94 protein-coding genes, 2 tRNA genes and 1 riboswitch (1 of these 97 running past the window's edge) are annotated in these 115,343 nt (G+C 43.7%); of the genes, 45 read left to right on the top strand and 51 right to left on the bottom strand.

The annotated features are described in order from the left end of the window. Positions 1-37, top strand: the 3' end of a protein-coding gene (locus EGI32_RS12750) for an amidohydrolase family protein (RefSeq protein ID WP_255155746.1). It extends 3,005 nt beyond the left edge of the window; 37 of the gene's 3,042 nt are visible here — the last part of the coding sequence; its start codon lies beyond the left edge, outside the window; its stop codon occupies positions 35-37. Positions 38-306: 269 nt separating this feature from the next. Continuing rightward, positions 307-1,608 carry an amidohydrolase family protein gene (locus EGI32_RS12745; RefSeq protein WP_255155745.1) on the top strand — a complete coding sequence of 434 codons (1,302 nt, stop codon included), beginning with the start codon at positions 307-309 and terminating at the stop codon, positions 1,606-1,608. A gap of 74 nt (positions 1,609-1,682) precedes the next feature. On the opposite strand, the gene EGI32_RS12740 is transcribed toward EGI32_RS12745, so the two are convergent. The 6 genes from EGI32_RS12740 to EGI32_RS12715 form a co-directional block, all read right to left on the bottom strand. Beyond that, complete coding sequence (locus tag EGI32_RS12740) at positions 1,683-2,465, bottom strand: ABC transporter ATP-binding protein (protein ID WP_255155744.1); 783 nt, start codon at positions 2,463-2,465, stop codon at positions 1,683-1,685. 288 nt (positions 2,466-2,753) lie between these two features. Continuing rightward, complete coding sequence (locus EGI32_RS12735; protein WP_255155743.1) at positions 2,754-3,491, bottom strand: ABC transporter permease; 738 nt, start codon at positions 3,489-3,491, stop codon at positions 2,754-2,756. 131 nt (positions 3,492-3,622) lie between these two features. Beyond that, a complete protein-coding gene (locus EGI32_RS12730) occupies positions 3,623-5,965 on the bottom strand; it encodes an NADP-dependent malic enzyme (protein WP_255155742.1) in 2,343 nt (780 codons plus the stop codon). Positions 5,966-6,208: 243 nt separating this feature from the next. After that, positions 6,209-6,688 carry a DUF4442 domain-containing protein gene (locus EGI32_RS12725; protein ID WP_255155741.1) on the bottom strand — a complete coding sequence of 160 codons (480 nt, stop codon included), beginning with the start codon at positions 6,686-6,688 and terminating at the stop codon, positions 6,209-6,211. A 271-nt stretch (positions 6,689-6,959) separates the two neighbouring features. Continuing rightward, positions 6,960-7,451: a thioredoxin family protein gene (locus EGI32_RS12720; protein ID WP_255155740.1), complete on the bottom strand. Its 492-nt coding sequence runs from the start codon at positions 7,449-7,451 to the stop codon at positions 6,960-6,962. Positions 7,452-7,615: 164 nt separating this feature from the next. Next, positions 7,616-9,190 carry a C1 family peptidase gene (locus EGI32_RS12715; protein WP_255155739.1) on the bottom strand — a complete coding sequence of 525 codons (1,575 nt, stop codon included), beginning with the start codon at positions 9,188-9,190 and terminating at the stop codon, positions 7,616-7,618. A 121-nt stretch (positions 9,191-9,311) separates the two neighbouring features. Between EGI32_RS12715 and EGI32_RS12710 the strand changes: the two genes are divergently transcribed. From EGI32_RS12710 to EGI32_RS12685, 6 genes are all read left to right on the top strand, one after another. Continuing rightward, a complete protein-coding gene (locus EGI32_RS12710; protein WP_255155738.1) occupies positions 9,312-9,839 on the top strand; it encodes a hypothetical protein in 528 nt (175 codons plus the stop codon). Between the two features lie 224 nt (positions 9,840-10,063). Beyond that, positions 10,064-10,663: a hypothetical protein gene (locus EGI32_RS12705; RefSeq protein ID WP_255155737.1), complete on the top strand. Its 600-nt coding sequence runs from the start codon at positions 10,064-10,066 to the stop codon at positions 10,661-10,663. 204 nt (positions 10,664-10,867) lie between these two features. Continuing rightward, positions 10,868-11,353 carry a hypothetical protein gene (locus EGI32_RS12700; RefSeq protein ID WP_255155736.1) on the top strand — a complete coding sequence of 162 codons (486 nt, stop codon included), beginning with the start codon at positions 10,868-10,870 and terminating at the stop codon, positions 11,351-11,353. A gap of 660 nt (positions 11,354-12,013) precedes the next feature. Continuing rightward, complete coding sequence (locus tag EGI32_RS12695; protein ID WP_255155735.1) at positions 12,014-12,919, top strand: hypothetical protein; 906 nt, start codon at positions 12,014-12,016, stop codon at positions 12,917-12,919. A gap of 201 nt (positions 12,920-13,120) precedes the next feature. Next, on the top strand, positions 13,121-13,609 hold the full coding sequence (locus EGI32_RS12690) for a hypothetical protein (protein WP_255155734.1): 489 nt from the start codon (positions 13,121-13,123) through the stop codon (positions 13,607-13,609). Positions 13,610-13,627: 18 nt separating this feature from the next. Beyond that, positions 13,628-14,674: a radical SAM protein gene (locus EGI32_RS12685; protein ID WP_255155733.1), complete on the top strand. Its 1,047-nt coding sequence runs from the start codon at positions 13,628-13,630 to the stop codon at positions 14,672-14,674. Between the two features lie 359 nt (positions 14,675-15,033). Here the strand turns inward: EGI32_RS12685 and EGI32_RS12680 are convergent, their stop codons facing one another. Next, positions 15,034-15,585 carry a hypothetical protein gene (locus EGI32_RS12680; RefSeq protein ID WP_255155732.1) on the bottom strand — a complete coding sequence of 184 codons (552 nt, stop codon included), beginning with the start codon at positions 15,583-15,585 and terminating at the stop codon, positions 15,034-15,036. A gap of 195 nt (positions 15,586-15,780) precedes the next feature. On the opposite strand from EGI32_RS12680, the gene EGI32_RS21370 reads away from it, so the two are divergent. Beyond that, positions 15,781-16,011, top strand: a complete 231-nt coding sequence (locus EGI32_RS21370) for a helix-turn-helix domain-containing protein (RefSeq protein WP_369681660.1) — start codon at positions 15,781-15,783, stop codon at positions 16,009-16,011. A 314-nt stretch (positions 16,012-16,325) separates the two neighbouring features. Here EGI32_RS21370 and lysA read toward each other — a convergent pair whose 3' ends face one another. The 3 genes from lysA to atpG all read right to left on the bottom strand — a co-directional run bounded on the left by lysA (position 16,326) and on the right by atpG (position 19,594). Beyond that, a complete protein-coding gene (gene lysA, locus EGI32_RS12675; protein WP_255155731.1) occupies positions 16,326-17,531 on the bottom strand; it encodes a diaminopimelate decarboxylase in 1,206 nt (401 codons plus the stop codon). Between the two features lie 213 nt (positions 17,532-17,744). Next, positions 17,745-18,635, bottom strand: a complete 891-nt coding sequence (scpB, locus tag EGI32_RS12670) for an SMC-Scp complex subunit ScpB (protein ID WP_255155730.1) — start codon at positions 18,633-18,635, stop codon at positions 17,745-17,747. A 77-nt stretch (positions 18,636-18,712) separates the two neighbouring features. Continuing rightward, positions 18,713-19,594, bottom strand: coding sequence for an ATP synthase F1 subunit gamma (gene atpG, locus EGI32_RS12665; RefSeq protein WP_255155729.1), 882 nt, complete (start codon positions 19,592-19,594; stop codon positions 18,713-18,715). Positions 19,595-19,938: 344 nt separating this feature from the next. Here atpG and secA point away from each other — a divergent pair, with 344 nt between their 5' ends. Beyond that, on the top strand, positions 19,939-23,262 hold the full coding sequence (secA, locus tag EGI32_RS12660) for a preprotein translocase subunit SecA (RefSeq protein ID WP_255155728.1): 3,324 nt from the start codon (positions 19,939-19,941) through the stop codon (positions 23,260-23,262). 362 nt (positions 23,263-23,624) lie between these two features. On the opposite strand, the gene EGI32_RS12655 is transcribed toward secA, so the two are convergent. Next, the gene (locus tag EGI32_RS12655) at positions 23,625-24,314 is read right to left on the bottom strand and encodes an outer membrane beta-barrel protein (protein ID WP_255155727.1); all 690 of its coding nucleotides are present in this window, start codon (positions 24,312-24,314) and stop codon (positions 23,625-23,627) included. Positions 24,315-24,851: 537 nt separating this feature from the next. Between EGI32_RS12655 and EGI32_RS12650 the strand changes: the two genes are divergently transcribed. After that, the gene (locus tag EGI32_RS12650; protein WP_255155726.1) at positions 24,852-25,268 is read left to right on the top strand and encodes a hypothetical protein; all 417 of its coding nucleotides are present in this window, start codon (positions 24,852-24,854) and stop codon (positions 25,266-25,268) included. Between the two features lie 180 nt (positions 25,269-25,448). Here the strand turns inward: EGI32_RS12650 and EGI32_RS12645 are convergent, their stop codons facing one another. Together EGI32_RS12645 and EGI32_RS12640 are read right to left on the bottom strand one after the other, a co-directional pair. Next, positions 25,449-27,320: a tetratricopeptide repeat-containing sensor histidine kinase gene (locus tag EGI32_RS12645; RefSeq protein ID WP_255155725.1), complete on the bottom strand. Its 1,872-nt coding sequence runs from the start codon at positions 27,318-27,320 to the stop codon at positions 25,449-25,451. Between the two features lie 14 nt (positions 27,321-27,334). Further along, positions 27,335-28,066: a LytTR family DNA-binding domain-containing protein gene (locus EGI32_RS12640; RefSeq protein WP_255155724.1), complete on the bottom strand. Its 732-nt coding sequence runs from the start codon at positions 28,064-28,066 to the stop codon at positions 27,335-27,337. 404 nt (positions 28,067-28,470) lie between these two features. Between EGI32_RS12640 and EGI32_RS12635 the strand changes: the two genes are divergently transcribed. Further along, complete coding sequence (locus tag EGI32_RS12635) at positions 28,471-28,851, top strand: hypothetical protein (protein WP_255155723.1); 381 nt, start codon at positions 28,471-28,473, stop codon at positions 28,849-28,851. 237 nt (positions 28,852-29,088) lie between these two features. Further along, entirely contained in the window at positions 29,089-29,970 is an 882-nt protein-coding gene (sucD, locus tag EGI32_RS12630) for a succinate--CoA ligase subunit alpha (RefSeq protein WP_255155722.1), read from the top strand. A gap of 231 nt (positions 29,971-30,201) precedes the next feature. Here sucD and EGI32_RS12625 read toward each other — a convergent pair whose 3' ends face one another. Continuing rightward, entirely contained in the window at positions 30,202-30,888 is a 687-nt protein-coding gene (locus EGI32_RS12625; protein WP_255155721.1) for a DUF4476 domain-containing protein, read from the bottom strand. Between the two features lie 219 nt (positions 30,889-31,107). On the opposite strand from EGI32_RS12625, the gene EGI32_RS12620 reads away from it, so the two are divergent. Next, positions 31,108-37,242, top strand: coding sequence for an alpha-2-macroglobulin family protein (locus EGI32_RS12620; RefSeq protein WP_255155720.1), 6,135 nt, complete (start codon positions 31,108-31,110; stop codon positions 37,240-37,242). An 85-nt stretch (positions 37,243-37,327) separates the two neighbouring features. Here EGI32_RS12620 and EGI32_RS12615 read toward each other — a convergent pair whose 3' ends face one another. Further along, positions 37,328-38,281, bottom strand: coding sequence for a hypothetical protein (locus EGI32_RS12615; RefSeq protein WP_255155719.1), 954 nt, complete (start codon positions 38,279-38,281; stop codon positions 37,328-37,330). Positions 38,282-38,832: 551 nt separating this feature from the next. Here EGI32_RS12615 and EGI32_RS12610 point away from each other — a divergent pair. The 4 genes from EGI32_RS12610 to EGI32_RS12595 all read left to right on the top strand — a co-directional run bounded on the left by EGI32_RS12610 (position 38,833) and on the right by EGI32_RS12595 (position 42,961). Then, entirely contained in the window at positions 38,833-40,740 is a 1,908-nt protein-coding gene (locus tag EGI32_RS12610) for an SPFH domain-containing protein (protein ID WP_255155718.1), read from the top strand. Positions 40,741-40,863: 123 nt separating this feature from the next. Next, the gene (locus tag EGI32_RS12605; RefSeq protein ID WP_255155717.1) at positions 40,864-41,202 is read left to right on the top strand and encodes a hypothetical protein; all 339 of its coding nucleotides are present in this window, start codon (positions 40,864-40,866) and stop codon (positions 41,200-41,202) included. Between the two features lie 146 nt (positions 41,203-41,348). After that, positions 41,349-41,699 (top strand): hypothetical protein, encoded by a 351-nt coding sequence (locus EGI32_RS12600; protein ID WP_255155716.1) that lies wholly within the window; start codon positions 41,349-41,351, stop codon positions 41,697-41,699. Between the two features lie 131 nt (positions 41,700-41,830). After that, the gene (locus tag EGI32_RS12595) at positions 41,831-42,961 is read left to right on the top strand and encodes a glutathionylspermidine synthase family protein (RefSeq protein ID WP_255155715.1); all 1,131 of its coding nucleotides are present in this window, start codon (positions 41,831-41,833) and stop codon (positions 42,959-42,961) included. Positions 42,962-43,025: 64 nt separating this feature from the next. Here the strand turns inward: EGI32_RS12595 and EGI32_RS12590 are convergent, their stop codons facing one another. Then, positions 43,026-48,833, bottom strand: a complete 5,808-nt coding sequence (locus EGI32_RS12590; RefSeq protein ID WP_255155714.1) for a carboxypeptidase-like regulatory domain-containing protein — start codon at positions 48,831-48,833, stop codon at positions 43,026-43,028. A 140-nt stretch (positions 48,834-48,973) separates the two neighbouring features. Here EGI32_RS12590 and EGI32_RS12585 point away from each other — a divergent pair, with 140 nt between their 5' ends. Beyond that, the gene (locus tag EGI32_RS12585) at positions 48,974-49,315 is read left to right on the top strand and encodes a TfoX/Sxy family protein (protein ID WP_255155713.1); all 342 of its coding nucleotides are present in this window, start codon (positions 48,974-48,976) and stop codon (positions 49,313-49,315) included. Between the two features lie 248 nt (positions 49,316-49,563). On the opposite strand, the gene EGI32_RS12580 is transcribed toward EGI32_RS12585, so the two are convergent. Then, positions 49,564-49,974 (bottom strand): DoxX family protein, encoded by a 411-nt coding sequence (locus EGI32_RS12580; RefSeq protein ID WP_255155712.1) that lies wholly within the window; start codon positions 49,972-49,974, stop codon positions 49,564-49,566. 150 nt (positions 49,975-50,124) lie between these two features. Here EGI32_RS12580 and aspS point away from each other — a divergent pair, with 150 nt between their 5' ends. The 8 genes from aspS to EGI32_RS12540 all read left to right on the top strand — a co-directional run bounded on the left by aspS (position 50,125) and on the right by EGI32_RS12540 (position 58,187). Next, complete coding sequence (gene aspS / locus EGI32_RS12575) at positions 50,125-51,954, top strand: aspartate--tRNA ligase (protein ID WP_255155711.1); 1,830 nt, start codon at positions 50,125-50,127, stop codon at positions 51,952-51,954. A gap of 418 nt (positions 51,955-52,372) precedes the next feature. Next, the gene (locus EGI32_RS12570; RefSeq protein ID WP_255155710.1) at positions 52,373-52,534 is read left to right on the top strand and encodes a hypothetical protein; all 162 of its coding nucleotides are present in this window, start codon (positions 52,373-52,375) and stop codon (positions 52,532-52,534) included. 59 nt (positions 52,535-52,593) lie between these two features. Beyond that, positions 52,594-53,451 carry an alpha/beta hydrolase gene (locus tag EGI32_RS12565; RefSeq protein WP_255155709.1) on the top strand — a complete coding sequence of 286 codons (858 nt, stop codon included), beginning with the start codon at positions 52,594-52,596 and terminating at the stop codon, positions 53,449-53,451. Between the two features lie 8 nt (positions 53,452-53,459). Then, positions 53,460-54,710 (top strand): hypothetical protein, encoded by a 1,251-nt coding sequence (locus EGI32_RS12560; RefSeq protein ID WP_255155708.1) that lies wholly within the window; start codon positions 53,460-53,462, stop codon positions 54,708-54,710. Positions 54,711-54,843: 133 nt separating this feature from the next. Next, positions 54,844-56,103 carry a replication-associated recombination protein A gene (locus tag EGI32_RS12555; protein ID WP_255155707.1) on the top strand — a complete coding sequence of 420 codons (1,260 nt, stop codon included), beginning with the start codon at positions 54,844-54,846 and terminating at the stop codon, positions 56,101-56,103. Positions 56,104-56,250: 147 nt separating this feature from the next. Then, positions 56,251-56,640, top strand: coding sequence for a group III truncated hemoglobin (locus tag EGI32_RS12550; RefSeq protein WP_255155706.1), 390 nt, complete (start codon positions 56,251-56,253; stop codon positions 56,638-56,640). Continuing rightward, entirely contained in the window at positions 56,637-57,089 is a 453-nt protein-coding gene (locus EGI32_RS12545) for a GNAT family N-acetyltransferase (protein WP_255155705.1), read from the top strand. The genes EGI32_RS12550 and EGI32_RS12545 overlap by 4 nt, the downstream gene beginning before the upstream one ends. Before the next feature lie 105 nt (positions 57,090-57,194). Then, the gene (locus tag EGI32_RS12540) at positions 57,195-58,187 is read left to right on the top strand and encodes a hypothetical protein (protein ID WP_255155704.1); all 993 of its coding nucleotides are present in this window, start codon (positions 57,195-57,197) and stop codon (positions 58,185-58,187) included. A 319-nt stretch (positions 58,188-58,506) separates the two neighbouring features. Here the strand turns inward: EGI32_RS12540 and EGI32_RS12535 are convergent, their stop codons facing one another. The 4 genes from EGI32_RS12535 to EGI32_RS12525 all read right to left on the bottom strand — a co-directional run bounded on the left by EGI32_RS12535 (position 58,507) and on the right by EGI32_RS12525 (position 63,735). Further along, positions 58,507-59,478 carry a Gfo/Idh/MocA family protein gene (locus tag EGI32_RS12535; protein WP_255155703.1) on the bottom strand — a complete coding sequence of 324 codons (972 nt, stop codon included), beginning with the start codon at positions 59,476-59,478 and terminating at the stop codon, positions 58,507-58,509. Between the two features lie 93 nt (positions 59,479-59,571). Further along, on the bottom strand, positions 59,572-62,451 hold the full coding sequence (uvrA, locus tag EGI32_RS12530) for an excinuclease ABC subunit UvrA (RefSeq protein WP_255155702.1): 2,880 nt from the start codon (positions 62,449-62,451) through the stop codon (positions 59,572-59,574). A 127-nt stretch (positions 62,452-62,578) separates the two neighbouring features. After that, entirely contained in the window at positions 62,579-62,692 is a 114-nt protein-coding gene (locus EGI32_RS21365) for a WG repeat-containing protein (RefSeq protein ID WP_369681658.1), read from the bottom strand. 263 nt (positions 62,693-62,955) lie between these two features. After that, positions 62,956-63,735, bottom strand: a complete 780-nt coding sequence (locus EGI32_RS12525; protein ID WP_255155701.1) for an SGNH/GDSL hydrolase family protein — start codon at positions 63,733-63,735, stop codon at positions 62,956-62,958. A 242-nt stretch (positions 63,736-63,977) separates the two neighbouring features. Between EGI32_RS12525 and EGI32_RS12520 the strand changes: the two genes are divergently transcribed. The 3 genes from EGI32_RS12520 to EGI32_RS12510 all read left to right on the top strand — a co-directional run bounded on the left by EGI32_RS12520 (position 63,978) and on the right by EGI32_RS12510 (position 67,619). Then, on the top strand, positions 63,978-64,517 hold the full coding sequence (locus EGI32_RS12520) for a hypothetical protein (RefSeq protein ID WP_255155700.1): 540 nt from the start codon (positions 63,978-63,980) through the stop codon (positions 64,515-64,517). A gap of 276 nt (positions 64,518-64,793) precedes the next feature. Further along, positions 64,794-64,909: riboswitch (SAM riboswitch) on the top strand. A 148-nt stretch (positions 64,910-65,057) separates the two neighbouring features. Then, complete coding sequence (locus EGI32_RS12515) at positions 65,058-66,245, top strand: PLP-dependent aspartate aminotransferase family protein (RefSeq protein ID WP_255155699.1); 1,188 nt, start codon at positions 65,058-65,060, stop codon at positions 66,243-66,245. 90 nt (positions 66,246-66,335) lie between these two features. After that, entirely contained in the window at positions 66,336-67,619 is a 1,284-nt protein-coding gene (locus EGI32_RS12510) for a homoserine dehydrogenase (RefSeq protein WP_255155698.1), read from the top strand. A gap of 158 nt (positions 67,620-67,777) precedes the next feature. Here the strand turns inward: EGI32_RS12510 and EGI32_RS12505 are convergent, their stop codons facing one another. From EGI32_RS12505 to EGI32_RS12490, 4 genes are all read right to left on the bottom strand, one after another. After that, a complete protein-coding gene (locus EGI32_RS12505; protein ID WP_255155697.1) occupies positions 67,778-68,665 on the bottom strand; it encodes a thioredoxin family protein in 888 nt (295 codons plus the stop codon). Between the two features lie 179 nt (positions 68,666-68,844). Then, on the bottom strand, positions 68,845-69,183 hold the full coding sequence (locus EGI32_RS12500) for a hypothetical protein (protein WP_255155696.1): 339 nt from the start codon (positions 69,181-69,183) through the stop codon (positions 68,845-68,847). A gap of 5 nt (positions 69,184-69,188) precedes the next feature. Then, on the bottom strand, positions 69,189-69,536 hold the full coding sequence (locus EGI32_RS12495; protein ID WP_255155695.1) for a TM2 domain-containing protein: 348 nt from the start codon (positions 69,534-69,536) through the stop codon (positions 69,189-69,191). Continuing rightward, entirely contained in the window at positions 69,533-69,847 is a 315-nt protein-coding gene (locus EGI32_RS12490; RefSeq protein WP_255155694.1) for a DUF2752 domain-containing protein, read from the bottom strand. The genes EGI32_RS12495 and EGI32_RS12490 overlap by 4 nt, the downstream gene beginning before the upstream one ends. 197 nt (positions 69,848-70,044) lie before the next feature. On the opposite strand from EGI32_RS12490, the gene EGI32_RS12485 reads away from it, so the two are divergent. Further along, positions 70,045-70,482, top strand: coding sequence for a hypothetical protein (locus EGI32_RS12485; protein ID WP_255155693.1), 438 nt, complete (start codon positions 70,045-70,047; stop codon positions 70,480-70,482). 51 nt (positions 70,483-70,533) lie between these two features. On the opposite strand, the gene EGI32_RS12480 is transcribed toward EGI32_RS12485, so the two are convergent. Continuing rightward, on the bottom strand, positions 70,534-71,112 hold the full coding sequence (locus tag EGI32_RS12480) for a peptidylprolyl isomerase (RefSeq protein WP_255155692.1): 579 nt from the start codon (positions 71,110-71,112) through the stop codon (positions 70,534-70,536). 443 nt (positions 71,113-71,555) lie between these two features. On the opposite strand from EGI32_RS12480, the gene EGI32_RS12475 reads away from it, so the two are divergent. Beyond that, complete coding sequence (locus EGI32_RS12475; protein WP_255155691.1) at positions 71,556-72,026, top strand: PA2169 family four-helix-bundle protein; 471 nt, start codon at positions 71,556-71,558, stop codon at positions 72,024-72,026. Between the two features lie 279 nt (positions 72,027-72,305). Here EGI32_RS12475 and EGI32_RS12470 read toward each other — a convergent pair whose 3' ends face one another. Continuing rightward, positions 72,306-73,544 (bottom strand): M20 family metallo-hydrolase, encoded by a 1,239-nt coding sequence (locus EGI32_RS12470; protein WP_255155690.1) that lies wholly within the window; start codon positions 73,542-73,544, stop codon positions 72,306-72,308. 107 nt (positions 73,545-73,651) lie between these two features. Between EGI32_RS12470 and EGI32_RS12465 the strand changes: the two genes are divergently transcribed. Then, complete coding sequence (locus tag EGI32_RS12465; protein WP_255155689.1) at positions 73,652-75,928, top strand: M1 family aminopeptidase; 2,277 nt, start codon at positions 73,652-73,654, stop codon at positions 75,926-75,928. 81 nt (positions 75,929-76,009) lie between these two features. Here EGI32_RS12465 and EGI32_RS12460 read toward each other — a convergent pair whose 3' ends face one another. Further along, positions 76,010-76,561, bottom strand: coding sequence for a ferritin (locus EGI32_RS12460; protein WP_255155688.1), 552 nt, complete (start codon positions 76,559-76,561; stop codon positions 76,010-76,012). A 402-nt stretch (positions 76,562-76,963) separates the two neighbouring features. Between EGI32_RS12460 and EGI32_RS12455 the strand changes: the two genes are divergently transcribed. Next, positions 76,964-77,659, top strand: coding sequence for a T9SS type A sorting domain-containing protein (locus EGI32_RS12455; RefSeq protein WP_255155687.1), 696 nt, complete (start codon positions 76,964-76,966; stop codon positions 77,657-77,659). Between the two features lie 65 nt (positions 77,660-77,724). Here the strand turns inward: EGI32_RS12455 and preA are convergent, their stop codons facing one another. The 8 genes from preA to EGI32_RS12415 form a co-directional block, all read right to left on the bottom strand. Beyond that, positions 77,725-78,993 carry an NAD-dependent dihydropyrimidine dehydrogenase subunit PreA gene (preA, locus tag EGI32_RS12450; protein ID WP_255155686.1) on the bottom strand — a complete coding sequence of 423 codons (1,269 nt, stop codon included), beginning with the start codon at positions 78,991-78,993 and terminating at the stop codon, positions 77,725-77,727. Positions 78,994-79,131: 138 nt separating this feature from the next. Further along, complete coding sequence (locus EGI32_RS12445; RefSeq protein ID WP_255155685.1) at positions 79,132-79,506, bottom strand: GxxExxY protein; 375 nt, start codon at positions 79,504-79,506, stop codon at positions 79,132-79,134. A gap of 5 nt (positions 79,507-79,511) precedes the next feature. After that, positions 79,512-80,864, bottom strand: a complete 1,353-nt coding sequence (locus EGI32_RS12440) for an NAD(P)-dependent oxidoreductase (RefSeq protein WP_255155684.1) — start codon at positions 80,862-80,864, stop codon at positions 79,512-79,514. Between the two features lie 66 nt (positions 80,865-80,930). Beyond that, positions 80,931-81,797 (bottom strand): nitrilase-related carbon-nitrogen hydrolase, encoded by an 867-nt coding sequence (locus tag EGI32_RS12435; RefSeq protein ID WP_255155683.1) that lies wholly within the window; start codon positions 81,795-81,797, stop codon positions 80,931-80,933. Between the two features lie 70 nt (positions 81,798-81,867). Next, positions 81,868-83,250 (bottom strand): dihydropyrimidinase, encoded by a 1,383-nt coding sequence (gene hydA, locus EGI32_RS12430; RefSeq protein WP_255155682.1) that lies wholly within the window; start codon positions 83,248-83,250, stop codon positions 81,868-81,870. Between the two features lie 92 nt (positions 83,251-83,342). After that, on the bottom strand, positions 83,343-84,833 hold the full coding sequence (locus tag EGI32_RS12425; RefSeq protein WP_255155681.1) for an NCS1 family nucleobase:cation symporter-1: 1,491 nt from the start codon (positions 84,831-84,833) through the stop codon (positions 83,343-83,345). A 27-nt stretch (positions 84,834-84,860) separates the two neighbouring features. Beyond that, the gene (locus EGI32_RS12420) at positions 84,861-86,219 is read right to left on the bottom strand and encodes an aminotransferase class III-fold pyridoxal phosphate-dependent enzyme (protein ID WP_255155780.1); all 1,359 of its coding nucleotides are present in this window, start codon (positions 86,217-86,219) and stop codon (positions 84,861-84,863) included. 127 nt (positions 86,220-86,346) lie between these two features. Then, positions 86,347-87,804, bottom strand: coding sequence for a CoA-acylating methylmalonate-semialdehyde dehydrogenase (locus EGI32_RS12415; protein ID WP_255155680.1), 1,458 nt, complete (start codon positions 87,802-87,804; stop codon positions 86,347-86,349). Between the two features lie 115 nt (positions 87,805-87,919). On the opposite strand from EGI32_RS12415, the gene EGI32_RS12410 reads away from it, so the two are divergent. Then, the gene (locus tag EGI32_RS12410) at positions 87,920-88,393 is read left to right on the top strand and encodes an Lrp/AsnC family transcriptional regulator (protein WP_255155679.1); all 474 of its coding nucleotides are present in this window, start codon (positions 87,920-87,922) and stop codon (positions 88,391-88,393) included. A gap of 140 nt (positions 88,394-88,533) precedes the next feature. Here EGI32_RS12410 and EGI32_RS12405 read toward each other — a convergent pair whose 3' ends face one another. Then, positions 88,534-89,736, bottom strand: a complete 1,203-nt coding sequence (locus tag EGI32_RS12405) for a redoxin family protein (RefSeq protein WP_255155678.1) — start codon at positions 89,734-89,736, stop codon at positions 88,534-88,536. A 128-nt stretch (positions 89,737-89,864) separates the two neighbouring features. Between EGI32_RS12405 and EGI32_RS12400 the strand changes: the two genes are divergently transcribed. Both EGI32_RS12400 and EGI32_RS21360 read left to right on the top strand, forming a co-directional pair. Continuing rightward, positions 89,865-91,364 (top strand): cell wall metabolism sensor histidine kinase WalK, encoded by a 1,500-nt coding sequence (locus EGI32_RS12400; protein ID WP_255155677.1) that lies wholly within the window; start codon positions 89,865-89,867, stop codon positions 91,362-91,364. A gap of 5 nt (positions 91,365-91,369) precedes the next feature. Beyond that, positions 91,370-92,059: a response regulator transcription factor gene (locus tag EGI32_RS21360; RefSeq protein WP_255155676.1), complete on the top strand. Its 690-nt coding sequence runs from the start codon at positions 91,370-91,372 to the stop codon at positions 92,057-92,059. 91 nt (positions 92,060-92,150) lie between these two features. Here EGI32_RS21360 and EGI32_RS12390 read toward each other — a convergent pair whose 3' ends face one another. The 7 genes from EGI32_RS12390 to EGI32_RS12360 all read right to left on the bottom strand — a co-directional run bounded on the left by EGI32_RS12390 (position 92,151) and on the right by EGI32_RS12360 (position 98,341). After that, positions 92,151-92,432: an HNH endonuclease gene (locus tag EGI32_RS12390; RefSeq protein ID WP_255155675.1), complete on the bottom strand. Its 282-nt coding sequence runs from the start codon at positions 92,430-92,432 to the stop codon at positions 92,151-92,153. Between the two features lie 204 nt (positions 92,433-92,636). Further along, complete coding sequence (locus EGI32_RS12385) at positions 92,637-94,118, bottom strand: M12 family metallopeptidase (protein WP_255155674.1); 1,482 nt, start codon at positions 94,116-94,118, stop codon at positions 92,637-92,639. A 3-nt stretch (positions 94,119-94,121) separates the two neighbouring features. Then, positions 94,122-95,738, bottom strand: a complete 1,617-nt coding sequence (locus EGI32_RS12380; RefSeq protein ID WP_255155673.1) for an RICIN domain-containing protein — start codon at positions 95,736-95,738, stop codon at positions 94,122-94,124. Continuing rightward, positions 95,731-96,120, bottom strand: coding sequence for a hypothetical protein (locus EGI32_RS12375; protein WP_255155672.1), 390 nt, complete (start codon positions 96,118-96,120; stop codon positions 95,731-95,733). The genes EGI32_RS12380 and EGI32_RS12375 overlap by 8 nt, the downstream gene beginning before the upstream one ends. Positions 96,121-96,271: 151 nt before the next feature. Beyond that, positions 96,272-96,715 carry a hypothetical protein gene (locus EGI32_RS12370; RefSeq protein ID WP_255155671.1) on the bottom strand — a complete coding sequence of 148 codons (444 nt, stop codon included), beginning with the start codon at positions 96,713-96,715 and terminating at the stop codon, positions 96,272-96,274. 9 nt (positions 96,716-96,724) lie between these two features. Then, positions 96,725-97,372, bottom strand: a complete 648-nt coding sequence (locus EGI32_RS12365) for a cupin domain-containing protein (protein ID WP_255155670.1) — start codon at positions 97,370-97,372, stop codon at positions 96,725-96,727. Positions 97,373-97,429: 57 nt separating this feature from the next. Continuing rightward, entirely contained in the window at positions 97,430-98,341 is a 912-nt protein-coding gene (locus tag EGI32_RS12360; RefSeq protein ID WP_255155669.1) for a hypothetical protein, read from the bottom strand. Positions 98,342-98,499: 158 nt separating this feature from the next. Between EGI32_RS12360 and EGI32_RS12355 the strand changes: the two genes are divergently transcribed. The 3 genes from EGI32_RS12355 to EGI32_RS12345 all read left to right on the top strand — a co-directional run bounded on the left by EGI32_RS12355 (position 98,500) and on the right by EGI32_RS12345 (position 104,390). After that, entirely contained in the window at positions 98,500-99,207 is a 708-nt protein-coding gene (locus tag EGI32_RS12355) for a LytTR family DNA-binding domain-containing protein (protein WP_255155668.1), read from the top strand. After that, entirely contained in the window at positions 99,204-101,213 is a 2,010-nt protein-coding gene (locus tag EGI32_RS12350; RefSeq protein WP_255155667.1) for a tetratricopeptide repeat-containing sensor histidine kinase, read from the top strand. The genes EGI32_RS12355 and EGI32_RS12350 overlap by 4 nt, the downstream gene beginning before the upstream one ends. A gap of 189 nt (positions 101,214-101,402) precedes the next feature. Beyond that, the gene (locus tag EGI32_RS12345; RefSeq protein WP_255155666.1) at positions 101,403-104,390 is read left to right on the top strand and encodes a PAS domain S-box protein; all 2,988 of its coding nucleotides are present in this window, start codon (positions 101,403-101,405) and stop codon (positions 104,388-104,390) included. A 169-nt stretch (positions 104,391-104,559) separates the two neighbouring features. Here the strand turns inward: EGI32_RS12345 and EGI32_RS12340 are convergent. The 3 genes from EGI32_RS12340 to dnaA all read right to left on the bottom strand — a co-directional run bounded on the left by EGI32_RS12340 (position 104,560) and on the right by dnaA (position 106,483). Continuing rightward, positions 104,560-104,634: transfer RNA gene (locus EGI32_RS12340), tRNA-Pro, on the bottom strand. Between the two features lie 34 nt (positions 104,635-104,668). After that, positions 104,669-104,757 (bottom strand) — tRNA-Ser (locus tag EGI32_RS12335). Between the two features lie 292 nt (positions 104,758-105,049). Beyond that, on the bottom strand, positions 105,050-106,483 hold the full coding sequence (dnaA, locus tag EGI32_RS12330; protein ID WP_255155665.1) for a chromosomal replication initiator protein DnaA: 1,434 nt from the start codon (positions 106,481-106,483) through the stop codon (positions 105,050-105,052). Between the two features lie 96 nt (positions 106,484-106,579). On the opposite strand from dnaA, the gene EGI32_RS12325 reads away from it, so the two are divergent. The 3 genes from EGI32_RS12325 to EGI32_RS12315 all read left to right on the top strand — a co-directional run bounded on the left by EGI32_RS12325 (position 106,580) and on the right by EGI32_RS12315 (position 109,227). Continuing rightward, a complete protein-coding gene (locus EGI32_RS12325) occupies positions 106,580-106,834 on the top strand; it encodes a hypothetical protein (protein ID WP_255155664.1) in 255 nt (84 codons plus the stop codon). A 197-nt stretch (positions 106,835-107,031) separates the two neighbouring features. Further along, positions 107,032-107,421, top strand: coding sequence for a DUF3127 domain-containing protein (locus tag EGI32_RS12320; RefSeq protein WP_255155663.1), 390 nt, complete (start codon positions 107,032-107,034; stop codon positions 107,419-107,421). Between the two features lie 171 nt (positions 107,422-107,592). Then, positions 107,593-109,227, top strand: a complete 1,635-nt coding sequence (locus tag EGI32_RS12315) for an NAD(P)/FAD-dependent oxidoreductase (RefSeq protein ID WP_255155662.1) — start codon at positions 107,593-107,595, stop codon at positions 109,225-109,227. A 151-nt stretch (positions 109,228-109,378) separates the two neighbouring features. On the opposite strand, the gene EGI32_RS12310 is transcribed toward EGI32_RS12315, so the two are convergent. From EGI32_RS12310 to EGI32_RS12300, 3 genes are all read right to left on the bottom strand, one after another. Continuing rightward, positions 109,379-109,708, bottom strand: coding sequence for a hypothetical protein (locus EGI32_RS12310; protein ID WP_255155661.1), 330 nt, complete (start codon positions 109,706-109,708; stop codon positions 109,379-109,381). 685 nt (positions 109,709-110,393) lie between these two features. Then, on the bottom strand, positions 110,394-110,804 hold the full coding sequence (locus EGI32_RS12305; RefSeq protein WP_255155660.1) for a hypothetical protein: 411 nt from the start codon (positions 110,802-110,804) through the stop codon (positions 110,394-110,396). A 53-nt stretch (positions 110,805-110,857) separates the two neighbouring features. Continuing rightward, positions 110,858-111,427 carry a hypothetical protein gene (locus EGI32_RS12300; RefSeq protein ID WP_255155659.1) on the bottom strand — a complete coding sequence of 190 codons (570 nt, stop codon included), beginning with the start codon at positions 111,425-111,427 and terminating at the stop codon, positions 110,858-110,860. Positions 111,428-111,860: 433 nt separating this feature from the next. Here EGI32_RS12300 and EGI32_RS12295 point away from each other — a divergent pair, with 433 nt between their 5' ends. Both EGI32_RS12295 and EGI32_RS12290 read left to right on the top strand, forming a co-directional pair. Beyond that, complete coding sequence (locus tag EGI32_RS12295) at positions 111,861-113,096, top strand: hypothetical protein (protein WP_255155658.1); 1,236 nt, start codon at positions 111,861-111,863, stop codon at positions 113,094-113,096. 211 nt (positions 113,097-113,307) lie between these two features. Next, a complete protein-coding gene (locus EGI32_RS12290) occupies positions 113,308-115,092 on the top strand; it encodes an ATP-dependent endonuclease (RefSeq protein WP_255155657.1) in 1,785 nt (594 codons plus the stop codon). 58 nt (positions 115,093-115,150) lie between these two features. Here EGI32_RS12290 and EGI32_RS12285 read toward each other — a convergent pair. Beyond that, positions 115,151-115,343 (bottom strand): hypothetical protein (locus EGI32_RS12285; protein WP_255155656.1); only part of this gene is annotated, 193 nt, incomplete at its 5' end.

The raw sequence follows: 115,343 nt of genomic DNA, 5'->3' as shown, positions 1-115,343 counted from the left end.
GGTGGAAAACAGTGAAGAATTAATAATTAATAATTAATAATTCAATCATTCGAAATTCATTCCCGGACTGTCACCCTGAGCTTGTCGAAGGAAATATCATCCTGAGCTTGTCGAAGGAAATATCATCCTGAGCTTGTCGAAGGAAATGTCATCCTGGGCTTGTAGAAGGAAATATCATCCTGGGCTTGTCGAAGGAAATGTCATCCTGGGCTTGTAGAAGGAAATATCATCCTGGGCTTGTAGAAGGAAATGTCATCCTGAGCTTGTCGAAGGATAATACACTTAAAATATTTTAAATAAAATCTAATGAAAAAATATATCGTCCTATTCCTGTTGTTCGCCGGACTGAAAGGCTTTGCACAGGATAACATTTCACCGGCACCGGTTTATAAAGGGTTGCTTTTTATAAAAAATGCGACCGTTCATGTGGGCAATGGCCAGGTGCTGGAAAATACCACGATACAGGTAAATAACGGCAAAATTGAAAAGATCGGCGCAAACCTTCCCATCCCCGCAGATGATGTAAAAGTATTTGACGCCACCGGCAAACATGTATATCCTGGTTTGATCTTATCCAATACCAACATAGGCTTGAGGGAAATAGGCAGCCAGGTAAAAGGCAGCAATGATTACAATGAGATCGGCGAACTGAACCCGAATGTAAGAAGCATCGTGGCCTATAATGCCGATAGCAAGATCATCAATACGTTGCGCAGCAACGGAATTTTATTCGCCAACATTGCACCACAGGGATCGTTGCTGGCAGGCAGCAGCAGCGTGGTACAATTTGACGCATGGAACTGGGAAGACGCCGTTTACAATATGGATGACGGTATGCATTTTTATATGCCATCCTTATTGGTACGCCCTAACCGCTTTCGCCAGAATGCGGGGCCGGACAGCGATCCGTTGAAAGAGGCATTGGACAGGATCGAAACAGTAAAGAATTTTTTCCGCGATGCAAAAGCCTATTCAGCGCATACGGGTGACCGTACTGCCACAAACCTGAAACTTGCTTCGGCAAAAAAATTATTCAGCAAAGAGCAACGATTGTTCATCCATTGCAACACGGTAAAGGAAATGCTGGTAGCCATTGACTTTGTAAAAGAATTCGGTTTCAATGTAACAGTTGTTGGCGGAAGCGAAAGTTTTCAGATCGCCTCTTTACTGAAGCAAAATAATATTTCTGTCATCCTGCAACAATTGTTCAGCCTGCCTACCAGCGATGATGACGATATAGACCAGCCATTTAAAACCCCTGCTGTTTTGCAAAAAGCCGGTGTACTCTTCGCCCTTACCGATGAAGACGGCCAAACTACCGGCCGCAACCTGATGTTCAACGCAGGCCAGTCCGTGGCTTACGGGCTCAGCAAAGAGGAAGCGCTGCAGGCTATCACACTGAATGCCGCCAAAATATTAGGCATCGCCGACAAGTCCGGCAGTGTGGAAGTTGGAAAAGATGCCAACTTCATCATCAGCAATGGCGATATTCTGGATATGAGAACAAGCGTAGTTACAAAAGCGTTTATACAAGGCCGTGATGTAGACCTGAATGACAAGCATAAAGAGCTGAATGATAAATACAAAAAGAAATACGGGATAAAATAAAAATTACGAATTAAACATTACGAATTACGGATTGAAACCATCATTCGTAATTCGTAATGTTTAATTCGTAATTTCTACCCTTTCTTCCCTTCTTTCGCTTCTATCATCCTCATGTGTTTGGCATCCTGTAAGAATTCGGAGGCGAAAATAAATTCGTTGAGTTGTTGGTTATCGGAGAAAATGATCTCCTGGCTGTTGCCTGTCCATTCTTTTTTACCATCTACCATGTAGAGGATATTATCGCCGATCTCCATCACACTGTTCATATCGTGGGTATTGATAACGGTAGTGATGTTGAATTCCACGGTAAGTTCCTTGATCAGTTTATCGATCACCATCGATGTTTTAGGATCAAGGCCCGAGTTGGGTTCATCACAAAAAAGATATTTAGGATTGAGCACGATCGCCCTTGCTATACCTACCCTTTTTTTCATACCTCCACTGATCTCTGCAGGAAATTTTTTGTTCGCATCTTTCAGGTTTACCCTTTCCAACACTTCATTCACACGCTTCATCTTTGTAGTGTTGTTGTCGTTGGTAAACATGTCCAGAGGAAATTTGATATTATCTTCCACCGTCATGCTATCAAACAGGGCCGACCCCTGAAACAGCATGCCTATCTGCTGGCGCAATAGTTTACGCTCGTCTTCCACCATATCGGTAAAGTTCACGCCGTCGTAGATGATCTCACCTTCATCGGGCTCAAATAAGCCTACCAGGCATTTCTGCAATACCGTTTTACCACTGCCGCTCGTACCTATGATGAGATTCGTCTTGCCCGTTTCCATCACGTGGCTCACCCCATCGAGAACGACCTTGTCGCCGAAGCTTTTTCGTAAATCTTTAAATTCAATCATAAAGAAAGTTCAAAAGTTTAAAAGGTTCAAAAGGTCAACAGTTCAAAAGGTTCAACAGTTCAAAAGGTTCAAAAGGTTCAACAGTTCAAAAGGTTCAAAAGGTTCAACAGTTCAAAAGGTTCAAAAGGTTCAACAGTTCAAAAGGTTCAAAAGGTTCAAAAGGTTAAACAGTTCAAAAGGTTAAAAAGGTTCAAGGTTTAAGGTTTAAAAGTTTAAGAGCTCAAAGGTTGACGGCTTCACAAACGTTTTGAACCTCTTGAACCTTTTGAACCTCTTGAACCTCTTGAACTAAAGAAGAGCTGCTGCCAGGATATAATCCGACAATAAAATAACGATACACGTCACTACCACAGATTTCGTGCTGCTACGGCCGATCTCCAGCGAACCACCTGTTACGTAATATCCAAAATAGGCAGGTATGCTGCTGATAAAAAATGCAAATGTGTAGGCCTTTATGAGGGCGAATGTGACGTTGAAGGGCATGAAGGATTCCATCAGCCCTTTATCGAAAGTGTCGGTAGATAAAATTCCGGCCGCAGAGCCGGCAAAACGGCCGCCGTATATTCCCAGCACCATCGCAAGGATCACCATCAATGGAATAGTTACCAATGCTGCCGCTATCTTCGGCATCACGAGGTATGTTTTTGTATTGATCCCCATGATCTCGAGTGCATCAATTTGTTCACTCACCCGCATATTACCCAGTTCGCTCGCGATCTTACTGCCGATCACACCGGCGAGTACAATACACACCAAGGTAGGCGCAAATTCCAGTATCACCGTGTCGCGTACGATCTGCGCAATGGTACTCTTTGAGATCAGCGGGCTCACCAGCTGGTAAGCAGTCTGCACCGTACTCACCGCACCCATAAAGAGGGAAATGATGCTCACGATGCCCAGCGACCCCACACCGATATCGGCGCATTGATGCATGAATTCCTTCCAGTATAGCTTGGCATTTTCAGGCTTGCTGAACATGCCTTTCAGCATCAGGAGATATTTGCCTAAGTGTGTAAAAAAGTTCATTCGGTTCAATTATAATATGAATTCAGCTTATCGTCAAAATAGCTGTCATGCTGAGCTTGTCGAAGCACAACCCCGTTATCAAATTCTGTCTTCGACAAGCTCAGACTGACAGTCGAAGAATAGTACCATTATTATGCCGTAGTTTTCGGCCTACGTTTCCACCATTTGCTTTTACGCATTTCCTCCTTAGCGTCGGTCTTGGTTTTGCCTTGCGCATCCACCACCGCTATCACCACCATGTTGTAGATACTGCGGATGCTGCTGCCCAATTGCAACACATGCACCGGTTTGTTCAACCCCAGCAAAATAGGGCCGATGCTGTCCGCGCCGCCAACTTCCTGCAAAAGGTTGTAGGCGATGTTACCAGCCGCGAGATTGGGGAAAATAAGTGTATTCACGTCACCATTCACCAGCTCGGTAAAAGGATAATTCTCTTTCAGTATCTCTTTGTTGAAAGCAAGGATCCCCTGCATTTCACCATCGCACACCAGGTCAGGATCTTTTATCTTAACCAGTTCGCGGGCTTTGCGTACTAAAGCGGCTTCAGGGGAATCGCTGCTGCCGAAATTAGAATAGGAAAGCATCGCTACTTTGGGAACGATATTGAACTGTTTCACTTCTTTTGCCACCAGCAAAGTGATCTCTGCCAGTTCTTCGGCAGTAGGATTGAAGTTGACCGTTGTATCTGCCAGGAACAGCGGGCCACGTTTTGTAAATAACAGGTACATGCCGGCGATCTTTTTTACGCCAGGCTCGGTACCGATGATCTGCAATGCAGGCCTGATAGCATCCGGGTAATTGCGGCTCAGCCCGCTGATCATACAATCGGCGATGCCCGTTTCCACCATCATACAGCCGAAGTGGTTACGCTCCCGCATGATCTTGTAGGCTTCATAACGGTTGACCCCTTTACGCATCCGTTTCTCAAAAAATACTTCTCCAAACTGCTTACGCAATTCTTCCGTTTCCTCCCCTTTAGGGTCAATGATCGGCATATCATCCAGGTCGATAGAGTTCAATGCCGCTATTTTCTTTATCTTTTTCTCATCACCTAACAGTATCGGATACCCGATTTTTTCATCCTGTACCAGCTGTGCGGCTTTCAACACTTTCGCGTTTTCAGCATCGGCAAACACAACGCGTTTCGGATCCCTTCTTGCTTTGTTACCAATAACACGGCTGAGCTGGTTATCCAGGCCGAGGCGTTTGTTGAGCTCAATTTCATAGGCCGGCCAGTCGGTGATCTGCTGACGGGCTACCCCGCTTTCCATAGCAGCTTTCGCTACTGCCGGTGCCACTGTTGCCAGCAACCTTGGGTCAACCGGTTTGGGAATAATATAATCTGCGCCAAAGGCGATGTTCTTTTCGTTGTAAGCCAGGTTCACGATATCCGGCACAGTGGTTTTGGCCAGTTCTGCCAAAGCCTTTACTGCAGCGAGTTTCATCGCTTCATTGATTTGCGTTGCACGTACATCCAATGCCCCGCGAAAAATGTAAGGGAAACCCAATACGTTGTTTACCTGGTTAGGATAATCGCTTCTGCCGGTGGCCATGATGAGATCTTTGCGGGAAGCCACGGCCAGTTCGTACGTGATCTCCGGATCAGGATTTGCCATAGCAAAAACGATGGGGTTCTTCGCCATCGTTTTGATCATTTCAGGCGTAACCACATTTCCTACACTCAGGCCTACAAACACATCCGCATCTTTCAATGCTTTGGCCAGATCATAGTCTTTGTATTTTTCTTCAACAGTAAACTGTTGTTTCAGCTCTTCAATATCCTTCCGGCCTTTGTGCAGTACACCGTCTTTATCAAACAAGATAAAATTGGAGGGTTTTGCGCCAAGCGATGCGTACAGTTTGATGCAGGCCATTGCAGCAGCGCCTGCGCCATTGATCACAAATTTTACCTTATCGATCTTTTTCTTTTGTATTTCCAGCGCATTCAGCAATGCCGCCGAAGAAATGATGGCAGTGCCATGCTGATCGTCGTGCATCACGGGGATATTACATTTTGCCCGCAACTCCTGCTCTATGTAAAAGCATTCCGGAGCTTTGATATCCTCGAGATTGATGCCGCCAAAAGTTGGTTCCAGGGCTTTTACGATCTCTACAAATTTTACGGGATCGGTTTCATTGATCTCGATATCGAATACATCTATATCTGCAAATATTTTAAACAACACCCCTTTCCCTTCCATCACCGGCTTGCTGGCACCGGGACCGATATTTCCCAAACCGAGTACGGCCGTACCATTGCTGATCACCCCTACCAGGTTTCCTTTGGCCGTGTATTTATAAATATCGTCGGGATTGGCAGCTATCTCTTTACATGGCTCTGCTACGCCGGGAGAATATGCGAGGGAAAGGTCCCTCTGTGTTTTTGCTTCTTTGGTGGGAATAACCTCGATCTTACCGGGTCTGCCCTTGGAGTGATATTCTAATGCCTGTTGTTTTCGAAGTTCGTTTGACATAAATCTTTTTATGTATGATGTATGATCTATGATCTATGATGTATGATCTATGATCTACGATGCCCGGTTTTCTTTACAAGTTGAAAGTGAACATTAAAGGCTGCAATTTAGTCATTTTAGGTTTGGTAATACCGAAAGATGTATGATCTATGATCTCTTTCGGATCGGATGAGTTCCCAAAAGCATAAGTACTTCAAATCCAAAGAGATCACAGATCATAGATCATAGATAATACTCTGTATTTCAGCTTGCTTTGGCTTTAAATCCCCAGGTGATGGCAAAATCCGCCACAATATTTTCCTCTTTATCCTTGCCAACAGCCCTTACGGTAACGGATACACTTTTTCCGGACGACATGGCTTCCCTCACCACTTGCTGTATCCTGCTGCCTTCGTCGCAGGTAAAAGTGGTGATGCCAGAAGCTTTTTTGATGAAGTTGGCTTCCATTTTCAGCACAAGCATGCTTACAGCAGGTTTTTGTTCAAAAGTACTGGCCATGGCCAATACACCGGTGCTCATTTCGGCCGCCATGGAGAGGCAGGCGAAATAAGTACTGCGGAAAGGGTTTTTTGAGAACCATTTGTAGGGTACCGTCACCAGGCATTTTTCTTCATCCACATAGCGTACACGTACCCCGCTGAAATAGGCGCTGGGCAATTTTGTCAGCAAAAAAAGGCGAAACTTGAAAGGATGTGTGACCAGTTGGAGAAACTTGGGGCTCATTATATTTTTTTTATTACACGAATTAAAGTGAATTACACGAATTAGCGAAGATCATTTGTTAGAAGCCGTGGTGTGGCCTCCCGGCCAACCACGTAACTTTTAAAGACACGAATTGTATTCACGAATTATACGAACTGGTGAAGACCGGGGTGAAGATAACTTAATGTAAACTACCAGCATCCGGCAACCAGCATCTTATTTAAGAACCCCTCAAATTAAAAAAGCTCCCAAAATAAAGGAGCTCAAATTATATAGCGCTAACAACTAACAACTATTTACTCCCGTACATCGCCGGATCCAATGCATGCGGCGTCCACATTTCCAGGAACGATTGTACTTTTCGCTGATCGTAACTTTTTTTCCCGTCTTCGAGGTATTCGCTGTTTTGTGTGTGGATACGTTCGCCTTTTTCATTTAAAATGATAAAGGAAGGAAACCCGAAACGCTGTGGGTACCCGAGTTTGGCAAGGGTGGCCTTGTTCTCATTTTCTTTGCTGTAATTGAGGTGATACCATACAAAAGAGGAGTTGATCACCGAATCGATCTTTGGATCAGCTTTCGCGAAGCGGGCAAACTCGATGCACCATTTGCACCAGTTGCCACCGGCTTGTACCAATACATATTTATGTTCGGCTTTTGCTTTGGCTACCGCAGCGGCGAGGTCTTTTTCGGCATTGGCGGAGGGATCGTATAATTTGGTTTCCTGTGCCAGTAATATGTTTACGAAAAGGATAAGCGTGAGGAGGAGGGTGAGTTTTTTCATACAACAAAATTAGGAAAAGTATTACACGAATTAAAGCGAATTACACGGATGATGAAAGAACGGGCATTGCTGTGTTCCTCGCAGTGACTTTCGGAACAGACACCCGGAGGTTTTGAAAACCTCCGGGGTCATCTCCGCTCAGATCAAAGTCCCCTTCAGGGGATTTAGGGGTTCTTATCTATATCCACGATCGTGGCCACCACGCTATTCTGATCAGCCGCCGTTTTGAAATAAATACTTCCATTGGCGCTGTTGCTGAACGAAACATTTTTGATCGCATTGGCAGCCACTGCTTCATTCACCTTTGCCGCAAAATCGGCCTGTGTGCTGGCATTGATGGCATCATTCAATTTTTTATAATCCAGTTCGGTTTTGCTCACCACGATCGCCATGATCTCTTTGTTGCCTATATCATCTGCCTGGATGGATTCTTTACGGGGAAACAACCGGTAACCGGTGATGCCGCAATAAGCGGAATGGATGGGTTTGTATGGAAACAACACGGTGCTTTTTCCTTCTATCGGCGTGAAAATATAGATATAACATTCCAGTGCATTTTTGATCTCCATCTTGAATTTAGTACCCTTCTTAATGGGCGCCACGGTATGAAAAACATTCCCCGTGCCCGCTTTCAACGCAATAGGCTGCTTGTTTTCATTGTTGATCAACCCGACAGTACATTCAAAAGCCACATTGAGCGCAGCGCCCCTTTTGGCCAGCGGATCGAGGCCATAAGCTTCTCTTACAAATTCTTTGAAATCGCCGTAGCGTACATAGGCAATACCATTTTGTCCCCATTGCGGGCCCCAGCTGTTCATGATCTGGAAAGCGCCGCCTTCTACCCTGTCGTCGTACCCTATCACACACATGGCATGCCCGCCAAAGCCCATCTGCTGCCGGTCTTCTCCACTCGGGTGCCATACTTTCTGTCCCATCATTTCCTGCATGAACGAGCCTCCTACCATCATGCCGATCACCACCGGCGCATCTTTGGCCAGGTGCTCCTTGATAGCACGGATATTGATCCCGTTCACATCATCACTTTCAGTAAGACGGTGAAAGCCGTGGATCTTGTTGGCAGAGGCTTCCTGCAGTAAAGAGTTGCTCGCCTGCCTGCTGCAGTCATTTTCATCGTATTGAAAATTCTCCATTTTCACGGCGCCTTTGGTCTGCATAAATTCCATGGCCCGCTGTATGTACGATCCCTGGCAATCTTCCAGGGCAATATTGTTGTAGAGAAATGCCGGGCTGTAGGCCAGCTGATCGGGCGGGGTGCGTGTGCTGGCGGCTTCCAGTACGGTACGTGCCGCATAAGCGCTGCTCCAGGCTACACAGCTTCCTTGTTTGCCCTGGTCGCCACGTTGCGGGGCAAAAGCCGCCAGTGATACGGCTTCCGGCAACGGATTTTTGGTATTATCATCTTCGAGGCCTTCGTACACCTTCGCCTTTTTAAATTCTTCAGGATTGTAATTATACCCGCTCTGCGAAAAAAGATTCTGCACGATGGAGTTGGCGCCACCGCCGCCCATATTCTTAAAAACAAAATATCCGCCCACTGCCAGGATGATCAGCAGGATCATTCCTTTGCCGCCTTTGAAAAGACTGAACAAAAGGGGTAAAAAAGCGATCAATCCGCCCCCCATTCCGCCACCGCCGGTGTTTCTTCCACCACCACCGCCGGAATTATCGTTATAATCTTCCTGTTCATTTGGATCGTCATCCACCATACGAAGTGCCATAGTAAGTTTAATTTAGTATTTAAATGTACAGTTATAATTTATAAATGCATATTATCCCTTGCGAGATTTTTTGCTGAATAAAAATAGTTTGTAACTTGTAGCAGTCACTTAAACCTGACCTATGAAAATATTATACCGCATCTTCCTTTTTTCTTTTTTTCCCGCATTCATTTTTTATTCCTGCAAGCAGGATGATCCGCCGGTGTCTGGCAAATTTTGCTGGCAATTAATAGATGCCACCGGAAATCCGCTGGGCACCGTATGCAATAAAACCGCTGCGGAAATGAGTGCCACATTCAGCAACCCCTGCTCATATTATAAGTATGACGAAAAATTCTGCTGGCTGGTCAATGACTCCCTGTTTTTCATGAACATGCCCGAAGTTGGCATACGCCTCACCATGAACTGTTTTTATCAAAAACCAACGTATACAGCTGTGAAGGTGAGTTGTGATTATTGTAAAAAATTTTTTCACCGGCTGAAAAAAACTTACAAGCTTGATAACAGTTTTACTTACTCGCAGATCACCGTTCAACAATTTTGCGGCAATACGGCGCAAACGCTTTTCCCCGGCAGGCAGATCATAGAGAAGGAAACAGCAGATTCGTTGATCGTGAGGCAGTTTAGCGGAGATGGGATACAGTGGTAAGTTCAATGGATAATTTATAATTGATAATCCATTCAACTGAAAGTTCCTTTGGGCATTCGTTGAAGTTCGCCGTTGTTGGTGATAACACCAACAACGGCGAACTTCAACAAAATATTTTCAATCAGCAGTAGCTCGGGGCACATGAAATTCTAATTCCCAACCTGCATAAAGCCCTGTTCCTTGTGTGCAATGCTAAAGGACAACCGTAACACAAAATAAAAAATATGATAAGACTATTAGTTGCCGACAATTCAAAAAAAAGTATACTTGAAGAAACCAGTTTTGGTGGACTTCCTGTTAAAGAAATTGACAAAATAGTTGAATGGCCTAAATGCAGAACCTGCGAAGCTGAAATGCAATATCAAGGAAAGATTAAAACGGACATTGGAATTGAATTGATTTTTATGTGCAATAATGACCCCGGAATGTGTGACGACTGGGATGCCGAAGGTGGGGGAAATAAAGCTATTATTATTGACGAAAAAAATCTTGAGTTTTTCAAACCTACTGACGCTAAATTATCAATCAGAGAAACAGAATATGGAGTAACCATAGCTGAAACTGAAAATGTTGATTATGACAGCGCCAGAGAAAATTGGGAAGGAAATAAAAGAGATGTTTTGGGACAGCTGTATGGAGAACCAAGTTGGATTCAAGGCGACGAAACGCCGGAATGCGATTGTTGTAATAAACCTATGAGATTTGTGGCTCAATTGGAAGAAGGTCCAGACCATAGAACAGCAATGAATTTTGGTGGCGGTGGTGTTGCTTACTTGTTTGACTGTATCAAGGGCAAGACTGCAAAATTTCTATGGCAGAGCTAAAATAGCCTGCACACAACAAGGGTTTTTACTTGTATTTGCGAAACCGGGGAATACTTTCGGATATTTTTTTTAAATATTGATGATAAATCGTTTAGAAAAAATTCGTAATGTGCATGTAAGATTAAGTTCCGTCAACTTATGAGTTAGCGGTAATTTTGGTGTAATCGAAGAAATTCCAACCAGACAATAAAAAGCTATAAAAGAATGGGACAAGAAATATGTTACATAATTACTACTCAAATTGAAAATGCAATACCAATAGATGTTGTCCATTTTAAAGAAAAGAATTGTGTGATTATACCTCTTTTAATGGGGCATTCCGAATATGAAACAATGGTGTCTGTAACATCTGACGCTTTAACTGTAGAAGAATTTATGAATACTATTATTCATTATACTCATGAATATCCAACAAAGAAGGTTTTTGATTTTATTTCGAAGGCAGAACTAAAAACATTTGGAATAGCATATTATGGTCAACATTTTATAGTTCCGGAAGATTCGGTACCAATCTTATTTATTGATAATAAAAAAACAGAGATACATTGGGAGAACTTTATGAATGAAATTCACCAAAAATTAGGAAGCGAATTGAAGTATTACGAGTTATTAAAAGACGAGGAAAAATATCGGGATTTTTACATTGCTGAAACTTATTATTTCAGACAATTAGAAAAAAACTACCGCTAACAAAAGGTTTGCCGCAAAGCTGGCGGACGGAATAACAATCATCCGTTGTACTATATCATCTAATATTGGCTTGAGCAAATTCTATTGGCTTTAGTTGTTAACTTCATCATTCGTTTTTCAATCGGGTTAAGTTGCCGGGCTGACAATAGCGATAACCCCAGCCCTGTGGCGTATCACACTTATCGATCTTCTCATAGAGCATTAATGAATGCCCCACCAGGGGCATTTGTATTTTACGGTTTTTAGATTTTTCGCCGTTGTTGGTGTTATCACCAACAACATCATTTTTCGCCGTTGTTGGGGAGCACCAACAACATCATCTGACAAACCTATTTAACTACACCAATATTTGTAAGCCCCGCCATAGGCATTTATATTTTACGGTTTTTAGATTTGCATTTTTGAAATGAAATTGTTAGTATTGGTGTACCGTAACCTTATGCTCTTCACTGGGAATATTTTTTTCAATAAACATACTTGTATTTACGAAGCTGGAAGTGGGCTCGTATATTCTTTTAAATAGCTGCTGCACAGGGGTTTAAAAAATATGCGCATGGGCAGACTAAGGTTTGGCTTCGTACATTTTTTGAGTTAGCGGCAACTCTGAGAGACACCATTACTATAATCAAACTACTGTTATATTCAATTTAATAGGACACCATGTATACAATTCCAGAAGAAATAATGGACTATGTTAGAAATCATTTTGCAAACTGTAATAATCAACTTGCACAATCATTATCTATGTTCCCTGGAATTAGGGAAGAGTCATTAGACAATAATTTTATTGCGTATTTTTCCAAGTTTGGTGGACCTGTTAGAGTAAATCCGAATTGGAATGTCCGCTTTGAAGCTCACTTTATTGGCGGAGGTCGACATTATGAAACATGGGAAGTTGCTGATATTGGGCTGATGGTTATTTTTAGAAAGAAAGGCAAAATTGTCAGAAGTAAAATGGCTTTTCTTCAATCCAAAAAATTGTATGCCGATAATGTCAAGGTTCCTGAAAGAGACCCTTACGGTAGAATGGGCATGGGACGACTTCTAGACACTAAAGCTGAACATTTAGATAAAGTAAAAATGAGAACTTTGAAATTTGAAGAAAAGTCAAAGTATAAAGCTTTCAAAAAGGAAAGTGAACAGCAACATGCAATGTCTTCTTTTCAGACAAGATTTGGAATAAACATGTATTACTTGTTTTATAACCCATTAACAATTCCTCATACCATTACATCTCCATTTGAAGGACAACTTGATATGGATGAAAACAAAGTTGGATGTAGAGTTATGACGAAAGATTTTTTAGATGAAGCGTTGACAATCCATCCCAAAAATCACATGCCCTCATATGGTGACATTAAGTATATGCTAACCGGAGAGTTTATGAATGAAGAACATACCGGGGGTTGGCGATTCGAATATTTCGTAGCTGACTTAATTATGAGATGTAAAGAAGGCTTGATTGACGACTCTCCAAATTTCGAGACTTTACAAGAATTACTTTACCAAAAGTCAAGTCCAATTTCCGCCGCACTTTCAATAACAATTGACAATGAAGATGAATAGAACTGCAGCTAACAGGCGGTTTGGAATATGGCTGGGCGACGAATAAAGCCACGCAATAGAATAACAATGAACTTTTATTTATAAATCTTACAGCGGTTACGGGCTGACGATTTTCAAATACCGCCACATCGCCAAGCCGTATCCGTTGTGCATAATTTTAAAACACTAACAAACAATATTTAAAATTAAAAACAAAACAAAATGGAATCAAAATTTAATCTACCATTAGACTTAAATAACAATACAAGCCTAAAAACATTTTTAATTTCTTTGGAAGATTCAAAATCATTCAAGAGCCTTTCTAAGGAAAAAACAAAACTTCCTATAACGGCAAGTGAAATATTATCTATGCTCAATGACCCTATATTTAAAAAAACTAGCAAAGATTTAGTAATTAAATATGTGCAAGTAAAGGATGGGAAATATCCAGTCGAAAAACTAAAATCCGAAGGAAAAGAGTTTCATACTTTACTGACAACAAAATATCCTGTTGGTTACAAAAGACTTCAAGAATGTGCTAATGATATAATTTCAACTGAATTAAAGTCTTTTGAGACAGATGTAGCAACAGATATTGCAATTGCAGTAGAAGCTGTTGTAGCTGCGACAGTTTGGGCAAATGTTGCAGCCGTAACACAAGTTGCTGTTGCTGCTGCAGCTGTTGTAGTTGTTGGTGTATTTGTTATTTAATAGATTCAAAAAAACCTTATGTACATACGACCACAAATACTATCATTAATAACTACACATCAATGCACTGCAGCTTGCGATCATTGTTGTTTTCATTGCACACCAAAAATTACTAAATCAATCCCCATTGAAAGACTTCACACATTAATAGATGAAGCATCTGAAATTGGTAGTATAAAAGTTGTTGTCTTTACAGGTGGTGAGTGTTTCCTTCTAAATAGAAATTTAGACGATTTAATCAAAAGAGCAACTTCATACAATCTTAAAACAAGATGTGTGACAAATGGTTATTGGGGAACATCAAAAGAATCAGCTACAAGTAGAATTAGAAGAGCTTACGATTCAGGATTAAATGAAATTAATTTTAGTACAGGGACATTTCATAGTAAATATGTCAAGAAAGAGTATGTCTTAAATGCAGCATTGGCAAGTTTAGAACTAAAAATGAGAACTGTAATCAATATTGAGATTTTTAAAGGTGATGATTTTAATGCTGATTTTTTCTTAAAAAACGAGATTCTAAATTCATATCAAAAAAATGGACTCTTAACCATACAAAGAAATGTTTGGATGCATAATGAAGGCGAAATAGATTTTGAATACGAAAGAAAGCATACAAGATTTGAGGAAAAAAATAAAACAACCTGTTCAACAGTGTTAAATGTTATAACAGTTAACCCTGACCAGAATTTAATAGCCTGTTGTGGCTTGCACCTTGAAAAAATTGCAGATTTATCACTAGGTTCTATAAAAAATAAAACATTAAAGGAGGTTATTGAATCACAACAACCAGATTTATTAAAAATTTGGCTACACGTTGAGGGTCCTGAAAAAATACTTGACTTTATTAAAAGCCATCACCCCGAATATGAACTACCTGTTAATTCAGTTCACATTTGTGAAACTTGTTTACACCTATATACTGATGATATCGCCAAAAAAGTGCTATCTGAAAATTATAAATTAATAGAAGAGAAAATATTAGATAAGTATTATTCAACACTTGCTTTAGGATATTTATCAGATAATAAATTTGAAAATGAAGTGGAAAGCGTTTTTGCATAATTATAAACACAATAATATGGAAAAGGAATCTTGTTTTTATTTTGATATGACACCGATATTAACTGATGCTTTAGGGATTGCATACAATAATTGTGATGAGTGTAGGAAATTCCTATTACAATGGCTTCCCTCTAAATTAATAAAATCTTATTACGTACAAGCACATAGTAATTTAGAAGTGTTCTCAGAAAACAAGGAGTACAGTTACAGGTTTTTAGGTGTTGGTAAATGCTAAAAACTACGCACAACAAGGTATTGCCAAAAGCGGGGCTGAATGGCTTCGATTGAACATTTTTACAAGATTCAACTTTTGTTCATAGATTAATTTTGTGCTCCCCTTCGGAAATAACCAAACCGTTCTACGCCCTCCCCCTCACCTCCACAAACCACCCACCCTCCACCACACCCATCATCCTATTCCTCCATTTTTTCATCTCCGCAGACGTAAAACACCCCTCAATACTCCCATTCATAAGCGCAAATTCCATCAGTTCCTGCAATACTTCTTCCCAATTTTCCATTATGCCAAATTTTTCAAAAGTGCTGTAAGGGTTTACATATTCTTCCCAACTAAGGTGGCGGGTAAGTGAGGCCCATTCTTGCGTGGCCATACTATCAGGCATGTTTAAAGCCTGGTATTTTACAAGCTTGTTTTCGTGCAGTATAGCAGAGGATCTTCTGCCGGTGCTGTAGCAGATAAATTCGGCGGCGCTAAATAGCTTAAATAGTTGCTGGCTTAGAAAAATAATGTTGGCAGGGGTTGTCTCATTATAATAGTGTTCTTTACCGGCCCATTTGAATAATTTGCCTGTTTCTTCCAACGCTTCATGCAAATGAAAACAATCGTAAAAATCGTGGATAGCCTGGTAGGCTTCAGTAATGCTCGAGATATTTTTTGTCCCCTGATTCATTTTATATTATTTGATGGTGAGCGGTACATCAAATAATATTAAGAACGTTTCCCGCTTTACAACGGGAAACGTTATGCTTTCCTGTGCTTAGATGTACCAGATTTCAGAACGGAAAGTTGATAATGTAAAGATAAGCCAAAAAGATACCTAAAGGTATTTTTATTGGTAAATTTTATTTAGTCTATTTGTTTCACTATGACCCAGATAAGAAATGATGAATTCTTAGTTAAGATTGGAAAAACTCTAAAGGAACTGCGCAAAAAAAAAGGTATCCTACAAGCCGACCTCGTACATGATACCGGTATTAACATTACGAGAGTGGAAAATGGAAGCAGGAATTTGACCGTAAGTAGTTTATTAGTATTGACAGAATATCTCGATATTAAAATGGATGATTTCTTCAAACTCGTAGAAAAACAAAATTGACTAAGAGAGAGAGGTTATAACTCACTGTTTTTCAATATCTGCAGGGGTTGTCTAACCGGTGGCTCCACTAATCTGATGTTTTGGAAAAGTTTTGCTTTACTTTCAGAAAGAAAAAATAAAAAAAAATAAAACGAAAAAAAAAAAAAAATAAAAAAGTTGAAAACTGAAAAAGTCGAAAACTGAAAAAGTCGAAAACTGAAAAAAAACTTTTTAGATGCCACAAGAAAAAAAAAATTGACACATGCCACAACAAAAAAAAATTGACACGTGTCAAAAATGAAGCGCTGACACACCGGCAAAACCTCTTGTATTAATTATAATACCTGGTTCCTCAGCAGATCTTCAAACACATCCGCCTTGCGTATCAGCCTCGCTTCCCCATCCTGCACCAGTACCTCAGCTGGCTTAAGCCTTGAATTAAAATTAGAAGACATTTCAAAACCGTATGCCCCGGCATTGTAAAATACCAGGTAATCGCCTTCGCGTACTTCGGTGAGCGTGCGGTCCCAGGCAAAGGTATCCGTTTCGCAGATGTTGCCCACTACCGTGTAGATGCGTGGCGTGCCTTGGGGGTTGGAGATATTTTCGATGTGATGGTACGCTTCATACATCATCGGGCGGATGAGGTGATTGAAGCCGCTGTTGACCCCCACAAAAACCGTAGCCGGTGTTTGCTTGATCACATTTGTTTTTACCACGAGATACCCGCATTGGCTCACCAGGTATTTCCCGGGCTCAAACCATACCTGCAGTTTTTTGCCGGTTTCTTTTTCGTGCTGCGCAAATGCTTCGGCTACTTTTTGGCCGAGTTCGTTTACATCCGTTTCCGGATCGCCGGGCTGATAAGGCACTTTAAAGCCGCTGCCCAGATCGATGTATTGAAGGTTGGGAAAATGTTCGGCCATCGAAAACATCACATTCAATCCCATGAGGAAAACATTGATGTCTTTGATCTCGCTGCCGGTGTGCATGTGGATACCGGTTACATGGAGGCCGGTGGTTTTTACCACCCGCTCGATATGCCTTATCTGGTGAATGGAGATCCCGAATTTACTATCCACATGCCCCGTTGATATTTTAAAATTACCGCCTGCCATGATGTGGGGGTTCAGGCGTATGCACACGGGGTAGCTTCCGCCAAACCTGTTGCCGAACTGCTCGAGAATGGAAATATTGTCGATGTTGATGTTTACGCCCAGCTCTTTTGCTTCCAGTATCTCTTCAAAGTCTACACAATTGGGCGTGTACAGAATATTTTCTTTTGAAAAACCCGCCATCAGCCCGAGTTTTACTTCGTTGATGCTTACGCAGTCGAGCGAAGCGCCCAGAGAAAGCACATGCTTCAGGATGTTGAGGTTGGTCAATGATTTACACGCGTAAAATACCCTGGCATCGCATCCCTTGAAAGCATCGGTAAGCTTCTGGTATTGTTCACTGATCTTTTCGGCATGGTACACATACACGGGTGTACCAAATTGCGTGGCAATGTTGATGAGTTGCGGGGCTGTAAGTGTAGACATCTTTAATGGTTGTATGGTTAGATGGTTATTTGCTTTCTAATTAGTTGCGTCTCGCATAAAACGCCCGGAGGTTTTAAAAACCTCCGGGGTTCGTTTTCAAAACCCCCGGAGGTTTTTAAAACCTCCGGGCGTTTCTCCAGCTTCAGCTGGAGGCAATAAAAAAGGCATCCAAATAATTGATGCCTTAAATAATATTATAAATATACAAAGTCATCAGGCTTCTTCGTCAGTCTGTTTATCGTCTTTCTTTATTTCTTCCTCGATCTCGCTTTCTTCTTCGGCAATGATGTCTTCTATTCCTTCTTCTACAATAATTTCTTCTTCTTCTTCTGCTGCTGCAATAATTTCTTCGCCTGCTTCTTCAGTAATGGTTGGTTCTTCTGTTTCTACCGTTTCTTCTGTAGTGGCTTCTGCCCCATCCATCAATACAATTTCATCGTTGTTGGAAACAGTTTCATCACTCAACTCAGCATTTTCAGCTGCGGCGGCAAGGCCTTCCTGATAAGTTCCGCTTACATCCAGCATTTCGCTTACGGCAGTGGCTTTAATGAATTCCTCCATCAGCACTTCGCTGATCTTAGGCAATTCATCGGCGCTGTTGATGCCGAAATAATCCATGAAAGATTTGGAGGTGGAATATATCAATGGTTTACCCACAGCATCTTCATTTCGGCCGGAAATAACCACCAGGTCTTTTTCCAGTAATTTCTGAACGGCATAATCGCAGTTCACACCGCGGATAGATTCTATTTCGCTTTTGGTGATGGGTTGTTTGTAAGCAATGATGGCCAGTGTTTCCAGCGCAGCGGTAGAAAGACGCTTGATGAATTTATCACCATTGATCAACGCTACTGTTTTGTGAAAAGCCGGTTTGGTAAGGAACTGCCATCCGCCACCGCTTTGTTTGAGCTCGAAAGCATAAAACTCCGCGTCATATTTTTCCTTGATGCCGTCTATAGCAGCTTCTACCTGGTCGAGGCTCGCCCTGTCTTCAATAAAGCCGAGGGCAGTATTGATGAGGTCGGTCACTTCGAGCGATGTCAAAGGTTTGTCGCTGGCAAAAACCAGCGCCTCTATATGTGGTATGATCGAAGAAATCTCCATGCGTAGTGTAATATCCCCTGTTATTGTAACATGTTAAATTATAGAACCATTATCAATTGTCCATTATCAATTATCCATTAGCCTTGCAGCGCTGCCGCTCCACTCACGATCTCTGTAAGCTCGGTAGTGATAGCCGCCTGCCTTGCACGGTTGTAACTGATCTTTAATGATTTCAGCAACTCGTTGGCATTGTCGCTCGCTTTATCCATCGCAGTCATACGGGCGCCGTGTTCGCTGGCATTACCATCGAGTACGGCTTTGTACAATTGGGTGTTCAGGATTTTCGGCATCAGTTCGGCGATCAGTACTTCCTTACTCGGTTCGAAAATGAAATCCGATTTTTTCCTGCTGCCTGTTTCCGCTACTTTTTTTACCGGTAAAAACTGCTCGGCGATATACACCTGTGAAGCGGCATTCTTGAACTCGCTGTACACGATTTCCACCGCATCCACTTCTTTATTGGCAAATGCGTTCATCGCGTATTGCGCAGCCGTCTGCACTTTTTCGAAGCTCAACCCGGTGAATATATCCCAATAGGTATCTACTACTTTGAAACCGTTCTTGGAAAAATGCTCGTACCCTTTCTTACCAATAGGCAAAAAACGCACTTTTCCTGCCGCTAATTGTGAGGGGTATTTATCTTTTACGAGTGATTTGGCCAGCTTGATGAGGTTACTGTTGTAACCGCCGCACAATCCCCTGTCGCTGGTAACGAGCAGGATCAGTACGTTTTCCACCGGCCTTTCAGTGGCCAGGTCAATAGCTACATCGCCTTCGCTGGTGCTCACGATATTGCTCAGCATTTCCTGTAGTTTCTGCGCATAAGGCCTCATTTGTGTAATGGCATCCTGCGCCCTGCGCAATTTTGCCGCACTCACCATTTTCATGGCTTTCGTGATCTGTTGGGTACTTTGTACGCTTTTTATCCGGTTTCTAACCTCTTTTAATGCACCACTCATTTGATGTATATTTATTTGGTGTGCAAAAGTAAGATTTTTAATGGAAAATTGAATAATGGATAATGGATAATTGGCCCTTCGCATCGAAAAACTAAAAGTAAAATGGGCTTTCGCCCGGTTTGATATTAAATTCTAATTGAATATTACCCCGGTTTTATAGTAAACTTAAAGGATTTGACCATTGACAATTCACTATTCACTTAATTATCCATTAAACCATTATCCATTATCCATTAATAATTACCTTTGCTGCCCTGTCAATTTGGCGATATTTTCAGGATAGCACCATATTTGACTAAAAAAACGAACCAAACACGATTATTTCAACACTATATAACTAATTAATGAGCATTATTTCCAAACTCTTCGGGGGTAACAAAAGTGAAAAGGATGTAAAGAAGATCCAGCCGCTTGTTGAGAAAACAAACCAGTTTTTTGCTTCGTACCAATCGTTGAGCAATGACCAGCTACGTGGCAAAACAATTGAATTCAAGGAAAGGATCAAAAATCACCTTTCTTCGGTAGATGCCGAGATCGACACTAAAAAACTGGCTGCCGAATCGCTTCCTGTAGCCGATATCAACGGAAGGGACGATATCTACAAGGAAGTGGACGAACTGAAAAAACAGCGGGATGCAAAGATCGAAGAAGTGCTGAACGAATTGCTTCCCGAAGCTTTTGCCGTGGTGAAAGAAACCAGCCGCCGGTTTAAAGAGAACGAAACCCTGGAATCTACCGCTACCGAACTGGATAAGGAACTGGCCGCTAAAAAAGACAATGTGATCATCCAGGGCGATAAAGCAATCTATAAAAATACCTGGCTGGCCGCAGGCGGGCAGGTTACCTGGAACATGGTGCATTACGATGTACAGCTCATTGGCGGTGCGGTATTACATTCCGGCAGGATCGCCGAAATGGCTACCGGTGAAGGTAAAACCCTCGTGAGTACGCTTCCTTCTTACCTTAATGCATTGGCCGGTGAAGGGGTGCACATCGTAACCGTGAACGATTACCTTGCCCGCAGGGATAGCGAGTGGAACGGCCCGATCTTCGAATGGCTCGGACTGAGAGTGGATTGTATTGATAAACACGAACCAAATGGCGATGCCCGTCGCAACGCATACAATGCCGATATCACTTATGGTACCAACAACGAATTTGGCTTCGATTACCTGAGGGATAACATGGTGCATTCTCCGGATGAAATGGTACAACGCAAACACCACTTCGCTATGGTGGATGAGGTGGATAGCGTATTGATCGATGATGCCCGTACCCCGTTGATCATCAGCGGGCCGATTGGCCACAGCGATAACACCCAGCAATTCTTCGACCTCAAACCAAGGATCGAAAAACTGGTGGAAGCGCAACGCAAAGCCGTGAACCAATACCTGATTGAAGCAAAAAAGAAAATAGCCGAAGGCAACGACGATCCTAAAGATGGCGGCCTGGCGCTCATGCGTGCACACCGTGGGTTGCCGAAGAACAGCGCTTTGATCAAATTTTTGAGCGAGCCGGGTATCAGGGTGAAACTGCAGAAAAGCGAAAACTACTACATTGCCGATCAGCAGAAAGAAATGCCGAAAGTTGACTCCGAACTGTATTTCAGCATCGATGAAAAAAACAACCAGGTTGAACTGACAGATAATGGTATTTCATTGATCACCCGCAATGGTGAAGATCCTGAATTCTTCATCCTGCCGGATATCGCTACCAAACTGGCAGATATCGACAAGACAGATCTGGCCGCTGAAGAAAAACTGCAGCGCAAGGAAAACCTGATGAACGAATATTCGGCAAAAGCAGAACGCATTCACATTGCGCAGCAATTGCTGAAAGCCTATACTTTATTCGATAAAGATGTAGAATACGTGGTGATGGACGAAGCGGTGAAGATCGTGGATGAACAAACCGGGCGTATCCTTGATGGAAGAAGGTATTCCGACGGGTTGCACCAGGCGATAGAAGCGAAAGAAAACGTGAAGATCGAAGCATCTACCCAGACTTACGCCACCGTTACTTTACAGAATTATTTCAGGATGTACCACAAACTTGCCGGTATGACCGGTACTGCCGAAACTGAAGCGGCGGAATTGTGGAGCATTTACAAACTGGATGTGGTTTCCATCCCTACCAATGTAAAAGCTATCCGTAAAGATGAGCAGGATCTGGTGTTCAAGACCAAGCGTGAAAAATATAAAGCGGTTATTGACGAAGTAGAAAAAATGCGCCTGGCAGGCAGGCCCACACTGGTGGGTACCACTTCGGTAGAAGTGAGTGAATTGCTGAGCAGGATGCTGAAACAAAAAAATATCCCGCACAACGTACTCAATGCGAAACAGCACAGTAAGGAAGCGCAGGTAGTAGCCGAAGCAGGTTTTGCGGGAGCGGTTACCATTGCTACCAACATGGCTGGTCGTGGTACGGATATCAAGCTGGGGCCTGGTGTAAAAGAAGCGGGCGGTTTGGCCATCATAGGTACAGAGCGTCATGAAAGCCGTCGTGTAGACAGGCAGTTGCGTGGCCGTGCCGGTCGCCAGGGTGATCCGGGTACTTCCAGTTTCTTCGTGGCATTGGAAGACGATCTGATGCGTATGTTCGGTAGCGAACGTATTGCCAGCCTGATGGACCGTATGGGTTACAAGGAAGGCGAAGTGATCCAGCATAGCATGATCACCAAGAGCATTGAAAGGGCGCAGAAAAAAGTGGAAGAAAATAACTTCGGCATCCGTAAGCGTTTGCTGGAATATGATGATGTGATGAACAAACAACGTAATGTGGTATACGGCAAACGTAACCACGCATTGTTTGGGGAAAGGCTGGCGCTGGATCTTGACAACGCTTTCTACTCAGTAGCGGAAGGGCTGATCAATTCTTTCAAGGAAGGAAGCGATCACGAAGGCTTCAAACTGGCTGCCATCATGAATTTTGGTATCGATACAGCCATCACTGCCGACGACCTCAACAGAGGAAATGTAAATACACTCACCGAGCAATTGTATACCGAAGCCATCACGCATTACAGCAGGAAAAAAGTGGCGATTGCGGAGCAAACCAAACCTATCATCACCAACATCCGCAAGGAGCAGGGTAACCATATACAAAATGTACAGGTTCCTTTCACCGATGGCAAAAAGGGTGTGATGGCGCTGGCCAACCTGGATAAATATCTTGAAACGGATGGCGCCGAGCTGGGCAATGCATTGGAACGTGGCATTACCCTTACATTGATAGATGATGCCTGGAAAGAACATCTCCGTTCGATGGATGACCTGCGCCATAGTGTACAGACAGCGGGTTACGAACAGAAGGATCCGCTGGTGATCTACAAGATCGAAGCATTCCAGGCGTTCAAGCAGATGGATGACCAGGTGAACAAGGATATCGTGAGTTTCCTGAGCCATGCTGCCATACCGATGGAGCCATCCAGCAACCAGCGTATCAAAGAAGGTAGGGAAGAGAAAACCGATATGAGCAAGATGAATGTGAACAAGGCTGAGATTGATGCAGCAGGGGATGATTATGCCGCCAATGAAAGGGATTATTTTGACCCTTCCACACCGGTAAAACAAGAACCGGTTCGTGTGGAACCAAAAATCGGCCGCAACGACCCTTGCCCTTGCGGAAGCGGAAAAAAATATAAGAACTGTCACGGACAGGGAGCATAAAGGTTTAAAAGGTTTAAAAGTTCAAGAGGTTCAAAAGGTTAATGCATTTCGTAAAAAATGCTGACTTCTTGAACCTTTTGAACTTTTTTTTGCCGTTGTTGGTGTTTTTTTCGCCGTTGTTGAGTGTTATCACCAACAACCTCCCAACTTTTTCTAATAATGATTCATACAGCGAAATGAGTAGCATGTTGAAGTTATCCATCTCCGTATGCTAAATTTCCCAGAAGAGTGATCATATTGAGTATGTTGTTGGTGATAACACCAACAACGGCACAGGCTCGCTAAGAATAAATACAAAAGGCGCTACGGTTAATCATCCGTGCGCCTTTTGTATTTATTCTTTAGAACCTTGCGGGAAACCGCTAAAACTTAAACATCAATCCCCCATGCAAAATATATTTCCCGTACCCCGCCTCGGCAAAAAATCCGGCATTTTTTGATAGTTTGAATTCTGCGCCCACACCCACCTGGTAGGCCAGGTCGGGTAGATCCACTTCCGGCATATTGAGTTTTCTCCCTCCTGCATCCGTATACGTTTGATCCCAGGTATTTACCCCGATGGAGCCGCGGAAATACGGGCTCACTTTTCCTGTTGTGGGAATATAGCTTTTCAGGTTCAGCATAAATGCCCAGCTTTCGAGCTTTGCGTTAAAATCCGGGATGAACGTATTATTGCTACCATAATAATATGGCGCACTCACTTTTCCATACATCACGGTAGCGCCTATACTCATATTGCGGCTGAAATGGTAATCGATAGAGCCGGTAACAGGCCCCGTCTGGTTCACGCTTCCGCTGTAAGCATTGTAATATTCCGGTAGATAATCTTTGTCGAGGTTGGGGAAACCGTAGCCGAAGGAAAGGTTTACGGTAGGTTCAAATTTGGGGAGTTGTGGTTGTTGGCGCATGTTCTGTGGCCTTGGCTTTACCATCCGCCGTGGCCGCTGGCGGTAATATCCCCCGCGTCCGGGTACTATGATGGTTTGGGCTTCTGCATAGGCAGTCGTTAGTAACATGGTTACCAATGCTGCGAAAAGATATTTGCTTCGCATAAAATAAAATTTTTGCTACGACTGGTTTGGCGTAGAAAAGATTAAAGCAGAGGATAAAATAATTGTAAAAAGGACGTTTCACGCAAAGGCGCAAAGGTTTTAAAAGTTCAAAAGGTTTAAAGGTTCAAAAGGTTCAAAAGTTCAGGAGGTTCAAAAGGTTAATGCATTTATTGCCGTTGTTGGTGTTTTCACCAACAACATCACAGAAATTTCACCTGGCCTGTCCATATTAAAACCCCGAACTCTGACTTTTTCCCCATGTTTAAAAATGGAACGCTGCATACTTTATCAGGAGAAAATTCCGGGGAAAGTTGTTTATGATAACAGCAACAACGGCGATAAACAACGGCGATAAAGGTTTAAAAGTTCAAAAGGTTCAAAAGGTTAAATGCATGTCGTAAAAATGCTGACTTTTTGAACCTTTTGAACTTTTAAACCTTTTGAACTTTCTTACAGTTAAACTAAATAAAAATGAGTGTCTTTTATAGGCGCTCATTTTTATTATCTCTACATTTACTTCGTCAAAAAAATATTTTTATGGGCTATGTTTATGCGGATATAGAATTGATAAATGCACTTGATATACTTGATGCCAAGCGGCATCTTATTGGTGAAGATGAAATAAAGAGGATACATGTAAATATATTGGTAGATACTGGTGCGTACATGATGGTTATTAACGAGAATATTCAGGCAGTGCTTGATCTGCCTTTCATAGAAAAAAGAAAAATACGGATGGCGGATGAGACTGTGGGTGAATTTGATATTGTCGGGCCATTGATGGTAAAGTTCGCTAATCGAACGGCTACGTGTAGTGCCGTGGTTCTTCCCGGTAACAGCGAACCCTTATTAGGCGCCATACCTTTGGAAGAAATGGATGTATTGATACATCCGCAGCGCCAGGAACTGATCGTTCATCCGGATCACCCGGATATGGCGGTATACAGGGGATAAATTGGGGTCAGGAATTTTCTCGCCGTTCTCGGACAGCACTCAACAACTGCGATAAAAGTTGTGGGTGATAACACCCAACAAAGGCGAAAGGCTACAAAGTTGTTGGTGATTACATCAACAAAGGCTAGAAACACCAACAACGGCGAGAAAACAGCTAAACGGCGAGAACACGGGCTGAGCTTACAAAACAGGCAACACAATAACAAAGCTACTACCCTTCCCCGGCTCGCTTTCAATCTTAAGCGTAGCATTTATTTTTTGTAACAGTTCTCTCACCAGGAATAACCCAAGGCCGCTTCCTTTTTCACCTTTGGTGCCTTTGGTGGTATCATTCTGGTTAGACAAGATACTATTGATCTGCTCGGCTGTAAGCCCTACCCCTTCATCTTGTACAGTTATAAAATTATTTTTTTCATCGCGGGTAGCCAGTACATTGATTGTCTTTTTCTCATCGCTATACTTGATGGCATTGGTGAGCAGGTTGCGCAAAGCGATGGAAAGAATATCGTAATCGCCGGGCACCATATTTACCTGTATATCTTTTTGTATGGATAATTGCTTTTGAAAAGATTGCGCCGCCACATTACTTAACATATCTTCCACCAGATCAGGGATACTGACAGGAACCACGCTGGCTTTTGTGTTCTTGATCTGCACATTTGCCCAGGCCAACAGGTTATCCAGCATATCGCCGGTTTGCGAAACCGCGTTCATCGTCTGCAATTTGAATTGCTGCTTTTTTTCCGGGGCGATCGCATCATTATCGGCCAACGCCAGGTACGAACGAAGCGTCACCAACGGATTACGCAGATCGTGGCTGATGATGCTGAACAGGCGGTCCTTCACCTGGTTCAATGTCTGCAACTCATTCTTCTGCTCATTGATCTGGATATTTTGCTGCTGCAGCAACGCATTTTTATTTTTTATCCGGCTATAGAAATAAGCGAGTGCGCCCAATATTCCGAAGATGGCGAGTGCAATAATGAAGAATATATTCCGCTGATTTTTTTGACGCGATACTTCCGCATCTTTTTTCACCAGCTCGAGGTTCTTTTTATCTACCTTATAAGTAGCTTCCAGTTCGGTAAGCGCATTTTTATTATCCACTGTAAAAATGCTGTCCTTCAGGTGGTAATATTTTTTCAGGTAGATGGATTGTTTTTCAAAATCCCGGATGTTCCCAAACATATCCGACATGTTCCTGTAGTTTTCCATCACCACGGCAGTTACACCAGCCGCTTTACCGATCTCGATACTTTTATTGAAGGCTTCGAGCGCCTGTGGTATCCGTCCCGCCTGGGCATTGGCCGAAGCAATATTGTTGTAGATGGCCGACAGGTAATCTTTCGGCGCATTCGTTTTGAGATAATAGGTCAGTACCGTATCGAAACCACGCAACGCTTCATCCGTACGGTTCATGTGTTTGTAAGTAAGCGAGAGGTTCGACAAAGAATTCATCGCGTAATCTTCCGCCTTGATCAGCCGTGCGATGAGGTATGCACGCTTGAGCCAGATCTCCGCCGAATCAAATTTTCCGGCCCGGTCGTAATTCACCCCGCGGGAATCGTACAGGCTGTTCAGCTGGCCGCTGTCTTTCATTCGGAGGATCAGGTATTCCGCCTTATCATAATACTCATCTACATGTTTGAAATCATTATTTTGGAAATAAACATTTCCGATAGACATATACGCATTCGAAAGCCGGTAATCGTCTTTCAATTGCTCGTAATACACAGATGATTGCTGGTAATTGTAAAGCGACTTGTTGAAATCCGACATCAGGAGGTAAGTATACCCGAGGTCGTAGAAACTATTCCCGATCTTAAGCGGCCAGTTCAAGTGTTTGGCGAGCGCATTTTCTTTTTCAAAAAATTCGATGGCTTTGCCGGCATTATTATCCTGGTAGTAACTACCGAGTTGCTGGTAAATGATCAGCAGTGCGCTATCAGATGTTTCGGTATCTGCCGCACGGAGAAGACTGTCAACAGGCGCACGGCGCTGTGCCGGTAAGGTAAAGGGTAATAAAAGGAAAATCAGTAAACAGTATTTCATCCGTCGCTGTAATTTTATATGAATCGTTTTACCGCGGCATCACCCACTACGGATTGGATAACGGTTTCATTGTAGGTTTTGCCCACCTGCAATTGCAGTTTATCGAGCATCACCGTGCCGGTTTCCACTGAAGTGATCTTATGTTTATTGACCATGTGCGTTCTGGATATCCTTACAAAATGTTCGGAGGGAAGCTGTTGTTCAAGGTTTTTCAGGCTTACCAGGGCAATTTTCTTATCCCCGTTACCCAGAAAAATATTTACAAAATCACCCAACGATTGTATGTAAAGCACATCAGAATAATTGATCCTTACGAATGCATTTTTTTCCTTGATGAAAAATGAATCGCTGCTGCCGGCCTTAAAACCTTCGTTAGGGGCAATGTTATTTTTGAGCTCCATCAGGTTACGGGCTTTTTCTACCGCACGTATCAGCCGCTCGGGGGCGGCAGGTTTTACCAGGTAATCGATCGCATCCACATCAAAAGCATCGGCGGCATAATGCGCATGCGAACTGATGAATATGATCAGGGGAAGCTTGGTAAGGCTTTTTGCCAGTTGTATGCCTGTAAGGCCGGGCATTTCCACATCCAGTATAAGGAGGTCGGGCTGATGCTGTTGTAAAGCAGCGCTGGCTTCTATAGCATTCTCACAGGCGGCCAGGCATTGCAGGTTGGGCACCAGTTCAAGGTGCATCTGTGTAAGTTCCCGGTATACCGGGTCGTCATCCGCGATTATGTAGGTCAAGAGGCTCTTCATTCAAGTCATAAAACTAAGGCATTTATGCCAAAAACTATCCAAATACACCGTTCGTCTACTTTAACTTACTGTTTGGCGATTAGTACTTGTTATATCAGGATTAAAAGCTAGGTTTACATCGGTTTTTCATAGGATATTGGATTTTAAAGCGGGACTAGATTTCTATCTTGGTCCCAATTTTTTTTACACCGGTTCCACGAATTAAGCTATTACACGAATATGCTTTACAAGTGGTTGTTTATTACCCGCTATTGGTCGTTCCTTATTTACCAGCTTTTATATTGCGATTTTGATTCATAAGCTTTTAACTGAGGAATTATTACCCTTAACTTTTGGCATACTTTTTTCAATTATTTATCTGGAATTTATTTAATCATCTAAAAATAACGATCATGTCAGAAGAAATCAAGAATACAGGAATTCCGGAAGAAGAAAAGAGTTTCATGGATAAAACCAAAGAAAAATTCAACAATTTGAAGGATAAAGCGGAAGATGTTTGGGATAAGGTAGAAGACAAGGCAGAAGATGCCTGGGATAAAACAAAAGACACAGCAGGCGATCTCTGGGACAAAACCAAAGAAAAAGCCGGTGACGCGAAAGACAAAGCCGAAGAACTCTGGGATAAAGCTACCGGCAAAGACGATGCCGACAGGGCAATAGACAATGCTGCCGATAAGGCAAAAGAAGTGAAAGACGATGTGAAAGACGCTGCCGCAAACGTTGCCGCTAAAGTGGAAGATAAAGCAGCAGAAATAAAGAAAGACCTGAAGTAATCAACCATTTTTAAGAACCGGCCCCGCATAACAGCGGGGCCTTTTTTATTGGAAGTACGCGGTAATGGATAATGCCTTAATGGATAATGTATTATACGGGTGAGTTCTTCCGTTACAGCTATGACCTACTGATGAGAAAACATTATCCATTATTCAGTTATCCATTATCCATTATCCACTATCTTTGCGGCAATTTCGGGAAAGTCCCGTTTTCTTAATTCTAAACACATACTATTTATGGCAGTTTTGGTGAATAAAGATTCAAAAGTGATCGTACAGGGTTTTACCGGTACGGAAGGTACTTTTCATGCTACGCAGATGATCGAATACGGAACAAACGTGGTAGGTGGTGTTACTCCCAACAAAGGCGGCACTACACACCTGGAAAAACCCGTATTTAATACAGTTGCCGACGCGGTAAAGCAAACAGGCGCTAACGTTAGTATCATATTTGTACCACCGGCTTTTGCAGCCGATGCTATCATGGAAGCTGCTGATGCAGGTATCGCCCTGGTGGTGTGCATTACCGAAGGTATCCCGGTATCGGATATGGTGAAAGCGAAAGATTACCTGAAAGACACCAACACAAGGCTGATCGGGCCGAACTGCCCGGGTGTTATCACTGCTGAAGAATGTAAAGTAGGTATCATGCCTGGCTTTATCTTCAAAAAAGGAAGGATCGGTATCGTGAGCAAAAGCGGTACCCTTACATATGAAGCTGCTGACCAGGTAGCGAAAGCCGGATTGGGCATTTCTACTGCTATCGGTATCGGTGGTGATCCTATCATTGGCACCACTACCAAAGAAGCGGTTGAATTGCTGATGAACGATGACGAAACTGACGCGATCGTAATGATCGGCGAAATTGGTGGCGGAATGGAAGCTGAAGCTGCCCGCTACGTACAAAGTACCGGCAACAAAAAACCGGTTGTAGGGTTCATCGCAGGCCAGACAGCGCCTCCGGGACGCCGTATGGGCCACGCCGGCGCTATCGTAGGCGGAGCGGATGATACTGCTGCTGCAAAAATGAAGATCATGGCCGAATGTGGTATCCACGTGGTGGCAAGCCCTGCCGATATTGGTAAAACAATGGCTGAAGCAATCGCTGATTTAAAATGATTTAAACAGATTACGCAGATTACGTCTATAAATTTAAAGCCCGCAATACTTATTGCGGGCTTTGTTTTACTATCTACCTTTAAATTCCAATTATGAGAGAAATTTCAACCATGAAAAGCATTTCTATCTTTAAGTTGAAATCTGCGAAATCTGAGTAATCCTTTTAATCTGTGATTAAGGGGCGAAACCCACGTTTCAACCCCTTTAAAGTATAGCCACCAAAACTTATTTTTATCTCGCGTTGCGGATGAACCTCGACAATTCGTCTTTACTTGAACTGTAGTTGAGGCCATTCATCACAACATAGAAGTTTTCTTTATCAAGCGTACGGTCGTACATGTATTTTGCAATTTCCAGCTTGCTGCTTTCGTAGCTGAAAGATTCAAGCATTTCTCTTACCTGGTCGGCAACGAAATAATTCTGGCTGATCGCTTCTTTTGCTACTGCAAGTTTGCTGTTTTCAAAACGGGTGTTGTTGACAGTGTACCTCAGCTGATCAAAACCCCTGTCGTTCATAGCTTTCGGGTGGTTGTAGTTCCAGCCACCGTTCTGTCCATTGGAAGGATAATCGAAGCTTGTCATCGGCCTTTCTGTAACTACTGCTTTGCCATTCCTGCTGATGGAAACGATGGTGTGAGATTGTGGTTTTACATATACATTACCATCGTAGATCAGCTCATTCTTCTTGTTGAACCAGCTATTGCTTGCCTGTTGGTATACTTTGATATTGTGCGAACCGACCGCCAGGTTTTTTACTACGATATCATCATTTTGCCTGTCGGAATAATTTCTGCCATCCACCAAAATGGTTACCGCTTTTTTACTGTTTGTGCTTATTGTGAGCTTTGTTTTATTCGGAAAAGCAAATAATGAAACGGATAAAAAAGTTGCTGCTAAGAGTGTAAAGATTTTTTTCATTTTGCTAAGTTTTAATTTAAAAAAAAGTTGCTTGTTTAATCCATAGAGCAGGCCAGTTGAAAAAAGTAAAATCCGGTTTAGCTAAAAAAAAGTTAATGAAAAAAATATCCGCATCCTTGTGTAAATCAACCCCGTGCACCATCTATGGTACAACGCTTGCAGTAAAGCAGCGTTTATATCAATAAACCGTAACTTGTATTCATATTTAAATCGCATCAGATGAGTTTCAAAAAAATCGCCTCAACCCTATTATTATTTCTGATAAACATCCTATACGTGCAGGCACAAAACAATAACGATTATTCCACGGAGTGGAAGAAAGTGGCAGAGCTGGAGAAAAAAGGATTGACCAAATCCGCGTTGGAACAGGTGGTCATCATCTTCGATAAAGCAGTTTCTGCCAACAACGAAGCACAGCAGATAAAATCTGCCATGTACCAGATGAAATACCGCAACATGGTGGAGGAAGACAACCGGGAAAATAATATCTTCTATGTAGATACACTGATCGCGAAAACGAAAGCCCCCGCAAAAAATATCCTGCAAAGCATGCAGGCACAACTTTTCTGGAATTACAAACAAAGGAACCGGTACAGGTTTTATCAACGTACCGCCATCGCCGAAACTTCCGAACAAAAAGAACTGGCGACAGATATCGCTACCTGGAGCCTGAAAAAACTGAATGAAAGGATCACGGCTTTATATGAAGCATCCTTAAAAAATGATGCATTGCTTAAAGCCAATAAACTCAACGGTCTTGATGCCATCATCACCCCCGGGAAAAATAGCCGCGAATTACGCCCTACCCTGTATGATTTTCTGGCACACCGTGCGCTGGATTATTTCATGAGCACAGAAAATGATGTTACCAACCCTTCCTATAAATTCATTCTGAACGATGAAAAAATGTTTGCCCCGGCAAAAATATTTGTAGCATCAAATTTCAACAGTAAGGATACAGCTTCATTGTATCAGCATGCCATAACACTCCTGCAGGATATTCTGAAATTCCATCTTGATGACGCAAAACCTGATGCGTTGATAGATGCCGATCTGAAAAGACTGGCATTTGTAAATGATCATGGTATTTTCACCAATAAGGATAAATTGTACGAAGAAAGCCTTCGCCAGATAGAAACCCAATACAGCAGCAGCCCCTGGGCTGCAGAAGCGATGTATCTGCGGGCCGGTATTTATCTTGCAAACGGCAATGAATACAACCGGCTTACCCAGCCAGGCAAACAGTTTGACATTAAAAAAGCGAAAGAACTCTGCGATGAGATTATCAGCAAATATCCTGGTTCTACGGGTGCATTGAATGCACAAAACATGCTGATACAGATCAGGCAGCCCGCGCTGGATATTTCTACCGAAAAAGTGAATGTAATCAACGAGCCTTTCAGGAACCTGTTGAGTTATCGCAATATCGACAAGATCTATATCAGGGTGATCAAAACCAGTCGTGAAGAGCTGAAATCATTGGAGAAAAAAGAATACGATCAGTTGTGGGCGGCCATGCCGAAGTTAAAACCGGTAAAAAGCTGGGAACTGAGCCTCCCTGATCAAAAGGATTACCAGTTGCATGCTACGGAAATAAAAGCAGATGGTTTACCGCAGGGCATATATATAATTCTGGCAAGCATCACCCCGGATTTTTCCACCAGCAATAATTTACTCGCCCGGCAGATCACTTATGTAAGTAATATCAGCCCTGTGAGCAATAACCAGGATGAACTATATGTGCTCGACAGGAATACCGGTACGCCCCTTGCCAATGCCGAAGTACAACTCTGGAAACGAAATTACAATTACACTTCCCGGACCAACGAGGAAATAAAAATGAATAAATATGTAACTGATAAGAACGGTTATATCAAAACAGACAAAACAAAACCAGCTGACAGTTATAATTATTTCATGCAGGTGAAATACAAAAATGATGAGTTATTTACAGATGACAGCTACTACTCGTATAATTACAGCAGCTACGAAACAAAAGAAACAAAAAAGACATTTTTGTTTACCGACAGGAGCATTTACCGCCCGGGCCAAACTGTTTTTTTCAAAGGCATCGCACTGAGAACAAGCGCTGATGGCCGTAAAAACGATATCCTCACCAAACTTAACACTACCGTTATTTTCCGTGATGTAAACGGACAGAAAGCCGGATCGGTAAAAGTCACCACCAATGAATATGGATCTTACAACGGAAGCTTCAAACTTCCGGAAGGGCTGCTCAACGGGCAATTCAGCTTATACGACAGCGCTACCAATTCGCAGCAGTACTTCAGCGTGGAAGAATACAAACGCCCGAAATTCTTTACAGAAATAAAAAAACCTGAAGGTTCTTACAGGGTCAACGACAGCATAACGGTAACGGGTAACGCAAAAGCCTATGCAGGCAACAACATCGATGGCGCATCGGTAAAATATCGCGTAGTACGCCGGATCCAATACCCGATCTGGTATGGCTGGTACAGGCCTTATTTTCCGCAGGGAACCCGTGAACAAATGGAGATCACGAACGGCGAAACTGTAACGGCGGCTGATGGCTCCTTCAAAGTGACATTCAAAGCCATACCCGATGAAACAGCGGACAAAAAAAATCAGCCCGTATTTTATTATGATGTAAGTGCGGACATCACAGATATCAATGGCGAAACAAGAAGCGCCACAACATCGGTCGCGGTTTCTTACCAGGCATTGCAGTTGAACATCAACACACCCGATAATATTCTAGCAGACAGCCTGAAAGACCTGAGAATTGCCAGCACAAACATCAATGGCCTGTTTGAAAAAGCTACTGTTCGTGTAGTCATACAAAAGCTGCAGGCACCCGGAAGGATATTCCGCAGCCGCTATTGGGAAAAACCAGATCAGTTTGTGATGAGTAAAGAAGAATATGTTAAAAACTTCCCGTATGATGTTTACAACGATGAAGACCAGGTAAGCAAATGGCCGGTGGGTGCCACGGTGTTTGAAAAAACAGATACCACTACCGCCAGTTCTGCATTTGCCATGCAACGCGGAGCAATCGCTGCCGGCTGGTATAAGATAACGGTGACCACCACCGACAAATTCGGCGAAGCCGTGAAAGCTGAAAAATTCATTCAGCTGAAAGCGAAAGATGGAAAAATAACCGATCCTGTTTTTGTATCCGTTCAGGAAACATCTGCAGAGCCGGGGAAGGAATTTAATTATTCCATCAAAACCGGTTTTGACAATATCTGGATGGTGCAGAATATCCTGCGACCGGCCCAACCGGCTGAACTGAATTATATTTTCCTTTCGCCTGCGGCAAATTATGCTAAAAAGATAGCGGTGGCCGAAAATGATCGTGGAGGGCTTTATATGAATTACCTGTTTGTAAAAAACAACCGTGTTTACCAGGGCTCCCAATATCTCTCCGTGCCATGGAACAATAAAGAACTTACGATCACTTATGAAACTTTCCGTGATAAGCTATTGCCGGGAAGCGAGGAGAAATGGAAAATCAAAATTGCCGGGAATAAATCCGACAAAGTTGCCGCTGAAGCATTGATCAGCATGTATGATGCATCGCTGGACCAGTTTAAACCCCACAGCTGGCAATCGCTGTCTTCGATCTGGCCGGGGATTGGCAAAAGCATTTACTGGACGGCCAATAGTTTTGTACAGATAAACTCCCAGGAGAGAAATACGCTTTCGTATAATTACAAACAAGTTCCAGAAAGATATTACGATCAGTTATTAAACGATGGCTGGAGTGAAATATATTATGGTGGTGATATCAGGATAATGAGTAGAGGAATGGCTTCTGGTGCTGCCAAAGCTACTATGCCTTCTGCTGCGCCGATGGTAGCAAGAGATGAAATGATGCTGGAGGAAAAAGAGGTTTCTAAAAAATCGGTCGGTCGTACCGATGATAAAACAGTTAGTCAATGGGCAGATACATTTGCAAATGAAGCTACTCCGGCTCAAACTGCATCAAATAATAATAATGTATCCATTCGCAAAAACTTCAACGAAACCGCTTTCTTCTTTCCCGACCTTAAAACAGATGCCAATGGAAACGTGGAATTTTCTTTCACCATTCCGGAAGCATTGACGACATGGAAACTGATGAGCCTGGCGCACACCAAAGAACTGGCGGGAGGTTTTGCAGAAAAAACTGTGATCACCCAAAAGCCGTTGATGGTGCAGCCGAATGCCCCCAGGTTTTTACGTGAAGGCGATGAAATAGAATTTTCCGCAAAAGTGGTCAACCTGAGCGATAAAGAAATTACCGGTACCGCACAGCTCGAACTTTTTGACGCGGCCACCAACAAGCCGGTAGATGGCTGGTTCAAGAATGTGTTCCCGAACCAATATTTTACTGTTGCAGCCGGGCAAAGTGTTTCGGTAAAATTCCCGGTGGGGATTCCGATCAGTTTCAACAGCGCTTTGCAATACCGCATCAAAGCGATGTCCAAAGATGGCAGTTTCAGCGATGGCGAAGAAGCCGCATTGCCGGTACTGACCAACCGCATGCTGGTGACGGAAACTTTGCCATTGAACATGCGCAATACCAACAGCAAAAATTTCAAATTTGAAAAATTACTGAACAGCGCCAACAGCGGTTCACTCACCAATCATGCACTAACGGTAGAGTATACCAGCAACCCAGCCTGGTACGCAGTGCAGGCATTGCCTTACCTGATGGAATATCCGTATGAATGTGCAGAACAAAATTTCAACCGTTATTATTCCAATGTGCTGGCTGCTTATATCAGCAATAGTACACCGAAGATCAGGGCAATTTTTGAACAATGGAAAACAATTGATACCGCTGCACTGATGAGTAATCTTCAGAAAAACGAAGAATTGAAATCTGCTTTATTGCAGGAAACGCCATGGGTATTACAGGCGAAAAATGAAAGTGATCAGAAGAAAAATATCGGGATACTTTTCGACATGGTCCGCCTGGCAAAAGAAAAAACTTCTACACTCAATAAGCTCAGAGAAATGCAGAGCAGCAATGGAGGCTTCACCTGGTTCAAGGGTGGGCCGGATGACCGTTACATCACACAATACATCACAACGGGCATTGGCCATCTGCGCAAACTGAATGCATTGAGCAATGACGATTACAACAGCCTCAAAGCGATTGTCGACAAGGCATTGCCTTACCTCGATGCAAGGTTGAAAGAAGATTACGACAATCTTTTGAAATACAGAACGGACCTCAGTAAAAACAATTTGTCCTCTACCGCTATCCAATATTTGTATATGCGCAGCTTCTTCCCGGAAAGTAAGGTAAGCGCCAATGCAAGTACCGCTTACAAATATTATTACGGGCAGGCGCAGAAATACTGGCTGAGCAACAGCAAATACATGCAGGCGATGATCGCGCTGGCATTGCACCGTACCAACGATACAAAAACTCCTCAGGCCATCATCAGATCGTTGAAAGAGAATGCGATCTATAAAGATGAAATGGGTATGTATTTCAAAGAGTTCACCACCGGCGGTTATTACTGGTACCAGGCGCCTGTTGAAAGCCAGGCGATGATGATAGAAGCATTTAGCGATATCGAAAAAAATACCGCAACGGTGGATGATCTCAAAACATGGTTGCTGAAGCAAAAGCAAACGCAAAACTGGAAAACAACGAAAGCGACTGCTGAAGCGTGTTATGCCCTATTGCTCAATGGCAGCAACTGGCTTGCGGAAGAAAAAGAAGTCACCATCAATCTTGGTAATACAGTGATCAAAAGCACCAATGATAAAACAGAAGCCGGAACAGGTTATTTCAAAAAAACAATTGAAGGCAGTAAAGTGCAGCAGGGAATGGGCAATATAACTGTTTCAGTAAAACCAGTTAAGAATCCAACCGGCAGCAGCACATCATGGGGTGCCGTTTACTGGCAGTACTTTGAAGACCTCGATAAGATCACTTCTGCTGAAACGCCCTTGAAGCTGAATAAAAAATTATTCATCGAACGAAATTCCGATAAAGGCCCTGTGCTGGTAGCATTGAAAGATGGCGATGAACTGAAGATCGGCGACAAAATAAAAGTAAGGATAGAATTGCGTGCCGACAGGGATATGGAATACATCCACATGAAAGATATGCGTGCGGCTTGTATGGAACCCGTGAACGTGATCAGCAGCTACAAATACCAGGGCGGACTAGGGTATTACGAAAGTACCAAAGACGCCAGCACGAATTTCTTTTTCAGCTGGCTGGCCCGTGGCACTTACGTGTTCGAATACCCGATGTTTGTAACGCATGCAGGTAATTTCAGCAATGGCGTTACTACTATCCAAAGCATGTATGCACCGGAATTCAGCAGCCACAGCGAAGGCGTGAGGGTGGTAGTCAATGGTCAATAGTCAATGGTGAAACCTTCGAAGGTTTTATGTTTTTAGCAGGTTCATAAGATCAGCAATTTGAAAGCGGCTCCTGGAGCCGCTTTTTTTATTGATTCAGCAGTTGTTTGAGTTGTTGGCCGTTCCGGATGATACGGGTATTTTCCTCAAGATTATCCTGAAGTTCTTTCAGATTTTTTTGCTGAAGGTGGATTCGGGTTTCCACCGTTTGTTTCTTTTTGCCATGGGCAAAAAATTCTTCTTTGGAATGAAAGCTGGAAAAAACCGATTGCTGAATTTCTCTTTTTATCCCTTCCAGCTTCTTTTTGAGCGAAGCATTGTATTTTTTCAAAAGCTGTAATGTGTAAGGATTTTCCGGACCTTCTTCTTTGTTTATTTCCGCGGCTTTTTGACGGATGATCAGCATCGAATAAATATCTTCTTTGTTTTTGGCTTCAATGAGCGCTGTCATCAATTGTTCTTTTTGCTGCCGCAATGTTTCATCGCGTTCCAGATCGGGATGTACCTGTTTTGCCAGTTCTTTGTAGAGTTCCGTTACCGATTTTTTATCCAGGTCAGGGATATTTTTATATTCAGTTTCCTCTTCGTTGATGATATCTCCCTGTGGTAGTTCATCTTCTGATTCAGGCTGCGCAGCTACAGGATGCTTCTCCTGCTTCGAAACCAACGATGCCTGCCATTGCAAATAATTACCCAGCATTGTTTTCGCCTCATCGGAATAAATAGCGGCATCCTGCAAAATGGGTATGGCAAATTCGATAAAATCACGTTCAACGTTTTTCGGAAATTTTTCAGCATAAAATATCTTTTCCAGTTTAGCGATAAATTTCACCTGGGCTTTAGACACATCTATCAGCATCGGATGAACTTTTTCGAGGAAAAGTTTGTGGTACAACTCGTCCTCCGCTTTATGCTGTTCGCTGGATTTTTGCAATTCCTCTATTTCTTTCACCAGCCGGTTGAAACGCCTCGTCTCTTTTTCGAGCGGGCCATCTTTTTTAGATAGCTTCTTTTTCTCCGACGGAATATGAAGTAATGACATTTTGATAACATTTTTTTACAAAAAACAATAATAAACAAGATAATCCAACCTCCATTCACAGAATAAAACAACAAGCTTTGACTATTCACAATTCACTATTGACTTACTTGCCGTTCATCACACATACTTTACCATTCGTATGAACGCAAGTCCCGCTCAACTCCGATTTTATTGCACAATATCCGCCCCCGCTATACCTTAGCACTTCAAATTTAAACGGAGCCTGGCTCCCATGACAAATGTACCATCTTATTGCTTCTGCGCTTTTTAACTATCGCCAGAGAGTAAAACCACCCTCCTATTTTCTCTTCCGCTTACAGCTGTAACAACGCAGAATTACCTTTTGGTAAATTGTTTCTCCATGCGGTCAACCGATTGATTATATTCAACGATAAATCATTTCCTTTGAGGAAGGCCGGAGGCCGATGATGGATAATGGATAATGGATAATGGATATCGTAGCGAAGATATTAGCGAATAACAATCAAAAGGAACAACCAGCATCCGGCAACAAACACAATTTCAACAAACCCTAATAAATCAACACTACAATGGACACACAACAATTATTGGCTCAGTACTGGTGGGTGATCGTCATCCTGTTATCACTCATTTTTTACAAATTCATATTGAGGGTATTTTTCGGGATGGTGATCGTACCGGAAAACAGGATCGGGCTCGTTACTAAAAAATTCGTGCTTTTTGGCGCCAACCGCGAATTACCGGATGGCAGGATCATCGCCACCAAAGGCGAAGCTGGTTTCCAGGCGCAGGCATTGGCACCCGGACTTTACTGGGGCATGTGGCCGTGGCAATACGGCGTAGATATGCAACCGTTTGCCGTTATTCCTGAAGGTAAGATAGGGTTGATACTTTCGAATGATGGTGCAGAGATCCCTACAGGTGCGATCCTCGGCCGAAAAGTGGACAGCGATAATTTCCAGGATGCTAAGAAATTTCTGGAAAACGGTGGGCAAAAAGGCCGCCAGACTGCTTACATCACTGCAGGTACTTATCGTATCAACACGTATGCCTTCACTATCACGATCGCCGATATGGTGATCATACATGAGAACATGGTGGGGATCGTTACTTCGCTGGATGGGCACCCCATCGAATCAGGACAGATCGCCGGTAAATATATCGACGGCCATAACAACTTCCAGGATTTCGATACTTTCCTGAAGAATGATGGTAACCGTGGTTTGCAGCCTTCCATCATACTGGCTGGTAGTTACAACATCAACCCATGGGCGATACAGATTGAAGAAGTGCCGATGACGGATGTTCCGATCGGGTATGTTGGCGTGGTGATCTCCTACATCGGGCAGGATGGAAAAGACCTCACCGGCGAAAGCTTCAAACATGGTAATATCGTGAGCAAAGGAAGTCGCGGTGTATGGATGGAACCTTACGGGCCGGGCAAATATCCTTTCAATAAATACATCATGAAAGTGGAACTTGTACCCACCACCAACCTTGTGTTGAACTGGGCCAACACCCGCAGCGAATCGCATCAGCTGGATAAAAATCTTTCTACAATCACGGTTCGTTCGCAGGATGGTTTCCCGTTCAATCTCGATGTATCGCAGATCATACATATCCCGGCCAATGAGGCGCCGAAAGTGATCGCACGTTTTGGTAGCATGAACAACCTGGTGAGCCAGGTATTGGAACCCACTATCGGCAACTATTTCCGTAACTCGGCGCAGGACAGCGATGTGATCGCATTCTTAAGCACGCGTAAAGAAAGACAGCAGGCGGCAAAGGAAAATATGAAAACAGTGCTGGATGAATACAACGTGAATGCCGTGGATACCCTGATAGGAGATATCGTTCCACCGGAATCGTTGATGAAAACGCTTACAGACCGTAAGATCGCCCAGGAAGAAGAAAAAACCTACAGCACCCAGCGTATGGCTCAGGAAAAACGTCAGGGAATGGAAAAAGAAACCGCCATCGCGGATATGCAGAAAGAGATCGTGAAGGCACAGCAAAGTGTGGAGATCGCACAACGCACCGCAGATGCAGCCGTGAAAAAAGCGGAAGGTGACGCGAATAGCCTGAAATTGCAGGTAGACGCAGAAGCCACTGCCACCAAAATGCGTGCGAACGCTGAAGCGGAAGCGACCAAAGCAAGGGCAGGTGCGCAGGCCGAAGCCACCAAACTGAATGCCAGCGCCGATGCCGAAAAGATTAGCAAGACCGGTCTGGCAGAAGCGGAAAAGATCATGGCGATCGGTAAAAGCACCGCGGAAGCCTACGAACTGCAGGTGAAAGCGATGGGTGGTGATAATTTTACGAGATATAAGATCACCGAAGAAATAGGTAAAGGCCAGATAAAAGTGATCCCTGATATCCTCATCGGCGGTGGTACAGGTACCGATGGCGGCATCAATGGCTTGCTGGGTATGAAGTTGATGGAAATGATGGATCAGAAGAAAACGGAAAACAATTAATAATTAAGAATGAATAATTAAGAATTAGATCGAATGAGATTCTAATTTAAAGAAGCATACCGCTCCGAAAGAATTATTCATTATTAATTATTCATTCTTAATTTCAACTTACAAACAACAACGATGAAACTAAATAAGCTTCTTTTATTATCCGGCCCGATGATCATTGCGATAGCATTGTTTACTGCCTGTAAGAAAAAAGACAATGAGGATATTACCAACGCTGTAAATAAAAACGGATCTGTTGAAACATCCGTAACCGTTCAACACCTCGACAGTACACACGACATACTGCTGACCAAACACACGGTATGGGTTCACAACAGCGAATTTAAACATGTAGAATACCGCGACACTGTACCGGCGCTCGGCATGGAAACCAAAGAAGCGGAAAACAGTGACGGCGATACGAAGAAGGTAACAGTGAAAAAGGATTATGAAATATTTATTACAATAAAATAGTGAATGGTCAATGGTGAATAGTGAAAATATGAGGTCTTAATTTTTTATCGATTATCCATTAGCGCTGGATATACATACTTTGGATTCACTTTAAACCTTCGCAGATTTGACTATTGGCTATTCACTATTGACTTAAAAAATAACGAATGAAAAAAAGTAGTACCGTTAAGCTCATTCTCATCACGGCAGCTTTGGCAAGTTGCAATCAGAAGAAAAAAGAACCCGAATGGGGAGAAGGGAGCAAAACATACGTTCGTGGCGACAGCACTGCTCCATACACCCGCACCCATTACGGCCACGGTGGAAACGGCCTGCTAACGGCTGCTCTATGGTATTATGCCTTTCGCCCATACGGCAATTACAGCAACGGAAATTATACCAGGGCAGGATATTATTCCAGCGCCATTTCCCAGCGTTCCAACATCGGCTCCAATGGTTTCAAAGGAAGCGTAACCAGGGGCGGATTTGGAAGAAGCGGCTATAGTGTAGGCGGATAATAATCTATGATGTATGATCTGGTGATGTATGATCTATGCTCCTCCCTCGTTAGGGAGCCGATCATAGATCATACATCACCAAATCATAGATCTTAGATAATACACATCATACATCTCACATCATACATTTTATGAATCGCATCAATACAACTCCCCGCAACCACTGGCAAAGCGCCGTAGAAAAACTCGGCTTCGGTTTTCATACCAGCGATGTGCCTTACTGGGATGAATCTGCTTATTATACATTCACCTCCGGTGAAATAGACCAGCTCGAAAAAGCTACCACAGCCCTCTGGGAAATGTGCCTCGAAGCAGTGCAACACGTGATCGACAACAAGTTGTATCCGAAGTTTCACATTCCGCAGGAATTTATTCCATACATTGAAAAAACCTGGAACGATGATCATCCTGCCATCTATGGACGCTTCGACCTTTGCTTTAAAAACGGCCAGGTGAAATTACTGGAGTTCAATGCCGATACGCCTACGAGTTTGTATGAAGCCGGTATCGTACAATGGTTCTGGCTGCAGGACTTTGACAAAAGCAAAGATCAGTTCAACAGCATTCATGAAAAGCTGATCGCTTACTGGAAGTATCTTAAAGTATACCTCAACCCCGGCAAGCTGCATTTCACCTGCCTCAAAGAAACGCTCGAAGACCTTACCAACAACGAGTATATGCGGGATTGTGCCATCCAGGGAGGACTTGACACCAAACTTGTATTCATCGACGATATTGGCTGGGAAGCAGAAACCTCGCAGTTTGTAGACATGGAAAACGAATCCATCACCAATATTTTCAAACTCTATCCTTGGGAATGGCTGGCGAATGAAAGTTTTGGTAAAAATATTTTAGCCGACAGTAACCAGGCTTTCTGGATTGAACCTGCGTGGAAAATGATCCTGTCGAATAAGGCGATACTACCGGTATTATGGGAACTATTTCCCAACAACGAATACCTCCTGCCCGCTTATTTTGAGAACAACGGCATGAAGGATTATGTAAAAAAACCGATCCTTTCGAGAGAAGGTGCCAACATAGAAGTGGTGAAACATTATGGCACTATCGAAAAAAGCGACGGCGAATATGGTGAAGAAGGTTTCATCTACCAGGAACTATTCGAACTACCTGATTTTGATGACAACTTCCCTGTCATCGGCAGCTGGGTGATCGGACAGGAACCGGCAGGAATGGGTATCCGCGAAGCAAAAAGCCTCATCACAGATAATAAAAGCAGGTTTATTCCTCACCTGATCGTTTGACAAAATTTATTCAATAAAAAACGGGCTGTTCATCACGGCCCGTTTTTTATTACTCCTGTTTTCTTTAAGGTTTGATATTCACTTTTTTCATTTCATTCCTTCCAAAAAATGTAGGATAATACATCAGCTCCGCTTTGGCCGGATTGATATTGTATACCCCATTATATCTCGGCGCCAGTTCTATTTCAAATGTTTGAATGCCCTTGCCTAAAAATTCTTTAAAGATCATCACTTTGTCTTTGGAGGCTTCCCGATATTCATACCAGTTCTGGTCATTTTTGTCCGAATAGATACAACCCGCCGGTATCGGCACTTCCAGCATCACATATTCCGATTCTTTGAGCACATTCACTTCCACCACCATTTTTATTTTCTCGCCGGATTTTATTACCTGTTGCTTTTGTCCGTTCTTAAGGAAATAAGTGTTGATGATAAAATTATCTGTCACTGGTAGCGGATCAGCTACAAACATTTTTTGATAAGCGGTGAGATAAACTATTCCGCCGCCCCGTTTATCAAAATTCAGATTCCTGATACCTGTATTCCGCCATTTGATCTCAAAAGGAAATTTGTTGATGTTAAACACCGTGTCTCCTGAAACACTTACTATCGCTGGTTTTGTTATATCAGTCCGGGTATCCAGCGCATCCTGCAAAATGGCGCCAACGATACTTGCCGACTCTACCGTATTTGCCCAATAGCCGCTTCTTCTCCTTTCTAAAAAATACTGGATGATACCACCTGTCGACCTTTCAAAACCGGGTTCTTCCTTCAGCACTTTAAAGGCCAGCACCGTAGTCGCTATTTCATTGTTCGACCAGTTGTAGGTTTGTTCGCCCCAATAGATCCCTCCCAAGATGGATAACTTTTTCCTGCTCATCAGTTCTTCCAGCAGGGAAGCGTGCGCCATTTTTTGCCGCTGCATGATCCGCAGTTTTTGCCATTTTGCATACATCCCGATAGAATCTGCATTGATCTTTTTGAGCCAGGTTTCAAAATTCATTTCGTGTTGGCCCTCACTTAAAGTGAACAGCGCAGCCATCAGCCGGTCTTTTCTCAATGATGGGAGCAGATTCTGAAGATACAGGAAACCGTTCCTGATATTGGTTTCCACCAAAGGATTGCTCCTGTAGCTCAACAATACCTGCAGGATATAATTCGTCACTTCAAAATTTGCTTTACCATTAGGCCACCACGACCAGCCTCCATCATACAACTGTGCCTTCTGTATTTTGGCCAGCAACTGATCCGCTAACTTCTGCTCGGTAAAATCTTTTTTCAAAAGTCCGTATACCTGTTTTTTCAACGCCAGGCCTTTCAGCTTGGAAGTGGTTTGCTCCATACATTGATGAGGATAGTTTTTCAGATGCTCGAGCTCATCCAGCAATACATCCAGCGTGTTATTTTGCGCATAAATATTCAGCCCTGATGCATTGGGCGACAATTTAAAATTCACCGCGGTATCTTTTTGCAACACCCAAAAATCACCCACGGTTTCTTCCGTCCCTTTTTTCAATACAGGCAGTTTCCTTTCCTCCCCATCCTTAAACCCGGTAGTACTTTTGAGTTCGTAGCCGATGCTCAAAGTGTCTTTTCCGGAAGTATGGATCAATTGCTGATCGATATGCGCATCGGATGGAGAAAGATCCGTTTTATTTTCCGACAACAGCTGGTCATTCAGTTTGAATGACGTGGAGATGCTGTATTTATCTTCCGTATAATTAGATGCTTTACCAACCACGTAACAACTATCCCCTTCGGTGAGGAACAATGGCATGTTGAGCTGTGCCACCATTGGTTTGTAGGATCGGGTCAGCATATACGTTTTCCCGACGCGGTTCTTTTTATCCATCGCAAAGACGTAATTTTTCCAACCGGTGATGTTATCCGGGTAGGTAATTTCAAACGAGGCATTTCCATTTTTATCTGTGATCATATTAGGCTGCCAGAAAGCATAATCGCGAAAAATTTTCCGGTCTGTTTTTCTTTTTGTGGTCACCACAATTGCTCCATTGGCTGCTTCAGGACCGTATATCGCAGAAGCTGACGCAGCACTCAGCGTGAGCATTTCTGCAATTTCTTCAGGATTCAAACTCCCCAGCGCACCCATTGGTGTTATGATGCCATCAATGATCAGTAAAGGATCCGGGTTTCCTGTAAGGCTTCTTATTCCTCGAAGATTGATCCTTACGCTATCGAAAAATCCATTGTTAACGGATGTTATATTCAAGCCGGCAACTCTTCCCTGCAAGCTTTGTGTTATATTGGTACCGATGTCGAACCCATAAGCTGAAATAGTTAAGACAGAATATGCCAGATCTTTTCTTTGGCGTTGTATGCCCAAAGAAGTGACTACCACTTCCTGCAATGATTGTGATGAGATGAGCAGGCTCACATTTATTTTTACGGGTAATTCATTGTTAATATCAAGCTTTACTTTTTTTGCCATGTAACCTGTTGCAGAGATCACCAACGTGTAATTGCCTTTTTTAAGATTTGAAAAATAATAATTACCCTGCGGATCGGTAATGCCTGAAGGTTTATATCCTTCGAAGGTCACCAGTGCAAAAGGTATCGGGCCACCAGACCTTCCATCTATAACATTCACCGTAAGAGTTGTACCCCCACCTGGCGAAACGATCATTCCCGAAGGCATCAGCGAAACTGGTTTTTCAACCGGCCGGATCGGTTCATCGTCTTTTTGCCTTGCCAACTCTTCTTCACGGGCGGCATCTGCATACAGCTGTTCAAGCAAAGCATTCGCCGCGGAAAATATGGGATGGCGCATATCCTCCACCTCCGTTCCATTGACACTTATAGCGACATTCTTTTCGGCGATAGAATTATTCCACGTAACAAGTAACAGGCGATATTGTCCGGGATCGAGGTTAAAAACTGTGTAACTATACATATTGGAAATGATGATCGCTTTACTGCTATCAGCATGCTTAAGTATAACATATCTTATGGTTGAATCGCGGGGAACCTTGATCATCAGTTTGCCCGTACCTGCTCTATGAAAATCATACGTGAACCCGGATGTTACTCTAAGGCTTCTCAAAAATGTGGACATTTTCTCCGGCGCAAAACGGATCACAGGCGGAAACATAAGCGTATCGCCAATTTTAAGCAGCGGGTATCTTACAACAGGCAGATAAATTTTATTCTCCTGTGAGACGAAAAAATTTCTTTTTTCAAGGCGTGTCACTTTTTTTGACAAACTATACTCATACCCTGGTTCAAATTTGAAAGCGATATCAAATTTTGTAGAATCGAAAAAATACAGGCTATCTCTTTCGAATGGTCCGAGTATATGCAGATCGCCACCATTCAATACAGATACGTTTCTACCCTGCCACACAGAAGCGCCGGGCATTTCCTTGCCACGCAGCCGCCAGATGCTGTTTTCGAGCAACTGCATTTCATCTTTGCTCCAATATGAAGTAACGTTTTTTACGGTTGAATTTGCGGGAAGGTTATCCAGGTCGAACACAAGATCGTGTTTGAAACCAGGCTGTATATAAATACTGTCGAGTTTTATCTCCTGGTCTTTGGTACGGATCACAAACTGTGCATACCCAGGGTATACTTCGAAAGCGTATCTGGAAGTATCCGTAACACCGTTGTAATACCTGAACTGCCGGTTGATATGAAGTAAATAAATTTCCTGCAGAAGGCCATCTTTCACGAGATTTACGGACACCTGCGGAATAAAATCGTGGAGTAAGGTCATCTCATCCTTAAAACCATTTGGAGGAAATAAAAACTGGTAATACAGCATACTATCGAGCCCGAATTTTTTGATCCATTTTTTATTATTTGCCAGCAGGTCAGAAGAATAAGGAAGATCCAGTTCGGTTTGTTCAAAAGGTGGATACTCAATATATTTTTTCCCTCTGTAAGTCACCCGGTAGCCGGGTTCTTTTATTTTGATATCCTTGCTCAATTGGTTGTTGTACCCCACTGCAGTAAGGTTCACATCTGCTGCGGGCCTTCCTTTATAATCGGTTACAGTTACTTTTACAGAATCCTTCTCACCGGGAAATATTTTATCTTTTGCATCGATTTTTACAGCCAGTATTTTATACAATAACCCAATGGAAGTCTCCTCTTTTTTCTCCCGCCCGTTCCACATATATTGCCAGCGCACGCTGTAATATTGCCGGCGGTCACTCATGATCTTTATCCAACGGATACTTTTATCCGATTGTCTGCCAGTGGCAATAATTTTTTGTCCATCCAGTACTGTATAATAAACCGGCACCTGGTATGGGTTATCCAAAATGAACCCAAGCGTATCAGCGCTGCTGATGCGATTAAACCCAACAAGATACGGGGAAGGCTCGAATGTGTTACCGAACGAACTGCCTGCTTTGTACCTAAACTGATAAGTTTCCGCGAGGCCGTTAATTTTTATGGTGGCCGGAAAATTTACCGGCTCTTCCTTTTGATCCCCCGCCTGCATTATTCCCGATACAGGCACACTCTCGCCATTCTCCAGGTATGCGACATAGACGCTGTCATTTTTTTGCTTCGCAAATATCTGCCTGCTGAAATACTGGTAAATGACAGACTCCGTTTTTTCCTGCACCTCATTGCTGGAATTGATAAATCGCAAAACCGCACGAATAGAAAGATCCGCCTTTGGCAAAATACCTGTCGGTACTACGAATTTTGTATCGCCATCTGCAGAAAGTTTTGTCCTCAGCCGATATAGCGTATCCGGCACAAAAACCGTGTCCTGGTAGGTTTCATTTATTCCCGATGTCTCAAGCAGCAATTCCGCATCGGCATCCAATACGTTCAATCCATTGGCATCTTTGGCGGAGGCAAAAAAACGGAGTGTATCCTGCCGGTAATAAGTTGGTTTTTCCGACCGGAAGCTGGTGGAATTAATCTCATCCAACACATAATCTTCCACTTTAAAATCTCCCGTCATCAGATTTTTCCCCGCGGTATTTTTAAATATCAACCTGTATTTTATGCCTGAAACCAACGTATCCCTTAATACGAATTCGCTGAAATAAGCTCCTGGCGTAGCTGGTTTGAGGCGTGTGAGCAACTGTTCAACATTTTTTCCCTGATGAGAATACTCAAGATAGATATCTATACTCTTATTGTATTGTTTTGACCTGTTATCCAAAAGATAGCTTTTAAATCTGACCGTATCTCCAAGTTTGTATTTCGGCTGATTAAAGATCATATACCCGTTCATAGAGAAATATTTCTCCTTCGCATTTTTATGCCTGAATAAAAGACTCAATTGCCGGGGAACCCAATTCAATACCCTGTAAATTTTTGTACGATGATAATTTTCTCTTATCTGTTCAGAAACCGGCTTGATATATTGATCATCATTGAGCTCTATCGCCGTGTAAAGTGTATCTGTAGCGGTATACACTTTTATCACCGCCTCGTCTTTTTTTCGGTTTTTCAACCAGAAGGTTTTTGAAGACGGATCGGCCATCAATTCTTTATTATCCATGAACATCCTCACCTTCTCTACCGGTTGTCCTTCTTTGTTGCGCACATCCAGCTGCACGCGATAACGGTTGTTGATGGTGATGAGCCGCAGATCGCTGATATTTAAAAGATCGGCCTGCACATAACTTTCCCTGGTACGCATGATCACATAATTGCCGACAGGAAGTGTTGATTCATCAATAGAATCCGCGTGGAAGGTCATCACCGGAACAGCTTCTTCAAATCTTTCCATCGGTATCGAATCCCATTTCATGTATTGCTCCGCTTCAGCTGCAGATATCTTATACGCGAAGGCCTGCCAGCTGGCAGTACGTAACTTCCTGAGATCTTTCTGCGAAAACCCGGGTAGGGAAAAAAACAATAACAATACGAACAGAAATATTCTCATAAACAGGTTAAAAGGGTAAATGAATGCGGGTAATATTCAACAGAGGGAAATTTACGCGTAAAGGCTGCATGAAATTTATTATTTAAGAAAAAAACAGAACTTCATGCTGCAATCACAATGTTTGAACAACAATAATCATCATGGCATACGATCTCCAGCTGGCCGAAAAGATACGAAATCATTTGTCGGGCATTCCGGGATTAAAAGTGGAGGAGAAAAAAATGTTCCGCGGGCTTTGTTTTATGGTAAACGGGAAAATGTGTGTGAATGTAAGCGGCGAAAATATAATGTGCCGTTTTGATCCGGAGTTGCTGGAAGTTATTGCCGAAAGAAATGGTTTCGGGCCGATGATCATGAAAGGGAAGCAATTGAACGGGTATTGTTATGTGCATCCTGTTGGTTACAAATCGAAAAAAGATTTTGATTACTGGATGAAGCTATGTCTTGATTTTAATAAAAAAGCGAAGGCTTCGCGGAAATGATTTTCTGACCAATTCTTTTTTGAATTTCAATATTTGTTGAGCCTTCCACACATCGTACCTACGGCACGAATTGAAACGATTTCATCGTTTCTACCCACACCATGTTCCTACAGAACATACCGGATTACAGATGTTCCATAGAACCCGGATGTGAATGTTCCGTAGGAACATGGTATGGGTAGAAAAATAATTTATTATTTTTTCCGTGCCGTAGGTACGGGTTGTGTTCCGATTGCACAGCTGCCCTTTTATACAAAATCCTTTTGCTTCGTAACATTGCTCTTCGCTCCGCCAGGAAACATGATCGTCAACAGCACGAAGATTAACAGGAAATTAAATTCCACACCATTCCTTCCTCCGCCTACCACAAACCAACCTTCGGGATAATGCACCATGATGATGCCCGCCACCAGGATGATGATGGTAATGGCACATGCCCACTTCACCAGTTTTTGCGCCAACAGGCAAACAGCAACCACCACATGCGAAATTTTGATGGCCCAGGCCAATGGAACACCCAGCGGCGCAAAGCCCTGCTGATCCAGGTAAAATTTACCGAAATCGTGTACGCCATTGTTGAACATGCCACCCAATCCGTGCACCAGCAGGATCACAGCCACGGCAAGCCGCAGCAGGAAGGTATTGTTGAAAAAAATCATTCCGTGAAATTTAAATGACCACATGATTGACTCTTTTTCACGCAAAATAGCTGCACACCCGCGTTTGCGCCATTCTTCTCAGCCCGAAAATCAATATTTCCCTATAAACCCTGCAAACTTTATCTTTGCTGACTAATTTAATACTAAAAGATGTTTCGTACACACACCTGCGGCCAGTTAAGGATAGCCGACACCAACACCACAGTAACCCTTGCCGGATGGGTTCAGACAGTTCGTAAATTCGGATCGATCACTTTCGTGGATCTGAGGGACCGTTATGGCATTACCCAATTACTTTTTTCGGAAAGCCTCAATGCCGAACTGGATGCCAACCCATTGGGACGCGAATTTGTTTTGCAGGTAACAGGCACCGTCAACGAGCGCAGCAATAAGAACAATAATATCCCTACCGGCGAAATTGAATTGCTGGTCACCACTTTCAGGATACTCAACAAATCCATGACCCCGCCGTTCACCATCCAGGATGATACCGATGGCGGCGATGACCTCAGGATGAAATACCGTTTCCTCGACCTCAGAAGGAATGCGGTGAAAAAGAACCTCGAGCTGCGTTATGCAACGGGAAGGAGTACACGAAATTACCTGCATGAAAACGGGTTCATGGACATCGAAACCCCTTTCCTCATCAAGAGCACGCCGGAAGGTGCCCGGGATTTTGTGGTGCCCAGCCGCATGAATGCAGGTCAATTTTACGCGTTGCCGCAAAGCCCGCAGACTTTCAAGCAGCTATTGATGGTAAGCGGTTACGATCGTTATTACCAGATCGTAAAATGTTTCCGCGATGAAGACCTTCGTGCCGACAGGCAGCCGGAGTTCACCCAGATAGATTGTGAAATGTGTTTTGTAGAACAGGAAGACATCCTCAACATGTTTGAAGGACTGGTGAAACGTATTTTTAAAGATGTAAAAAATATCGATTATACCGATGTGGTGGAACGCATGACCTGGGAAAATGCGATGTGGACGTATGGCAATGACAAACCGGATATCCGTTTTGACATGAAACTGACCAACCTGAAATTCCCCTCTTATACATTCCCGCAGCAGCAAAACATTTCATCGCTGATTGATGGGGTGGATTTCAAAGTATTTGATGAAGCGGAAACAGTGATCGCTATCGTAGCGCCGGGTTGCAGCGAATATACCCGCAAACAAACCGACGAACTAACGGAGTGGGTTAAACGCCCGCAGGTGGGCATGAAAGGATTGGTATTCATCAAATGTAATGCTGACGGCACTTTCAAGAGCAGCGTAGATAAATTTTATTCCGAAGAAAAATTAAAAGCCATTGCGGAAGCGGCCAACGCAAAAGCGGGGGACCTCATATTGATCGTGGCAGGGGCGGAAGAAAGAACCCGTAAAGCCGCCAGCGACCTGCGTATGTACATGGGTACCAAGCTTGACCTGCGCAAAGCTGATGAATTCAAACTATTGTGGGTACTGGATTTCCCGCTGTTTGAATACGCAGAAGACGACAACCGCTGGGTAGCACGTCACCATCCGTTCACATCGCCGAAACCGAGCGATATCGAAACGATGATCAACAATAATCCGGTGATTGAAAATCCTGCGGAATACCTGAAACATCCTTATGCCAACATCAAGGCGAACGCGTACGATATGGTATTGAACGGAAACGAGATCGGCGGTGGCAGCATCCGTATTTACCAGAAAGAATTGCAACAGAAAATGTTTGCGGCGCTTGGTATGGATGAAGAAGAACAGCAGCACAAATTCGGCTTCCTGCTGGGGGCTTTCGAATATGGCGCACCGCCGCATGGTGGTATCGCATTCGGCTTCGACAGGCTTTGCTCTATCCTTGGGGGCAGCGAAAGCATCCGCGATTTCATCGCGTTCCCGAAAAACAACAGCGGGCGTGATGTGATGATCGATACTCCAAGCACCATTGACGACAAACAGTTTGATGAGCTGCAGATAAAACTGGATCTGAAAGCCTGATATATAACAACGCTCTGCATTGAATCAATCAAGCATATGTTAGCCCTCCCGGTAACTCCGGGAGGTTTTTTATAATCAGACAATTTTCATGAACCGTAAGCTTGCCATAATATTCAGTCTACTAATTATCCTTTCGATGATCATTATGGAAGCATGGATGTTGTGGCCAGAGATCCATCTGCGCTATCCCGCCCGTCGGAGCCATACAAAACTGATCACTTTTTTGTGTTTTATTTCTACCGGGTTCTTCTTTATCTTCTATCACACCGGTTTTCTTGTAATGCAGAAGAAAATAAAAGGAAATATCAATATGCCTTCCCGAAATTTCGCTGCCAGAATCGTGACAATAGGCTTTGGAATATCCATTTTTTTATGGTTTGTACTATGGCTGATCGTCTTGTATTTTTAATTGATCGAAATGAAAAAAGGCTTATTGGGAAACGCCTTGCTCATGAGTATGATCTCTGCATTGATTTTTATGAATTGCTATGTCCGGGTATACTCGTTCAAATCGGAAAAGAAAAGTGTGGCAAAAATATTGGATGAAGAGATAGAGCATATCGGTAATAAACTTTTATAAAACGTATTTTTATTTTCGTTAACGTAAAATTGAATACCTTTTAATAATAAATTTCCACAATGAAATTATTCCTACTTTCTTTTGCACTGCTAAATCTAATTGTTATCTCATCCTCCTGCAGTAAAGATGATGTGGCTACAGGCGGTGGCGGAGCAGTAATCAATTACGATGTAGCTTATGGCTCCGATTCAAAACAAAAGCTGGATGTACATCTCCCGGCAGTGCGGTCATACGATACCACCAAAGTACTTATTATGATCCACGGTGGTGCCTGGAGCGAAGGAGATAAAACCGATTTCGCCGCTTACATCGATACGCTGAAAAGAAGACTCCCAAATTATGCCATCTTCAATATCAACTACAGGCTTGTTTCTACTTCCGGCAATCTTTTCCCTACCCAGGAAAATGATGTGAAAGCTGCTGTGGATTTTATTGTAAGCAAACGTGCGGAATATAATATCTCCGATAAGATGGTCTTGCTGGGAGCCAGTGCCGGCGGGCACCTTGCTTTGCTCCAGGGTTATAAAAATTCGACGATCAAACCCAAAGCCATCGTGAATTTCTTCGGTCCGTCGGACATGGTAGATATGTATAACAATCCTGCATCTGTATTTGTACCGGCATCAGCCATCGCTTCTTTATTTGGCGGAACACCGGCCTCAAAAGCAGATCTTTATTTTTCTTCCAGCCCCATCAATTATGTTGCGGCACAAAGACCGGCTACCATTACATTACAAGGCGGAGTTGATCCGCTGGTGAGGCCTGCTCAGCAAACGGCTTTGCAAACCAAACTTAATAATGCCGGCGTCACCAACGAATATGTTTTTTATCCGACTGAATCGCATGGCTGGGTCGGGGCAAATCTTGTCAACTCATTCGACAGGATACAACTCTTTTTGAAAGCAAATGTGCAGTAAGACTCCTCATGAAATTTTTGTTCAACATACTATGCCTGTTATTTTTATCGACACCCGCCTTTTCGCAGCTGTATTTTAAAGGGGCCCTGAAAGCCAACCAGGAAAAGCTTTACCGCAACCTTGTGCAGCGATCCATCAACAAAAATCTTTCACTGCCGCTGAATGATTCTACAGAAGAAAACTGGCAGGAAGCTTTCAATGCATTGGAAGTTACCCGTTATCAATCCATGTGGGTGGATGGCCGGATCGATAGCGCCGCTGAATGGATGCATACACGTTCCATTACATTCCAGCGATCCGCTCTCGAACTCCTGTATGCACGTTACCCGGAAAAATATTATCGCCCGGTAAAATTTCTTCTGCTGGGTACAACAGATGCAAAAACATTTGCGCTTTGCGCAGAATACATCCTGCAATCTTCACACGCCAGGGAAGACCTTTCTTTTCTCTCGGTAAAGACAAAACAATTTTCAGACAGCTTGCCTGGCAATCCCATACCCGAACAGCTGGCTTATCGTTTGTCGCATTGGGGAAAACCGGAAGTGTCGCCTTCATTGCAACCATTTTTTCAAAAAGATTACCTGCCCGGAAAAGTGCTCGTGCTGAGCCTTCAGCGAAAAGACCGGAATTATCCGGGCATAGTGATCGTACGGGACCGGTATGGAAATTTTATCAGGGACAGCCTGGGCAATCTTTTTTCGGTACCGCAGCTAGCGCTCAGCAACAACGGGCTTCCCGGCTATCTCAGCAACGGCAATACACCTGAAGGGATTTTTCGCATGAAAGGGTACGATGTCTCTCGTTCCACTTTTATCGGGCCAACCGTGAACATCCAATTGACAATGCCGTATGAAAGATCGCCGAAGCATTTTTATGCGGATTCGTCCATCAGCGATACGAGCTGGAATATCCGTCGTTACCGCAATCTATTGCCCGACGGCTTTAAAGACCATTACCCGCTCTATCAAAGTTATTATGCCGGTATGGCGGGGCGTACCGAGATCATTATTCATGGCACTACACTTAATCCCGATTACTATATCCGTCAGCCTTATTACCCCATGACACCGACTCAGGGCTGCCTCACTTCCAAAGAGATATGGGATGGCGAAACCGGCAGAAGGAGTGAGAGCGATCAGCAATTGCTGATCAATGCCATGATAAAAGCCGGTGGCGCCGATGGGTATGCGATCGTGATCAATATCGGCGATGAGAAGCAGGCGGTAACGGTTGATGAAATTCTCAAATACCTGAGGTAGTTTTTATTGTCAGCCTGAGCTTGTCGAAGGCTATTAGAACTCCGATTGCCTTCGACAAGCTCAGGCTGACAGTAGTTTCAATTCACACTTTCTTATTCCTTATTTCCCATTCCTTATTTCGTATTTTTGTGTTATGAACCTTCCTCCTTTGGCAGAGCGCCTTCGTCCCACTACTTTAGACACGCTGATCGGGCAGCAACACCTGACTGGCAAAGGAAGTATTTTGCGGACTGCCATTGAAAACGGCAAAGTGCCTTCCATGATCTTATGGGGGCCGCCGGGTGTTGGCAAGACCACTATCGCCAACATCATTGCGCACACTTTACAACAAAAATTCTACACGCTCAGTGCCATTTCTTCGGGGGTAAAAGATATCCGTGAAGTGATTGAAGAAGCGAAGAGCACCAATGGCGCCATACTGTTCATCGATGAGATCCATCGTTTCAACAAAGGCCAGCAGGATGCTTTGCTCGGTGCCGTAGAAAAAGGCATCGTGACGTTGATCGGCGCCACAACAGAAAATCCTTCGTTTGAAGTAAACAGTGCGTTGCTGAGCAGGTGCCAGGTATATGTGCTGAAAGCATTGGATCAAGCGGCGTTGGTGGAACTGCTGAATTATGCTCTCGCGAATGACCCTGTATTGAAAGAATATAAGATCACGCTGAAAGAAACGGAAGCGCTGATAAATATTTCCGGTGGTGATGCAAGGAAATTGCTGAACCTGCTGGAACTCGTATCGGAAACCCTGGGTAAAAAAGGGGTGATCACCGATGAAGCTGTTATGGAAATTGCGCAGCAAAGAATTGCTTTGTATGATAAACAAGGCGAACAGCATTACGATATCATTTCCGCTTTCATTAAAAGTATGCGGGGCAGCGATCCTAACGGCGCCGTGTACTGGCTGGCGCGAATGATCGAAGGTGGTGAAGACGTGAAATTCATTGCAAGGCGCATGCTCATCTTTGCTAGCGAAGACATTGGCAATGCCAATCCGAATGCGCTGTTGCTGGCTACGAGTACATTCCAGGCGGTAGCGATGATCGGTTACCCCGAAAGCAGGATCATCCTTTCGCAATGTGCCATTTATCTTGCCACATCTGTAAAAAGTAATGCCAGTTATATGGCCATCGGCGATGCATTGGCTGCTGTTCAGAAAAATGGCGATCTGCCCGTGCCTTTACACCTGCGGAATGCCCCAACGAAGCTGATGAAAAATATGAACTATGGCAAGGATTATAAATATGCTCACAGCTACGAAAATAATTTTGTGATACAGGATTTTTTACCGGATGAATTGAGAGGCACTGTTTTTTATTCGCCACAGAAAAATGCAAGGGAAGAGGAACTGAGAAAATTTTTGAAGGAACGGTGGAAGGATAGATACGGGTATTAGCAGGTACGTGCCTGTGGCGCGTACTTGAAGGGTTTTAGATTTAATTGGTACGTGCCTGTGGCGCGTACTTCCATGGTTTTGGAGGGTATCCCCGGAGAATGAACGCCCCTTCACCCGCAACCCGCAATACTAAAAAAATGCATTTGAATGAACCAACGTGACATACAAACCCGGCAGGACATAGAAACATTCATCCGCAGATTTTATGAAAAAGTGGTGGTGGATGAAACGATCGGGAAAATATTTACAGAAGTTGTGCCGTTGGATTGGGAACATCATATTCCATTGATCACTGATTTTTGGGAAACAATTTTGCTCGACCACCCGGTGTACAAAAAAAACGCGATGGAAGTACATTATGCGATCAACCGGATATTTCCATTAAAGAAAGAACATTTTGATGCCTGGCTGAAATTATTCAATGAAACGCTGGATGAACTTCATGAAGGCGAAGTGACTACGCTGGCAAAAAAGAGAGCTTCCGGAATTGCGGGGCTGATGCAACATAAAATGAACAACGATAATCCAATCATATGAACGAGATCAACTGGCAGTTAAAATCATTTGAAGAACTTACCAATCTTGAGTTATATAAATTACTTAAGGCCCGGAGTGAAGTTTTTGTGGTAGAACAAAATTGTGTTTACCTCGATACCGATAGCAAAGACATCGCTTCTTACCATCTTTGCGGATGGGTGGGCGATGAGCTGGCGGCTTATGTAAGGATATTACCGGCAGGACTGGCTTTTGAAGAAGTAAGCATCGGCCGGGTTTTAACGCATCCATCGTTCCGCAGCAAAGGGATGGGCAAATCGCTGATGAAGGAAGCCATCGCCCAAACGGAAGCCCTCTACGGCAAAGTGCCGGTACGCATCGGGGCACAGCTATACCTCGAAAAATTTTATACGGAGCTCGGTTTCAGGCAGGTAAGCGAGCAATACCTGGAAGATGATATCCCGCATATCGAGATGCTCTTGTCAAAATAATACTACGCAAATACAATATTTCATCACAGTCTGCGTTTTTTTACAGATGTTGGTCTAATAATCAGCATCCTATCCAATTTCTGTAGAAAGACAAAATGATTCCTGATGAAATCAATTTTACCCAAAACTAGCGGGAGACTGCTGCTGTTGGTTGTATGCACCTTCATGCTGACAAAAACCCACGCCCAACATTTCGTTTTTGGTGGCGAAAAACTAAAAGTGGAAGCCGGTCTCAACTTTGGCCCTACTTTTTTCCTTGGCGATCTTGGTGGCCACAGGGGTAAAGGCACCGCATTTCTCAAAGACCTGAATCTGGAAGTAACGCAACTCATGAAAGGTGGGTTTATCACTGTATACCCTAATCATTGGTTGGGATTGCGGGTGGCCGGACAATTTACTTATGTGGCAGGAAGGGACAACCTGATCAAAACCGACGGTGAAGATGAGTTGTATAGAAAGTCGCGTGACCTTGATTTCAGAAGTAATATGTGGGAAGTATATGGTGCAATAGAAATTTATCCCACCATGCTTTTCAGAAAATATGATGATTATGATCCAAGATTGAAACCGTATGGTTTTATCGGCGGTGGTATTTTTCATTTCAATCCGCAAGGTTCGCTTACAGATGGCAATGGTGTAAAAACCTGGTACGACCTGAAACCCTTGCGTACAGAGGGTCAGGGCATGACTGAATATCCAAACAGGCCCGAGTACAAACTCACGCAGTTAAATATCCCGATGGGGGTCGGCCTTAAATATGATATCAGCGAAAAAGTGACGACCGGCATTGAATTATTGTACAGAAAAACATTTACGGATTATATCGATGATGTGAGCACCACTTATATCGACCCTGCTTATTTCCAGAATTATATGTCGGCTGCGGATGCTGCTATCGCAAGAAAGATACATGATAAAGTGATCGCGGGTATTTACCCGAGTTCGCAAAGCAGGATCGAACCAGGTACACAGCGCGGGAACGCCACGAACAACGATGCTTATTTTTCAGTACTGGCAAAGATCGGCATCCGGTTGGGTTACACCAGCAATGAAGATAAACGGATGAGAAAACAAACAAGATGCCCTCATTTCTATTGATGATAAATGACCCTATAAACTTTTCATAATGAGTTGAAATATAAGCGCAAGGTATACAACAGAAGGTTAACCCCCGGGAAGTGCAACATATCTTTTCAGAAGAATGGTTGATACCCCTGAAACCACACTATTAAAGCTTTCGTTACTATGCTTTGCCTTATAAATTTCAGAGTTGATTAAAATTGAATCCACGGAATACGAGCCGTGGATTTCTTTTATCACAGATTCGGAGGATTAAAGGCGATTGCACAGATTACGTCGTGAAGCTCGAAGCTGATTTAACGCATTGAAATATTCACACATTCCCCCATTGCCCTATTCATCCACTCATGGCCTCCAGCCATTTCATTACACTCACCCCTTCTTCAGCCGTATTCGGATTGCTTCCATTACCCGAAAAATAATTCACTACCTGCTCTATCATCGGCTGCTGCACATGTTGCAATTCATCGAAGCTGTACGTTTCCGGTTTACCATTGACGTCCACAAAAATATCGTTGCTGCCAAAAGCTGAAAAACGTAGCGAACCATTGGCTCCCACGATCTTTATTTCATCTTCTTCCTTTGCTGCCGCAAAACACCAGGTGCCGCTGAACAGTGTACCAGATGTAAAGGCTATTTGTCCACTCACGATATCCGCTGCGCTGTAAATGCCCGCCTGATTTTTCGCTGTCCCATTGACCGTTTCGGCTTCGCCAAAATAATACAGCATCAGGTCCAGCTGATGTGGGGCGATGTCGTGAAACAGGCCACCGCCGGCAATCGTAGCATCTACCCTCCAGGCTGTCTTCGGCACCGAAAGTTCTTCGGCCGTCAATGCTTTTCTGCAAAATGTCAATTGCACAAAACGGATATCGCCGATCACATTTTGCGCCAGCAGTTCTTTGATCTTTTTAAACTTTGGCTGAGCACGCCTGTAATGCGCCACTGTGAGCTTTACATTATTTTCTTTTGCAAGGGCAGCCATTTCTTCCGCTTCAGCCACATTCACACTCATCGGTTTTTCCACGTATACCGGTTTGCCTGCGGCAAGCGCCAACAGGCTGAGTTCTTTATGCGAAGATGGTGGTGTGGCGATGTATACCGCATTCACAGCAGGATCGTTGATGAGATCATCCGCATTACTATACCATGCGGGCACCCCGTGCCTCCGTGCATAATCAGCGGCCTTTTCTGCATCGCGGCGCATCACGGCCACCAGCGATGAGCCAGGCACTTTATTGAATGCGGGACCACTTTTCACTTCGGTTACGTCGCCGCAACCGATTATTCCCCACTGAATTTTTTGCATGGCAAAAAATAATTAAAAATTAAAAATTAAGAACGCGCCGCAGGCACGTTCCTACATAAATTAATGACAGTTGAGGATTTCACCTTTCACCATTCACGATTTCATTTCCTCCATCACATATTTTCCGGTGAAGCTGTTTTTGGTGTTCTTCATCTTTGCGGGGGTTCCTTCATACAACACGGTTCCGCCGCCGCTTCCGCCTTCGGGGCCGATATCGATGATATGGTCGGCTACTTTGATCATGTCGAGATTGTGTTCGATCACCAGTACGGTATTTCCCCTGTCAACCAGTTTATTCAGCACATCCAGCAGATGGCTGATATCCTGAAAATGCAACCCGGTGGTCGGTTCATCCAATATGTAAAATGTTTTACCGGTATCACGTTTGCCAAGTTCGGTCGCCAGTTTCACACGCTGCGCTTCGCCACCACTGAGGGTTACGGCACTTTGCCCCAGCGTGATGTAGCCAAGCCCCACTTCCTGCAGCACTTTTATTTTCCGGTAAATGAAGGGTACTGCACTGAAAAAATCTACCGCATCATCCACACTCATATCCAGCACATCGCTGATGGATTTCCCTTTGTAACGTATCTCCAGTGTTTCCCTGTTGTATCGTTTTCCATTACATTTTTCGCAATGCACATGTACATCCGGGAGAAAATTCATTTCTATTACCCGCATGCCACCGCCTTCACAAACATCGCAGCGACCGGTCTTTACATTGAAGGAAAAACGGCCGGCATTGTATCCACGGATCTTGGCTTCGGGCACTGCCGCAAACAGCGTACGGATATCCGTAAAGAAACCGCAGTAAGTTGCGGGGTTGCTCCGTGGTGTACGCCCGATCGGGCTCTGATCGATCTCGATCACTTTATCAATATTTTCCAGCCCTTTGATACTCTTGTAAGGCAAGGGCTGCGCTTTTGAATTATAACAATAGGTTGCCAGCAACGGGTAAAGCGTTTCGTTGATAAGCGTACTCTTTCCACTGCCGCTCACACCGGTGACCAGCACCAGTTTTCCCAGCGGAAATTTCACCGACACATTCCGAAGGTTGTTGCCGCTGGCGCCATTCAGCTCTATGAACTGCCCATTTCCTTTCCGGGTTTCTTCCGGCAGGGCTATCTTCTTTTTGCCGCTAAGGTATTGTGCGGTATCCGAGTTTGACCTCAATACTTCTGCCGGAGTGCCCGCCGCTACTATCTGTCCGCCGTAGATGCCTGCACGCGGACCGATATCCACCAGGTAATCTGCCGCCAGCATGATATCCTTATCGTGCTCTACTACCAACACACTATTGCCGATATCGCGGAGGTTTTGCAGCGCACTGATCAGGCGCTGGTTATCGCGTTGATGCAGGCCGATACTCGGCTCATCTAAAATGTAAGTGATACCCTGCAGCTGCGAGCCGATCTGTGTAGCCAGGCGGATACGCTGGTATTCGCCGCCACTGAGGCTTCTGCTGGGGCGATAAAGTGTGAGATAGGTGAGTCCTACATTCAACAAAAACTGCAACCGTTCCCTGATTTCTTTCAAAATATCTTTCGCGATCGCATTCTGTTTTTTATCCAGTCTTTTTTCAACTCCATCAAACCAATCGAATAATTTATCAAGATCCATCTCACTCAGCTCCGCGATATTTTTTTCATCCACTTTAAACCAAAGGCTTTCTTTTTTCAACCTTGTTCCATGGCAGGTATCACAGGATTTCAACTGGAAATATTTTTCCACCCAATCCCGCATAGCATCTGTGGTGCTGGTGCTGGCGAACCAACGTTTTACCATGTTTACGATCCCTTCATACTCGGTAGCGTAGTAGATCGGGCTATCGTCTGCAACATCCATTTCCACTTCGGAAGCTTCCGTAGCATCTATTTCTTCTTTACCATATAATAATATGTTCAGCGCTTTGGGCGGAAGATCCCTGATGGGTTTATCGAGGTTGATCTTATGTTTTTTTGCCAATGCCTGCACCTGTTTAAACACATGCGCTTCACGTTCCTCCCCCAGCGGGAGGATACCGCCATCTTTTACACTTACGTTATGATCAGGTATCACCGCATCCATATTGATCTGGAAAACCGTTCCCAGGCCTTTACACACAGGGCAGGCGCCATACGGCGAATTGAAGGAAAATGCATTGGGGCTTGGCTCTTCATAACTTATCCCGGTATCGATACACATGAGCTGCTTGCTGAACTGCACTACGCTATTGTCGTCGTTTACCAGGAGAAATAACAGGTCTTTGCCCAATTGCAATGTCTTCTGCACACTCTGGCTCAGCCGTACTTTCATATCATCCGTCACCGCCATCCTGTCTACCACCACTTCTATATCATGTATCTTGTAACGATCCACCTGCATGCGGTCCCTGAGGTCGAGCACTTCGCCATCGACCCTTACTTTGAGGAACCCTTTTTTACGTACATCTTCAAAAAGTTCGCGGTAGTGGCCTTTGCGCCCACGCACCAGCGGTGCCAGCAGGCTGATCTTTTTATTTTTAAATTTCGAAAAAATGGATTGTACGATCTCCTCTTCGCTGAACTTCACCATTTTTTTGCCGGTATTGTAACTATAAGCCTCTCCCACCCTTGCATAGAGCAAACGGAGAAAATCGTATATCTCGGTAATGGTGCCCACAGTGCTTCGTGGGTTTTTATTGGTAGTTTTTTGCTCGATGGAAATTACCGGCGATAGCCCGGTTATCTTATCCACATCGGGGCGCTCCATATCGCCTACAAACTGCCGGGCGTAGGCGCTGAAACTTTCCATATACCGCCGCTGGCCTTCGTTGTAAATGGTATCAAATGCCAGCGAAGATTTCCCGCTGCCACTCACCCCGGTGAAAACCACGAGCTTGTTTTTGGGAATGCTGATATCGATATTTTTGAGATTGTGCTCTCTTGCACCAAACACTTCAATAGTGTCGTTGAGATTTGTTGTTGAGGGGGTTTCCCTTTTTTTTGTTGCCATTTCTTACTCCTTGGAGTAAAGATACGAAGAAGATTTTGCTAAATTCTTTATCAAAATGCAAATTTTTTAAGCAGTTGACCTCCCATGAGTTGACATCTATTGAGATATCAACTCATGGGAGGTCAACTCAAAATACCAGCACTTTCCCCTTCGGTCTATAAAAAAGCAATTGCCCCTCCAGCGATACGATGGCAACATCGTTCTTAAAATCTTTGATGAGTTCATATTTGCATGGGATCACTTCTTTACCATCCAGATACCCCCGCTATTGACAAGGTTGCGATACGTATATTTTGCAAGGGCTTCCGTGAAAGGCTCCACCCAGTTTGTTTATCTGTTGGAAAGAAAATTTTGTGCACCAGGTCGTAACGGCCTTCCGGCTTTTGCTGCGCAAAAGAAGATGCTCAGATATTCAAAAAGAAAAAATAAGCAGGAAAATTTTCATTCTGGTAAATTTTGTCGCGACTGCAAGCTTCGCAAATAACAATTTAGAGAATAAAAGATTTATAACGCCGCCTTTATGACAGGGAATAATAATTCCGCCCAGCGGGCATATTGTTTTCCGGATGGGTGTAAACCGTCGCTGGCCTGCAAAGTGGGGTCTGTGGCCCCTTCGCGGGAAATAGGGGTAATATCGGTATAGTGCACATTAGCCGCCAGCGAAATGGTTTTATTGGCTGCATTGAACTGGTCGATCTCCATCGCTATCCGGGCCTTATCCGAGTTAGAAGCAAAAGGTGTAACGCTGTAATCCGGTATGGATACCACAAATACATGATCCGGTTTGCCTGCCGCGTAGGTGATCGCCATGGTCAGCAGCTGCTGAAATTGTGCTTTGTATTCATCCAGGGAACGCTGCTGATATTGATTGTTGACACCAATAAGCAACGTAACGATATCGTAGTTGGTGGCAGGAGGATTGAGTTGTAATGCCGACAGCAGGTTCGCAGTCGTCCAGCCGGTAGTGGCCACGATCACCGGTTGTTTTACAGGTATGCCGGCATTGATCAGCAGCCTCGCAGCCTGGTAAGGAAAACGTTCGTCGGCTGTCACCGATTGCCCGATAGTGTACGAATCCCCGAGCGCCAGGAAACTTTTACCGGTGGTGGGAAAAGCCACAGGGGCGGTGGGGGCAGTTGGTGTTGTGGGAACTGTTGGGGTAACGGGTGGAGTATAAACCTGCCGTACAGGATCGGGAGATTTTTTACAGGCCGATAAAATGAATAACAGGATCACCATGGCCAATGGCAAAACTGTGATCATATGTTTTTTAGCAATACTCATACCCTGGTATTTTTGTAAAATACGTTTTTAAGGGGATAAAAGTTCACTGCAGAAATGAATAAAAAACTTCATTCGCGGCGGGCTGTGCCCGAATTGATTTCCAAATTCACTTTTGGCACAGATTTGTGCCAAAATCAAATGACAGTTTAAATCCTGGCACAACATCAGATAAATCTATGTTTCAGAATGTATTACCTTACAAGCAGCAATAAAATCGTTCTTCACGTTTCAAACTTATGCCTATGCTTTTCAACCTGTTTGGCAAAAAAGAAAGAAAGATAAATTTTACAGATATAAATTATATGAGTGCCAAAGCCAAATGCGAGGCTGTGCTGCGGCTGGCTAAGCAAGAACCTGGTACTATCTTCCTCGCCTGGTTTCCGGATACTGCCATGAGCTACAAACAGGCATTCTCACGGGAAGGAATACCCGAAAGCCGCATTCTCGAAACCCGGCAGTTCCACAGCGCCAAAGTAGCCGGAAAAAAGATCGTATTCCTGGAGCACCACCCTTTACCCAGCAAAGAAACAGCGTTGGTGAAAGATCTTGAAGAAACACATTTCAACGTATACAATTCGCTGGATGAGCCGTTGTTTGCTGTATTCGGCAGCGACCGTATTATCGACCTGATGAAAAAAATGGGTCTCAAAGAAGATGAAGCCGTATCGCATACCCTCATTTCAAGATCAGTGAAAAATGCGCAGGAAAAGATCGAAAAGAAAGTCAGCCTCGAAATCCCCGCCAACTCCCAGAAGGAATGGATGGACAAAAATGTGAAGTAGGTTCGTGCCTTCGGCGCGAACAGTTACGCGACGCAGATCTTTATGATGGTTATGATATGTTATGATAAAAAACAGGTCTTAACTGATCGTAACCATCATAAAGATCTGCGTTGCGTCTTTATTTTTTTTGCTTCAGCAAAAAAATAATTATTCCGCAGAACCCTTGCCCATCAAGGGTTTTAAAATATTCCCGGCAGCCTTTTAATAAATTTTCACAAATTTTATTTGGCAATCTGAAAATTGTGCTGCTATCTTTGCAGCAGTTCTTTACAACATTACTTATCAAGAAAGGTGGAGGGTTATGGCCCGATGATACCTTGGCAACCTGTTGCAGACTCCGGTTTGAAACAAGGTGCCAATTCCATCCTGACGAAAGTCGGGAAAGATAAGTCAGATACACAGCCTTCAAATATTCAAACATATTCAAAGCTCATCTGATCTTATCGGATGAGCTTTTTTGTTTTATACAAAATCCTCTTCCGGTCTGCTTCTTCATCTTTCTGATACAAATCATAACAAAAATAGTTTAAATCAGAAACCATGAGCACAGCTACAGAATTGATCCACAGCATCCCCGTAGACCCGTTAACAGGAAGCATCAGCGTTCCCATTTACCAGACGAGCACTTTTGTGCAGGAAGCGCCCGGCGTAAACAAAGGGTATGATTATGCCCGTTCCGGCAATCCTACCAGGACGGCATTGGAAGACATCATCGCGAAGCTGGAAAAAGGCAGCACGGGTATTGCGTTTGGCAGCGGACTGGCAGCGATAGATGCGGTGTTGAAATTGCTGAAAAGCGGCGACGAGATCATTGCGGTAGATGATATTTATGGCGGCGCTTTCCGTTTGTTTACGCAGGTGTACGAAAAATTCGGCATCACTATAACCTACGCCGACAGTACGGATGCAGAAAATATTTTCAACGCGATCACTCCGGCAACAAAACTCATCTGGCTCGAAACTCCCACCAACCCTACATTGAAGATCAGTGATATCGCGGCAATAGCCAAGATCACAAAGGCCCATGCCTGTTGGCTTTGCGTGGATAACACTTTTGCTTCACCCGCCTTACAACAGCCTCTCACGCTGGGAGCTGATATTGTAGTGCATAGCGCTACAAAATATCTTGGAGGCCATAGCGACCTCATCGCAGGATTGGTGGTGGCAAAAGATCCTGAACTGGGAGCCAGAATAAAATTCATCCAGAATGCAAGCGGGGCCATACTTTCGCCATTCGATAGCTGGCTGGCCATCCGCGGCATCGAAACACTGCACCTGCGCCTGAAACAACATTGCATCAATGCACAGATCGTTGCGGAATTCCTGGAAACACATCCCCAGGTGGATAAAGTGTTTTACCCGGGATTGAAAACGCATCACAATCACGAGATCGCCCAACAACAATCGAAAGGTTTTGGCGGCATCGTTTCCTTCACATTGAAAAACGATACACAGGAAGCCGCCACTGCTTTTGTAACCAGCACAGAATTTTTCAAGCTCGCCGAAAGCCTTGGAGGCATCAAGAGCCTGCTTTGCCATCCTGCACAGATGACGCACAAATCGATCCCAACCGAGAGGAGAAGGCAGGGAGGCGTTGCCGATAGCCTGATCAGGCTTAGTGTAGGGCTGGAAGAAGTGGAAGACCTGGTAGCTGATCTGGAAAAGGCTTTCAGGAAAATTGAATCAATAGAAATAAAAGAAAATAAATTCTCAAACGAAATAGCGTAAGGTTTAGAGATTAGGGTTTAGGATGTTCTACACCCTAATCCCTAATCTCCTCCCTTACAACATAACCAAACAAAAAACAAACCCACACACATGTCGACTAAAAAAAATATTCCCGCTTTACCAATATCAAAAAAACTCACCATCGGGCTTTTCGGCTTCGGCGTAGTAGGCAAAGGCCTTTACGAAGTATTGCAAAGCACACCGGCGCTGCAGGCTGGCATCAAAACCATCTGTATCAAAAATGCCGATAAAAAAAGAAGCATACCTGCTGAACATTTCACCACCGATCCACGGGCTATCCTGGAGGATGAAGAAATTAATGTAGTGGTTGAATTGATCGATGATGCGGATGCAGCTTATTCGATCGTGAAAGAAGCATTGCAAAAAGGGAAAGCTGTGGTGAGCGCCAATAAAAAAATGATCGCTGCGCATTTTGAAGAATTGCTGCGTTTGCAATTCGAGCACGAAGCGGCGTTCCTGTATGAAGGCTCTTGTTGCGCCAGCATTCCCATCATCCGCAACCTGGAAGAATATTACGACAACGATCTGTTGTCCTCCGTAAAAGGGATTGTGAATGGCAGTACCAATTTCATTCTTACAAAGATTTTTGAAGAAGGCCTTTCTTTCAAAGATGCCTTGTTGCAGGCGCAGCAACTTGGCTTCGCCGAAAGCAATCCCGCTCTTGATATAGAAGGGCATGATGCGGCAAATAAACTTTCGATACTGCTGGCACATGGTTTTGGTACCATCACCAAACCAACAGAAATATTGTACAATGGCATTACCCCCATTAAAGAAACCGATGCCGAAGTAGCCAAACAAAAGAACCTGCAGATAAAGCTGGTAGCCACTGCCCGCAAAATAAACGACACACAACTGGCCGCATTCGTGCTGCCACAATTTGTGGCAGCGGATGATGAACTGGCAAATGTCAACAACGAATTCAATGGGCTCATCACAGAAAGCAGTTTTGCTGATAAACATTTCTTCAAAGGGCGTGGGGCAGGCGCTTATCCTACAGCAGCGGCCGTATTGAGCGACATCGCGGCATTGCGATATAATTACAAATACGAGTACAAAAAATATTTGCAACAGTCGGGTATCAGCCTCACCAATGATTTTTACCTGAAAGTTTTTGTAAGTGCCACCGACATCAACCTCATCGAAAAAGACGAGTTTGAATGGCTGGAAGAATGGCACAACGAAAGTAATAACAGCTGGGTGGTGGGCATCATACATGCGCAGAAATTATTCTCCGGCAACTGGTGGAAAGAAACCGGGGTATCGCTTATCCTCACCGAGAACCCGATTGTTGAAAACGTAGACTACAGAAAAATAGGTAAAAAAAGCCTGGCACTTGCAGGTGTGTTATAAAGTTTGTTTGGTTTGAAATTAAATATCGGGTCATGGTTTCATGGCCCTTTATTTTTTTAACCTCACGCCATTCGGCGGGACAAGCGCTGGGAACGGGAGTTGAAAAGAGTTTACGCAGAGGTCGAAACCCCTGCGCAAACTCTGTGTACCGATCGCTATCAGCGTTCAAGGCTTTTCGCCTTATATAAAATATCCAAAATACCTCTCCATGCTTTTGGATCTGTATTTTTTACTAAAGCATTTTCAAGATAATAAACCGCATTCTCGTAATCACCCTTTTCGTAATAACCTTCACCAAGGCTGGAAGCCACATTGGACGATTGAGGATACAGGAAATAATTCATTTGAAAAACGGAGATGGCCTCTTTCATCTTTTTTTGCGCCAGCAGCATATAACCCAGGCTATTGAGCTCATACTCGGAATTTACCAAAGGTTTTATCTGTAGTGCAAGACTGCGGATGCTGATATTGGAATCAAGGAGCGTACCATCTGCTATCCATTTATCAACGTTGATGAAGGCCGCATAATTAGGCGTGTAGGATTTTCCCTGTACTATTACCAGCATATCTTTTTCCAATGAAAGTGCGGGAAATTCTACTATGCGGTGGATCTCTTTTCCATTGCGGTAAAAAATGAACGTAGGCACTTTGTAAATGCCCAATCCCGCTTCTTCATGCTGCGGCGATTGTTTGTACAACGAATCGCCGCCGCCTGTTGCGATCAATGTAACTTTTGATAGCGGAAAACCTGCGGCATCCAGCAGTTTCATAAACCGCGGCACTTCACGTTTGCTGTCGCCACACCAGGTTCCGAAAAATATCTTTACACTGATGTCTTTCAGGCTTTCTTTTTTGATCGCCTGCACCGTAGCGGCATTGGGCGTATAGTCATCATAGTTCTTTTTGAACCAGGCATCGTATGGCGCTGTTTCCAATTCAGTTTTTGTGCAAACACCATATAATATTTTAGGCTTATCGTTTGTTGTCTGGGCATTCGAGATCGCTGATACGAATAACAGTACCAGCAGGCTTATATTTTTAAGCATGGGAATTCTTTTAGTAATGAATAAATGAAATCTGTAAGTGATAAAACTTTCTAGTGCTTCGCAATTCAAAATAGTTGCCGGCATGACCCTGTTGAAGGCTTGATTACCTTCAATAGATTTTGCCTTCGGCAAGCCCCGGCTGACAATTTATTAAAATCAAACTGCTGAAAGCATAAAGATCACCCACGCGGAGGTTTATACGGATCATCCCCATGCCCGTTGAGCGTGCGGGTAGTTATGGAAGAAAAAACAGACGTAGAAATATTTTCAGGAAAATCATGAACGGGCATCAAATTATTTCCCGTAAAAAGATCATCCACATAATGATGTACATGGCTTTTTGATGCAGGCAGGTCTTTATCTGTTGCTCTCACATTTTTTAGTTCCGTTTCGCAATCGCACTTGATGGTCGCGGTGCTGAAAGTATTGGCCAGCTTACATTCCAGGTAATTGAATTGCGTTGCATACTGCGATACAGTAAACATCAGCATCAATAATATTACACTTACCTGTTTCAATAAGACTATTTTATCAATGTCATAGACTCTACTGCCATACGTTGATTGAATTCGAAAGCCAGTTTTTTATGGTTCACCGTATCAATGATGGTTCCCACCAGGCAAAGCCCGCCGGTAAAAAAATACAGGATGCCCATTCCGATCTGCCCGGTGATGAAGCGCTGAATACCTGCAGCACAAACGAAACCAAGCAGGCAACAGATGAGGACGGTTTCTGTTTTTTGTCTTTTCCCATTGTACACAGAAATGAAAAGTTTCAGTTTTTCTTCACTCAGGTCGCTGGTGAAAGCCTGTAGGTAAGCCAGTTCATCTGGCTCTATTGCGGGGATGGAAGTTGCTAATACTGTACTCATGAGGCGAATTGTTTTGGGGTAAAAAGAAGTTGTTTTATCCGGTACAAAATGATCAGCACCGCGGGAATACCAAAAATATGTTCCGAAAACGAACGGGCAAAATTGAGGTGAAGCGCTTCGTGAATACTATGCCCGATGCCACAACCGGGGCAACTGTTAAATCCTGCAAAGCGAAAAAGGCACAACGAAGAGGAGGCTGAATCTGTATTCATGAAAAAAAGCACCGGCAAGGCGGCGCCCCAGAATACAAGTTCCAGGTTATTTTTGAGCCAGGCCAAAAGAAAAGAAATATTGATAATACTTTTTTTCAAACGTTGGTTATTAAGCAGTTGATTGTTTATGCTAAAATACTTTTTATTTCTGATATGTATTTTTTTGTTTTTTGAGCAACACTTTGTGTTCCCGGGCAGTCTTTAGTGGACAGACATGTTATCCAGATATAGCAGTTATATTTGCTGCTTAATGGCAGAACATGGAAACAAAACCTACACCTTATAAATAAAAGATTATGATGCTTAAGAAAAAATTAATGATCGCTGCCCTTGCCTTCCTTACGCTGGCGGCCAATATCTCCTGCAGCAACACCCGTAAAAGTATTCCCATCGAAGAAGGCTGGGACCTGCTGGGCGAACAAAAAGTGAATTTTGTACGCGATAAGGATGTGGTGACCGTTTACAATACCAACAAATACACGGCCATCCGGTTTAAAGTGGAGAAAAAAGATATCTATATCAAGGATCTCAAAGTTGTGTACCAGAATGGAGATAAACTTTCTCCGACCATGGATGATAAGGTTGTTGCAGATCAATACAGCCGCGTAATTGAATTGGGGCCGGAAGGCAAGTCGATCAGGAGTGTGGATTTCAAATTCCGCTCAACCGGCAATATCTTAAAAGGCCGGGCCAACGTGCTGATCTTCGGAAAAAGATATGTGCAGCCTTACTAAATAATTTTTTAAAATAAAAACGGGAAGCTAAACACTTCCCGTTTTTTATTGCTACAACCTTTTAATATCAAGTATCTTAACGAAATCGATCATCTGGTCGCCCTTATTTTTTCCCGATTGGATGGAACGCACCACGGGCATCCCTTTAAATACTTTTCCAAAGACCGCATAGCCCAGTCCATCAGGATTGGTTCGTCTGCTGCTGTCGAATTGGGTCTGATTGCCGATGCAAATGAAAAATTCCGTGCTGGCTGAGCCCGGGGTGGTCCGTGCCAGTGAAATGGCGCCGCTGGTGTGCGATAAGCCTGTTTGTCTGGGCGATTCATGATCGATGAATGGCTGCGTGGCCTTTGAAGGATCTGTTTTGTAAACCCCACCCTGTATCAAACCTTCATTGTGATCGGCATCGAGGTCTTCATTTTTTAATACCCGGTAAAAAGCCGCGTCCTTGTAGATGCCTTTATCCACATTTGACAGGAAGCCCGCAACACTTTTCGGTGCTTTATCCGGGTAAAGTTCTACTTCAATATCGCCTGCGGTAGTGCTGATGAGTACGTGCGGCTCTTTGTATTTTTTTGCCGTACAGGAAGCAATTGAACATATGATAACAAATAGAAGGATCTTTTTCATAAGGCAAATTTAATTACTAAATAAATGACGTGTGCAATCCATGACATGGCTGCATCTCCACGTCAAACTGTTTTTATGAAGTCATGTTTTTTCAAGAAAGTAAAGAAGGAATATTGACCGGATCGTTCTCCTTTTAAAGAAAAACCTTTGAAGATGCTTATCCACGCGGCACCCCGGTTATCGGGGTGCTTTTTTTTGCAGCGAAAATTGTTCACTTTTGGGAAATTTTTCTACAGGATATGCTGTTTTAAAAAAGCTAAATACTTCTTTCAAATAGTTGAATTATGGGTGATTTACACTTAAAAAATCGCTTATTACGGTGCAAATAAAAATTCATTTTTGTTATGGCGTGGGAATTGTCTGATGTAGCATAACAATCCGGATATTAAACATGAATCCCGGAAGGATGTTAACCAATTTATTAAAACATAAAAGAAAACGCCATGGCAACGAACGACAAATTAGTAGAAGTGCTGAACGACCTTATCCTTATCAACAACGACAGGATCACAGGTTATGAAAAAGCCAGAAATGAAACCAAAGATATTGATGTGGATCTGCAGGCTATTTTCAGTAAAATGGCCGATGACAGCCGCAAATACAAAACCGAACTGTCAGAAGAAGTAACCCGCCTGGGTGGAGAAATAGCCACAGGAAATACCGGCCTTGGAAAAATTTACCAGGTGTGGATGGATGTGAAAGCAACATTTACGGGCAATGACCGCCAGAGTGCACTGGAATCCTGTGAGTATGGTGAAGATGCTGCACAAAAAGCTTATCGTGATGCTTTGGGTTCCGATGCCGAAATGAGTGCGGATACGAGGCAATTGATCACTTCACAAAAAGCAGATCTGAAATCATCGCACGATACGATCAAAAAACTTAGAGATGCACATAAAGCAGTAAACGCTTGATGAGTGCATAGCTTGAACAAGAAGCCTTCCAATTTCGGGAGGCTTTTTTGTGAACCGTTTAAAAGGTTAAAAAGGTTCAAGAGGTTCAAAAGTTCAAAAAGTTGTTGAAAGCCTGATGGGTTCGAACATTTTGAACCTTTTGAACCTTTGAACTTTTGAACTTTTGAACTTTTGAACTTTTGAACTTTTGAACTTTTGAACTTTTGAACTTTTGAACTCTTGAACTCTTGAACTCTTGAACTCTTGAACCTCTTGAACCTCTTGAACCTCTTGAACGTTTTAAACTTTCGCAAGGATATCCAGGACCGTACCGTACATCACTTCGGCCCCAATTGACAGATCTTCGTAAGAGGCATATTCCAGCGGATTGTGGCTGATGCCATCTTTGCACCGGATGAATATCATTCCATAATCACACGCATAAGACAAAGCCAGGGCATCATGAAAAGGGCCGCTCATCAGTTCTGGCGCCTCCAGCTGTTGCTTTTCGCAATTTGACCGGATAATATCTTTAATCCAATCGGCACAGTACCGCGGTTCGCTGTTGGTATCTTCCGAAATAGTGTACGTAAGCTGATGCTTTTGGGTGATCGCTTCAATTTCTTCCATCAATTGTTTTTCGTAACGATGCCGCCTGCCGAGGTCGATATCGCGTAAGTCGATTGTAAAAGTCACTTCTTCGGCTATGATGTTCCTGCTGGCAGGAAACACATTCATCGTACCTACCGTTCCTACAGTAGGGTTGCCAGGCACCTGTGTGGCGATCTTATTCAAAGCCACTACTATTTCCGCAGCACCCAACAATGCATCTTTCCGAAGCGGCATCGGCACAGAGCCTGCATGCCCTGCCATGCCTTTAAGCGTAACCGTTAGCCATAGAGGCCCGGATATGCCTGTAACGATACCAACAGGTTTTAGTGCAATGTCCAGCACCGGGCCTTGCTCAATATGTAATTCGAGAAAACAAAAAATACGGCCTTTCGCGTATTCGCTTTCACCAAATTTGCCGGTATCACACCCGAAGTCTTTCAATGCCTGTTCCCTGGTGATGCCGTCTTTATCGGCACGCTGCAATTCTCCCTCTTCCAGTTTCCCTAATATGCCCCTTGATCCGAAAAGGCCTTTGTTAAAACGCCAGCCTTCTTCATCCGCAAAAGAAATTACTTCTATCGTACGGTCGGGCTGAATACCATTTTCCGAAAGCGTGGTCACCACTTCAATGGCACATAGAACGCCTGCCACGCCATCAAACCTTCCGCCATATGGCTGCGAATCGAGGTGTGAACCCATCATCAATACAGGCTGCGAGGGGTCTTTCCCCTTAAGCGTACCGATGAGATTACCGAAATTGTCTATCCTTGTTGTCATGCCGGCTTCCTGCATCCAGGAGGCTGCCAGTTCAAACCCCTGTTTTTCAAGAGCGGTATGTGCCGGCCGGCAGGTGCCCGTTTCGCCGATCTTACCGATCAGGCTCATAGCTTCAAAATGCTGTTCAAGGCGGGTTGCATTAATTTTCATAACAAACACTTTTACCAGGTGATGTGGCTGTAAATTGTGGTATTTTCTATCAAAAACAATTATTATATATCCAGTCCACCTACCTTTGAAAATAATAAAAAATTTACATGAAAGCAGTTTTATTTATTCTTTTGAATGTGTTGTTTATACAAGTTGGTTTTGCACAGACGGAAGAAACGATCCATGAATGCAGCAGGAAGGGCATTTTTCACCAGGGCAGCAGCAGTAACAGCACCACTGCAGACTTTCTGCAATATTCCACCATGGATAAATATGATGTAAAATATCTCAAACTCGACCTGAGTGCCGAGCCGGGTAGCAGGTATATTTCCGGCAGTGCGTTAACTGTAGCAAAAGTGCTGCAACCACTGGATTCATTTGTAACGGAATTGCGTAGCAATATGATCGTGGATTCCGTTTTCATCAATGGTATTAAATTACCGTTCACCCGCGGGCAGGATCATATCTTCATCCCTATCGCCCCAGCCCTGGCCGCAGGCACAATGGTGCAGGCAAAAATATTTTACAATGGCACAGCCAGCAGCGCCGGTGTTTATGCAGGTACGGTTGCCAGCAACGGGCTTTCTTACACCGCAACACTTTCCGAAAGTTACCAGGCAAGGGAATGGTTTCCTGCAAAACAATTATTGTACGATAAGATAGATTCCGCAGATATCTGGATCACCACAACCGGCCTGAACAACAGGGTTGGTTCCAACGGAACATTAAAGACCGTAGTGGCACTTTCGGGCAACCGCCAGCAATTTCAATGGAAAACCAATTATGGGATGAGTTATTACATGCCCAGTTTTTCCATTGGAAACTATATGGAATATAAAAATTATGCTAAGCCGGCAGCGATGGCCCCCGATTCGATCCTGGTACAGCATTACATCGTAGACAATCCCACTTATTTCAATTCGGTAAAAACGAATCTTGACAAGACCCCGGCTTTCATTGAAAAATACAGTGAGCTGTATGGATTATATCCTTTCAAAAATGAAAAATATGGCCATGCACATGCTTCTATCGGAGGTGGCATGGAGCATCAGACGATGAGCACGATGAATAGTTTTGGCTCTACCCTCATCGCACACGAACTAGCCCACCAGTGGTTTGGCGATCACGTTACCTGTGCCACCTGGAATGACATCTGGCTGAACGAAGGCTTTGCTACCTACAGCGAATATCTGGCGATAGAAACCTTACCGGCGTTGTTTACTACCACTACCGCAGCAGCATATATGCAAAGTATGCACACCAATGTGTTGTCGTCTGCTACCGGGAGCGTGTATGTTCCACAGGCTTCTATCTTCGACGAAAACAGGATTTTCAGCAGCAGGCTGAGTTATAATAAAGGCGCCGCCATCATTCACACACTGCGCTTCGAAATGCAGAATGATGCATTATTTTTTCAGACGTTAAAGAACTACCAGGACACCTATAAATATAATGTAGCTACTGCCACCGATTTTAAAAATATTGCGGAAGCTACCAGCGGCAAAAACCTTACTGACTTTTTCAATCAATGGTATTACGGTGAAGGTTACCCGACATTTAACATCACTTTCCTGAAAGAAGGAACGGGCACGATCGCTTTGATCGTGAATCAAACGGTGAGCGCTCCATCGATCACACCTTTCTTCAAAGGATTGTACGAATTCACCATCACATCAGCTGCAGGTGATACTACTGTAAAAGTGAACCTCACGGCAAACAACCAGACTTTCAGGTTCAATTACAACAAGACCCCGACAGGTATCATCGTAGATCCCAATAACTGGGTGTTGAACACCACCGGCAGCATCATCAATGCCGGGACCGTGTTGCCAGTGAAACTGGTAAAATTTGAAGGCGAAGTTGATAAAAACTGTAATGCGCTATTAAAATGGTCTGCAGCTAATGAAATAAACGTAGCTGGTTACACGCTCGAATACAGCATAGACAATAGTGTTTTTAAAACTGCAGCAATTGTTCCTGCAAAAAATAATTTGTCTGCAGATTACAACTCAAATTATTCCTTACCGTCGGCTACCACTTACTATTTCAGGTTAAAGACGATGGATAAAAACGGGGATTTTTCCTACAGTAATATTCTAAAATTACAAGGCTACTGCCAGCCTGCATTCTCTGTAAAAGCAGGCCCGATACCATCTTCGGGGCCATTGAACCTTTCGGTAACAATTGCAACTCAGGGAAGGTCAACCATCTGGATTACAAATGCTTTAGGAGAAAAAGTTCACAGCGAAACAAGGTTGTTGAATGCGGGAGAAAATAAATTCTCACTACCTGTATTCCAAAAATTTGCCGCGGGCACGTATTTTTTAAATGTGCAGGATGAGCGGGGAAAAACGATGACAGTAAAATTGATCAAGAATAAATAAAAAATTTCACGCAAAGGCGCAAAGAAAAAAGCAAGAGTGGCAAGGAATATTCTTTGCCACTCTTGCTTTTTTATGTAAAACCTATGGGTTATCTGTGGTCACATCCTGAGCTAATCTTGCATCATCAGGTGTGGTCTCCAGGTCGCGATCCAATGAATACAATGCCTCATCTTTTGCATTTTCGCCACCGGCGATCTTGATCTTATCCAGCAAGCTGATAGCGAGATTTTCTTCTTCTGTCTGTTCTTTTACAAACCATTGCATGAAATTCCATGTAGCCCAATCTTCCTGGTCGTGGCTCAGCTTTACGATCTTATAAATGGAAGTTGTATTATCTACTTCATGCTGAAAAACTTTTTCAAAACAATTATTTACACTTGTCGGATCAGATGGCGGCGCAGGAATAGCCGTGATAGTTACCTTACCGCCACGCTTGAGAATATATTCCAGGATCTTCATCATATGGTTTCTTTCTTCATGCGCATGCCGGAATAAAAAATTGGATATCCCTCCGTATCCGTTGGCATCGGCCCAGGAGCCATATGCAAGGTATATCTGGGAAGCGCTCGCTTCCCTGGTCATCTGTTCGTTAAGCGCTGCTTCTATTGCGGGTGAAAGCCTGTTCGTGTTCATACCATTAAGATTTTAATTTAGAAATGAAATACACAAATCAAACCAAAAAAGAAAAACATGGGCATACAAGATAGCTTCATATGGAAAGCAACAAAAAAAACATCTTCATTGTCATAAAAAATAATTATGCCTAAAGCCCTGAAACTTGATATTCCCGGCAAATGCCACGAAAACTGGGATGCTATGTCCCCGCAGCAGGATGGCCGCTTTTGTGATTCTTGCCAAAAAACTGTCATAGATTTTACCCGGATGACGGATCAGCAACTGGTCAATTTTTTCCAGAATAAGAAGGAAAATGTATGCGGCAGATTGTACCGGCATCAGCTGGATAAGGAACTGGAGATCCCCGCAAAAAAGATCCACTTTCTGAAATACTTCTTTCAATTCACGTTACCTGCTTTATTGTTTTCTTTTAAAGCATCTGCACAGGGTAAACATTCATTGCCGCTGATAAAAACAGAGGCCTTTCCATTCAAAAAGAATTTACTTGTTGAGGCAGAAAACACACAACGGGTAATTTCGGGGATAGTAAAAGATTCCAGTTCGAATGCTATATCATTTGCAACCGTAAGCGTTTCTGGCACGAAGAATATCGTTGTTTCGGATTTTTATGGAAAATTTTCCATCTCAATTAAAAATGACTTTGACAGCCTTTCAGCAAATGCCTATGGATTTTTCGAAACACAAATCGCTTTACCAAAAACAGAAGATAGCATTGTAATCACTCTTAAGAGGAATTTTGAAAAACTGACTGAAGTAGTAGTTGTGGGGGGCATATCACCTTCATATTATCGAAAGAAAGCTAGAAAGATAGCAGCCACTCCTGTCAAAAAAGATAACATCATTTTCATCTATCCAAATCCTGCTAAAGCTGCCGGCTTTCTTACTATTAAATGGGATAGCCTGGTAAAGAGCGATCAGTACATTGAAATCTATGATATTTCAGGCAAATTGGTTCAGTCGGAAATAAGGCATATCAACAATAAAAGTTCACAGGAAAAAATCAACCTGAATTTGTTGCAGGCAGGACATTATGTAATAAAAATAACTGACGCAAAAACCAACAAATCACAATCCTTGAATTTTATTGCAGAATGATTGTACAATAACCAATAGTATTTTCTATCCAAAGGAACTATTGTCAATTATCCATTATCCATTATTTAATGATCATTCAATGGCAACCCTTTCTCCTGGAACTGTTTCCAGTTGAGGTATTCGGGCGCTACGCGATGTTCTTCCATTGTGATACAATCCGTAACAGGGCACATCAGCTGGCAAAGATTGCAACCCACACATTCTTCTTCCTTGATGGTATAAGTATTATATGGCTTGCCATATTCGAGGTTGATCGATTGGTGTGACGTGTCTTCACAGGCGATATAACATAGTCCGCAGTGCACACATTTATCCTGGTTGATATGAGCGATGTGGTGATAATTGATATCCAGGTCTTCCCAATGGGTGATATTGTTTACCGACTTCCCGATAAAATCATCCAGCTTTTTAAATCCGCGATCATCCATCCAGTTGATCATCCCTTCACACATATCTTCCACGATGCGGAAACCATGTTTCATGGCCGCCGTGCATACCTGTACATTGGAAGCGCCCAGCAGCATGAACTCCACGGCATCTTTCCAGGTGCTTACGCCACCGATGCCAGATATCGGCACTTTATTCGTCACTTCATTTTGTGCAATGGTGGTCAGGAATTTCAACGCGATCGGTTTTACAGCCGGGCCACAATACCCCCCAAAAACACTTTTGCCGGCCACATAAGGATTCGGCACCAATGTATCAAGATCCACGCCGGTAACAGATTGTATGGTATTGATCAACGACAGGCCATTCGTTCCTGCTTGCACTACTGCTTTACCGGTTGGCACCACAGAGTGAACATTGGGCGTCAGTTTGGTTATGACAGGGATCGTCGCTTTTTCCATCACCCACTCCACTACCATTTTCGCTATCTCCGGATCCTGCCCTACAGCCGCTCCCATGCCACGTTCCGTCATTCCGTGGGGACAACCGAAATTCAATTCAACTCCATGAGCACCGGTATCTTCCACTTTCCTGATCAACTCATGCCAGCTATCGCGGTCGTTATCGGCCATGAGGGAAATCACCATCGCCCTGTCGGGGAATAATTTTATACATTCTTCAATCTCCCGCAGGTTGATGTGCAGGGGCCTGTCGCTGATGAGCTCGATGTTGTTGAAGCCCATCACTTTTTGTCCGCCATAATTTACCGCCGAATACCTCGATGAAACATTTTTCACCTGCGAGCCCAATGTTTTCCATACTACTCCGCCCCACCCTGCTTCGAATGCACGGAGCACATTGATTTTTTTATCCGTCGGCGGTGCACTCGCCAGCCAAAATGGATTGGGAGATTTGATGCCGAGAAAATCTGAAGATATGTCTGCCATGTTGCTATTTTTTTGCCACGAATGCACGAATAATATTTTATAAATTCGTTATGAGTGACTATTTATTTAAGTATATATTATTATGATAATTATTTTTTCCTGGTATTTATTCGTGCATTCCTGGAAATATGTTTACGCCTAGTATAGTATTCTCTTGCATTCTAACTTATCTCTGCCGAAATTTATCAATATGGCAAGTTTTAAATCTGAGACTTTCAAATAATTTATCGCCTGCGATATATGTTCGTCCGTTAATCCTTTTACGCATTTTATCTCCAATATTATTTTTTCCATTACAACAAAATCGGCATAAAAAGTATGCTCTAATGGAACACCGAAATAATGCACCAGGTATTCTTTTTCTCTTTCAAAAAATATCTTATTCGAAAGAAGTTCAATCGTTAAAGCATCTTTATAAACTATCTCAGAAAATCCATGCCCCAACTCATTATGTATTCTCATGCACAATCCAACAATCTGATAATATTCATCCTTATATAAAATATCCGTCATTAGATTCAACTTTTCATTCGTGCATTCGTGGCAATGTATTCGAGAATGCTTGTTGCTCCATCCTTTCCTGCCTGCACTGCATCCACTACTTCTTTGCCGCCGTTCACACAATCGCCGCCGGCGAAAACGCCCTCTAAGTTTGTAGCAGCATTGTTTACGCTGATCTTTCCATTTTTATTTTCCAGCTGATGTTTCATCACCACGTATTCGTACGGCATTTGCCCTGCGGCTTTTATCACCATATCCACTTCCAGGATAAATTGTTTGTCGGTGGGAACCGGCGAACGGCGGCCACTTGCATCGGGCTCCCCTAATTCCATCACTTCCGCGATGAGTGAAGTCACTTTGCCCTCCGTACCGAGTATTTCTTTTGGCGCAGTCAGCCAGATCACATTGCAGCCATCGAGTTTTGCAATATCCAGTTCGGCCTGGGTACAGGGCATTTCTTCCTGCGTACGCCGGTAGAGCATCGTTACTTCCTTTGCTCCAAGGCGTTTGGCCTGCGTAGCGGCATCAATGGCCGTCATGCCCATTCCGATCACCGCAACTTTATCGCCTACGGCAACATTTTCAAAACCCTTGTTGCGGATATTATAAATAAAACTGATCGCATCTTCTACTCCTTCAAATTCCTCCCCCGGAATTTCCAATTGCCGTGCAAGGCCTACTCCGAACCCTAAAAAAACGGCATCAAATTTTTCCCGCAATTCCTGCAGGGTAATATTCCTTCCCAGTTCCTGTTCGTATTTTATGGAAATTCCGCCGATGGAGGTGATATAATCCACTTCATCTTCGCAAAACTGTGGCGTCACTTTGTATGCGGCAATTCCGTAAGTCATCAGTCCGCCACCGAGTTTTTCTTTTTCAAAGACCGTTACATCCACCCCCTCACGGCTAAGCATGTGCGCACAACTCAATCCTGCCGGCCCGGCACCTATCACCGCTACTTTTTTGCCTGTGGTTTCTTTACGTTGAAACAGTTGCCATTTGTTCTTCATAGCGATCTCCGTACTGTATCGCTGAAGTTTCGCGATCGGTATCGGCGGCTCATCCATCAGGTTGTAAACGCAACTGCCTTCGCATAATTTTTCTACCGGGCAAACTTTACTGCACCCCGCCCCCATTATGTTGGATAGAAAAATGGTATGCGCACTTCCTTTTACATTATCGGTCACGATCTGCTTGATGAATTTTGGCACGTTGATGCTGGTCGGACATGCTTTGATACAAGGAGCATCATAGCAAAAAAGACAACGGTTGGCTTCCACAATAGCTGCATCCTTCGTTTCGAAAGGCGGATGAATATCAGAGAAATTCTCCTGGTATTGTTCAGGTGAAAGTCTGTTTGCTTTAATCATATAAAAAGTTTAGGGATCAGAGATTAGAGTTTAGCATTTAAGTACTCCTAAACGCTAAGCTCTAAACTATAATTCTGTTATTTTTCCATAAGTTTCCGGACGACGATCGCGGAAGAATTGCCATTTGCTGCGTACCTGCTCAATCACGTCGAGATCAAATTCTGCCACCAGCAATTCGTCTTTGTCTTCCGATGCGCTTGCGATGATCTCCCCCAAAGGGTTTACAAAATAAGAAGTGCCATAAAACCTGCCGAGGTTCCATGGCGCTTCTGTACCTACACGATTGATACATCCCATAAAATAACCGTTAGCAACGGCATGTGCAGGCTGTTCGAGTTTCCATAAATACTGCGACTGGCCAACAGTTGTCGCCGAAGGATTGTAAACTATTTCCGCGCCATTCAGCCCGAGGCATCTTGCCCCGTCGGGGAAGTGGCGGTCGTAACAGATGTATACTCCCACTTTGGCATACTTCGTTTCAAATACCGGATAACCAAGGTTTCCGGGTTTGAAAAAGAATTTTTCCCAGAAGCCGCCCGTATGCGGAATATGATTCTTCCGGTACTTGCCGAGATAAGTGCCATCGGCATCTATCACTGCTGCTGTATTGTACAACACCCCGGCCTGTTCTTTTTCATAAACAGGAACGATGATAACCATGTTGTATTTTTTTGCGTAAGCAGCCATACGGTCAGTGGTTGGCCCGGGAACAGTTTCTGCGGAAGCGTACCAGGCCGCATCCTGCCCGGGACAGAAATACGGCGTGTTGAATATTTCCTGGAAACACAATATCTGCACACCTTGTCTGCCCGCCTCTTCAATCAACGGAATGTGTTTTTCTTCCATCGCCTGCATGATCTCCGCGATCGTTCCTTCGCCTTCCGTTTTGGGAAGCGACATCTGAATGAGTCCTGACTTTACTAATCTTGGCATTTGTAAAATTTGATTTTTTACCGCAGAGAACAGAGAAAACGGAGTTTACGCAGAGTTCTCCAGAGTGAAATTAAATTACCTGTGAAACCTTATTTCTTTTAATGAATTTACCAAACCCTTTACCGATCAGGCATTCGTTATTATCAATAGCGATCGTACCACGCAACAAAACCGTTTTCACTTTGCCTGTTACTTCCCAGCCTTCATAGCCACTATAATCTACATTCATGTGGTGTGTAGCCGCAGAGAGTGAATGTTTTTCATTGGGATCGAAGAGCACGATATCTGCATCGCTCCCGACAGCGATCGTTCCCTTGCGGGGGAACATGCCGAATATTTTTGCCGGATTTGTACACGCAACTTCCACAAATTTGTTGAGCGTGATGCGGCCTTTCGCTACTCCTTCGCTATACAATAGCTCCATCCTGTTTTCTACTGCCGGATGCCCATTTGGTATCTTACTGAAATCATCACGTCCCATCAGTTTTTGTTCCCACATGAATGGACAATGATCTGTGGCCACCACATTTACAATACCCTGATTGATGCCCGCCCACAAAGTCTCCTGGTCTTTCTTTTCGCGGAGCGGCGGGCTCATCACCCATTTGGCCCCTTCAAAATCTTTTTCATACAAGGATGCATCAAGGATCAGGTACTGTATGCAGGTTTCTACAAACACTTTCTGATTGCGGCGGGTGGCGTTGCGAACTGCATTCAGTGCACCTTCGCAGGTAAGGTGTACAATGTAGCCCGGGCATTTTGTATAATTGATCATGTCTACAAAACGTTCACTGGCTTCGGCCTCCGTCACTTCGGGCTGCGAGAGATAATGATAAAGCGGAGCCAGCTTTCCTTCTTCCCGGTTTTTTTGAGTAAGGTAATCGATCATGTCGCCATTAGTAGCATGTACATTTATCAACCCGCCATGCTGTTTCACTTCTTCCATCAACCCGATCATCTGGCGATCATCGATCATCAATGCACCTTTATAAGCCATGAAGGTTTTAAACGAAGTGATCCCTTCTTCTTCAATAAAATGGCGGATCTCTTTTTTGGTGTTGTCGTTAAAATCCGTAACGGCCATGTGGAAACTATAATCTCCCACGCAATTGTGATCACTTCTGCCTTTCCATTCTTTTAAAGCATCTTTAAGGGTATTGCCTTGTTTTTGTAAAATAAAATCTATGAGCATGGTAGTACCGCCGTACAATGCAGCACGGGTGCCGGTTTCGTAACTATCGCTGCTGAAAGTGCCCATGAATGGCATATCGAGATGCACATGCGGATCTATGCCACCCGGAAAAACAAGTTTACCTGTAGCATCAATTTCTTTATCGGCTTTCACGTCCAGTTTTTTCCCGATAGACCTGATGGTTTCCCCTTCAATGAAAATATCGGCGATATAATCGTCCGTAGCTGTTATAATCCTTCCGTTTTTGATCAATACTGACATACCATAATTTTTATTTGCTTTTTTCTCTTTCTTTGCCCTTTGTTTTCTCTGCGCCTTTCCTTGAAACATTTTCATCAGGAAAAATATGCCGGTTAACTTTTTCTTTTCATCAAGAGCCAATAAACTATTCCACTCACGGCAAAACCCACAAACCACGCATAATTATATAAATGCGCAATCCACTGGGGAAATGCGGTGGCGGAGATGACTTTTATCTGCAGCAGAAAACCGGGAACGTTGGGCAATATACCCAGCACCAATGCGATCAACGCTACGTTGTTGTAGCCGTTGCCAAATCCATACATTCCTTTGTGGCTGTACAATTCATCTACTGCAAGCTGTTGTTTCCTGATAAAAAAATAATCTGCTATCATAATGCCTCCAACAGGACCGAGCAGGCTGGAGTATGCGATGAGCCAGGTAAAAATATAACCATTGGGATCGGCGATCAGTTTCCAGGGAAAGATCAGTATGCCGATGATGCCGGTGATATATCCGCCGGTGCGGAAATTTATCTTTGCGGGAGCAAGGTTTGCAAAATCATTTGCCGGGCTCACAATATTTGCTGCGATGTTGGTAGCAAGTGTAGAGATCGCGATGGCGACCATCACAAAACTGATGAGTAGTTTATTGGTAAAATGCCCTGCCAGTTCCATGGGATCCCAGATGGTATTCTGGTAAATGATGGTGGTGGACAGGGTAACCACGATGGCGATAAAAGAAAACAATGTCATGGACGGGGGAAGGCCAATGATCTGTCCGTTGATCTGCGCTTTTTGATTTTTTGCATAACGCGTAAAATCAGTGATGTTTAACGAAACCGTTGCCCAGAAGCCCACCACACCGGTTAGTGCCGGAAAAAAGAACCTGAAGAATTCTTTTGAAGAAACAAAGGAAGATGTTTGATTTAATATATTCCCCAACCCATTGGCGGATGATATTGCCCAGAAAAGCAGCGCCAGTGCAGCCAATGGCAGGAAGAATGCTTTGAAGACCAGTAATTTTTTTATGCTGTCGACACCCAGGTAGATCACCCACATGTTCAGCAGCCAGAAGAGAAAAAAGCAGATGGCCGGGCCGGTTGCCAGGCCGAATGAATCGGGAAAGATCTGTGGTAATGTGCCGAGAGAAGGGAACCAAAGCACGAGCATCTTGTAAATGGAGTCGCCGCCGATCCATGTCTGTATACCAAACCAACCGCAGGCTACTATCGCCCTGAGCATTGCCGGGATGTTGGCGCCTTTTGTACCAAAACTCGCTCTTGCAAAAACGGGGAATGGAATTCCATATTTAGCGCCGGCATGGCCATTCAATATCATGGGGATCAACACCACTACATTTCCAATGAGGATGGTAAGGATCGCCTGCCACCAGTTCATCCCGCCTTTTATCAACGAACCCGCGAGCAGGTACGTAGGAATGCACAGGCACATGCTGATCCACAGGGCCGCATAGTTCCATGTACCCCAGCTCCGCTTGTTTTGCGGAATGGGCGCAAGATCCTCGTTGATCAGGGATGAAGCCGCCTGATCCCCCAAGGGGGAACTGGCAGCGGTCAATATTTTAGCTGTTGAGTCAGGCATTAACATCCGGGTCTTGAAATATGGTGGTTAAGCCCCTCCTTTGGAGGGGTTGGGGAGGCTTTCATCAGCAATAGTAATCGCCTCACTTATGATAGCCAGCCCTTCATCTATCTGCTCTTTGGTAACACACAATGGCGGTGCAATAAATATATAACTCCAGCGCACAAACGTATACATGCCCAGTTCACGGATCTTTGCGGCCACTTTATTCATCACCAGCATTTCGTCCGGCTTTGCATTGAATGGAGCCATCGGCTCTTTCGTGTCACGGTTTTTCACCAGTTCGATGCAACCTAAAAGCCCTGTATTCCTGAAATCGCCGATGCTGGGGTGTTTTTGTTTTAATAGCTCCACCTGTTCGTTTACATATTTGCTCATCGCAACCGTGTTTTCTATCAGGCCTTCGTCTTCATAAATTTTCAATGTTTCGAGTGCGGCAGCGCAGCTCACCGGGTGAGCGGAATACGTGAGCCCGAGCGCCAATACCGTATCATCAAATTTCGCTGATATCTTATCACTCACCTGCAGGCAGCCGAATGGGAGATATCCGCAGGTAAGCCCTTTTGCCATCGCTATCATATCGGGGATGATACCGTGATTTTCAAAGCCAAACCATTTACCGGTACGGCCAAAGCCGCTCATCACCTCATCCATGATGAGTAATATACCATTTTTATCGCAGATCTCCCGAACCGCTTTCAGGTATCCTTTCGGATATTGAAGGCAACCGGAAGAACCACTTTCGCCCTCCAGTAAAATTGCCGCAATGTTTGCAGGGCCTTCGTAAGCGATCACTCTTTCGAGGCTGGCGACGGTTTCTTTCAGCAAATTTTCCTCGCCATATTCCCAGCGATACAAATAAGGCAGATCGAAGTGTACGAAGTTGGGCGCCTGCTGGCTATCTACCGGAAGCTTACGTGGATCACCGCTGGCGGTCATAGCGCCATTGGAAGAACCGTGATAAGACTGGTAACGCGTTAATATCTTATGACGGCCTGTATACAACCGCGCCAGCTTGATGGCATTTTCGATACTGGTGGCACCGCATAATGTGAAGAAGGATTTGTTGAGATCTCCCGGGCAAATTTCCGCCAGTTTTTTGCCCAACTCTCCTCTCACTTTTGTAACACAACTCGGCGTAACATAAGCTACTTCCTGCATCTGCTTCATAACGGCCTGGGTTATACGCTGATTGCCATGGCCTATGTTTACGTTCATCAATCCACTGCTGAAGTCGATGTATTTTTTATCATCGTAATCATAGAGATAAACACCTTCGGCGTATTTAACCGCGATGGGGTTATGGCCTTTTTGTTTGCTCCAGCTGAAGAGCGTATAATCCATATTGTCCTTGACAACTGCAGCTCCAGCCCCCCCACCCCCCAAGGGGGGATTTGGTTTGTTAGTTTTGTTGATTTGCTCTTGTATTAAAGTTGTATTTGACATAACAATATTTAAAAAAGTTCATTGATGTTAAAAGTTTAATCTTAGTTGCCCCTTTAGGGGTCAGGGGTCAACTCATCCAGTTCACTCCCGCTTCCGCGTTCCATTTGGTGGTTGATTTTTTTAATTTCGTCCAGAATTCTATCGAGCTTTTCCCGGTGATATCGCCTACGCCGAATTTGCTTTCGTTCCAGCCGCCAAAGCTGAAAGGCTCACGGGGAACGGGTACGCCGACATTTACACCGATCATTCCCGCGCTGGCGCGATCAATGATGTAGCGTGCCATACCACCATTCTGCGTAAATACGCTGGCTGCATTTCCATAAGGATTGGCGTTTTCAATTGCCAGGGCTTCATCTACCGTATTGGTTCGCATGATGGAGATCACCGGCCCGAAAATCTCTTCGGTAGCGACGCTCATTCCCGGCTTTACAAAATCAATCACCGTTGGCCCAACGTACGTTCCGTTTTCTTTACCGGCCACTTTTGTATTACGGCCATCGACCAGGATCTTCGCGCCGTCTTTTTCCGCTTCGCTGATAAATCGCTCGATCCTTTGCTGTGATTCTTTATTGATCACGGCTCCCAGGTTTTCGCCCGGCACTATTTTTCTTGCTTCTTCGCAGATCTTATCAATGATGGCATCCACATTTCCTACACCTATCATAGCACTCGCTGCCATACAACGCTGGCCTGCACAGCCACTCATGCTGGCCGCCACATTCTGCGCCGTCATTCCCGGTATCGCATCCGGCAACACCATGAGGTGATTTTTTGCTCCACCCAATGCCAGGCAACGTTTGTAATTTGAAGTGGCACGCTGGTAAACGATCTTCGCCACTTTGGTAGAACCTACGAACGACACCGCTTCTATATCCGGATGATCGCAGATTGCGTTCACGATCTCTACATCGCCATGCACCACATTAAACACCCCATCCGGCAAACCTGCTTCTTTGAGTAATTCCGCCAGCCGACCTACACTGAGCGGCACTTTTTCCGATGGCTTCATGATCATGCAATTGCCCAATGCGATGGCGTTGGGTAAGGTCCAGTTGGGCACCATACTTGGAAAATTGAAGGGCACGATGGATGCCACCACACCAAGCGGTACATGCTCCGTGCGGCATTCCACGCCTTTGCTCACTTCAAGTATTTCGCCGGTAACCAGTTGGGGCAGCGACGTAGCAAACTCCGTAAGCTCGATGCATTTTTCTATTTCTGCAACCGATTCACTATAGGTTTTCCCGTTTTCTTCACTGCACAATTCCGCCAGCTCTTTCAGGTTTTTTTCCAACAGTGTCTTATATTTAAAAAACACCTGCACCCTTTCTTTAATGGGCGTTTTGCTCCAGGAAGGAAATGCTTTTTTTGCGGCCATTACCGCAGCATCCAGGTCGGTGGACGACGATAAAGGCACCGTAGATAAATGATTACCATCAATGGGAGATATCACATCCATCGATCTGCCGGAAGAAGCATCTGTGAAGTTTCCACCAACATAATTTTGAATTGCATTATATTTCATAATTTTACCGCACTAAAGATTTTGCATTATTTTAGGCTAAAACTAAAAATAATGTATTTTAAAATACAAAATAAATTTAATTTTCATTTTTCGAAATAAATCCTGACTATCTAAAATGGCGCAAAATGATACTATAACGCTGGATGACCTTGACTTCGAGATATTATCTTTTCTGCAAAAAGATGGCAGGATGTCTTTCACCGTGATCGCTGAAAGCCTGAAAGTATCGATCGGTACTATACGAACAAGGTTCAACAAACTGATAGAAGATGGCACCATCAACATCATCGGCAGGGTGGATCCCGACAAAGTGGGCTTTCGATGTTATGCGCACATAGCGGTGTATGTAAGGCCGGCTACGCTCAAGGAGAAAGTGGCGCAAAAAATCGCGAAACTACCCGAAGTCAGTTTCCTGGCCATGACTTCCGGCGACTACGACCTGGAAGTGGATGTGATGTGCCGTGATAACAATCACCTGGTGAATTTCGTAAACGACATCAGCAAGATAGAAGGAGTAAACCAGACCAAGACGACGATCTATTTTAAAGTGTACAAGTATGCGCAGCCGGATCTGAAGCTGCTTAAATAGTTCAAAAGGTTTAAAAGGTTCAAGAGGTTCAAAACGTTGTTGAACCTCTTGAACCTCTTGAACCTACCCCGCCGCGGGCCCGGAAATATATAAAGTGTGCAGGCTGCATCAATAGAAGCCTGCACACTTGAAGGATTGAATTACCGGTTGTTTTTATTTTTCAGCACCATTATTTCCACTTCTCTTTCTGCAACTTCCCAATACAGGCCAAGGCTGGCAAAAGCTGCTTTCAGGGAAGCTGGTTTTTCCGGCTGCCATTCAAAAAAGATATCGTACCTGCCGGTTAAGCCTGTTTCGTCCATCACTTTACCCGCATACAACCCGAAATCTTCTATATATTCTGCCAGCGATTGCAGCCTCACACCATTTCCTTCAAAATGGCTTCCACCGGCGTTAAACAGGTTGTTTGATTCGCGGGAGCTTTTTAATTTTTGGCTGGCTGTACTGTCTGCCTTTATTACCAGCACTTTCATTTTTCTTTTTTCCGGCACCGCCTCCACATCCAAAAACTGTTCTTTCAGCTTTTGCTGAAAATAAGGCAGTAACTGGTCGCTTTGCCCCACCGGGAGCCAAAAATCGACACAATACTTTTTTTCATCCTTGTAGGAACGCACGGTTGTATCATATTCATTTTTAAGCAGGTAATAAGACCTGTCATAGGCCAGCCTGTAGAGGCCGTCCATGGTCATATTCACCATGGTCATCCGCCTGTCCTTAAAAAAACCTGTCGGGTACCGCCTGCTCATACTGCCAAAACCCTCCACCGGCGGAAGCATACGAAAAGATTGCTGTGCGGTAGTATCTGTTTTAAAATACTCTTCGACGCTGAAATTAATCAGGTCGTTTTTCAACGGAAGATCAAACGGCGCATTGTTTAGTGCCAGTTCTATTATTTCCGGGGTGATATTATCCGGCTCGGTAATGGCTTTAATTTTTCCGTCAATGCCAATCAATACCGTATGTGGAATGATACGATGCGGAAAAATCCTTTGCAGGCCTGCGGCAGTATCGTTACTCACTAAAAGGCCCACAGGCCTGTTATGAATAAACTGCTTCAGCCTGCCGGTTGCTTCATCAGACAGGGCAAGTACAACGAGTTTATCTCCAAACTGCCGCTTGTATTGCTCAAGTTTGCCCAGGGCACTAACGCAGGGGCTGCACCAGGTAGCCCAAAAGTCAATAATGGTTACTTTGCCTTTCAGCTGCCCGACAGACAGGCTTTTGCCCGGGCCGTTAATCATATTCTTTATCTTAATTTCCGGCAGTCTATCCCCTACATGTAGTTCCTGTGCGCCGGCTGCCATATACCCGGCAGTCAATAAAATGGTTACCATCAGTTTCATATATCGTTTTTTTTATGAAATAAAATTACCGGCAATTATCCCCAATGACGGTTAATGCAAACGAATGTGTGTTAATGTTTGTTAATGAAATACCCGTGTTACATCCCGGCTGGATACATTTGCATCTTATGGGCGCATCATCATTAAGAAGATTATTCGTGTTGGCTATCGCTGCAGGCCTTGGCCTGCTTGTCCTTCAGGCATACTGGATACATAAGGAATGGCAGAATACTGCTGATATTCTTCAGCGGCAGGTAGACTATTCCCTTCAGGCATCGGTAGACAGCGAGCTGGTAAAAAGAAAGGATGTGCTGAAAAATTATCTTGAAGAAATATTATCGGACACCACGCTTATAGATATTAATACCAGGTATAATAAAAAAGAAGGCAAATGGATCATAAATATGTACGATGCAGGAAACAGGAAAGATTATTCTTCCTGGAGCAATGAAGATATTCCGATAGGACCTGAATTAACCCGCGGGCAAAAAAAGCTCATCATTCAAAATTATGTTCTTAACAACGTGATTAAAAATGTAGAGGATGACATCATTTTCTTTTACACACAAAAATTCGGAACCCTTTGGTCAGAAAAGATGAAGCACCTTAGCGTGGATAGTGTATACCTGCAAAAGATCTTTGCCAGAGAATTATCCGGCAGGAACATCCGGTCGCCTTTTATAATCACTTACACAGATACCAGCAGGAACCCGCTACCGGTTTCGGGTACACGAAACGCTTTCAACGCAAGGCCGGTAAGCATTAACTACGCCACAGTAAATGATACGCATAAAAAATATGTTGTTACGGCCAGCGCGTACAACCCGGCCGCCTTGTTATTCAGCAGGGTAGGCATGGCTTTGCTGATGGCAGTGTTATTGTTATCCTTAACTTTTTATTGCCTGTACAGGATGTACCGCACCATACTACAGCAAAAGCAGCTGCATGAATTAAAAAATGATTTCATAGGCAATATGACCCACGAACTGAAAACCCCCATAGCTACCGTTACTGCTGCTATAGACGGGTTACAATATTTTAAAGGGCTTGCAAATGCGGATAAGGCAGAGCGTTACTTCGATATATCGCGTACAGAATTACAAAGGCTGGATGACATTGTTTCAAAAGTGCTGGATATGTCCATATACGAACAACAGCGCATCGTACTTCATAAAGAACCCATCGCGGTAAAGCAATTACTCGAACACCTGATACAGGCATTCGAAATAAAAGGCGCCGCCTTCTCCTGCTCCCTTCAATGCCAGCCGCCCGGCATCAGCGTGGTAGCGGATAAAACACACCTTAAAAATGTATTGTATAATTTAGTGGATAATGCCATAAAATATGTTCCGGCAAAACTGCACCTTAGCTTTTCGGTGCATAAGGACGATGATGACCATATTGTGATAGCCGTACAGGATAATGGCGACGGAATAGATGCCAAACATTTACCCCGGCTTTTTGAAAAATTTTTCCGTATTCCCTCCGGGAATATTCAGAACGTAAAAGGGTTTGGCCTTGGATTATTTTATGCAAAGCAGATAATTGAACAACACAATGGCAGCATTCATGTGAGCAGCGGACAAAACCGGGGAACAATATTCCGGATTATTTTACCTGTCAATTAAAACCAGTGACAACAGCACCCTCTGTATTATTAGCGGAAGATGAAGAATCTTTAGGCAGCATTATCTCCGAAAGCCTTACTGTAAGCGGCTTTTCCGTAACGCATGTTACCAATGGAAATGAAGCCCTTGAATTGTTGCTCAACGGAAGCTTTTCGCTGGCCATTTTAGATGTAATGATGCCCGGCATGGATGGTTTTACAATTGCCCGTCAGCTGCGCCTGAATAATCTTCGCTTACCCGTTTTATTTCTTACCAGCAAAACTATGCCGCACGATGTGGTAACAGGCTTTGAAAGCGGTGGCAATGATTATATAAAAAAGCCATTCAGCATGCTGGAGCTCGTAGTACGCATGAAGGCGCTCTTAGGCCTTAACCGCCTGCCCGAATATGCGGCACTGCCCACCACGGCGCAAATAGGAAAATACCATTTTGATCCGGTAAAGCAACAATTAATATTCGGTACAGAAATTTGCAAGCTGACCGCCAGGGAGAGCGAAATTTTATGGATGCTGTACCAACACACTCAAACACTGCTTCCCAGGCAGCAGCTGCTGATCTCCATTTGGGGGGATGATAATTTTTTTAATGCCCGCACGCTCGATGTATTCATTACCCGCCTCAGAAAATTACTAAAACAGGATCCACGGGTGCAGATCATCAATGCCCGCGGAGTAGGATATAAGCTGGTTTGGTAACCTGCAACAGGCACTACATAAGCCCACACGCCTATTTAAACAACTCCCGGGAGTTGACAACTCATGTAAGTAGTCAACTCATACGTAAGGCTTATTTCTTCTTAATAGAGGTATCAAAAAAACCGCCTTCCTTTTTACTCACCCATTTGATGAATTTGGCGATGTCTTCATGCTCTTTCAGCCGCTCTACCGTGTTATAATAATTCTTAAGTTCTGTTTCTGTAAACACGGCATGTACTTTGGCCTGGCAAATCTTATGCATCAGTACCGTATCGGTATCCTTGCCGCCTTTGCTCGGGGGTATCAGGTGGTGGCGAACGATGGGTTCGGCCAATTCGCGGTTGCAGAGCGGGCATTTATTTGTGTCAGACATGTTGATGGTAGTTGAGCAGCAAATATATCCTTTGCGGGGCAATTGGTAAAACCGATTTGAGCCCCCAGCCATTCGGCGGGGCATGCACGGAGACAGGAAGGGCACAGCATTATACAGAGAGAATACCTCATCCTACACCTCTCTGTGTAACTCTGTGCCCTTCCTGTCTCTGTGGTTCAAACCCCGGAGTGATGATGCAGGCTCCTAATTTTTCTTTACCTGCTTCAACATCCCCGGCGATTTTTCATACAATTTTTCCTCTCGTAGTTTAGGTTGCTGCTCAGTGATGCGTTCAAAGCTGAAGGTTTGTACAGGTTCATAAGCACCATCTTCGTATACAGGGTTTTTAACAATAAAAAATTCACCGTTGTTTTTACTGAACATGTTGTTGAGGCACAAGGGTGAACCGGAATTTTTATTTTTGATTTCCCAGCCGCCCAGGCCGCCTTCATTCTTTGCCCGGTAAATAATTTTCCACTTTACATTATCCTGGTTAGCCCAGTCCCACTGGATCACCGCACTGCCATCTGCTTTGGATTGCCCCGCAACATTGATATATTTATTGCTGTGCAAGGCGCTCAGCTGGTAGTCGCCGCCACCCAATTCCTGCACGAAAAATTTATGGTTGCCCTGGTCTACAAAATCCCATTGCACCAGCCGTGCTCCATTATCCATGCTGATGCCTTCGATGGCAAGGTATTTGCCGGTTTGGTTAACTTTTATTTTATACCAGCCTGTGGTGATGGGAACAACCCCCACGTTGGTGAGCCGGTCCTGGTTGCCGGTGCTATTCTGAAATGCCGTACCGGCAGGTTTTACCATATATTCCCTGTAAACCGCTTTGGCCAACCCGGCGTTAAAATAATACGCCGTATTGATGGCTTTAATATCAGCATCGCTAAAAAGGTAAGGTCCGGGGCCAAATTTACAATCACTTATGGTATTGCCATTCTTGCACCTGATAACAGGTTTCTCCGGATCTTTCGCGAACCCATATGCATCATAGTGCATGATAGATTTGTAGTCATATTCACCCAAAGGGGTACCGGGTTCTATCTGGAAATTGTGCCGGTTCTTTTCCTCGATGTTGGAAGTATCAATCACGATATAGTTATCGCGGTCGTAGCGGCTTTGCTCGTGCCAGAACCCAAGCGAATGAAGCAACTCGTGGGCAATTACCCTGGAGGTAACATCGTAAGTTACTTTTATTACCTGCTCCCCTCCCTGTTTGCCTACCGGCGAACTACCACCGTTATATCCCAGATCCTGTGGCCCCACCATCTTTATACGGATATAATCTTTTTCGTTGGTATGCCGCACTATACGCAGGTTGGTAGAGTTGAGCGATGATATAGCCCTCACTACATGGTCGTACAGGCTCATATTGCTCTTATCCTTTACACTGCTGGTCTGTTGTATGTTCTCATCAATTTCAACCGGCACATTTCCCTTGGGCCAGATAAAACTATTGCGGTCGCTGGTTTGATAAAGGCGTGTGTGCTGAAGCGTATTGCCCACCACGATATCGCCATTCAATAAATAATCCGTGCCCACCAGCTTTACAAAATACGGTTTCGCCTCATTACTCATCGGCAACTGAAAGGTCTTTTGAACATACCCGTTTTGGGCAAACGATACTTTAATAAAAAGCAGCAGGGTAAACTTTAAAATGAGAAATGATTTCATGGTCTATTTTCTTTCTTTGGTAATGGTAAAAAGTATATCGAGCCAGTTGTCGCTGCCGTCTTCGTCCTGCAGGTTCACATGCACATTACATTCTTTCGGTATATCGGTAATGTAAAAGCTCTGGCAATTATTTTTATAGGTCACCAGCAGGTCACTTTTCAGGCAGTCGTTAAAAGAATGTTTGAGCAAATAATAATCGTCGTTGCCGCCGGCTTTGTAAGGATCCGTATTCACATAACGTTTCGCATTTGGATCGCTGCTGACAGGGAACCCTGCAATACCAAATGGCGAGAAGGGGCTTGCCACATCCCCGTCATTCTCATTGATCCCATACACGATGGTAATTTTAGCGCCCAGCAATTCGTCTGATCGCATTTTAAAATGCAGTTTGGCGGTCGAGAAAAAAGTACGCAGCTTATCCATGTCCAGCGGCCTGCTTTCGGGCAAGCCAAACAGCTCATCTGTACCGTCATAATACCGGTTATAGCTGTTGCCATAACGGTCGGTCACGAACACCTGTATCTTCCCGAAAATATCCAGGTCACCACCATGGGGCACCGTAAACTGAAGATTGGTAATGCTGATGTATTCCGTAAATTTATTGGCCCTGGCGGGTAGCAGGGAAAAAGTTTGCGTATTGCTGCCCGTTATCACCAAAGCTGTACCATTGTTGTTGTTGGCGGGCCCGGAAGACAATTGCAACCCCTTGTTGCTTGCGGCACTTACGATCTTATAATTATTGGCGGTGCCATAAATTTTCCATTGCTGGTTGTTGCCCTGCAGGTCGTCCCATTGCTGTACCTGCGTGCCATCTGCTGTCTGACGGTCCACTACATCCAGCACTTTTTCGCTGTGGATGGCTTTAATGGTATAATTGCCGTTATCCATACGCTTCAGCTCAAACAGGTGATTGTTGCGGGGAAGCATATCCCATTGTATGAGGCGCATACCATTTCTCAGGTCTTCTTCGCCTGCTATAGCCAGGTACTTACCGCTTTCATTGATGCGTATCTTGTAAATACCATCGGGTATATCTACGGTTACCTGCCCCGCAATTACGGGTGTACCGTTATTTACTTTTGTAAGTTTATTACCGGGCCTCGTTTTGATGAGCTCCTGGCCGGTCTCATTTTTCAGGAAACTAAAGTTCATGGCCTTATCATCGCTGTTGCAAATGAAATAGCTGCCGTTGGCAGGAGTAGCAGTAGCTGCGTTAGCCCCCGACAAATAGATTCGCTGGCCATTCTGCACACAGGTGATGCTGTACCCGGTAGCGGTTTTTTCAATGCGCCATTTCTGGTTATCCTGGTTGAGCCAGTCCCACTGTATGATCTTTGCTCCACGTACCGCGTTTCCTTCTGTGCTGATATAGCGGCCACTGTGCGAAGACCTGATGGAATAGATATTGTTGCCCAGGCTTTTCAACATAAATTTAAAATGCGCCTTGTATTCATTATCCCATTGGATGAGCCATGCCCCGTTGTTGGTGGCAGCACCCGCTATGGCCATATATTTTCCCGTCTGGTTAACCTTAATAAAATACTCCCCATCTGTGAGGGATTGCGCATGTACCGATGATGCCATGCACAGGCAGCAAAACCAGATGATTATTTTACTCATGATAATAAAATTTACCGTCCGTGATCTTTACAGAATCGCCCGTGTTGCCTGTCAACACGCCCTCAAAACTGGCTTCCAGTACCGTTGGATTTTTTTCAGCACGGGTGATCTTTGCATGAAAAGCAAAGCCCAGTACGTTGCCATACAGGTACTTTTCGTCGCTTAAATTGGCCAGTTGCACTTCGCTGTTGTCTTTATTACCCGATACAAAATCGAATATACCTGTACCGGCAGCATTATACAGGTTAAGGTTAAACGTCTGCTCTGTTTTATCCTTCGGGCCTTTTTTGCCACCGATAAGGATAGCGTTATTGTACCCGTTGGGATGAACGATACCGGTAACCTCATGGTCGGCCTGCCAAACCGTGCCGTTCACTTTCATGGAAAGTAAATTTGGGTGGGGCGCTTCGGCGGCAATGGCTGGAGTGACAGTTTTACTGTCCTTTGTATCAGCCGAACTGCACCCGGTTAAAGCTGCCATAACAAGCGCCCATAAAAAACAGGGATTAAATAAATTCCGCATAGCTGTAGCGTTAAATTTTTTGATAAACAATGCTGATCTTTTTTACTTTGGTACCGGTCTGTTTATTTTCAGCATCGGTATACACATGCACCAGGGTGACCGTATTCCCGCTGAAGGAAAGTATGTAGGTGGTGCCGCCGGTTTTAAGTTTGAGATCGGTGCCGGTAACTACGGTTAAAGTACTCCCCACCTGCTTCCAGGTAGCTTTGCTCATTTTATCTACTACTTCGCAGCCGGCAGGCGATTGGGTATAATGGGTGCCATCTGCTTTAAAATAATATTTTGTTCCGGCTGTACAGGGCAATCCCGACTGCACGTTTTTTTGCATGTCTTCCTTTTTGCCATTCTTGTATTCAAGTGTGGTGGAAACGCGTTTCCAGGAGCCGGTAATGCTTTGGCAAAACCCCGCCGTGTAAAGTGTTGTAGAAATTGCGAGGAGGAGTATTTTTTTCATTTCATTTTTTTAAGGAATCAACCCATACTTATCTATAATGGCTTTTCGTTTTTCGGGGAACCCCACCATGCCGAATTTTTCGTGGAGCTGTTGAATGCGTTTCGCAATACCGGGATCATTGGGGCCAAGTTTTTTAGCCTGTATCTCCGGGATGATCTGGTGAAAAAGCTCTTCCAGGTAGTCTTCAAAATTCTGGTTGAAATACATGTCTATACCCCTGAAAGGTTTATCGGTATTATTAAAAAAGGTATGCACCATACCCCGCGGCCGGAAATGCCATCCTCCGGCGGGGATCTCGTAGATAGTCTCTTCCACCATTACCGTAGCGGTGCCATCCAATACATACATCAGCTCATCCAGGTCTTTATGGTAATGCGGAGCGGGGCCCATTTTTTTTGCCGCTACCGCAAACTCCACACAACTGAACTGCATATTGGTCTGGGCGCTTTTTACCCAGGTGCGTATGTCGATGCCACCCGGACCAGGCTGCAGCGGTTCCATCGGCGGCAAATAAAAAGGCTGTAAGTTTTCGCCCTTTGGAGCTGACTGTGCTTTACCTGCTGCCAGCGATGGCAGCGAAAGCATGCTTAACCCCGCAGTGGCCAGCAGCATCTGCTGTATGGCAAGCCTGCGGGAAGGTTGTTGTTGTTGTTCCATAAAAAATTATTGACAGAAACCTGTGCGTTTAATAAATGATCCGTTGATCTGCAAGGGCTATTTTTTGCCCCAGCCTGCAGGCCATTTGCAAAAATGGTCCAGGCTATACTGCTTTACATCCCAGCGTATATAATATACCGGTGAATAACTCAGGTAATCTACCCGCTGTTCCGTTTCGGTTACGGCATAATATTTCCAGTTTGTCCAGTCGAAATAAAAATATTTCCTGTAGTAACGGGTGTAATTGTTGGTGCGTTCAAAATCGATGTACACTGTTTGATCAACCGTGCGCCAGTTAATAGCGCCGGCACCTACAAACAATGTATCCAGCGATTTCAATCCTCCGCCGGGGATATTCTCCGTGTACACACCATCTTTGAAATAATACGTGATCTCCCGGTAGATCCTGTTATAGGGGCTGTAAGCCGGTGGTGGATAATATACCGGGCTGAAGTAATTGCTTCCATATGGTTTTTGTCCCGCTTTACCGGCGGCATATTGCGGATCGTTCAGTTTGCGGTACAGGTTGGTACCGGTAGAGATAGGAGCATAGCTCCACGGGTCGTAAGCTGTACTTGTTACCGCATTTTTAGCATCGGTCAATATAGTACGCGTTGTTCCCATAGCGGCTGTTTTGATCTGCGCAGGCCAACCTGTTGCCAGGCTATCGATCGGCCTGGGCAGTTGCAAAACCTGGAAGCTGTCTGAAAATTCATTGCCGTCGGGCAACGCGGAAACAATGAAATATTTTTTATCCGCGTTGGCATCATGGTCAAGATCGAAGATCACAAACTGCCCGTTGAGCGAGGCTGAGCCCGGCTGGTGCTGGCATACAAAATTGGGATGGCTGGCAGCGGCATTTCCTCCGCCGTTTCCAGGGCCGCCGGTAACCGTATCTTTTTTACAGGAAAGGAATACTATACCCAAAGCGATGAATGTAAGAATGGAACTGGTACAACGGATATTCATTTTGTATTGTTTTTTATAATTGACCAGACAAACCTACACTTACTGTTTTCGAATAAAAAGGCACAATCGCTTAGTTACAAAAAAACTCGCCGAATAACGGCTTATCAGTTTATGCTCTATATTTGAAAAAACAATTACCATTACAACACTGATCGCGGATGGACAATACAATCACGTATATGGTGGTGGACGATTACGAGATCGACCGGTTGATGCTGGCATCTTTTTTACACGATTACCCCTTCATGAAATGCCAGGCTGTTTTCGATTCACCTTTACCGGCTCTGGATGCTGCCCGGGCACAGGCGCCAGACGTGCTGTTCGTGGATATTGATATGCCTGCCATGAATGGACTGGAACTACGCAGGCAATTGCTTCATATACCTGCCTGTATATTCATTACGTCTTATCCCGATTATGCGCTGGAAGCTTTTGACATGGCCGCACTCGATTTTTTATTAAAACCTTTAACGGCGGAACGTTTTTCGAAAACGATGGAACGGGTGGCAGAGCATGCCACGGTACGGCAAAAGGCACGCCTGCTGGAGCATACATTGGGTGCAGATACCATTTTTATAAAAGACGGTATTGAGCAGATAAAGCTCCACCTCAGTGATATCATTTACCTGGAAGCCCTGAAAGATTATACCCGTATTGTAACTGCTACAAAAAAATATTCTGTCCTGTCTCCCCTGGGCACACTGATCAAAGAAAAAACCTTCAGCAGTTTTGTCCGGATCCATCGAAGCTATGCCGTTCAAAAACATTTTATACAAAAAATGACTTCTGTGGAAATACAGGTCCATGATATCGTACTGCCTGTGGGCAGAAGCTTTAAAGATGCCCTTAAAGCCCTTACTTCATGAAAAAATATTTTTTATTCTTTTTTCTGTTATTACAGTTCAACGGCTTTTCGCAAAAGCATGGCCAGGCATTTGTAGATTCTGTTGCCGCTTTGCTGCCAACAGCGGCGAACGATACTATCCGGGCAAGAATGTATAAAGCTTTATCCGATGAATGTTTTGCTACATTGCCCTCCAGGGCTATGGAATACACCCGTGCCGGCCTGGTACTGTCCAAACAAATGAACTGGATAAAAGGCATAGCAGCTTTCAGCCTTAATATGGGGCGCAATCACCAGGGCATTTCCTCCAACAATGATTCGGCTATATTTTATTACAAGATCAGCTACGACCTGTTTGATAAAAATAATTTTAAGCCGCAGGCTAATACTGTGCTCAACAATATCGGCGTAGTGTACCAGGGAGCGGGCAATTATACAAGAGCCATCGAATATTTTACATTCGCACTCAACAATGCAGAAGATTATAAAGACACTTCCGTAATAGTTTCTACGCTCGCGAATATCGCTTTGGTATATTTTCAACATAGCAATTATATCAAAAGCCTTGAGAACTGGAGAAGATGCCTGCTCGTACAACAAAAAGCAGGCACAAATACAAGGCTGGCTAACGCGTACACCGGGATGGGCCTGTGTTATGCAAAATTAAAAGACACCGTAAATGCTTCCTTCTATTTAAAAAAAGGAATTGAGGCTTCCATTAAAAATAATGACGAGCGATTTATGGGTAGCGCTTATTCCAGCGCCGCAGAAATGGAAAAGAACATTCCATCTGCTATTGCCATGCGCAGGAAAGCCCAGGCATACCTCGAAAAATTCAATGCCGGCGACCTCACTTCCATCAGCAACCTTACCAGCCTGGGGCAATTGTATTTTTCGATCGTAAAAGATAACCGCTTTGCAGAAACAGCTGCTGATCATTCTATACCGAAAGATACTGCCGCTATCCTGGCATTGGCAAGGAACTATTACAATAAGGCGCTTCATTACAGCATCCAGCTGAAGAATAAAGCCCACATCGCTGAGATAAACGGGTTTGTTTCCGAACTGGACAATCACAACAACGATTTTAAAAGTGCTTACCTACGCTTCAAGACCTCCACGGAGTTGCACGATTCCATTTTTTCGCAGGAAAATAAAAACAAGATAGCCGAAGCCGAAAGCAAATATGAAATAGCGAAAAAGAACGAGGAGATCGCTATCAAACAGCTAACCATCAATGATCAAAAAAACAGGATGTGGTTGTTGCTGGCGGGGATTCTGTTTTTAACGGTACTCGGGGCTGTATTTTACCGCCAAAGCCTGACGCGTAAAAAAACAAACACCGCATTACTTAAACTTAATAACGAGCTGGATGAGGCCAATAAAATAAAGGCGAAATTCTTTGGTATCCTTAGCCACGACCTGCGTACGCCGGTGGCCAACCTGCTTAGTTTTTTACTGCTTCAAAAAAGAAATCCCGGCCTCCTGAGCCCGGCGCAGGTGGAAGAACATGAAAATAAAATAACAGAATCTGCAGAAAACCTTTTACAAACCATCGAAGGAGTTTTATTGTGGAGTAAAGGGCAGATGGAAAACTTTACCCCCGAGATAGCTGCGGTAAAAGTATCCGGCCTCTTTACTTATATCGATAAATTTTTTACGGATAAAGGCAATGTGGCATTCCATTTTTCGGTAGCGGAAGACCTGGTGCTTGAAACCGATATCAACTACCTGCAGAGTATCATGCGAAACCTTACCAGCAATGCCATCAAAGCTTTGCAAGATACAGCACAGGCGAAGATAGAATGGAAGGCGTTTGTTGAAAATAACCACACCGTTTTATCCATTACCGACAACGGCCCGGGTATCGATAAAGAAAAATTACATGGCTTGTTTGAGTATACCAGGATTTACAGCAACAGCAATGGCCTTGGCCTCCACATTGTGAAAGACCTGGCAAACGTGATAGGATGTGATATACAGGTGGAATCGGGAAGTGATGGCACAAAGTGTACCCTGGTATTCTAAGTATGCGCAATAGTAAGGTTAAGCAATATCATCCGGAGAGCACCTGAATCAACCTAAGTAATTGAATGTTAAACCCTAAAAAAAAACTGCGGGCGACATCTATAGAAAAAATACTACAAATAGTTAATCCCGAATCCTATAAGCCATAAATCACGTAAATCATATTTTTGTTTAACATAAGATTTGCTAATGGAAAAGAAAAAGCTGGTAGGTAACTTTATTAAAAAAAGCATAAGCGTTCGGGTCATTTGTTCTGCAGACGAAAAACTAAGTATCATTAACCCAGGTAAAATCCTTAAGAATGATTTCAGTAGTTCCGGAATATCTGTAGAAGAAAAGCCGATGTTAAGTATCCTTTCATTGTCGGCCAATGAAAAAAAAATAGTTCTGAGCGCTCTCAAAGCCAATAAGAGCATAAACTTTGAAGCCCGTATAAAAAAACTTCAAAATCCTCATACGGTTTTTTACTGGGAAGCAAAAAAAAATCACAGAAAGAATAATGAAGATACCATAATCTTTACAGGCACTGAAATAAATACAGTATCCGGAACAAGTTCTTTTGGAAAAAAGAACTTATTGGATGGTAGGGTTAAAGAGGGAATAAAAGATAATATTTTAACCAATTCAAGCTTTATTGATTCATTGCATGAAGGTGTTGTAGTGTTTAATAAAAAAGGAGAGATTGTATATGCCAATAAATCTTCGGAGGCTATTCTTGGGTTACCCAAAAAAAATATAAAGGGCCGGACTTCATTTGACCAGCGATGGAATCCAATACATGAAGATGGGTCATATTTTAATCCGGAAGACCATCCTTCGGTGGTTACATTACATACTGGAATACCATGCAGAAATGTAATTATGGGAGTATCCAAACCTTCTTTAGAAATAAGCTGGATAACTATTAACTCTCAGCCTTTATTCTTAAAGGGATCAAGCGAACCCGATCAGGTGGTATGTACTTTTACCGACATTACAGAACAGAAAAAAGCTGAAATTGATTTAAAAAACTCAGAGAGAATACAACGACTGATTCTTTCATCCACCAATAGTGCATTTTGCCTGCTTAACTTAAATTACACGGTAATAATGCATAATACTACAGCAGCAGATTACTACCATACAATATCCGGAAAAACTGAACTTAAAAATGAACTTTATATAAATTTTGTACCACTCAAACACAAGAAGTTTATTGCCAAAATGCTTAATAATGCCGTTCAGGGAAAGGTGGAAGAGCATGACTTGCTAATCCCAGAGTTGGGGCCGGGTAAATACTTCAAAATAATTTTCCGCCCCGTTTGGGATGAAAAACATCAGGTAATAGGGATTTATAATATTGTAAAGGACATTACCACCGAAAAAGCAAACGCTGAATCATTGAGAATGACCCGCCTGCGCTTTCAGTCAATATTCAATTCTACCTACCAGTTTATGGCCATCCTGGATCCTTCAGGAAGAATCGTGGAATTAAATGACACGTTTAATAATTTCACAGGGATTAAGAGAGAGAAGGTACAGGGTAAGTTTTTCTGGGATAATTACTGCAGGAATGCTTCTGAAGAAGGAAAAGAGACACTCAAAAAAAATATAACCGAAGCATCCGGGGGGAATATGATTCGGTACGAGACCGAAATAAATGGTAAAACAAATATACCAGCCCTGGTAGATATTTCTATAAAACCAATATACGATTCACCAGGTAATTGTAAATTTTTAATTGTTGAAGGGAGGTTAATTGATGAACAGCGAAAAATTGAACGGGAACTGCTTAATAAGGAATTGCAGTTTAGTTCATTCATGGCAAATACCCCATCATGTGCCTGGATAGCGGATGAGTATAATACTTTAAAATTCCTGAATCCGCTAGGGCTGATTTCTTATGGATTGAAGAATGAAGCGATTGGCCAACCTATAAAAGATATTTTTCCTGACGAGATTGCCGGTCAATATATCAATAATAATAAAATAGTTCTGGATACCAATAAACCTCTGGAAACAACGGAAACTGCAATTGACCCAAATGGCGAAACCCGCATTCAGCATGTGGTCAGGTTCTTATTAGGAACCGACCATAAGGGATGCAGGCTTATAGGAGGTATTGCGGTAGATATTACGCAATTAGAGAATACCAAAAAAGAACTCTCAATTCTAAATGAACGTTACCAATATGCCGCAAAAGCTACTTCCGATGCTATTTGGGACTGGGATATTGAGAAAAATGAAATTTTTCTGGGGGAGTCGTCTACAAGATTATTTGGATGTATAAATCTGACCATTCCTATGAACACAAGAGTAGCCCATATTCATCCCAAAGACAGGAGCAGATATATTGAATCAATAGAAGTAGCGTTGGAAGGTAATAGTGAATACTGGCAATTAGAATATGACTTTAAGGATATTGAAAATAATTACAAAACCATTTTTGATACAGCATATATTATAAGGGATACCAACCTGAAAGGTATCAGGATGATTGGCGCTATGCAGGATGTGACCAATCAAAGAAAGATGGAAAAGAAAATTGTGGATGATGTGATTAGCCGGAAGCGGGAACTGATGAAAGAAACTATTAAAGCCCAGGAAAGAGAAAGGAAGGAAATAGCCGATGAATTGCATGATAATGTATGCCAGATTTTGGCAACCTGCAAATTGTATATCGACATGTGTGTAAAGAAGGATAAAAGCAATCATTGGCTAAAAGACTGCCTTGATTTATTAGTCAATGCACTTGATGAAATAAGAAATATTTCCCATAAGCTTACTCCGGCAGCTTTTCAGGAAGATGGTTTATGTAAAGCTGTAAAACAATTAACATCTAAATTAAATGATATAAGCCCATTTAAGATAAATCTGGGCATTCCTGATGGTGAGAGACTCGAATCCCTATTATCCTCAGAGAATAAAACTGCTATTTATAGAATTATTCAGGAGCAATTAAATAATATTATAAAACATGCAAAAGCAACGCGTGTAGATATTAATTGCGAGGAAAACCATTCTCATTTATGTTTAAGCATTACTGATAATGGTGTCGGATTTGACATCAACACCGTTAAAAGAGGTTTGGGCTTAAACAACATAATCAGCAGGGCCACTTTACTTGGCGCTGAAATTAATTTTGAGTCAAATCCTGGTGCAGGCTGCAAAATGATAATAATAATCCCTTTGAAATAAAATAATGGTTTTAAATATATAGTTGAAATCGGGTCGTATATAAGTTTATCTGTGATCGCAAAAAAGGGTTTTCGAACAAAAATGTAAATGTGCGGACGACCGCCTGAACCAGACTCAGGACACAAAAAAGCCTCTCATTATTGAAAGGCTTTTTGCTGGGATTTGTTTGTCGGGATGGCAAGATTCGAACTTGCGACCTCCTGGTCCCAAACCAGGCGCGATAACCGGGCTACGCTACATCCCGAACGAGTAAAACAGTTAGTAAAGATCTTTTTTTGCGGAGAAGGTGGGATTCGAACCCACGGTACAGTTTAACCCGTACGACGATTTAGCAAACCGTTCCTTTCGGCCACTCAGGCACCTCTCCGTTTAACCTGCCCTTTGTTAGGGGCAGCAAAAATACAATTGTATATTTTAACAGCCAAATGAAAATGAAGAATTATTGAAAATAATTTTTACCACAGAGTAACAGGAGTTTTTTTTCACAGAGAGAAGACTGTTTTTTTAACCCCTTGCTACTCGGTAAAAAAACTCCTGTTACTCTGCGGTAAAATAAAAAATCCCGCGAAGCGGGATCTGTATATTATAAATAGTTGAATTTATGTAATCGATAAAACATTAAAACTTCGAAGATTTCACCATTGACTATTCACCATTGACTACATGGCTGCCAACTGCACTTTTTGCTGCAATTCCAGCACGCTTTCCTTAAACAAATTATCCGTATCCATCAGGTCTTTCACCGTCTGGCAACTGTGGATCACCGTGGTGTGATCGCGGCCACCGAAATGCTCCCCGATCGTCTTCAGCGAATTCTTTGTAAATGCTTTTGAAAGGTACATCGTGATCTGCCTGGCCTGTACTATTTCACGCTTACGCGTTTTCTGCAAAAGTTTATCGTAAGGTACATCGAAATATTCGCAAACCATTTTCTGGATAGCGTCTATCGTGATTTCTTTGCTCGACGATTTAACAAAATTTCTAAGTACTTTCTTTGCCAATTCAAGGTCTATTTCCCTCTTATTAAGCGAAGATTGTGCCAATAATGAGATCAAAGCACCCTCTAACTCCCTGACATTGCTGTTAATATTATAGGCAATATATTTTACTACTTCCCTGGGCATCTCCAATCCATCGGCCTTCATCTTGTTTTCCAGGATCTCGATCTTGGTCTCGTAATCCGGTGTCTGAAGGTCGGCGCTTAAGCCCCAACGGAACCTGCTCAGTAATCTTTCCTGTACGCCTTCCAGGTCTTTAGGGCTCTTATCGCTGGTAAGGATAAGCTGTTTGCCGCTCTGGTGAAGGTGATTGAAGATAGAGAAGAAGGCATCCTGCGATTTTTCAGCCCTGTTGAAGAACTGGATATCGTCGATGATCAATACGTCTATCAGCTGGTAAAAATGTATGAAGTCATTGATCGCATTGTTGCGGCCATGATCAATGAACTGGTTGATGAATTTTTCGGAGCTTACATATAATACCACCTTATTCTGGTGCAGGCGTTTTACTTCATTGCCGATTGCCTGGGCGAGGTGAGTTTTACCCAAACCGACACCGCCATATATTACAAGGGGGTTAAAAGAGGTGGCACCTGGTTTTTCGGCCACGGTTTTTCCGGCCCTGCGGGCTACCCGGTTACAATCTCCCTCGATGAAAGATTCGAAGGTATAAGCCTGGTTCAGCTGCGGATCGATCTGCATCTTTTTCAACCCCGGAATTACAAAGGGGTTTTTAACAGGATTATTTATAACCAGCGGAAAATCCATTTCGTTATTTGAATATGATTTGTAGCCATGTCCCGGTACATCCATCGTCAGCGGCTTGTTCTTACTGTTGCCACTGTCTACCATAATACGGTACTCCAACCTTGCTTCTTTCCCTAATTCCCTTTTCAACGTTTTTGCGAGGAGAGAAACATAATGCTCTTCAAGATACTCATAAAAAAACTGACTTGGTACCTGGATAGTAAGAATTTTTTCTTTTAATGCCACTGGCTTGATGGGCTCAAACCACGTTTTAAAATGTTGCCATTCTACGATGTCTTTGATAATCTCCAAACAATTAGACCATACTTTATCAAATACTTTCTCCATTATACCTTAAGCAATTTATATATACTGAGTGTGTTATTTTCTTTCTTGGGAATTGGTAAGCCAAAAATTGAATTATTGGAACAATAAAAAAATTATTTGGCGGGACAGCGAATATCAAAAGAAATTGTTGAAAAAAAAATTTTTTATTCATTTGTTTTTTCCGGCGTAATAACAGTTGGAGCCCTGAAAAAAACTTTCCAAAAATCCCCGAAAAATCAAAGTCAATACAGGGTTGCATTCCAGGTTTTTTTACCCATTTTTTTCACCCTGCGGGGTTATCCACAAAATATTTCTTTACACAAATTTTTTTGTTCAGATTTATATGGTTATAGATTAAAAGAAATTGCTTAAAACTCCTTTGCTGTCAGCCTGAGCTTGTCGAAGGCGCAGTCCTTTTTTATTCCGCCGTCGACAAGCTCAGGCTGACAGTTGTTTCCTAAAAATTAGTACTAAGAAATCGGTGTTTAAAGCAACCAATTTCTTAGTTTATTTTCCCATACCCCAATTACGCAAATTAACCCTACTTTTGATGCTCTAAAAATAAACACATGAGTTACGAACTTACAGGCAAACTGGTAGCCAAATATGATACCGTGCAAAGAACAGCAACTTTTCAGACCAGGGAATTTGCCGTAGAAAAAACAGACGACATCAACGGAAGGACGATTGTTAATTATGCAAAATTTCAATGTGTACAGGATAAGACTGCTATCATCGACCGCGTAAACATCGGCGACGATATCAAAGTATATTTCAACATCAAAGGAAGCAAGTGGGAAAAGGATGGCAAAACCAATTACATCACCAACCTCGATGCATGGCGCATAGAACAGATCCTGCCAAACGCAGGAACTGCCGGCGCTGCCAACGACCAGATGGAACCGATCGATAACTTCACGGCCACCAATCCGGAAGAGCTGGATGATCTGCCGTTTTAATATAACGACTCATTTTAATAGTACTGTCAGCCTGAGCTTGTCGAAGGCTATTCCAAATAGAAGATTAATTCGGACCGGCTTCGACAAGCTCAGCCTGACAGTTTTGTTTAAAATGCAGATATAAAAAAAATTGCGCCTTTACGTTTTCTTTGCGCCTTTGCGTGAAATATTATGCAACAAAAGATCTCTTTAAAATTATCGCCCGCAGAAGCCGCCGACGACGCCGTCATCAAAAAAAAGATAGCGAAATCCGCGGCCAAAAAAGAGACGGATATCTACGGATTTACCCCCCTGAAAAAATCCATCGATGCCCGGGGAAAAACCGTGTATATCAACCTCACGGTAAATGCCTTCATCGGCGAACCATCGCAACCGGTTAACGGTAAGCAGTTTACCTTCCAAAACGTGACCGATGCTTCCAAAAAAGTGGTCATCATCGGTGCCGGACCAACCGGGCTTTTTGCCGCCCTTCAGCTACTCGGATATGGCATCAAACCCATCCTGCTCGAAAGGGGAAAAGATGTGCGAAGCCGCCGCCGCGACCTGGCCATTCTCAACAAGGAAGGCATCGTAAACAGCGAGAGCAATTATTGCTTCGGCGAAGGGGGCGCCGGTACGTACAGCGATGGTAAATTATATACCCGCAGCAGCAAACGCGGCGACATCGACCGCATACTTCAGCTCTTCGTTCAATTTGGCGCACCCGATAATATATTATACGATGCCCATCCGCATATCGGCACCAACAAACTGCCGCATATCATCACTGCCATGCGCAAAGTCATCACCGATCATGGCGGCGAATTTCTCTTCGAGAAAAAAGTGACCGATCTTGTGGTGGAAAAAGGAACGATCAAAGAAGTGCTCACCGCCGACGGCGACCGTTTTTCCGGTGATGCCTATATATTGGCTACCGGTCATTCGGCCCGCGACATATTTGAACTCCTGCATAGCAAAGGTATCCTGATAGAAGCCAAACCGTTCGCCCTCGGCGTGCGCATCGAACACCCGCAGCAACTCATCGACGGCATACAATACCACGCTACCGACCGCGACGAACATCTTCCACCCGCCTCCTACTCTTTGGTGCAGCAGGTAGAAGGCCGTGGGGTTTTCTCGTTTTGCATGTGCCCGGGTGGCATCATCGCCCCGGCGGCAACGTCTCCCGGCGAACTGGTGGTAAATGGGTGGAGCCCCTCGAAGAGGAACAACCCGTTTGCTAATAGCGGCATGGTAGTGCAGGTGGAGCAACGTGATGCTTTGGAGTACTTGAATGGTTCAAAAGTTCAAGGGTTCAAAGGTTCAAAAGGTTCTTCCGACACGAAAGTTTCTGCAGATGACCCGCTGCTTTTTTTAAAGTTTCAGCAGATGGTTGAGCAGGCGGCTTTTGAAGCCGGTGGCGGCAATTTTGTAGCCCCGGCACAACGCATGCAGGATTTTATCAACCGGAAAGTTTCTGCCAGCCTGCCAAAGAACTCTTACCTGCCGGGATTGAAATCGGCAGACCTTACTACTGTATTGCCTTCATTTATATACGACACCCTCGTGGGGGGATTTAAAGCCTTCGGCAAAAAGCTCCGCGGCTACCTCACCAATGAAGCCGTGGTGGTAGCTACCGAAAGCCGTACCAGCAGCCCGGTGCGCATCCCCCGCAACGAAGCGCTCGAACATCCGCAGATCAGCAACCTCTATCCATCGGGTGAAGGAGCGGGATATGCGGGCGGGATCGTGAGTGCGGCGATGGATGGGGAGCGGGTAGCGAAGGTGATCGTGGAGAAGATAGGATCACGGATTAAAATTGATTAGGGGATTACACGGATTTTTTTGCTAAAGCAAAAATAAAATGCAGTTCGCAAAAACTTGCACATACAATAGTTATGGAAGCTTTTGCGAACTGCATTTTATTTTCACGAAGTGAAAAATCTGTGCAATCCCCTAATCCATCTAAAATCCGTGATCAAAGATCCGAACCAATATCCGATACAATATCATCCGCCTTCTTTTTATCTTTCTTCTTCTTTGCCTCGTAATACAGCACCAGCAATGCCCCTCCGCAGATCAGCAGGAAAATATTGCCTGAACCCATAAATACAATGATCCCCCAAAGCAGTAATATGCTTCCAAAGAGCAGATACCAGCCCGACATATCGTATGTATGTGCCGGAAAGCAGGCTTCTATATCTTCTTTGGTATACCCTTCGGCATCCAGCCCGGCTTTGATCTCCCCGACAGGCTCGCCGTTTTTCAAACGCTTTTTAATGGAAGCTATTTTTTCATCAGTGATCACGGTGATGTTTTATGTAAAGTAAGTAAAAATATGCCGGTTAGTATTTAGAAGACCGGCTTAGTTTATCATCGCCGATTGAGATTAGGAAAATGATATTTATTGATTTTTAATTCCCTGATAACAAGAACTGATAAAAGTGAAAGTGGCCGGCTACACAATGAAAAATTTATTTATTTCTTATTATTTACGCCTATTTTCTATCTTAGTCGGCAAGCCAGCCTAATTTAAAATCAATCATGATACTTCTCCCTGTAATAATTGTTCTTTTCTTGCTGAGCGCTTACATACTTTATTCGGGCATTATTGACAAACCTCCATTTGAATCACTCCAATCCAGGGGGGATGGATGGGAAAATTCGAATAGTTTAAGCAGAGAATTTACCCTGCTAATGGGATTTATCTTAATGTCCGCGACACTCTTTTTGATCTTCGTGTTTTTAGACTAAACTATAGGGAAAACTCTTGCACTAAAAGGTCGGCCACCTTATTAAGTACTTTCAAGTTGGCCTTACTTCCCGCAATGACGGACGCTACAGTTATACGTCGTTCCCAAGGTGGTCGACCTTAAGCGGTTATTGACCTGCCGGCAGTATTCGCGGGGCGGCAGGCAAAAAAAACAAAGCGCCTGCAATATTGCAGGCGCCCGGCTTGCTCACATCATACATCACACATCATCCATCATACATTAGAGTTCCGCTTTCCTCGCGTTCAACGCATCGATGAACGTTTGAAATGCTTCGATCTTCCCGCCGAGGGCAATGTATTCGCCCTGCTGCTCAAAGAGGCTGTCTACGCCATAGCTGCCTTCCTTTTTCAACAGGTTGATAAGGTCGGCTTTCAACTGCTGCAGGTTGTTGTTGGCATCTACTTTACCGGGCCCTTCGGGCATACCAGGGATGCCGGCTTCGAGCATAGCGATCTGCTGTTGCGTACTGGCCACCTCCCGTTCATAATCGGGGCCTTTGGTAATGGCGGTGAAGTTCTTTTTGTCTACCTGGCTTTGCGCAAACTGCATGGCTACCAGCGCAGTCTTTGCCAGCGTGATCTGGTGGTCGCATGCTGCAACCGTCATCAGATCCGGAATAGAATTTTTCATTTTTTTAAATTTAATAGTTGATTTATTATGCTCCTGTTTACAAGCGAAGGAGCTTACGCCCGATGGTTGTCGGCAACAAATGCCTTCAGCACATCTATCCTGGCCAGGAATATTTTTATCTGCAGTTGTTTTTCGAGCCGGGCGGCTGTACCGCACCGGGCAAGTTTGGAAAAACACCTGCTGTAAATGTTTTTGATCGTGTATTCATCGGCTATTGCAGCCCTCACCTCTTCGGGGATATTATCCCACCTTTCTATCACCTTGCGCTGTGCCGCTTCCTGCTGTTCCATCTGCGAAAGTTCTTTGTTCAATTCTATCAGCTGGTACTCCATCTCTATCAGCTGTTGCTGGCACTGCCACCAGAAGATGCGCAAAGGCTCGCGGTCAAACTCTGCCCAATCCCGCTCAGTGCCCACGGTTCTTTCAGTATCCAGTTTTTGCTTCAGGGCCATAAATTCTGTCGCCCCTGTTTTAGGAAACGGACGCAATACCGCTTCTGCCATAGCAAGTTGCTCCCTGCCAATTCCCAGCAGCCTGCACAATTCCTGCTGTGTAAATCCATACTGTTCTCTAAACGCTTTGATCAGTAAGTGCGTAAAATCCTGCCTTTGCTTTTTTTTCATGGCCTGGTAGTTTTTGTCGTTCTTGTTACAAACTTTTTTTTAAAAAAAAGTGTAACAGTTTTTTGATTTATTTTTTGTTACAATTTTTTTTCAAAAAAATCTTGTAACGGATTTTTATATTTTTTTATCCCGCATCCCGATCATCTTAGGCTGACCACAAAACCTTCAACTTTCAACCATCAACCTTCAACTTTCAACCATCAACCTTCAACCTTCAACCTTTCCCACCACAAAAATCATCCAGCCACTTCACAGAAACTATTACACTATTACCTCCACACCTGTAATAGTGAGTAGGGACGCGGGAATAATTTTTTAAAATAGTTTTTGGTGAAAATGCTTTTTTGCCGGAATTAGAATAAATTGGAGTACTTAACTGCTTTGCAAAGCACCCTTTAACCCTGGTTTTTACTTTTAATCCCCACCGGCAACTATGAAATATGAGTTGGATAATGTTGTTCGCGTACTGTCTACGCACCTGCACCCTGCACAGCTTTTGCAGAAGGAACATCCTGAACGATACCTGCGTGCCATGGCTGAAAAGATCATCGGCTGCGCCAGAGAGCTTCAGATGACCATCACCCTCGATTCGCTTTTTTTCTTAAAGGATAATGCAGCAAGGGCCGCCAGCGATATGGATATGCCCGCACTGATAAACCGGCTGAACTATCTGCAACGCGATACTACCCGGGCGCTCAACATATTGTACAAATATTTTCGTACCCGCTATGCTGATGATTTTGACAAGATGGAGGCACCGGTGAAAGATCACTATTACGCCATATTCAACGAGCTGCGCAACCTGCTGCTGGGGGCGTGGAAGTATTATAGAAATTTCTGGAACCACGATCTGCTGGTCCCGCATTTTTACCGGGCCCACCGCTGGCGGGAAACCAAGCGAGGCGTACGGCAGATCACGCAGTTACTCGAACAGCATGAGGCGCCTTACTCCCTCATCAGCACCCTCACAGTGCTTCCCATGCAGGTATATATACCTTCTATCCGGCTTACGTTTAAGCGGCAGCGTGAAATATTAGGGTATGTATTAAAAGGCAAACACGCTTTTCACTCGCTGCGCTACATAAAGCGTTCGCTGATGGCTAACTTCTTTTTGCTCCCCATCCACACCCGCAACCTGCTGGAAGCATATGCCCATACGGCCAGCCACTTTGCCGAAAAACTGGAAACGGTGCAGCAGCACCTCACCTTCTACCACCACGAAGTACGCAATGTATCCGAAGCTCTCCTCCTCCACCGCGATATACACGACGAGCATTGGGTACCCATACTGGCCGACATCCATACCTGGCTGGCCGGGAGGATACAATACCTGGAAAAAGCGGGGCCGCTTGCCGTGCCTGCTCCCGCCGCCCACGACGACAGCAGCGGCAAGCCTCCACCAAAGATCCGGATAAACGCTACCTCCCACGAACTAGCGCTATTCTTACGGTTTGCCGTAAACACCGGCTTGATAGAAGACGCTAACTTTAACGAGCTCGTGCGCCTGCTGGCGCCCTATGTAAAAAGCAGCGTAGGCGATCTGCAGCCGGATAGCCTGCGCACGCAGAGTTATACCAACAGCGAGTGGGTGCTGGAGAAGCTGGCAGGGAAGCTGGCGGAGATACAGAAGGAGGTGGTGAGGAAGAAGAGGGAGGGCGGGAAGGGGTGAGGATGATTGTCTTACACCCATCATACCTCTTAGACCTGATTAGAGGGATATTAAAAAATGAGTTTTTGATATTCGATATAGGGTTGTATATATTGATGAATCAATTGTGGTGGATATTTTAGAGACAAATAGCCGTTAGAGATTTTGAAATTGAAGAACAAAATTAAGTCACTACATCTTATTTGCATAATTATAACCTTAAAAAATAATAATGAAAATACAAAGTCTTTACATTAAGAATTTCAAGTCTATTATAGAGTTGGAGCTAAAATTTACTGATAATATGTATGGATTGGTGGGGCAAAATGAAGTTGGCAAGTCAAATATTTTGCAGGCGTTGAGTCTATTTACTATCAAACCAGGCATTTCAAATGATGAAACTAAAAAACTAAATAAATTACTGAGATTATCCACTATCGAAGCAATATTTGAATTTCACCCAACGGAAATGGCAATGCTTGGAAAGATTCACCCAACTGTATCACACCAGAATATCAATTATAATTCCGGAGTAATAAGGCGGATAGCAATAAGACTAAGTGATAATTTAGAAACAGCAGACGCTTATCATTTGTTGCCAGACGATGGCGCTCGAGTCGACATTGACAATATTCCGAATCACGAACTAGCTAATAAATTTCGAAAAAAAATAGACGATTTAAGACCCTTGGTTGAATACTACGAAAAGGAGGATTTTTTGCTAATCCCAGTAAACCTACAAAAAGAGATTGAGCAAAATGGCACACAGTCCCTGCCGATTGAAAAATTATTGCGTCTCGGGGGTATTGAAAATATCAAAGATTTCATAAGATTAAGTCCTGAAGATATTTTGCAAGCACGAGAGTTGGCTGCGGAAAACATCAATGAACTTTTACGAAAATATTACAATACAGAGAATGGCTTACAAATAAAAATCGAATCACATGATGGTGTGTTTACGGTTATGTTCAAAGATGTTCACCCAGGCATCAATTTTATGGGCGATCGAAGTACAGGGCTACAATACTTTTTCTCTTTTTTGATTAATAAGCTTTATAATCAAAAATTCGGCCGCTCAAATTCAATTTATCTATTTGATGAACCAGCTCTAACATTACACCCTAAAAGCCAAAAGAAATTTATAAAGTTGTTGGAAGAAGTGGCACAGGAGAATCTTGTCCTGTATACAACGCACTCGCCTTTTTGCATCAACCGTCATAAACCAACGAGAATATGGGTAGTAGAAAGAAACAAGGCAAAGGGAACATTTGTGAATCATAAACCTTATCAACATAATTGGAGAAAGTTGAGGGCATCACTAGGGATGGATATTTCGGACAGCTTTTTTTATGCAGATAAAACATTGCTGGTGGAGGGCCCTGAGGACAGAATATATTTTTCGGTACTTCTAAATTATTTTATGCAGAAGGGAGAAATCTCGCTCAACACAGATCTTTTGTCAATAATTGATTCTGGATCATTGTCGAATATGCCTGCGATGGTACAGATTTTGGTAGACGAAAACAGACCAATGTTTGTATTGGTGGACAATGACGACAGCAACGCCTTGAATAGAATACGGGCAAAAGAAAAAGTAGTTAACAACAAATATATGCTGAATGTTGGAACTATAACTGATATAAATAGTGATGCGATAGCGATTGAAGATCTATTACCGAAAGATGTGTATGTGGCAGCCGTCAACAATTATCTGCAATTTTTGTTAAATGAAAAAAGTATTGCGTTAAAAAAGGCGGACGTTGGATTTGTACAAATTGAAATCGGTGAAGGAAATAAGCGTTCAGTATTGGTGGCTGCTGAGATTTTAAAGTTTTATACAGACCCAGAAGGAAAAGAACTAGATAAAAAAGTACCAATATCGAAAGTTGGGATTGCGCATGAATTTGAAAAACTACTTGAGCAGCCAGATGACTTAGGTGATGCTAAAGCGATGGCAATATGTCTAAGACTAGTGGAGGTGGTCGCGAAGAATTTACAAATAATGAACGTTCGTTAAATACCAAGCGAAATTCAGTTTGGATAACCCGCTGTTATTGCAGTAAAATATTCGGCCATCACAACGCCCCGGCATGGCGTCCTCGCCAGCCGGTCAACATTAATGAAATATCGATCAACTGGAATCGTGGCTGGCCGGGAGGCCACGCCCCGGCGTTCGAGGCGGGAAGTTGGCTAATGTGGTTAGGTTGTAAAAGCATTACTTCTCTTCGCCTTGATCCGCAGCTATTTTCGCTGTAGTTGGTTGCCATA

Source organism: Ferruginibacter sp. HRS2-29 (genome assembly GCF_024343615.1).
GTDB lineage: Bacteria > Bacteroidota > Bacteroidia > Chitinophagales > Chitinophagaceae > Ferruginibacter.
Note: the sequence above shows the minus strand (reverse complement) of the source record. Positions and strands in the feature narration are given on the sequence as shown.

Bases quoted from the DNA above. Each gene is read 5' to 3' on its own strand.
- EGI32_RS12600 (WP_255155716.1), top strand. From the start codon at position 41,349: ATGAAAAAAAGTAGTACCGTTAAGCTCATTCTCATCACGGCAGCTTTG.
- EGI32_RS12305 (WP_255155660.1), bottom strand. From the start codon at position 110,804: ATGAAAAATTCTATTCCGGATCTGATGACGGTTGCAGCATGCGACCAC.
- EGI32_RS12445 (WP_255155685.1), bottom strand. From the start codon at position 79,506: ATGACGGATATTTTATATAAGGATGAATATTATCAGATTGTTGGATTG.
- atpG (WP_255155729.1), bottom strand. From the start codon at position 19,594: ATGAGTGGTGCATTAAAAGAGGTTAGAAACCGGATAAAAAGCGTACAA.
- EGI32_RS12555 (WP_255155707.1), top strand. From the start codon at position 54,844: ATGAACCTTCCTCCTTTGGCAGAGCGCCTTCGTCCCACTACTTTAGAC.
- EGI32_RS12720 (WP_255155740.1), bottom strand. From the start codon at position 7,451: ATGAAAAAACTCACCCTCCTCCTCACGCTTATCCTTTTCGTAAACATA.
- EGI32_RS12295 (WP_255155658.1), top strand. From the start codon at position 111,861: ATGAAATATGAGTTGGATAATGTTGTTCGCGTACTGTCTACGCACCTG.
- EGI32_RS12465 (WP_255155689.1), top strand. From the start codon at position 73,652: ATGAAAGCAGTTTTATTTATTCTTTTGAATGTGTTGTTTATACAAGTT.
- EGI32_RS12650 (WP_255155726.1), top strand. From the start codon at position 24,852: ATGGGCTATGTTTATGCGGATATAGAATTGATAAATGCACTTGATATA.
- EGI32_RS12645 (WP_255155725.1), bottom strand. From the start codon at position 27,320: ATGAAATACTGTTTACTGATTTTCCTTTTATTACCCTTTACCTTACCG.
- EGI32_RS12460 (WP_255155688.1), bottom strand. From the start codon at position 76,561: ATGAACACGAACAGGCTTTCACCCGCAATAGAAGCAGCGCTTAACGAA.
- EGI32_RS12735 (WP_255155743.1), bottom strand. From the start codon at position 3,491: ATGAACTTTTTTACACACTTAGGCAAATATCTCCTGATGCTGAAAGGC.
- EGI32_RS21370 (WP_369681660.1), top strand. From the start codon at position 15,781: ATGACCCAGATAAGAAATGATGAATTCTTAGTTAAGATTGGAAAAACT.
- EGI32_RS12525 (WP_255155701.1), bottom strand. From the start codon at position 63,735: ATGAGTATTGCTAAAAAACATATGATCACAGTTTTGCCATTGGCCATG.
- EGI32_RS12345 (WP_255155666.1), top strand. From the start codon at position 101,403: ATGGAAAAGAAAAAGCTGGTAGGTAACTTTATTAAAAAAAGCATAAGC.
- EGI32_RS12290 (WP_255155657.1), top strand. From the start codon at position 113,308: ATGAAAATACAAAGTCTTTACATTAAGAATTTCAAGTCTATTATAGAG.
- EGI32_RS12320 (WP_255155663.1), top strand. From the start codon at position 107,032: ATGAGTTACGAACTTACAGGCAAACTGGTAGCCAAATATGATACCGTG.
- EGI32_RS12355 (WP_255155668.1), top strand. From the start codon at position 98,500: ATGGACAATACAATCACGTATATGGTGGTGGACGATTACGAGATCGAC.
- EGI32_RS12385 (WP_255155674.1), bottom strand. From the start codon at position 94,118: ATGAAATCATTTCTCATTTTAAAGTTTACCCTGCTGCTTTTTATTAAA.
- EGI32_RS12725 (WP_255155741.1), bottom strand. From the start codon at position 6,688: ATGAGCCCCAAGTTTCTCCAACTGGTCACACATCCTTTCAAGTTTCGC.
- EGI32_RS12515 (WP_255155699.1), top strand. From the start codon at position 65,058: ATGAGCACAGCTACAGAATTGATCCACAGCATCCCCGTAGACCCGTTA.
- EGI32_RS12580 (WP_255155712.1), bottom strand. From the start codon at position 49,974: ATGATTTTTTTCAACAATACCTTCCTGCTGCGGCTTGCCGTGGCTGTG.
- EGI32_RS12655 (WP_255155727.1), bottom strand. From the start codon at position 24,314: ATGCGAAGCAAATATCTTTTCGCAGCATTGGTAACCATGTTACTAACG.
- EGI32_RS12435 (WP_255155683.1), bottom strand. From the start codon at position 81,797: ATGCCAAGATTAGTAAAGTCAGGACTCATTCAGATGTCGCTTCCCAAA.
- EGI32_RS12610 (WP_255155718.1), top strand. From the start codon at position 38,833: ATGGACACACAACAATTATTGGCTCAGTACTGGTGGGTGATCGTCATC.
- secA (WP_255155728.1), top strand. From the start codon at position 19,939: ATGAGCATTATTTCCAAACTCTTCGGGGGTAACAAAAGTGAAAAGGAT.
- lysA (WP_255155731.1), bottom strand. From the start codon at position 17,531: ATGTCTACACTTACAGCCCCGCAACTCATCAACATTGCCACGCAATTT.
- EGI32_RS12680 (WP_255155732.1), bottom strand. From the start codon at position 15,585: ATGAATCAGGGGACAAAAAATATCTCGAGCATTACTGAAGCCTACCAG.
- EGI32_RS12425 (WP_255155681.1), bottom strand. From the start codon at position 84,833: ATGCCTGACTCAACAGCTAAAATATTGACCGCTGCCAGTTCCCCCTTG.
- EGI32_RS12570 (WP_255155710.1), top strand. From the start codon at position 52,373: ATGAAAAAAGGCTTATTGGGAAACGCCTTGCTCATGAGTATGATCTCT.
- hydA (WP_255155682.1), bottom strand. From the start codon at position 83,250: ATGTCAGTATTGATCAAAAACGGAAGGATTATAACAGCTACGGACGAT.
- EGI32_RS12695 (WP_255155735.1), top strand. From the start codon at position 12,014: ATGTATACAATTCCAGAAGAAATAATGGACTATGTTAGAAATCATTTT.
- dnaA (WP_255155665.1), bottom strand. From the start codon at position 106,483: ATGGAGAAAGTATTTGATAAAGTATGGTCTAATTGTTTGGAGATTATC.
- uvrA (WP_255155702.1), bottom strand. From the start codon at position 62,451: ATGGCAACAAAAAAAAGGGAAACCCCCTCAACAACAAATCTCAACGAC.
- EGI32_RS12745 (WP_255155745.1), top strand. From the start codon at position 307: ATGAAAAAATATATCGTCCTATTCCTGTTGTTCGCCGGACTGAAAGGC.
- EGI32_RS12740 (WP_255155744.1), bottom strand. From the start codon at position 2,465: ATGATTGAATTTAAAGATTTACGAAAAAGCTTCGGCGACAAGGTCGTT.
- EGI32_RS12520 (WP_255155700.1), top strand. From the start codon at position 63,978: ATGCTTTTCAACCTGTTTGGCAAAAAAGAAAGAAAGATAAATTTTACA.
- EGI32_RS12440 (WP_255155684.1), bottom strand. From the start codon at position 80,864: ATGATTAAAGCAAACAGACTTTCACCTGAACAATACCAGGAGAATTTC.
- sucD (WP_255155722.1), top strand. From the start codon at position 29,089: ATGGCAGTTTTGGTGAATAAAGATTCAAAAGTGATCGTACAGGGTTTT.
- EGI32_RS12535 (WP_255155703.1), bottom strand. From the start codon at position 59,478: ATGCAAAAAATTCAGTGGGGAATAATCGGTTGCGGCGACGTAACCGAA.
- EGI32_RS12705 (WP_255155737.1), top strand. From the start codon at position 10,064: ATGATAAGACTATTAGTTGCCGACAATTCAAAAAAAAGTATACTTGAA.
- EGI32_RS12545 (WP_255155705.1), top strand. From the start codon at position 56,637: ATGAACGAGATCAACTGGCAGTTAAAATCATTTGAAGAACTTACCAAT.
- EGI32_RS12730 (WP_255155742.1), bottom strand. From the start codon at position 5,965: ATGTCAAACGAACTTCGAAAACAACAGGCATTAGAATATCACTCCAAG.
- EGI32_RS12485 (WP_255155693.1), top strand. From the start codon at position 70,045: ATGATGCTTAAGAAAAAATTAATGATCGCTGCCCTTGCCTTCCTTACG.
- EGI32_RS12365 (WP_255155670.1), bottom strand. From the start codon at position 97,372: ATGGAACAACAACAACAACCTTCCCGCAGGCTTGCCATACAGCAGATG.
- EGI32_RS12470 (WP_255155690.1), bottom strand. From the start codon at position 73,544: ATGAAAATTAATGCAACCCGCCTTGAACAGCATTTTGAAGCTATGAGC.
- aspS (WP_255155711.1), top strand. From the start codon at position 50,125: ATGTTTCGTACACACACCTGCGGCCAGTTAAGGATAGCCGACACCAAC.
- EGI32_RS12605 (WP_255155717.1), top strand. From the start codon at position 40,864: ATGAAACTAAATAAGCTTCTTTTATTATCCGGCCCGATGATCATTGCG.
- EGI32_RS12615 (WP_255155719.1), bottom strand. From the start codon at position 38,281: ATGTCATTACTTCATATTCCGTCGGAGAAAAAGAAGCTATCTAAAAAA.
- EGI32_RS12690 (WP_255155734.1), top strand. From the start codon at position 13,121: ATGGAATCAAAATTTAATCTACCATTAGACTTAAATAACAATACAAGC.
- EGI32_RS12700 (WP_255155736.1), top strand. From the start codon at position 10,868: ATGGGACAAGAAATATGTTACATAATTACTACTCAAATTGAAAATGCA.
- EGI32_RS12300 (WP_255155659.1), bottom strand. From the start codon at position 111,427: ATGAAAAAAAAGCAAAGGCAGGATTTTACGCACTTACTGATCAAAGCG.
- EGI32_RS12635 (WP_255155723.1), top strand. From the start codon at position 28,471: ATGTCAGAAGAAATCAAGAATACAGGAATTCCGGAAGAAGAAAAGAGT.
- EGI32_RS12315 (WP_255155662.1), top strand. From the start codon at position 107,593: ATGCAACAAAAGATCTCTTTAAAATTATCGCCCGCAGAAGCCGCCGAC.
- EGI32_RS12380 (WP_255155673.1), bottom strand. From the start codon at position 95,738: ATGAGTAAAATAATCATCTGGTTTTGCTGCCTGTGCATGGCATCATCG.
- EGI32_RS12625 (WP_255155721.1), bottom strand. From the start codon at position 30,888: ATGAAAAAAATCTTTACACTCTTAGCAGCAACTTTTTTATCCGTTTCA.
- preA (WP_255155686.1), bottom strand. From the start codon at position 78,993: ATGGCAGACATATCTTCAGATTTTCTCGGCATCAAATCTCCCAATCCA.
- EGI32_RS12410 (WP_255155679.1), top strand. From the start codon at position 87,920: ATGGCGCAAAATGATACTATAACGCTGGATGACCTTGACTTCGAGATA.
- EGI32_RS12585 (WP_255155713.1), top strand. From the start codon at position 48,974: ATGGCATACGATCTCCAGCTGGCCGAAAAGATACGAAATCATTTGTCG.
- EGI32_RS12560 (WP_255155708.1), top strand. From the start codon at position 53,460: ATGAAATTTTTGTTCAACATACTATGCCTGTTATTTTTATCGACACCC.
- EGI32_RS12475 (WP_255155691.1), top strand. From the start codon at position 71,556: ATGGCAACGAACGACAAATTAGTAGAAGTGCTGAACGACCTTATCCTT.
- EGI32_RS12565 (WP_255155709.1), top strand. From the start codon at position 52,594: ATGAAATTATTCCTACTTTCTTTTGCACTGCTAAATCTAATTGTTATC.
- EGI32_RS12595 (WP_255155715.1), top strand. From the start codon at position 41,831: ATGAATCGCATCAATACAACTCCCCGCAACCACTGGCAAAGCGCCGTA.
- EGI32_RS12510 (WP_255155698.1), top strand. From the start codon at position 66,336: ATGTCGACTAAAAAAAATATTCCCGCTTTACCAATATCAAAAAAACTC.
- EGI32_RS12590 (WP_255155714.1), bottom strand. From the start codon at position 48,833: ATGAGAATATTTCTGTTCGTATTGTTATTGTTTTTTTCCCTACCCGGG.
- EGI32_RS12505 (WP_255155697.1), bottom strand. From the start codon at position 68,665: ATGCTTAAAAATATAAGCCTGCTGGTACTGTTATTCGTATCAGCGATC.
- EGI32_RS12360 (WP_255155669.1), bottom strand. From the start codon at position 98,341: ATGAATATCCGTTGTACCAGTTCCATTCTTACATTCATCGCTTTGGGT.
- EGI32_RS12710 (WP_255155738.1), top strand. From the start codon at position 9,312: ATGAAAATATTATACCGCATCTTCCTTTTTTCTTTTTTTCCCGCATTC.
- EGI32_RS12480 (WP_255155692.1), bottom strand. From the start codon at position 71,112: ATGAAAAAGATCCTTCTATTTGTTATCATATGTTCAATTGCTTCCTGT.
- EGI32_RS12550 (WP_255155706.1), top strand. From the start codon at position 56,251: ATGAACCAACGTGACATACAAACCCGGCAGGACATAGAAACATTCATC.
- EGI32_RS12540 (WP_255155704.1), top strand. From the start codon at position 57,195: ATGAAATCAATTTTACCCAAAACTAGCGGGAGACTGCTGCTGTTGGTT.
- EGI32_RS12715 (WP_255155739.1), bottom strand. From the start codon at position 9,190: ATGGCACTTCGTATGGTGGATGACGATCCAAATGAACAGGAAGATTAT.
- scpB (WP_255155730.1), bottom strand. From the start codon at position 18,635: ATGGAGATTTCTTCGATCATACCACATATAGAGGCGCTGGTTTTTGCC.
- EGI32_RS12370 (WP_255155671.1), bottom strand. From the start codon at position 96,715: ATGAAAAAAATACTCCTCCTCGCAATTTCTACAACACTTTACACGGCG.
- EGI32_RS12375 (WP_255155672.1), bottom strand. From the start codon at position 96,120: ATGAAAGTGAACGGCACGGTTTGGCAGGCCGACCATGAGGTTACCGGT.
- EGI32_RS12415 (WP_255155680.1), bottom strand. From the start codon at position 87,804: ATGAAATATAATGCAATTCAAAATTATGTTGGTGGAAACTTCACAGAT.
- EGI32_RS12400 (WP_255155677.1), top strand. From the start codon at position 89,865: ATGGGCGCATCATCATTAAGAAGATTATTCGTGTTGGCTATCGCTGCA.
- EGI32_RS12350 (WP_255155667.1), top strand. From the start codon at position 99,204: ATGAAAAAATATTTTTTATTCTTTTTTCTGTTATTACAGTTCAACGGC.
- EGI32_RS12495 (WP_255155695.1), bottom strand. From the start codon at position 69,536: ATGAGTACAGTATTAGCAACTTCCATCCCCGCAATAGAGCCAGATGAA.
- EGI32_RS12685 (WP_255155733.1), top strand. From the start codon at position 13,628: ATGTACATACGACCACAAATACTATCATTAATAACTACACATCAATGC.
- EGI32_RS12405 (WP_255155678.1), bottom strand. From the start codon at position 89,736: ATGAAACTGATGGTAACCATTTTATTGACTGCCGGGTATATGGCAGCC.
- EGI32_RS12390 (WP_255155675.1), bottom strand. From the start codon at position 92,432: ATGTCTGACACAAATAAATGCCCGCTCTGCAACCGCGAATTGGCCGAA.
- EGI32_RS12620 (WP_255155720.1), top strand. From the start codon at position 31,108: ATGAGTTTCAAAAAAATCGCCTCAACCCTATTATTATTTCTGATAAAC.